The following is a 115,343-nucleotide window of genomic DNA, read 5'->3' as shown; positions in this document are numbered from 1 at the left end:
CGCGCCACTTGCATGGACAGCGTGGAGGCACCTGAGACGATGCGGCCATTGGTCAGCAATTGCCAGGCGGCACGTCCCAAGGCCTGAAAATCCACGCCGCCATGGTCGAAAAACCGCTGATCCTCATAGGCAACCAGCATGTTGATGAATTGCGGATCGACCTCCGTGGCATCGGTGTGAAGCCGCCAGCGCCCCTGCGGCGTGGCAAAGGCGCGCAACAGCTTTCCATCTCTGTCCAGCACTTCCTGAGAGACGATCCTGGCATTTTGCAGCGGTGGCGGGTAGGCATGGTCCAAACGGTTCAGCGCATAGACGCAGGCGGCAGTCAGGACTGCTGCAACGACGAAACCGCCAATGAATGCCCGCCACCTGATCATTGCTGCGCCGCGCGGACCTCCATGCGACCGGTTGCCGTGCGCGCCGAAAACTGCGGACGGTACATATCTTCCACCGACGCTGCCGGGTTATCGTAGGTGCCGGGTGTTACCGCCCTGACGACATAGGCCAGCGTAATGTCAGAGTTATCGCCCGCGGCTTGATCAAAAGCTGCAACGAAACGGTCGTAGCGGAACTCGGTGTGAGCAGCTTCCGTTTCCGGCAACCAATCGAAATTGGAAAGTGCTGCGCTGTTGACGAGGCTCGGATTGTCGATCTCGAAGCCAGAGGGCAGAAGATCGGTCATGATAAGGCGCGATTCCCACTTGTTCTTGGGCGTGACCGTCAAGACGACGACGTAACGCTCGTTCTGCGTGGCCTCGCTGATATTCACCTCTTCGCCATCCATCGAATAATAGGTTTTCTTGATATCGAAACCGTCACCACCGGCCGCCAGAGGCTGAGAGGGTGGCGCGACCGTCGTGACCACTGCCGTAACCGTATCCTTGGAGGCATTGGTGATCTTGATCGGCGATTGCAGCAACTCATCGCCGCTCATGCCCTTGCTATAACCGCCCTGTTCCAGGGAGCCGTTGATATCCAGCTTGACGTCCTTGTCTTCGCCCTTCAAGGCGCGGGCGGCCAGCAGCATCCAGGCCTGTTCCTGCGTGCTGGTGTAGGCTTTGGCGTCCCACGCCTTGGCAACGGCACTGGCCAGTTGCGGCACGACAGCAGGAACCGGGCGGCTTTCGGCGGCAAGGGCCAGCGATGCCGCGCCATCGCGCAGCACCGATCCGTAATCCGCCCGGGAGAGGCTGACATTGGTGGTAGCCGAGGCCATGCTGAGCGCCGCGCCAAAGACCGTCTTGGACCGGGCCGCATCGCCATAAAGCGACAGGGCCGAGGCCAGTTGCGCCTTGGCAAGCGGCGTCGGGAAATCGGCCAAGGCCGTGTCGGCATAATATCTGAGATCGTTGACGGCAGCCTTGCGATTGCGAGCAAGAACATAGAGCGAATAGGCAATCTGGTTGCCGCGATCCTTGACGTTATTGTCGTAGGCCAGCCCGTTTTGCAGGTTGGTCAGCGCCTGTACCATGGCCGTTTCAGGCACATCATAGGATTGCTCCCGCGCACGCGTCAGGAAGTCGGTGATGTAGGAATCCAGCCAGAGATCGCCTTCGCCGGGACCCCAGAGACCGAAGCCGCCGGATGAGGACTGGAAGGACAGAACGCGGTAGATCGCATCCTGCACCCGCTTGCGCAGGTCCACATCATCAGCGCCGCCGCGCTGTTTCATCAGTTCCGAAACATAGAGCAGCGGAAGCGCGCGGCTGGTGGTCTGCTCAGCGCAGCCATAAGGATATTTATCCAGCATCATGACCAGCCCCGGAACATCGAAGGCCGGTGAACGCGTGACGTTGACCGCGACAGACGACCCCAGCAACATGCTATCAGCCAGCAATGCGCCATCCACCGTGAGACTGCTGTTGGGCGCAATCTTTATGTTTCGACGCGTCGTGACCGGCAGGACCGATGGCCGCACGGGAATATTGATGGCTTGTTCCAGCGAAAGACCGCTGATGTTGCTGAGCTTGACGGTTATTGCGCCGTTACCCGGATATTCGCCGGTCAATGGCACGGTCAACGACGTCTTGCCGCCCTTTTGCAGCGATATGGTTTGCGACACCTCGCCCTGATCGACGGTGATTGCGGTGTTGCTGGCGATATCCAGTTTGTAATCGCCCGCATCACCATCGGTATTGGCGATATCGACGCGCATTTGCGAGACATCGCCGGGGCTGAGGAACTTCGGCGCACTGGCGGTGATGACAACGGGATCACGGATGACGACATCCGATACCGCATGACCGACGCCGGTCTTCGTCCAGGCAACAGCCATAACACGAGCCGTTCCGTTGAACTGCGGAATATCAAAACGGATGATTGCCTTGCCCTCAGCATCCAACTCCACCGGACCGGCGAAGAAGGCAACCAGCTTTTCCTTCGGTGGGCTGCCTTGCAGCGCGACCTGACCGCCGTCACCGCCGGTTCTGAGACGCCCTGTGGCACCGAGCGAACCATCGATCAGACGGCCGTAGATATCGCGGATTTCCAGCCCGAGACGACGCTGACCGAAATACCAGTCATCCGGTTTGGGCGGCTCATAACGGGTGAGATTGAGAATGCCGACATCGACGGCAGCCACCGTGACATAGGCTTTGTCACCAGCGCCTGCACCGGACACGTGCACGGGAATTTCCAGCGGCTGGCGCGGCAATGTCTGCTTGGGAAGGGTTAAGGCAATGCCCAGCTTGCGCTCGCCTGGATCGACGGCCAGCCATTTGACGCCGATGGCGCGCATGGGCATGCGGCTTTCCTGCGCATCGCCGGGGCGGAACAGGGTTGCGGTGACGTAGGAACCGGCACCCCATTCCTTCGTTACGGGAATATCAACTTCGCCGCCGTTTTCACCGATGTCGACATTCTGGACAGCGATCAGTTTTTCCGAACCGGATGCGACCATCAATTGACCTGAAAAACGCGACGTGACCTGCAATTTAGCGGTATCGCCAACCTTGTAGCTCTGCTTGTCGAGCGCGATTTCCAGCGCGTCCGGTGTTTCGGTGGAGCTTGCAGTCACGTACCAGCCCGCGTCGAATTCGACACTGGATGTGGGGCCGTTATTATCTGCGGACTCGACCTCCAAACGATACCGCCCCCAGGAGGCAGGTACGGAAATCTCGCCGCCATTGGCGTCCACTGCCAAGGTGCCGGTCTGGACCTGCTTGGTGTAGACAACCGGCTCGTAGCGCCAGGAATTGCCCTGACGATACCATTGATAGTTCCGTTCGACCTTGATGAGCTTCCAGGTCAGGCCGCTCATGGCCTGTTTAGAGCCGTCTGCGGCAAGGCCGATAACGTGGAAACGGCCAATGGAGTTTTCAGCGAGATCGCCGGAGAATTCCGGTTTGATGCCGATCATGGCGCTATCGGATTTGACTGGCAATGTCAGCGAACGCTCGACCGCGCGGCCTCCGGCTTCGCGCATACGGACGGTGATGTTGGCGGAGAGGAACTGCGTCGTCGCCGGGACATCGGCCAGCGTCACATCGAAGGTGGCCTTGCCGTTCTCGTCCAGCGCGGGAAGAGCGTCAAGCGTTGTGCGGCTTTCCTCCTGGCTTTCTTCATCCGCCAAGCCGAACAGATAACCATCGAAACCGTCGCGGGTGCGCGTTGCCTTCAGCGCGATTTCACCTTCGAGTTCCAGCCCGGCAGCGGGCGCGCCATAGAGATAACGGCCATCGACATCGATGGCAGTATCAGCGGCGGGGTCGATCTCCGTGGCTTTGCTGGACAGATCGAACTCGGTTCTGTCAGGCACGAAGTCATCCACGAGAAAGGACTTTTCGCTGATGGCGGCGGTTTTGGGATCGGTATAAATGCGCAGTGTCCAAGTGCCGCGCATGGCGCTTTCCTGCGTGACAAAGTCAACCGCATAACCACCCAAGGCCTTGCCATCGCTGACGAAGCGGCGGTCTTCGACGCCATCGGGGCGCGAGAAGATGAAGGTCAGCGGCAGGTTTTCAACTGCATTGCCTTCGATATCCCGGGCCAAAGCCGCGGCATGCACGGTTTCGCCCGCGCGGTAGATACCGCGCTCCGTCCAACTGAACACATCCAGCGCGCCGGGAGAGGCGCGACCCGTGACGCCACGGTCAGACAGGTCGAAACCGGCGCGGGTCATATCGAGGAAGACATAATCCTTATCGCCATTGCGTGCGGTGATGATGGCCGGTGCCTGCCCTGCCGTGCCGCGCATCAGACCTGCGGAGAAAACTGCACGGCCTTCGTCATCGGTCGTCGCGGTACCGAGAATTTCGTTGTTCTTCGCCAGAAGCTGGAGAGCGACGCCCTTTAGGGGTTTGGCCGTGCTGAGCGCCCGCGCAAAGACATTGAGGCCATCGGTCCCGGCATAGGTGGTGATGCCTGTATCTGAGACGAGGAACCATTGCGTGGCGCGGGAATCCCAGCTTTCGCCCGGCGTGCCGGGTGGTACGGCGGTGAGCACATAGATACCCGGCTTGCGTTCCGGCAAGGCCTCGTCGACCGGAAAGCTCGTGACGACATCCTTGTTCAGTTCGTTCTGGATATCGATGCCGCCCTGCCAGACGAGTTCACCGATCTCGTTTTCAAGCCGTTCCGCGCCATAGCCATCCATCTGCGTCAGGAACTGCGAGTTGGTCAGCAATGCCGCGATGCTGCGGTCACCGACGCGGTAGAGCTTGAGATCGGCATGGTCAATATTGACGGAGACTAGCGGAATGCCACGGCGGGCGGTGCCGGGAAGCACGAAATTTTCACCCGTGAAGCGTACCGAGCCGGATCTGTCCCGAACATAGATGTCGAGATCGACCTGTTTTTCCAGTGGCTCTTCCACAGACGACGGCAAACCCGCACGCAGCGCGATCTTGTAGCGCTGGCCGTGCGTCAGACCTTCCACGCAGATTTCACTGCCCTTGGCCTCGATGGCCTTAGGCGCTGCGCCATCCAGCGTGACGAAAGAGGAATAATCGACGCCGTTCTTCACCAGTGGTTCTGAAAACTGGATGCAGGCGCGTGGGCTGACACTATCGGTATCGACGGTGTTGTTGATGACGCGGAAACCTTGGCGCGTCTTCAAATCGTTGTAGGTGGCGCGGGTTTGCGTGACATCCGACAGTGCAAGGCTGGCCTTGTAACTATTGAGGGCGGCCCGGTAGTTCTGGGTTTTTTCAAACGCCACAGCCAGCGTATCGAGTATGCTTGTGCGGGCAGAAACCGTGCGGCTCAGCGAATAGGCATTGAGGGCTGCCGAAACGGCCTGTGCCGACATCTCATAATTGTTTTGAATTTTCGATGCCGCCTGCGAAAATTCAGCCCAGGCCACACCATCTTCAGGGCCTAGCGCGAGCGCCAGCTTGTAACTCCCAACCGCGCCGACGAAATCGCCGGCGGCAGATTGCTGCCGTGCCAGTGAAAGCCAATTTTCCATCGACTGACCATCTCCGGCGGGGGAGAGGCTCGCCTTCAGACGTCGCGCCTCCTGGTAAAGGCTGTCATCGATAAAGGAGAGTTTCTGCGGCGCACCGAGATCAGGCTCGCTCTTTGCAGCGACCTCTACCACCTTGCCCGCAACTGCGCCGGGGAAGGCATTGAGCTGGTTGAAATCAGATTTGAGGAAGCACCATTTCACCTTGGGATTATAGGTGAAGGCCTTGCAGGATGTGTCGTTTATGCAGATGGTTTCGCATTGTGGCTGGGAGACATTCTGCTCTGTGCGAAGATCAAACCCGAAATAATCACCGTTTTGCGTGGTGACAATCTTTCGCGTCGCGTCCTGCGCAAGCGCTGGCTGGACCGCAAAAGTAGCGAAAACGAAAAACAGGCTCTTCAAAACAGAACGCACGAGCATTGGTCCCTCCCCGGTACGCACGACCGCGGGGACTCTGCTCGGATTTCACGCCGAAAGTCAATGTGATGCGAGTGGTTGTATGCGGACATATCAATCGTTGAATGTGCCATAACCATGTGCGCAACAGAACTTGTAGAACCTGCCTTACAGGTTGCGCGTCTCGAAATCCCATGTTTGCAACGCTTTCTGCACTGAGCCGCAATACGTCGCGTAGCTGCGATCGATTGACATAGGATTTCTATCGCATATATGTATGACAACTTCGTCCGAGATATGATTGGGAGAACCATGGGCCAGACACAGTACACCAACCGCTTTGCCATCGACCCGAAGACAGCCGCGACATTCGGTACTGAGCAGCTTCGCGAAAACTTCCTGTTGCCGCCTCTGTTCGTCAACGACACCGTTCAGCTGCATTACACGAATTACGATCGCATGATCGTCGGCGGGGCTGTGCCGGTGTCCGGTTCCCTAGAGTTAGAAACCATCAAACCAACAGGTACGAAGTCGTTTCTTGAGCGGCGTGAACTGATCGTCGTCAACATCGGCGGCAAGGGTACCGTGACCGTCGATGGCACCGGATTTGAAACCGGTACGCGCGACATGGTCTATGCCGGTATGGGTTCAAACGTATCGTTTGCATCCGCATCATCAGAAACGCCCGCCAAGTTTTACCTGCTGAGTGCACCAGCACATGCGGCCTATCCGGCAAAACACATTGGCATCAATGATGCCAAACGCGTCGATCTCGGGTTGCAGGCCACCAGCAACGAACGCTCGATTTTCCAATTCATTCACCCCGAAGGCGTCAAGACCTGCCAGTTGGTCGTCGGCATGACGAGCCTTGCGCCGGGTTCCGTGTGGAACACCATGCCGTGCCATATTCACGACCGGCGCATGGAAGCCTATCTCTATTTTGACCTGCCCGAGACGGCCCGCGTCTTCCACTTCTTGGGCGAACCAAACGAAACGCGCCATCTGGTGATGAAGAACGAAGAGGCCGCACTTTCTCCGGGTTGGTCGATCCATTCCGGTGCCGGAACCGCGAATTACTCCTTCATCTGGGCCATGGCGGGCGACAATGTCGACTACACCGACGTCGATCTCGTGAGCATGGATGATCTGAAGTAAGGAGCCATATGATGAGCCAGAGCAAAGCCTTCGTAAATACTGATGACAGCCAGTGGACACCGACGGAACCTGGCGTTTCCCGCCGCATCATGGCCTATCTGCCGGAAATGATGATGGTCGAAGTCATCTTCGAAGCAGGTGCCATCGGCGCGCTTCACTCACATCCGCATATTCAGGCAAGTTACGTGGCAGAAGGACGCTTCGAAGTGACGATTGATGGCGTAACGCAAGAACTGGCGCAAGGCGGCAGCTTCATCGTCAAGCCCGATCTGATACATGGGGTCAAGGCGCTCGAAAAAGGTCGCCTGATCGACGCCTTCACGCCGCATCGCGCAGAATTTCTATAAACGAGTAGGGCCAGCTTAGCGGCTGGCCCTTCAATCCTCGATTTTACGCGCTTCCGAAACGAGCATGATGGGAACCCCATCCCTGATGGGATAGGCTAGCCTCGCGCTCTCTGAAATCAGTTCGTTGCGCTCTCGATTATAGGACAGACGCCCTTTCGTCAGTGGACAGACCAGCAGATCCAGCAACTTGGGATCGACCTTGCTCAGCTTCTCGTCCATGCCCGTCCCGTCACTGCAATATGATTTCGCTGTCGGTTCCGCCTTGGGCAAGAACGATTTCGGTAATGGCAATCAGCGTATCAGCACGCGCTTTCAGGTCCGGCGCTTCCAGCAGGGCCTGCTTTTCCGCAGGGCCGAAGGGCGACATCATCGATAGCGAATTCACGAGCACACGATTTCCAGCACGCTCCACGCTCTCCCAGTCCGCTTCCAGCTGGTTGGCGTCTAGGAACGAGCGGAAAACCCGCAGCAGATTTTCGCGGTCTACGGCGTCCTCATCCTCCTCGCCGGTCAGATCGGCCATGAAAGGCGCATGTTTGAAGCTTCGATACGGCTTGCCGGAGGTAACCTCATCCAGCAGCCGGAAACGACAAATACCGCTTAACGACACCATGTATCGCCCGTCGCCCGTCTCTGAAAAGGAGGTGACGCGACCCAGGCAGCCCACTTGGCAGAGCGCGCCTGAGCCTGTTCCCGCGTCCAATACTTGCAACGATGGCTGCACCATGCCAATCAGCCGATGGCTGGCCAGCGCGGCATCGAACATCGCCAGATATCGCGGTTCGAAAATATTGAGGGGCAGTTGCCCTTCGGGGAGCAACAATGCGCCCGACAGAGGAAATACAGGCACCACGTCCGGCAGATCGGTGCTTTTCAGATATCTCGCATTACCGACATGCATGAATAGCCCTCGATTTCTTTAGACGCTGCGACGCGAAAGCGCGCCGCGGCTTTGGTTCATCACTATTCTTTTAAATGTGGTTCGCGATTGCAGACCACAAGGCAGTTCTCAAGAAAACAGGATAGACGACAACTTACGACGCGCCGTGACTGACGATGGGTCCTTGAAACCCCAGCTTTCCAGAAACTCGACAAGCTGCTTGCGCGCGCCATCATCCTCGAAGGTGCGATCCTTGCGCATCACGGTCAGCAACTGGTCAGCTGCTTCGTCACGTCTGCCCTGTGCATTGAAGATTTTTGCGAGCTTTATCCGCGCCTCGTGATTGTCGGGATTGGCGGCCAACTCACGCTCAAGCGCTGCGGGATCACCCAGCTGCCGGGCCTCTTCATATTGCGCGAGCTTTTTCGACACGGTTTCTACGGCCGGATCGGCGAGCATTTCGGCAGGCAGGGAAGCCAGAAGATCGCTGGCACGCTGATATTCACCAACTGCAATCATGCAATCTGCAATGCCGGCCACGGCCGTTGTGTTTTCCGGATCCACCTGCATGACAAAGCCGAAGAGCTGGGCTGCACCCTGGTGATCACCATCAGCCAGCAATTGCTTGGCTTCGGCAAGAGCGGCATCGATTTCGGCTTGCGGGTCGTTTGCTGCGGGGCCTGCAATCTTGTCGATAAACTCGCGGATCTGGCTTTCCGGGACAGCACCCATGAAACCATCCACGGGCCGGCCATCCTGAAAGGCAACGATTGCCGGGATGGATTGGATGCCGAGCTGACCGGGAATGGATGGGTGATCGTCGATGTTGAGTTTGACGAGCTTGACGCGACCGCCAGCTTCATCGACCACTTTTTCCAACACCGGTGTCAATTGTTTGCAAGGGCCGCACCAGGGCGCCCAGAAATCTACCAGCACCGGCTGGTTACGGGATTCCTCCATGACGTCCTTGCCGAAATTGGCCGTCGTCGTGTCCTTGATGTGGGAGGACGCCGCACCCTCGGGCGCGCTTCCGAACTGTACGGAGCCGGTCATCTGTCCGCCGAGGGACGTTCCGTACGGGTTGTTGGTACCGCTCATTTAAGGTCTCCGTTACTGCGCATCATCTGGCCAATCAATGGCACTCTGGCGCAAAGATCGTACTTTACTCGGTTACTTTCAAGACAAGCGGCGTATGACCCGTCGCTTCAAGAAAGCGAATGAGATCATGGTTGCCGATGGTTGTCGTAGCATCGTTCGACAGCGGATGACCATTGATCAATTCGTGCTTCATCAGGTCGCTATCGAGCACGAACGTCACCGCCTTCGTCGTGTCGTTGATCGCACCGAAAACGGTTACCGAGCCGGGCGTGACGCCCAGATACTCCAGCATCTTTTCCGGTTTGCCGAAAGACACCCGGCTGGACGCATCGATAAGCTTGTGCACAGTCTTGAGGTCAACCGTCGCATTTTCTTCGACCGTCAGAACGAAATACTGATCTTTCTTGTCCTTGACGAAAAGGTTTTTCGTGTGTCCGCCAGGAATTCGGTCACGCAAGGATTCCGACTCCGCTACGGTAAAGACCGGCTCGTGTTCGAAAGTTTTATGGGTGATGCCCAGACTGTCCAACAAAGCGAAAAGCTCTTGCGCCGTTTTCGGGGATTGCTCTGTCATAATCGCTTTCTCATACGGTCGGATTCGATTTTTGATGAAACAGTCATTAGGCCTTCAGAACTGCTTTTGCAATCGTCCCGCAGATTTCAATGGCGAAAAAATCGAATGTTTTCCGTTACTTGTGTTGTTTTTGAAAATTTTCTGCGCCTTTTTGTCATTTCCCTGTTGCATTTAAAAAGCGGTTGAGCGATATAGCCCTCGTCGCCGCAACGTAGCGACCCGCGGTTCAGCGATCTACCCCGAACCAGCGGATTTGAGCGGGTGTAGCTCAGGGGTAGAGCACAACCTTGCCAAGGTTGGGGTCGAGGGTTCAAATCCCTTCGCCCGCTCCAATTTTCTCTTAAAGCGTAAATTGAGACGTTGGTCCTGAAATCTGGACCTGATGCTTTGCACGTCTCACGTTCTATCTCTCCGCCAACCGGGCTACGTCTCGGTCCGAGCCAAATGGTCATCAAAGTCGACATGGGCTTTCGTCATGACGTGACGGTGGAACCGCTGATCTCGGCGCACGTTAAGAACGCAACAGGGAGAGATCATATGAAATTTTTAACAGCAGCAATATGCCTCGTATCAGTCGGTATCCTAAGCGGTTGCGTTGATGACAGAGGCTATAGAAGCCAAGGCTACTATGCGACAGGCGTGCAGTACCGGTCCTATGATCGTGATCGCCATTACAGACATGACGACCGCGACTACCGACGTGACCGTGGACGCAACTGGCGCAACAACGAACGTTACCGGTACCCTTCGAACCGCGGCGACACCGTGGAATACGGTGTCATCGTTCGTTAACGACCCATTCCAGCTTGAAGTCATCGTTAGTCACAGAAATCCGGCGCGAATCTAATGTTCGTCGCCGGATTTCTGTATTTGGACTGCGCTTTTTTTGAGCCGTCCTTTGGTCGTCTGAATCAACCGGCAAGCCGCTGCTCGGCAAGCTTGACCCAGTAGGAAATACCGTAGCCGATGGCTTCGTCGTTAAAGTCGTAGCTGGGATTGTGCAGCCCTGCACTTTCACCATTTCCCAGAAAAATGAAGGCACCTGGACGTTCCTTCAGCATGTAGGAAAAATCCTCCCCAGCCATGGACGGATCGACATCGGGATCGACATTCTTCTCTCCCACAACGTCCCGAGCGATGCGGATAGCGTGTTCTGTTTCGTCGGCATGATTGACGGTAACAGGGCAATAACGCTCGTAAATGGCTTCTGCTTCTGCACCATTGGCCTGAGCGATGCCCTCAGCCATTTGCTTGATGCGCGCCTCGGCCATATCGCGGACGTCTTCGTCCAGCGTACGGACGGTACCCGCAATGAGCGCTTCGTTGGGAATGATATTGTGGCTGGAGCCAGCCTGAAAACGGGTGACGGACACGACGACCGAACGGATGGGGTCGGTATTGCGGGAGGCAATCATCTGAAGGTTGGTCACGATCTGTGCGCCGATGGAAATAGGATCCACCGTGCGATGCGGCTGCGCCGCGTGGCCACCCTGCCCCTTGACCATAATGGAGAACTTATCCGGTGCCGCCATGATGCCGCCCTTGCGGATGGCGAAAGAGCCCAAGGGAATACCTGGCATATTGTGCATGCCGTAGACTTCATCCATGTCGAAGCGGGTCATTAGGCCATCTTCGACCATGGCAAGAGCACCGGCACCGCCTTCTTCGGCCGGCTGGAAGATCAAGGCCACGGAACCGTTGAAATTGCGCGTTTCGGCCAGATATTTCGCAGCGCCCAGCAGCATGGCCATATGACCATCGTGACCACAGGCGTGCATCTTGCCGGACACCTTCGAGGCCCAGGGCTTGCCGGTTTCTTCGACGATTGGCAGAGCATCCATGTCGGATCTCAAACCGATCATGCGGCCCTTGCCATGCTTGCCGTGAATGACGCCCACCACGCCGGTGCGACCAACTCCCGTCACGATTTCGTCAACGCCGAAGGATTTCAGCTTGTCCGCCACGAATGCGGCAGTGTCGTTCACGTCGTATAGCAGCTCCGGGTTCTCATGGAGATGACGCCGCCATTCGGTCGCTTCCGCCTGCAATTCCGCCGCTCTATTCAAAACTGGCATTCTTTTATCCCTGATGTTCCATTCTCGACATGATGATTAGCGCTCCTCCGCAGCAGATATTGCGCCGCATAATTGACGCAATCAATGTACTTTGCCATTGCTAGGACATATATGGTGAATATTGCAAATCCCGATACGAAGACGGGAATCCGAGGATACGCCTTGCAAGATACATTGAGACCTAACCGCGCCGCAGGGCGGCTCGTAAAAATCGTTGCCGCGATGTCTGCCAGTGTTCTGGCGATGACCTGTGTAGCACAGGCCAACCCTAAGATGGTTATTGATGTGAAGACCGGCAAGGTGATTTCGCATCAGGAAGCATTCCGCAAGTGGTATCCGGCTTCGCTGACAAAGCTGATGACCGCCTATATCGCATTCAGCGCCATGAAATCCGGCAAGCTAAGCCCCGAAACCGAAGTTGTCATGAGCAAGAAGGCTGCCGATCAGCCTGCCAGCAAGATGTATTTTAAGCCGGGTTCCAAGCTGACGCTGGATAGCGCATTGAAGCTTCTGTTGATCAAGTCTGCCAATGACATTGCTGTGGCCATTGCCGAGACGGTGGGTGGCACGAGCGAAAATTTCGTAGCTCAGATGAATGCGCAGGCGGCACGTCTTGGCATGTCGTCCACACATTATGTCAACCCGAATGGTTTGCCGGGCAAGGGCCAATATACCACGGCGCGCGATCTCGCCGTGCTGGCGCTGATCCTGAAGCGCGAATTCCCTGAATATGCGCGGTACTTTTCGCTGGAAGGTGTCAGCACCGGCAAGAAGAACTACGCCAATTACAACATGCTTGTCGGTCGATTTGACGGGGCCGACGGCATGAAGACCGGCTTTATCTGTGCATCTGGTTTCAATCAGGTATCGTCTGCGTCACGGAATGGCCGTCAGGTCATCAGCGTTGTGCTGGGCGCAGACAGCCTTGCGGGCCGCACCGACCAGTCGGCTGACCTTTTGCAGATGGGGCTGACGGCACCGTCCAGCCAAGGCGTATCGATTGCCTCACTTGCGCCCTACGGCGAAACGCAATTCGTCAATGATATCAGTGCCGATATCTGCAATCCCAAAGCCGCTCAGGTGCGCAGCGAAAGTCGCGATGAGGCCGGCCGCATGATCATCAAATCACCCTATGTCCAGGAAATGACGCGCCCACCGGTCTATTCCTATGCGGGACTCATTCCCGGCAGCGAAACGGTTGTCGCCACCACCGCTGGCAAGGGTGGCGTCGCCAATGTGCCGATCCCGATTCCGCGTCCGACATTTTGAGCAATGAATGGCTCGTCCATGGACGGGCCTTTGTCTGTTTTGAAAATCGACGCTTACGCTGGCGGCATTTATTGCTATAAGGCACTCCTCAATATGTAATGTTCTAACGCTACAGGTCGCCTCATGGCACAGGATCGTATACCAGTTTCCATCATCACAGGTTTTTTGGGTGCGGGAAAATCGACGCTTCTCAATCAACTTCTGAAAGACCCTGCAATGCAGGATGCGGCCATCATCATCAACGAATTCGGTGATGTCAGCATCGACCATTTGCTGGTTGAACGATCCGGCGATGGTATCATCGAACTGGCAGAGGGGTGCCTCTGCTGCACGGTGAGGGGCGAATTGGTGGATACGCTGGCGGAGCTGATGGATGGCATCCAGACCGGCAAGCTGAAAAAGGTCAACCGCGTCGTCATCGAAACGACGGGCCTTGCCGACCCTGCCCCGGTCATGCAGTCGATCATCGGAAACCCGATCATCGCACAAAATTTCTCGTTGAATGGCATGGTGACAGTGGTGGATGCCGTGAATGGTTTATCCACGCTCGATCACCACATGGAGGCGGTCAAGCAGGTCGCGGTCGCGGATCGTCTGGTTTTGACGAAACAAACGCTTGGTTCAGAAGCGCAGATTAGGGCACTGACGGATAGGTTGATATCTATAAACCCGCGGGCAACGATCGAAGACGGAGATCGAGGGGACTGGAAGGCTGTGGCACTTCTGGAAAACGGTCTTTACGACGCGGCAAACAAGGTTGGTGATGTCAGCCGTTGGCTGGGCGAAGAGGCTCATCATGATCACCATGAGCATCACCACCACGACGACCACGGGCATCATCACCATCATGATGTGAACCGGCACAATGCCTCAATCCGCTCGTTCTCGATCATGCATGAACAGCCGATCGATCCGATGGCCATCGAGATGTTTGTCGACCTATTACGTTCAGCCCATGGCGAGAAGCTTCTGCGCATGAAGGCTATCGTACAGCTTTCGGACAACCCAGATCGACCACTCGTGCTGCATGGTGTGCAATCCATTTTCCACCCACCGCAGCGCCTTGCCGCATGGCCGGACCCATCAGACCGGCGCACACGCATGGTTCTGATTACCCATGACCTGCCGGAAGCCTTCGTGAAGGATTTGTTCGGCGCGTTCACCGGTGCGGTTCGCATCGACAGACCGGACCGTCAGGCTGTTATGGACAATCCACTCGCGGTTCCCGGCATGCGGTTTTAGGCACAACGCCTCGCATTGCGCGCAGTGCTATTTCAAGAAATCAAACCCCAGCACGGCAGCGCCGACGAGACCGGGTTCGATGGTGCATTCGGCCCGCACGATGAGTGGGCGCGAAAACCGGCGGAGAATACGCGAGCGCACAGCAAGGTCCAAGGCGTCGACCAACGCAGCCGAATTGGAAAGACCACCTCCCACGGGTAAGATTGTCGCCCCGGTCACATTGACCACCAGTGCCAGCGGGCCTGACAGCATATCAATGTAGATATCCATCGTGCGAACGGCGTCTGCCTCGCCTGCCTGCCAATTGTCCAATATCTCTTCGGCAACCAGTGTCTTTTTTGTCAGGTGTCGATGCAGCTTTTCCATGCCGCGCGCGCTGCAGATGGCGTCAAGGCATCCTTCCAATCCGCAGCCGCAGGGGAACCGTGGCAGGTCCACTGGAGGGTTGCCTGCACGGGTTGCGGCCACTGGACCGTGACCCCACTCGCCAGCAAAACCACCCCCGCTGTTGATCAGCTTTCCGTCGATGACCAGAGCACCACCAACACCCGTGCCGAGAATGGCGCTGAACACCACGCGATGACCGCGTCCTGCGCCCGCGCCGTACTCTGCCAAGGCGCAGCAATCTGCATCGTTGGCGATGAGAACAGGCAGTCCGAGTGCTGCCTCAAGGTCGGCTTTCAACGGCCTGTCGTGGGCACAGGGTATATTGGCGATGAAGGACCTATCGGTGTCGGGATCGATGATGCCGGTAATCGACAGCGCGATGCATTCCGGTGCACCACCGATTTCGGCGATGACGGATTTCAACACCGATATGAAGGCATCGAAATCATGAACCGGCGTCTGCTTGCGAGCAACGGGCCTGATATCATCCAGCGCCCACGCGCCAGCACCCTTTATGGCGGTCCCGCCAATATCGAAACAGACGATCAACTCACAGCTCCCGGCAATAACAAGCTAACGCAGCGCTTATGCCAGATAACGTTCCGTAAGTCTCGCCCACATAGCGGCACCAACCGTCAGGCTTGCGTCGGCAAAATCATATTTGGAGCTGTGGAGAATGGCCGAGTTCATGCCGTTTCCGAGCCGCAGAAAACTACCGGGCTTCTGTTCCAGATAATAGGCGAAGTCCTCACTTCCGGGAATGAGGTGGCAGGTCGAAACGTTTTCCGTACCGATGAGTTCTTCGGCTACGGTGCGGGCAAATGCGGTTTCTTCTTCCGAGTTCACGACAACAGGATAGCCGTGCTGGTAATCCATCTCCACCGTTGCACCGAAGCCATCGACCACGGCATGGGTCAACTTGGTGATGCGCTCTTCCAGCAGATCACGAATACGTGGCTCGAAGCAGCGCACGCTGAGCGCCAGCTTGGCATATTCGGGAATGACGTTAACGGCTTCGCCCGCATGAATCGTCCCGACGGTAACGACTGCCGTCTGTGTCGGGTCGATATTGCGCGAAACGACCGTCTGCAAGGCCACAACAAGGTTACAGGCGACAACGATAGGATCAATTGTGAGGTGAGGACGCGAAGCGTGGCCGCCTTTGCCCTTGATGGTGATCGTGACCATGTCCGACGATGCCATCAGGGGACCGGAACGCAGCAGAATAGCGCCTTCCGGTGCGCCGGGGTGGTTGTGCAGCCCGAAAATCGCGTCGAATGGAAAGCGCTCGAACAGACCGTCGGCGATCATCTTTTGCGCACCGCTGGGTTTGCCCGCCTCTTCCGCCGGCTGGAACACCAGAGTGACGGTGCCGTTGAAACAGCGGGTCTTGGCCAGATGTTGAGCGGCACCCAGCAACACCGTGGTGTGGCCGTCATGGCCGCAGGCGTGCATCTTGCCGGGCACTTTGCTGGCATAGGGCTTGCCGGTTTCTTCGAGAATAGGCAGCGCATCCATATCAGCGCGGATGGCGATGCCCTTCTTGCTTTCACCGACCGTCAGACGTGCGACGACCCCATGACCGCCGACATTTCGTGTGACATCGTAGCCCCAGCTTTCCAACTTTTTCGCGACGTAACGCGCTGTCTCCGCCTCTTCGAAGGACAGTTCCGGATTGGCGTGAAGATGCCGCCGCGTCTCGATAAGGTCAGCCTCCATATCAGCGAAATCGGATACACGGGCAAAAGCATTGTCGAGCACGGTCATGGGAACTCCAGTTCAGAAAGCACGCCTCCGAGCGTGCTGCTTAAATGTGAATAGAATGCCCCGGCCAATTGCCGGGGCATCGCTTACGTCAATCAAAGAAAACGCGACAGGAAGGCCTGTGTGCGTGAATGCTGGGGATTTCCAATCACCTCTTCCGGCGTTCCCATCTCCACGATATGGCCGCCATCCATGAAGACGACGCGGTCAGCTGCTTCCTTGGCAAAGCCTATTTCATGCGTGACGACGATCATCGTCAAGCCCTGGCGCGCAAGATCGCGCATGGTGGAGAGAACCTCACCCACCAGTTCCGGGTCGAGCGCGGAGGTCGGCTCATCGAACAGCATCAGTTTCGGCTTGATAGCAAGCGCGCGCGCAATGGCGACGCGTTGCTGTTGTCCGCCGGAAAGCTGACGCGGATAATTATCCGCCTTATCGGACAGCCCAACCTTCTGCAAAAGCTCCCTGGCATAGGCCGTGGCCTCTGCCTTGCTTTCGCCATGGACGCCGACGGGTGCTTCGATGATGTTCTGCAACGCCGTCATGTGCGGATAGAGATTGAACTGCTGAAACACCATACCGATGTTGCGACGCTGCGCAGCGATGGCGTTACCCGACAGCTTCTCCAGCTTGTTGTTGCGGAAGCGATACCCGATCTGCTCACCGCCCACCTCGATCGATCCGCGATTGATCGATTCCAGATGATTGATACAGCGCAGGAAGGTAGACTTTCCCGAACCGGAGGGGCCGAGAACGACCACGACCTCTCCTGGGAACACTTCCAGGTCGATGCCTTTGAGGACTTCAAGCTGATCGAAGGCCTTGTGGACGTTGCGGGCGCGCACGAGCGGCTGTTTGTCATGATCTGCGGCGGTCATGGTGTTGGCTCCGGCTGAACGGCGGGCGCTTGAGCGGTGGCAGTGCGACGGTCGCCTCTGCCGTAGTACCGCTCGATATAACCCTGACCAATATTGAGAACGGATGTGATCAACAGATACCAGATGACAGCAACCATCAACATCGGAACGATTTCGAAGGTACGGTTATAGATAGACTGCACGGAGTACAGCAGGTCTGCCATGGCGATGACGCTAACGAGCGAGGTCGCCTTGATCATGCTGATCAGCTGATTGCCTGTTGGCGGTACGATGGAGCGCATAGCCTGCGGAATGATGATCCGCCACAAGGCACGTGCCTTCGTCATACCGAAAGCTTCCGCCGTTTCGGCTTGACCTCTATCGACAGACAGAAGACCGCCGCGAATGATTTCCGCCATATAGGCCGCTTCGTTGAGCGCAAGCCCGACGATGGCAGCTGTCATGGGCGTGATGACCGAGTTGGTTTCCCAGCTGACCAGCGTTGGACCGAAGGGAATGGCGATGGAGATTTCCGGGAAGAGCGTGGACAGATTGTACCAGAAGATGAGTTGGACGAGCAGAGGCGTTCCACGGAAGAACCAGACGAACAGTCCCGACAGCGAGCTTGCCAGAACGTCATGCGACATGCGCGCAACGGCCAGCAACAGGCCCAGAACGACGCCGATCAGCATCGCGACGACCGTCAAGCCAAGGCTGACAGAAAGGCCCTGCATGACGGTGGGGTCAAAGAAATACTGCGCAACGACCGGCCAGCCGAAGTTTTCGTTGTTGGCCACAATCCATGCGAAGTTTGCGGCAATCAGGACGGTGATGAGCCAGAGCGTGACACGACCGGTTTGAAAAGGGCGATGGGCATTTGCCACATCGCGTGGGTCCGCACCACCTGATGGCGATACGGCATGAGCGGGAGCCGCACTCATTTCTTTTCAACTCCCACCAGATTGATACCGGGTGTTTTAATCTCGTTGTTTTCCAGGCCCCATTTCTTCATGATGATACCGTAGGTGCCGTTATCGATCAGAACCTTGACGCCATCCCGCAGGACTTCGCCCAGTGGAGATCCCTTTGGCACGACGGCACCCTGAAACAGATCCTCGAAACCGTTTTTCTCACCGACGCCGGTCAGTTCCAGCTGCCCGTTGGCCTGGGACACGAAATAGGTCAACGGTGCTTGCGAAGAGAAGAACGCATCGGCGCGCTTGGAGCGAACCGCCAGAATTGAGCTTGGCTGGTCGGTATAGGACTGAACCTCGACCGGCTTCTTGCCATCGGTGGTGCATTTTTCAACCTGCGCCTTGATGACTTTCTCAGCCGAGCCACCAGCCATGACCGCGATGCGGGTGCCGCATGCCGTATCCAGCGAAACGATGCCCTTTGGGTTGCCCTTCTGCACGGCGAATACGACGAATTCCTGTACCCAATCTACGAAGTCATTGGATTCCTGACGCGTTTTGAAATCTCCAACCGGGCCGAAGGCGAACTGGTAGCGACCAGAATTGACACCGGAAAGCAACGCCGGAAGGCCGCCCACCGTGGCATGCTCGATCTTCACGCCCAGCACTTGCCCGAGCGCATCGGTCAGGTCGGCACTCGCGCCGGTCAGTTCCGTGCCCGTGACGATTTCATAGGGAGGAAAAGAGCCGTTGTTGACGGAAATCATCTTGCCATCGGCGCGAATTTTCTCCGGCAGGCGGGCATTCAGCTCTTTATTGACAGTCTGCTGCGGGATGGCTGCGTCCTGAGCCAGCGCTGGCGTGGCCAATAGCAAGCCCAGCAGAGCAACGGACGTGGTGAGTTTCGAGTACATGGCATTCCCCTTTTTTGGTTTAACTTTAAATGTCTGTTTGTCTTGAAGAGTGCATCAGCGGCCAGTAGCTTGCTTTGGAAACAGGTCGGCAGGCGAAAGAAGCCGCGGCAGAATTTTTTGTTCGTGAAGCTCGGTCGCAAAAGCGGCGATCATCTTCTCGTTGGCCTCAAAGCCATTCGTGCTCCACGAGGGAGAAAGATCGGCAGCACAACGGCGCAACTCGTCGATCATCCACGGCGTAGTATCGGCATATTTCTCACGCTTTTCCAGCCACATACGCTGGGACGCATCGAGAAGCTCGCTCAACTCATCCATGATCCACGGATGTTCGGCTACGATCGCGGCCTTAAAGCCGATCAGGTGCATACCCGGCACATAGCCAACATCGTTGAAATAGTCGACTTCGGCTGAACGATAGTCATCCAGAACCTGCCGCAGGGTCGAGTCTTTATCGAAGAAACCTTTCGGCATGAAAGGTGTGAAAACGGCATCCAGCCCGCCATCATCAAGCAGATCGACCATCGGGCGCTCACCCGGAGCGGCCTCGATGCGGCCTGGGCGGCCAAAACCATCCAAGCGGTCGGTGATGGGATGGTCTTTCGTCAGACGCCCGGCATACCACATTGCATCTTCAACGCCGACGCCTTCGCGGCGAATGGCCGCGCGCGTCCAGGTGTTACCCGAATCCCGCCAGCCGGTGACACCAATCTTCTTGCCTGCCAGATCAGATAGCTGGCGAATGGAACTGGCCTTGCTGGTGATGATGCAGCGGTGGCGGAAACCGCGCATGATGAAGTTGGGAATGCCGACAACGCTCTCATCACCATCATGACGCATCTGCGCATAACGACTGAAAGACATTTCCGCGACATCGTAGACGGCGTCGGTCGCGACGTTGGAGATAAGCGTTCCAACCCGGTCAACTTTAATATCAAGGCGAGGCGAGGATACATCTCCGAGGACGAGCGGGGTCATATAGTCCCAATCACGGAGTGCGAGGCGAAGCGTAACGGTCATGCTGAATGCTCACAAAAAATCTCGGTCATCAAAAGTTAAATGTTCAAATTACAAACATCAAATGTTATTATGTTATTGAACATTTAAAAGGGCAAAATTTTGAGCAACATCTATTCGGCAAACTGGCTTGCTGAAAAAATAGCCGATCGCACCATTCGAGGAATCGCTTTGGAAACCAGCGCCTTGATCCGGGCTGGCATTCTTCCGGTAGGAACACGACTGCCATCAATCCGCGATCTGGCCTATGAGCTGGGTATAAGTCCAGCAACGCTGTCCGAAGCGTGGGCGGATTTGCGCCGACATAAGGTCATTACCGGGCGCGGCCGAAATGGGACATGGGTCAGTGGCGATAGCTTCATTGCCAAACCGGAACGTTTTGCCAGCGTAGGCAATTACGGGCCAAACGCCTTGGATCTTTCGCTGGCTGTGCCGGATACCTCACTGTTGCCGCCGCTGGCGGAAGCATTGGCGCATGCGGCCACCGTCGATAAGCTCAACGACTACGAGCGCAGCCGTATCATTCCCGAATTGCAGTCAGCGGTAAGCGAGCGCTGGGCCTATCAGCCGGGAGCCTTTCTGGTGACGAATGGCGGCTATAACGCCGCATACACGGCCATTCGCGCCCTTATCTCACCGGGCTCCGCCGTCGCCATCGAAAATCCCACGGCCCTGCGTCTTCTCGATATTCTCGAAGACTTCGGAATCAAGATCATTCCAGTCGTGTGCGATGAGCACGGACCAACACCTCAGTCCCTGCATGCGGCGCTCAAGGAACGGCCAGCCGCATTCGTTTTCCAACCTCGCCTTCATTCCGTGACCAGCCACACGGTGAGCGCAGAACGCATGGCGGAACTGGGAGACATCTTACACGGCAGCGATACACTGATCATCGAAGATGATGGTCTGGGTGACATTTCTTCGGTTCCCCCACACTCTTTGGGTGCGCGTTTTCCAGACCGAACCATTCATATCGTTTCGTACTCGAAAACATTGGGGCCTGATTTGCGCCTTGCCGTTCTTTCGAGCTCGGCGACAATTGTCGAGCAAATCCAGTCCTACCGTGCCTTCAGCGCAGGTTGGACGAGCCGCGTGCTGCAGGGTGCGACGGCATGGCTCTTACGAAATCCGCAGAGCTGGGAGACGGTGGCAAACGCCCGCGCCACTTACCAGCAACGGCGAAATGGCCTGGCCAGTGCTTTAAGACTGCGGGGTATCGAGACGCATTCTGGTGGCGGTCTGTGCCTTTGGCTACCAGTGGCCTCGGAGACCTTTGCAACGGTGACGCTTGCGGCCCGAAACATTGCCATCAATCCCGGAAAGAAGTTCACTCTATTACCCGGCGATCATATCCGTGTCGCCACGTCCACGCTAACAGAGGAAAAATGGGATAGCGTTGCCGACGCTATTGCGCTCGCCTGTTCTGAGTGATCGGGCAGAGCGACATCTTATGTTCATGGAACCAGCAGCCCTCAACACAGTTCCCTGTCCACAAGACCAATAGAAGATCGGAGCAGCATTGACATTATTGGGGACGGTCGAAGAAATCTGGCGTTATCCGGTTAGTTCGCTGGGCGGGGAGCAACTTCACTCCGTAAACATCGAGAGCGATGGAGTTCCAGGAGACCGGGCCTGGGGCCTTGTCGATGCACACACTGGCAACGCCGCAGCTCCCGAAAAAGAAGCCAGATGGCGACCAGCGTTGTTTTTACACTCTCGGCTGATTGGCAATATACCCGAGATCGGTTTTCCTGATGGCGGGTGGATTGCGGTTTCAAATACTGACATAGCGTCAAAGCTATCTGAGCATTTCGGCTTCGATGTCGATGTGAGGCCATACGCCACCAACACGCGAATGCCTGCAGATGGACACATCGCTACCCCTCGATACGAGCCCAGTCCGCTTCATTTGATAACGACCAGCTCGCTCGAACACCTATCCACGCTGATAGGAACTGACACCGTTCATAGCAAACGCTTTCGCCCAACGCTGCTACTAAGGACGGAAGGCGACGCCGATTTTCGCGAAAGCTTATGGGTCGGCCAACTTATACGGCTGGGTCCAACCCTGGTGGCGCAAGCTTCAGAAGAGACAAAGCGATGCGGAATGACACTCATCGCCCAAACCGGGGTTTCTGAAAACCCCGATATACTACGCACGGTTCTTCGTCAGAATCGCCGCAACTTCGGCATATATGGCTCAATAGAGACGTCTGGGGTTGTGACCGTAGGTGACAGTGTTCATTTGATCGAGGCCTGACCGAATAGGATCAGGCCACCTCCAGCACCGAGGTCTTTTTGGTATCCAAAATAGCTTGGGATACCGTGTATCCGATATCACGGGCGCTGGTAATACCCTGCACGAACGGGAGTTTGTGAAGCAGGAAGGCAATCGAACCACAATAGAGCTGGTTGGTGAGATTGTCTTGAAAGATCGGTCTGAACTTGTCGTCCAGATCGATCCCGCCCGTGCGAACGAGTTGATCCTCGACGCCCACCAATGGCGATGACACACTCGTTGTCGCCTTGCGCACCACGCCCTGTTTTTTCAGCGTCGGGAACGGGATGTCACGAGCGGATAAGGTGTGCTGTCCCGTTGCATCGATAAAGGCATCAAACTGGAGGGTTTGGTTGCCGCCGTGGACGATCGCACCACGTTCGACCGCCTTGTTATCGATATCACTATCATTGCCGAGAGCCACGATGTCGAGTTTACCGGCACGGTGAAGTGCCAACAGGCGACGGATCGATGCGTGCGGAACCGTCGCGTAATCGTCCACGAACACTGTCTTGAAGTGTCTGTGAAAACGTTCGAGGTCTTTTTCGTTGAGGTGCGGGATCGCCAGCGCAATGACCTCATGCATACGCAAAATCGCGTAACGCCATTCTACCGTATAGTGGCGCAGCTTGTTGGCTTCCGCTTCGGCAAGATTGCGCGCGGCCCATACAAAAGGTGGCGTGGTCTCGCGGTCCTGAAAATAGGCTTTGGCAACCGTTTCCACCGTGAGCTGAGAGAGGCCGATGCGCGATGCGTATTCGGGGTCGCAAAATACCAGTTCTGCCTTGAACAACTCGAACACGGCATCCAGCAAATCATGACGTCTCGTTGCGATCACGTTCTCGATCGCTGCTTCGGTGCAGAACTGAAGCGGCCGATAGGGAATTTCACAATAGAAGTCAGCCTCCGGCAGGACGCCCTTTCGCGACATCATGGTGACGTGGAGCCCCTCCGTATCCGGCAGCGCGTGATATTGCAGATCACCCTGCTCATCGAGGAGGAAAGAGCCGTGCGCCGTTGCGACGGTGATCAAGGCATCGATGCCGCTCAAAGATGTGCCTAAGATGCCGACCTTACAGGGTTTGATTGATTTCAGCACGGGAGCTGGCCATGGCGACACATAGTATCCCGGCCTGATCTCCGTCGTCTCCGGGAAGTCATGTCCGGTTGCCATGACCACGTGATCGAATGCAAATTCCAGCGCTTCGCCATCCGGCGCGGTTACGCTAAGACGGATATCCGCAGGTCTCAACTCGATATCGGCAACGCGGTGCGATGCCTTGACCTCAATCGTGTGGCCGTTGGCCTTGCCGATGTTCAGAAGCTGCGAAAACTGCGCGTACAGAAACTCACCCAAGACAACGCGCGGATAAAATTCACGCTCGTTAATGTTGGCTCGCTCTATACCGAAGCGCTGCAATTCCTCGTCCGTCTGGCGCAAAAGCCAGTCCATCAGGGTTTCGCAGACTGGCGGTAGCTCAATGCTGGCAATGTTCGACAGCATGGCGCGGTCGTTGAGTGCAGGGTGATAAGGAGTGCCCTTGCCCGGATCGGATTCACTTTCAAAAATCGTGATGGAAAGCGGTTCAGATTTCCCGACCAAACCCTTTAACGTGTAAATACCCGTAGGGCCGGATCCTATGATGGCAATTTTAGGTGTCATATGCACAATAAACCCCGTGACGCAACGCCGACTGACGCCTGTTACAAACCGGAAGACGCCCTCGAAGTTCCCTCGACCGGTGCGCACGACATGAGATAATCTTTATTTAAAAGAGAGGTTCCAATGTTGAACATAGATCGTCCGAACTCGTTTCCTCTTTCATGAAAACACAGAGCGATCCTCTTCTCACCTCCCTTCCCTCCGGCTTTGGGGCAGTCATCATCGGTGCCAGCGGCGGTATCGGCTCTGCGCTGTGTGCTCGTTTGCAGCATGAACCCCATGTCGGCGAGGTCATTGCGCTTTCTCGAAGCGAGGGCCAGATCGACCTTCTGGATGAAACCAGCATCGAGAAAGCCGCACAACAACTCCAAGGCAAACCGATCCAGCTTCTGATCTGCGCGACGGGGGTACTCGATGTTGATGGACATCCGCCGGAAAAATCTCTGAAACAGGTGGACCCAGACATCATGCTACGGGAATTCAGCATCAATGCAGTTGGTCCGGCGCTGATCGCCAAGCATTTCCTGCCTTTGCTGGATCGAAAGAAGCGAGCCATCGTCGCGTTCCTATCAGCCCGTGTCGGTTCCATCGGGGATAACAGGTTGGGCGGGTGGATTTCCTATCGCGCTTCGAAAGCTGCCCTCAACCAGATCGTCCGCACCGCGTCGATTGAATATGCAAGGACTCACCCTGAGATCGTGCTGACGGCGATCCATCCCGGCACGGTCAGAACGAATTTGTCGAGGCCTTACGCCGGTGGTCACCGCACTGTCTCGCCAGACGAAGCCGCGGCCTCCATCCTCACGACGCTGAATGCGCTCGGTCCCGAAACGTCCGGGTCCTTCATTGCCTATGACGGCAGCGCAATACCCTGGTAGAAGCAAACGATCAAAAAAACGGGCGAGCAATATCAAGCATGAGCTTCCACGACCTTACCGCCGCAGGATTGATCGCGTTGGCCGCTATGCTCAGCATGCCGATGTTTACGACGCAGGTGGCATTGGGTGCCGAAGATGGCGGGGAAGCTTGCCTCTACGAGCGAAACCGTGGGGCGCAGCTCATCTGCATACGCAAGGCGGCTTTCAATGCCGATCTTTGCCGGACGATTGCGCATTTTGCCCAAGAAAATAAGGTGCCGCCTGCCTTCTTCGCGCGGTTGATATGGCGCGAAAGTCTTTTTCGTCCGGAAGCCGTGAGCTTCAAAGGCGCGGAAGGCATAGCCCAATTCATGCCAGCAACCGCCAGAAGTCGCGGTTTGGCCAACAGTTTTGACGTGATCGACGCTCTGGAGACATCCGCATCCTATTTGAAGGAACTGGAAGGACGATTTGGAAACTTCGGTTTCGCGGCGGCGGCTTACAACGCCGGTGAGAACGGGCTCGCCCGTTTTCTGATGACTGGTCGGTTACCGATAGAAACCCGCGATTACGTGTTCGCCATTACGGGGCACACCGTCGAGACGTGGCGCGATGCCCCGCCTGGGAAAGCAGCACCAGAATTGGATGATGCCCTTCCATTTCAGGAGGCATGTCTGGCGCTGGCCGAAACGAGACGCATGCAAGAACCGGTTTTCAGCGGCTCGGCAGACTGGGCTCCTTGGGGCGTTCAGCTTGCGGCGCATTACCGCCCGTCTGTCGTGGAAACATTGTTTACGAAAGCCATCGAACGGTTGCCGTCTCCCATCAACGAGGAGCGCGCCTTGATCGTTCGGCAACGCGGCGGCAACTTCGGCAACCGCCCCCGCTACGCGGCAAGAATAGGACGTGAAACACGCGCCGAAGCCAACCGTCTCTGTGAGCAGATCAGAACCGCCAAGGTTGCCTGCACGGTTTTGCGAAACCGATAGGGGTTACCGGCCTCTGGCTATTGCGGAGGGTTGCATGGATGCAATTCACCGCCCTCCGTTGCTTTCCTCCACATTTTGCAATTCAAACAGGCCCCACCTACAACCAGAGGTCATCGGGGCCTGTTTTCGTTGCGGAATCTTCTCAAAACTGTCGCAACACCGTCATCTGACGGCTTCATACGCGCCTCTGAAAAGGAGCGCAAAATGCAGCCTCAGTCGCTAACTATTTCTGGAATCGGTAAGCGTTTCGGTACCGATGACGTGCTCAAGGGCATCGATCTCTCCATTCGTCCCGGCGAATTCCTCTCGCTGGTCGGCATGTCGGGCTGCGGCAAGTCGACGTTGCTGAGGATCATCGCAGGTCTCGAAGCAGCGGATCGTGGCACCGTCTCAATCGGCAACCGTGATGTCACCGATGTCGATCCGGCGGACCGAAACCTTGCCATGGTTTTCCAGTCTTACGCGCTCTATCCGCATATGAGTGTCTACGACAATATCGCGACGCCACTCAGAATGCGTCGGCTGTCCTTCTGGGCAAGGTTGCCACTGGTGGGACGTCTGGCCGCAAATACCGAAACGCTGCGTGACATCGACGCCGCGGTAAAGGACGCAGCAGAGGTGCTTCAGATCGGCCATTTGCTCGATCGTCGCCCGGCACAGCTTTCCGGTGGTCAGCGCCAGCGCGTGGCCCTTGCGCGTGCACTGGTGCGTTCACCGGCAGCATTTTTGATGGATGAACCATTATCGAACCTTGATGCAAAGCTGCGCGCCCATATGCGCGGAGAGCTGACCAGCCTGCACGACCGCCTCGGCGCAACATTCGTTTACGTCACGCATGACCAGATCGAGGCAATGACCATGTCCGACCGCATCGCCCTGATGTCGGAAGGCCGTATCGAGCAACTGGGGACGCCGGACGAGCTTTACCAGCAGCCAGCAACATTGACGGTTGCCCGCTTCATCGGAACACCGTCAATCAATCTGCTGCCCGTGGAAACGGGAGCGTCCGGCGAGATCGTCATGTTCGGACGAAAGCTTGGGCTTAGAGCACAGAGCATCGCGGCAGGCCCAGCGACGCTCGGCATCCGCGCAGAAGATATCTTTCTGGCGACCGACGGCATCGAAGCACGTATTCTGCGGACCGAAACCCAAGGCGCCGACCGCTACGTCACTCTTCAACTGATCGACGATACGTCCATCAGCCTCATCATGCGCCAGAGGGCTGATGACACCCTCAACGCCGACAATGACGGCAAGGTTCGGCTGGGATTTACGAAGGCACATGTGCATTTGTTCGGCGCTGACGAGAAACGCTGCGACGTGGCGTCTTACGAAGAGGTGCTTGCGTGAGTGTGGTTGTTCCCATAGATGCGGCCATGCCTGACGCTAAATCGAAAAACTCTTCGACTGCGCGTCGCATGGCACGGCGCGGCATTCTGTTTGTCTTGCCCGCAGTTTTACTGTTGCTGGCGATCTACATCATTCCAATGATCGTGCTGGCTGTCTTCTCGGTCACGGATTATCAGCTCGGCGCGCTTTCTACGAGGTTCGTCGGCCTCGCGAATTTCCACAAGGCATTCAGCGACCCCGTTTTTCTGCGCGCACTGGCAAACACGGTGCTCTATGCAGTCATCGTCATTCCTGTCGGCGTCTTCTTGGCGCTTGGCATCGCTCTTCTTGTTTATAACCGCAAGCGCAGCCGCGCCTTCTGGGAAATCGCCTACTTTCTCCCTGTTACCGCGACACTGGTGGCGATGGCGACCGTGTTTCAGTTCCTGCTGCATCCCTCCCTCGGCCCGGTCAATGCGGCCATCAAGTGGATGGGTTTCGAGCCGGTGGGCTTCCTGTCCAACCCTTCCCTCCTCATTCCGACCATGGCAATCATCGGCATCTGGCAAGTGCTGGGTTTCAATATGGTTCTGTTTTTGGCCGGGCTGACTGCCATTCCGAAGGATCTGCACGAGGCGATCCGGCTGGATGGTGCAAAGAACCCGATCGACCGCTTCTTCAAGGTGACATGGCCGATGCTGGGGCCAACGACGATGTTCGTCGTGGTGACCACGTCGATCTCTGCCTTCAAGGTTTTCGAGACAGTAGCCGTTCTGACGAAGGGACGTTCAGGCTCCGAAGTGCTTCTGTTTGCGCTTTATCTCGAAGGTTTCGAATATTCCAATACCGGTTACGCCGCCGCTCTGACTCTGATTTTCCTGGCAATCGTTCTGGTTCTTTCAATCGGCCAGACGCTGCACATGGACCGGAAGGTGCATTACTGATGCTCGCTTTTCGCAAATACCTGCCACACCTCATTCTGGCCGCTGGCGCATTCGTGATGCTGCTGCCGTTCTATTGGATGTTTCTGACCTCGATCCGTTCGCCAGCGGAAATCTTCAGCGTATCGCTGTGGCCGATACCGGAGAAATTTGCTGCCGTAGACAATTACACGCGCGCCGCCAGCCAGGTGCCGATGTTGCGCTTCATGCTGAACGGCGTGATCGTCTGTTTTGGCATTCTCATCGTCCAGGTGCTGACGGCTGTTCCGGCGGCTTACGCCTTGGCGAAGCTGCGCTTTCCCGGTCGCAAGCTATTGCTGACGCTGGTGATTGCCGCACTCTGCGTACCGATCCAGGCGCTGGCTTTGCCGCTGTTCGTCGGCCTTGCGAAGGCGCAATTGCTGAACACCTATTTCGCGATGATGATGCCGTTTCTGCTTTCGGTCTTTGCGATCTTTCTGTTCAACCAATCCTTCCGCAGTTACCCCAACGAGGTCATCGAAGCGGCCCGCATGGACGGTTTTTCGGAGCTGGAAATCTGCTTCCGGCTGGTGTTGCGCGGCTCCCTGCCATCACTTGCCGCCTTCGCCGTCTTCTCGCTGGTAGCGCACTGGAACGACCTCTACTGGCCGATGATCGTCGTCACCGATACCAATCTTGCCCCGCCGCCGCTTGGAATGCTGTTTTTTGCCGACGTCGAGTCCGGCGCAAACTACGGCGCGCTGATGGCGGGAGCGACGATCATCACCGCACCCATGGTCATCTGCTTCCTGTTGGCCAGACGACATTTCATCGCAGGCATCACCATGACCGGCGTGAAGTAACTCCCCTCTCCTTCCTCCCAAACACATCCCTCTGGAGAACGACATGAAAATCAACCGACGGACCGCACTTGGCGGCCTGGCTCTCAGCCTCGCTTTTGCCGGTGTTTCCACGCCGAGCTTTGCCGCCGACGTAACCCTCAACGTCCTTTACAATCTACCGGGCTTTACGAAATTCCATCAGCCGCTGGCCGATGAATTCATGAAGAACAATCCCGACATCAAGATCAACTTTCTGGCTCCGGCACCGGGTTATAATGACGGCCAGCAGCAGGTGCTGCGCGCCGCCGTGACCGGCAGTCTGCCGGATGTCTATTTCTCCGGCTACAATCTGACGGCAGAACTGGTGCATGCACTCGTGCCACGCAAGCAGATCACCGATCTTGCGCCCTTCATCGAAGCTGAAGGCGGCCAAGCCTTTCTCGACAAGAACTACACGCCGAACATGGCAGCACTGGGCAAGATCGACGGCAAGCAATACGGCCTTCCCGTCAACGCCTCTTCGCCAATCATCTACGTCAATGCCGAACTGGTGCGCAAAGCAGGCGGCGACCCTGCAAACATGCCGAAGACCTTCGACGGCTTGATCGCACTTGCCAACAAAATCCACCAGCAGGACACGAAAGTCTCGGGCATGGGTTACGACATCAACCTGTGGCCGGATGACTGGCTGTGGCAAGCACTGATCACCCAGCAGGGTGGCAAGCTGGTGGATGAAGCAACCAAGACCGTTGGCTTCAACAATGAAATCGGCCTTAACGCCCTAAAGCTGACGCGCCGTTTTGTGACCGAAGGCGGCCAGAACCTGCTGGATTGGGATCAGTCCCGTCAGCAGTTCGGCGCGGGCCTGACAGGCTTTATCTTCTCCACGCCTGCACATGTTCAGACCATTGAAGCGCTGGTTGGCGATCGTTTCGAGCTGAAGACCTCGACCTTCCCGCTCGACAACCCGGAAAAGGGTGGCGTACCGACAGGCGGCAACTCGGCTGTGATGTTGACGCAGGACAAGGCCAAGCAGGATGCCGCCTGGAAATACATGAAGTGGATCACCGGACCTGAAGCCCAGAACGTCATCGTTCGCATCACCGGTTATCTGCCAACCAACAAGCTCGCCATCGGCCCGGATTTTCTGGCACCGTATTATGCCGAGCATCCAAATGTGAAGACCGCTTCGTTGCAAGCAGAGCGTTCGCTTCCATGGGCCGGTTATCCGGGTGGCGATTCCGTTCGCATCTGGCGCACACAGCGTGACATCATTGGCACAGTGATGCGCGGCGAAGTGACGCCGGAAGAAGGCCTGAAGCAGATTGTCGAGCAGACCAACGGCTTGATGAAGTAAACGACGACATATCGTCAATGGCCGCGGGGATAACCCCGCGGCCAAACCTATTGCCTGAAAGCTCCCCCATGAAAATCATCCAGATCACTGATACGCACCTCATGCTTTCCGGCCAGTCCGTGAACGGCGTCGATCCCGAAAAGCAGCTGCGCGCCGCTGTCACCGACATTCTCGACAAGCACATGGACACGGATCTGCTGGTCATGACAGGTGATCTCTGCAATTTCGGTGACCCGGAGGCCTATGACATTCTTCGCGATATTCTCGCGCCCGTCCCCTTCGACGTGCGGCTGATGCTGGGCAACCATGACGACCGACCGAATTTCCGGTCTGCGTTTCCAGAGCACCCTCATGACGAAAACGGCTTCATTCAGTCCTTTATGGATACGGATTTTGGACGCCTGATTTTCCTCGACAGCCACGAGGCGGGCGTCATCGGCGGCATCTACGGCGAAGACCGCATGGCTTTTCTCGCAGATGCGCTTGCAAGTGCTGGCAATTTGCCGGTGACGATTTTCATCCATCATCCGCCGATGGATTGCGGCATTGCCCATTTCGAGAAGATCGGGATGCACGACGACGGTGCCGTCATGCGCGTGCTCGCAGCCCATAAGGGTGGCATCAGGCATATCGTGTTCGGCCACATTCATGTGCCGCTGGCCGGTACGAGTGCAGAAGGCATCGCCTTCAGCTCAGGTCAGGCCTGCGCCCATCGTTTCATTACCGACCTGACCAGCCCCAAGCCCTACTGGACTGGCGGAAACCCTTGCTATCGCATTATCAATCTCGATGCCCAAGGTTTGCGCGCTTACAGCGTGGAAGTCGGTGAGACGATCATGGGGCAAGCACCGATCTGCGATGGCCCGTGATTGCTGACGCGGTCATACCTTGCTTCGCATACTGGCGCGATATTGTTTTGGCCGCAGGGCAAATCGGTCCGAGAAGGCCTGATAGAAGCGTGAGACCGAACCAAACCCGGACTCGAAGGCAACGTCGGTAATGGGCAGATCGGTGGCGATCAGAAGGGACTGAGCCGTATCCAGCCTGTGGCGGATGATGGCCTGATTGATGGTCATGCCGACCGCGCGTTTGAAGACGGACATGGCGTAGTTGGGGTGAAGCCCGGCGTCCCTGCCGACATCATCCGCTGAAATGTTGTTGAGGGCGTTCTCGGCGATGTAGCGCAGCATCCGCTCGACATGTTCGGTCCGCTCGCTGTCATTGGCACCGAGGCTTGCGATGGCGGAACCTTCTTCGCGCAAGTCGCGCCACCCATCCCGCTCGATGCGCAGGACGCGTGCACTCAGTTCGTTGCGAACGATCTCGATCAGCCCCTCGTCGCCTGAGCGCAATTCATCTCGCCAGCGCTGGAATATCTCGTTGTCATAGGAGCGCAACTCCAGCGCTTCTATCATCGCCCCGCGAAACACGGCATCGCGAAACCGCGTGAGACTGGCAAGGCCGAGGAAAAACGACATCGGCACATAGAGGCATACGAAGCGCGTTCTCTCCGCACGGGCAATGACCTGATGCGGTATCATGCCCCAGAACAGGCACAGACGCCCGGCACCGATGGTGAGCTCACGGCCGTCGAACCAGTAGGTCATGTCACCTTCCAGCACGAAATTAAGCTCCACCTGACTGTGCATGTGCGGACCAGCCATAACCTGCACCAGAGAGGCCTCACCGCCACAGAACCTGTGATCACCAAACACAACGAGTGGATGGCGTGGATCGTGTTCCGGATGTACTGGCACGGACTCATCGCGCTGGACGGGCAGCAAAACTGACATGAACTTAGAATCCTGGAGAATATGTGGAATTTCGGTAGATTATTGCGGCTTTCGGCCGGATGATCAAGCCGACATCTGTGACGCTCGGGAGGAGTGTGCAAAATACCGCATTTTCGAGAGCGAAAGAATAACGGTCATAGGGAGGAAAACATGACCCTTTTGAAAAGCCTCAGCGGGCTTGCCTTGTCGGCGGCGCTGTTCTCATCCGCCTTAGCAGGCGAAATCACCATCAACTCCGACCACTCCGATCCGGTGCCGAAAAAGGCCATGGAAGAGCTGATCGCAGACTTCCAGAAGGCCAATCCTGGTGTGACGGTGAAGTGGAACAACTTCGACCACGAGGGCTACAAGTCTGCCATCCGCAACTTCCTGACCGCCGATGCGCCTGATGTCGTTGCCTGGTATGCGGGCAACCGCATGGAGCCATTCGTCAAGGCTGGCCTTTTCGAAGACGTGACGGATGTGTGGACTGCAAACGGTCTAGAAGACCAGCTGAAGTCCGCCTCTCCGTCCATGACCATAGACGGCAAAAAGTGGGGCGTGCCCTATACCTACTACCAATGGGGCATCTACTACCGCAAAGACATCTTCCAGAGCCAAAGCATCACCCCGCCCAAGACCTGGGATGAGCTTCTGGCTGCCTCGAAGAAGCTGAAGGACGCTGGCATCACACCGTTTACCATCGGCACTAAGGCGCAGTGGCCGGCCGCTGGCTGGTTCGATTATCTCGACCTGCGCGTCAACGGCTATGATTTCCACATGCAGCTGACATCCGGCAAGGTGCCTTATACCGACCCGCGGGTGAAAGCCGTGTTCGAGAAGTGGGCTGAACTCGTTAAGCCGGGTTACTTCATCGAAAACCATGCTGCCATCGACTGGCAGGATGCCGTTCCGCAGTTGGTGCAGGGCAAAGCTGCCATGTATCTGATGGGTAATTTCGCGGTTGCCACCTTTAAGAATGGCGGATTGAAAGAAGAGCAGATCGGCTTCCTGCCCTTCCCGGAAATCACTGCAGGTCTTCCGAATGCAGAGGAAGCACCAACCGACACGTTCCACATTCCGAAGGGTGCCAAGAACAAGGACGATGCGAAGAAATTCCTCGCTTATATCGCCTCGCCGGAAGTGCAGTCCAAAATGAACGCGACGCTTGGCCAATTGCCGGTCAACAACAAGGCACAAAAGCCGACGGACCCGTTCCTCGAGGCTGGCTTCGACATGCTGTCCAAGGCAACCGCCATCGCACAGTTCTACGACCGCGATGCGCAGGCGGAAATGGCCAAGGCCGGTATGGAGGGCTTCCAGGAATTCATGGTCAAGCCTGACAAGATCGACGCCATCCTTGCGCGCCTCGAAAAGATCCGCGCTCGCGTCTACAAGTAAGACCCGTTCCTCCCAGCGCCGGGTGCCGTAAGCGGCATGCCCCGGGTACCCGGCCGCTATTTATAAAAATTTTCCAAAGGTGCCGCCGTGAGCAACGCCGTTTCAACGTCGCCCAGTTTCTGGAAGCGCAATCAGCAAAAACTAGCGCCATGGCTTTTCCTGGCCCCCGGCCTGCTGATGTTCGTCATCTATGTTCTGGTGCCCATCTTCGAGTCGATCTGGATCAGTTTTCACGACTGGGACGGAATGGGCGAGATGAGCTGGGTAGGCTTTGGCAATTATGCCGAGCTTCTTCACGACGATACATTCTACGTCTCGCTGAAGAACAACATCATCTGGCTGGTGCTGTATCTGCTGTCCATTCCGGCGGGCTTGGCGGTCGCGCTGTTCCTCAACCAGAATGTGCGCGGCATCCGTCTCTACAAGTCGCTGTTCTTCTTTCCATTCGTCATCAGCCAGGTGGTGGTCGGCCTGATGTTCACATGGTTTTACGCCCCGGATTTCGGGCTGTTTTCCAAACTACTGGAATGGTTGACCGGCCAGCAGATTGCGATCCTCGCCGACGAAAACTACGTGACCTATGGCATCATCGTCGCGGGCCTGTGGCCACAGACGGCCTATTGCATGATCCTCTATCTGACCGGCCTCAACAATATTAACCCGGAGCAGGTGGAAGCGGCGCGCATGGATGGTGCCAAGGGCTTCAAGCTGTTGTGGAACATCATTCTGCCGCAACTGGCCCCGGCAACCTTCATCGCCATGGTCGTGACCGTCATCGGCTCGCTGCGCTCCTTCGACCTCGTATCGGTCATGACCGCAGGCGGTCCTTACGGCTCAAGTTCGGTGCTCTCCTATTTCATGTATGAACAGGCGCTGTCGGAATACGGCTTCCGCATGGGTTATGGCGCAGCCATCGCCGTCGTTCTGTTCCTCATCATGATGATTTTCATCACGCTCTTCATCGTGCGCATGCTGAGCCAGGAAAGGAATTCCTGATGTTCCCCGCACCCATTCGCAACGCGTCGCCTTTCATTCAGAGAGGCTACAAAATCCTGCTGCCCATCGCGCTCATCCTTTGGCTGTTGCCGCTGATCGGCGTTGCCATCACCTCCGTCAGACCGGCGGGCGACTTTGCCGCTGGCAACTATTTCGGCATTCCCTCGGGCTTTGCGGGCGTTGAAAACTACACGGCCGTTTTCCGGGATTCGCCCATCGGGCTCTATATCCTGAACTCGTTCAAGGTCACGATCCCCACGGTGATCGGCGCTGTGGCACTCTCCTGCCTCACAGGCTTTGCGCTAGCGGTCTACAAGTTCAAGGCCAACCTGCTTCTGTTCTTCATGTTCGTGGCCGGCAATTTCATTCCGTTCCAGATCCTGATGGTTCCGGTTCGTGACATGACGCTGAGGGCTGGTCTCTACGACACGACCATGGGCCTCGTGCTGTTCCATGTCGCCTTCCAGACCGGGTTTTGCACACTGTTCATGCGCAATTTCATCAAGGGGCTACCCTTCGCGCTGATCGAATCCGCGCGTGTCGAAGGCGTCTCCGAATGGAAGATTTTCCGCTACATCGTGTTGCCGCTGATGCGTCCGGCGATTGCCGCGCTGTCCGTCCTCGTCTTCACCTTCGTCTGGAATGACTACTTCTGGGCAACCGTTCTGGTGCAGGGACAGCACGCCATGCCCGTAACCGCTGGCCTCTATTCGCTGAATGGACAGTGGGTAGCCGCCTGGCATCTGGTGTCGGCGGGCTCACTGGTGGCCGCGCTGCCGCCAGTCGCCATGTTCTTCATCATGCAAAAACACTTCATTGCCGGACTGACATTGGGAGCGACAAAGGGATGAGCCAGATCATCACAATCGGTAAAGGCAATTTCGCGCTGAACCTGCGCCTGCCGAAACTCGGCATGCCGGAAATCCTGTCGTTCGGATCGGGCGCAACGGCGCCCGATGCATTGTTCGATATAGAACGCTCCAGCCGCATCAACGGCATGGACATCGCCGTTCCTTCGTCGGTACTTTTGCCGACCGGAGGCATGGGCTTCTTCGGCTGGCCAGCCATGTCAGGCCACCGCCAAGGCCGCGATTTCACGTTGCAATTCGGCTCGTGGGCGGTGGAAAGCAGCGGGAACAAGACCATTCTGCATGGCCTCGATACCATTGCGAAAATCGATCTCTCCATCACACTGACCGAGCATGCATCCGGGCTGATCTCGATGTCCACGACGCTGACCAATCGCGGAGAGGCGGGCTACCAGCTGGATCGCTGCATGGCGGCAACGTTCGCGGTACCGGCGGGCGAAACGGAACTGACGAGTTTCACCGGCATGTGGGGACGCGAGTTCCAGACCCGAAAAGAGACGCTCGGCAACGGCGTCTGGTCTCAGGAAAGCCGTCGCGGACGCACCTCGCATGACCGTTTTCCAATGATATCAGTCGAGAATGCCGGACGGCGTTTCGGCGTCACCCTCGGCTGGAGCGGCAACCATCAGATCGTCATAGACCGCACGGATGACGGCCAGCGCCTGATCCACATGGGTGAGTTGTTCGAGCCGGGCGAAGTCATTCTCGGAGCCGGTGAAACCTATCAAAGCCCCGTGGCCTATGCCGGGCCTGACACGGAAGCGTTTCATGCTTTCGTTCGCAGCGAGCTTCTTGACTGGCCTGATGGTAAAATGTCTCCCCGCCCGGTGACGCTGAATACCTGGGAAGGCAATTATTTCGACCACAAGATGGTATCCCTGAAGGCGCAGGCAACGGCTGCGGCTGAGATCGGCATCGAGCGTTTCGTTCTCGACGATGGCTGGTTCGGCAAGCGTGACGACGACACGACGAGCCTTGGCGATTGGGACATCGACGCCCGCAAATACCCTGAAGGCCTGAAGCCGTTAGTCGACCACGTGACCGGGCTTGGCATGCAGTTCGGCATCTGGTTCGAGCCTGAGATGATCAACCCTGTGTCGGAGCTTTACAAGAAGCACCCGGATTGGGCCTTGCAGATCGACGGCCGTCCGCTGCTGCAATCGCGCACGCAACTCGTGCTCGATCTTACGCGGAAAGGGGTTTCCGACTATCTGTTTTCCAAGATCAATGCCGTGCTGGCAAACCATGCCGTCTCCTACATCAAGTGGGACATGAACCGCGACCTGACCCATGCGGGCGGAGCCGATGGCAAGGCGAAGACCTCTGCTCAGACCCGTGCCGTTTATGCGTTGATGGACCGCGTGCGCGCTGCCCACCCGACTGTCGAGATCGAAAGCTGTGCGTCCGGTGGCGGACGCATCGATTTCGGTGCCTTGGCCCGTACCCATCGGATATGGACATCCGATGGCACGGATGCGCTGGAGCGGCTGGAAATTCAGCGCGGTGCGTCTCTCTTTGTGCCTCCGGAAATTCTCGGAAGCCATATTTCCGCATCTCCCAACCATCAGACGGGTCGTCGCCATACGCTGGCGTTCCGGGCGCTGGTAGCCATGGCCTACCATATGGGCGTAGAGCTCAACCCACTGGAACTGACGACGGTGGAGCGTGCCGAACTCAAGCTTTACATCGAGACCTACAAGCGGCTGAGAGGGCTGCTGCATGCGCCGGGCACCAATTTCCGCATGGAGCCTGTCGATGGTCGTTACGTGTGGGGAGCGGCGAGCAAAGACAAGATCGTCGTGATCGTCGCGCAGGGGCCGCAGATGGTGGGCGAGCAGCCGGCACCGTTGAAACTGCCAGAAAGCATCACGAAGCTGGGCGGCACATGGACCATCACCAACACGCTTCCGGCAAAGCCGGAATTCATTCGCATCTCCGAGGGCCAGAAAAAGCTGCTCTCCGGCAACATCAGTTTCGAGCTTTCCAGCGTGGGCCTCGCGGGCCTGCCCTTGCCGATGCTGAAACCGGAAAGCGCGCTGCTCCTCGAACTGGAACCTGCAAAGGGAGGCAAGACCAATGGCTGACGTAAGCCTGCGCAACGTCAAGAAAGAGTTTGGCGCACTCAGCGTCATCAAGGGCGTCGATCTCGACGTGAAGGATGGCGAGTTCTGCGTCTTCGTCGGCCCCTCCGGCTGCGGAAAATCCACGCTATTGCGGATGATCGCGGGTCTGGAGCAGATCACCTCCGGCGCGCTGTCCATCGGCGGGCAGGACATGACCAAGATCGGCCCATCCGAACGCGGCGTGGCCATGGTGTTCCAGTCCTATGCGCTTTACCCGCATATGACAGTAGCTGAAAACATCGGCTTCGGACTTCGCATGACCGGCCATTCAAAAGAGATGATTGCCGAGCGCACGGCGCATGCGGCCAAACTGTTGCAGCTTGAACCGTTGCTGCAACGCAAGCCGGGCCAGCTTTCCGGCGGTCAGCGTCAGCGCGTTGCCATCGGTCGTGCCATCGTTCGCAACCCGGAAGTCTTCCTGTTCGATGAGCCGTTGTCCAATTTGGACGCCGCCTTGCGCGTGCAGATGCGCGGCGAGCTTTCCAAGCTTCACCAAGACCTGAAGGCGACGATGATCTACGTCACCCATGATCAGGTGGAAGCCATGACCATGGCCGACAAGATCGTGGTTCTCTCAGCCGGAAAGATCGAGCAGGTGGGTTCACCGCTCGAACTCTATCACCGCCCCGCCAACCTCTTCGTCGCCGGTTTCATCGGTTCACCGAAAATGAATGTGCTGAAAGTCTCAGCGAAGAACGAGGGTGGCAAAATCATTGTGATGCTGCCGGGCAACGTCACGCTTGCTCTTGACGGTCCTGACAATGCCTCACTGACGGACGCGTCCATCGGCATCCGCCCGGAGCACATCAGCGCAACTGGCGAGGGTGACGTGGTGCTCGAAGGCACGGTGAAGCTTGCGGAATATCTTGGCTCGGAAACGCTGTTTTTCGTTGAACTGGCCGATGGTTCGGAAATCTCTGTCAAGGCCGATGGTCTGGCCAGTGCCAAACCGGGCGATACTCTCAAACTCGGCATCAATGCCAAAGCATGCCACGTTTTCGACGGGCAAGGCCGTGCCATCATCAATGGGGATTTGACGCGATAATGCTGGGCGTATGTTATTATCCCGAACACTGGGACGAAAGCCGCTGGACCGAAGACGCACGCCGCATGCGCGAACTGGGCATATCCTTCGTGCGCATCGGTGAATTTGCGTGGTCGCGGCTTGAGCCTGCGCGCGGACAGTTCCAGTTCGAATGGCTCGACCGGGCCATGGACGTACTGCATGCCGCGGGCCTTAAGATCGTCTTGGGAACACCGACCGCCACACCACCGAAATGGCTGGTGGATGAGCATCCCGATATTCTACCCTATGACGAAGACGGCAAGGTTCGGGGCTTCGGCTCACGTCGTCACTACACATTTTCGTCGCAGACGTGGTGGCGGGAAAGCGCGCGGATCGTCGAGATCATCGCCAAGCGTTATGGCGAGCATCCCGGCCTTACCGGCTGGCAAACGGACAACGAATATGGCTGCCATGACACCACTGCGTCTTGGGGTCCAGAAGACCTCAAGCAGTTCAAGCAGTGGCTGCGGCTGCGCTATCAGTCGCCACAACAGCTGAACGAAGCCTGGGGCTCGGTTTTCTGGTCCATGGAGCTGAACAGTTTCGATGATGTTTCACTACCGAACCTTACAGTCACCGAAACCAACCCGGCAACCCGGCTGGATTTCTGGCGCTTCCAGTCCGATCAGGTCGCAGCCTATGACAAGATGCAGTGCGATATCATTCGCAAGCATTCGCCGGGACGTTGGTTAACCCACAATTTCATGGGCTTCGTCTCAGATTTCGACCACTTCAAGGTCGGAGACAATCTGGATCTCGCATCCTGGGACAGCTACCCCATCGGCTTTGTCGAGAAGTTTCCGTTTACGGAAGAAGAGCGCAATCGCTGGGCCGAGACTTCTCATCCTGATATCGCGCCCTACCATCATGACCTCTATCGCAGCGTCGGCAAAGGTCGTTTCTGGGTGATGGAACAGCAACCCGGCCCGGTCAACTGGGCGCCATGGAACCCGGTGCCAAAGCCCGGCATGATCAGGCTGTGGACATGGGAAGCGCTGGCGCACGGTGCTGAAGTTGTCAGCTATTTCCGCTGGCGGCAAGCGCCCTTTGCACAGGAACAGATGCACGCTGGCCTGAACATGTCAGGTTTGGACGAGCTTTCCCCCGGTGGGTTGGAAGCGCAGCAGGTTGGTAAGGAACTTGAGGCCTTTGGTAATCTGCCGGAAAGCGGCAAGGCTCAGGTCGCCCTGGTCTTCGATTACCAGAGCTACTGGACGACGATAATACAGCCGCAGGGCAAGGATTTCCGTTACGAGGAACTTTGCTTCCGCTGGTACGAAGCCCTTCGCCGTCTTGGTCTGGATATCGATTTCGTGCGTCCGGGCGATTCGCTTGAAGGCTATGCTCTGGTTGTCGTTCCCTGCATGACAGAAGTCGATGTAGCGACAGAAGCCGCTCTGGCAAAGGCTACCGGCCAGATCCTGATCGGCGCGCGGACCGGATCGCGCGACCGCAACTTTGTCATCCCGAAAAACCTGCCACCGGGACCGCTGGGTGAACGTACCGGCAACCGCGTCATTCAAGTGTCTACCTTGCGGCCCGGTCTGTCCGACACTGTCACTGGAGAGGTGTCCGGCGCGGCAATTCGTTGGCGCGAAACCGTCCAGACCTCGGCCAATGTGCTCGCCCGCTTCGCAAGTGGCGACCCTGCGCTGACCGAGACCGACAACCTGTTGTATCTGGCATGCTGGGCAGATGAGGTTTTGCTATCCAACGTTGTCGCGCTCGCGGCGACAAAAGCGGGCCTCAAGACTATATCGCTGCCGGATACCATCCGTATACGCCGACGCGGAGACCTCACCTTTGCCTTCAACTATGGCACACAAGACTGGAATATCCCGGATGGCGCGGTGGTGGTTCTCGGCAGCAACGTGCTGAAGCCACAGGCCGTTTCGGTCTGGAGAACTTGAACTTCTCCATGAGAAAAGGCGGCTGCATGTGTAATGCAGCCGCCTTTTAGCTTAACTTGTATAACTCTGGCCTGTCAGGCCGCGCGACGCCGGACGTTCCTGTCCTGAGTGTCGTTATTCATTTGGAAGCCACCCAAAAGCTCTGAAAGTCTGCGGCTTTCTTCGGCAAGGCCAGCGCCGGCTGCATTCATTTCCTCGACCATAGCCGCGTTCTGCTGGGTCACTTGATCCATGTGGTTAACGGAAGAGTTAATTTCAGAAAGACCGGTAGCCTGCTCTCTTGCCGCCGTTGCGATCGCGCCCATCTGTTCGTTGATTGCAGCGACGAGGCCTGCGATTTCCGTCAGGCCTTCGCCGGTATCGTTGACGAGTACAACGCCTTGATTGACGGCTGCTTCGGAGTTGCCGACCAGAGCTTTGATTTCCTTGGCAGCCTTGGCGGACCTTTGGGCGAGCTCGCGAACTTCCTGCGCCACCACGGCAAAGCCCTTGCCCGCCTCGCCCGCGCGGGCAGCTTCCACGCCGGCATTGAGTGCCAGAAGGTTGGTTTGGAACGCGATTTCGTCAATCACGCCAATGATCTGCCCAATCTGATTGGACGCTGTTTCGATGCGGCTCATGGCATCAACCGCGTTTGACACGACCTTGCTGGAGTTTTCCGCACGCTCGCTCGCATTGCGCACCATTTCACGTGCTTCATTGGCCCGCTCTGATGTCTGCTTGACGTTGGTGGTGACTTCCTCCAGCGCCGCAGCGGTTTCTTCCAAAGATGCTGCCTGCTGTTCTGTTCGTTTCGATAGCTGATCGGAAGCCGAAGATATCTCGTCACTGCCGCTTCGTACGCTCAGGGCCGTTTTGCTGACGCTTTCGAGGGCCGTGCGCAGTTGATGGACAGAGCTGTTGAAATCGTGGCGAAGGCTTTCGAATTGTTCGCTGAACTGCTCGTCCAGTTCGCACAACAGGTCGCCGGCGGCAAGCCGCTTCAGCCCGTGCGCCAGCCCGGAAGTCGCCCGTTGCAGGCGCTCTTCCGCCTCGCCCTCCGCACGTTGCTGTATGCTGATGCGCTCTGCCTCGGCAGCTTCACGTCCACGAACCGTTTCTGCTTCAAGTTCACGGTTCTGGATCGCGGCTTCGCGAAAAATTTCCACGGCTCGGGCCATATCACCGATCTCATCCTTGCGGCTCGATCCGTTGATGATGACAGACAAATCGCCGCCCGCCAGTTTACGCATTGCCTGGGTCAAGGCACCGATCGGGTTGGCAATGCGGAAAATAATGATGGAGATGACACCGATGGTCAGCCCGAGTGCGAGCAGAGTGCCGACGGCCAGAAAAATGATGGAAGTCGTCGAAGATGCCAGATTCGTCGTGGTGAGCGTCGTCATCTGCGCAAGCGAGGCAGAGGCGATATCGGCAACGGAGGCCTGAGCTGGGGCAGCAGGTTTGCGCCAGTCCTCTACGGACATGTCAAACGGTTGACCGGCTTGCGATTGCTTGATTGCGGCAATTCGCTGGTTGGCATACGCACCGCCGAAATAGGTTGTTTGTGCTGTCCGGTGAAGCTCTTTCAATTGGGCAGGAGCAGAATCGCTGCTGATGATCTGTGTAATGACATCCCACGCAAGTGCGACCTTGGCGTCCTGAACGGCGATTTCCGCGAGTTTGTCTGAGGACAGCGGCTGCTTTGCGATGACCCCGCCGACGAGGGTGGTATTTGCCGTGCCCAGTTGTGTGCGGGCCGTCCAGGCCAATGAACGCAACTGCGTGAACATGATCATGGACGGATCGCGAGAAATAATAGCCGCCTCGACCCTGTTTGATGCTGCTTCGAGATCAGCCAGCATAGTGTCAGCCATGCCCGTCAACTTTTTCGCAAGGGTGGCATCACGTTCGGCGACAGGGCGCGTCACGGCGCTGTCAACGCTTGTGCGCGTAGCAATCCACTGGGTGTAACCACTCATGACCGGCGCAAGCGTCTGTCCGATGGACTTGTCATCGAACTGGCTGGCCACGTCCTTGACCTTGGCGAAAGCGGTGTCGATGTCCTGCCGACCAACAGTGATGTTTTTCACGCTCGATGAAACATCAGCTGGCTCCAGCTTGAGTGCGGAAGAGACGCCGCCACGTTCTCCGCGTAGGCCAAGAAGCGTCTGGAAAAGTGCTGAATCCAGTTCGGCCAGCTTGGCAAGATGTGCGGAATTGCTTCGCTGCTCAATCTCCTTGAGCAGCCGATCGCCCATCAGGCCCATCACCAGAATACTCAATATGGCAAAGGAAATGATCAGAACTGACTTAATCGACACTTTCATTGTGGTACTCCCCAGAACCCCGAAATGGCGCAGCGCTAGAGAGCGTCGCCATGTGCCGTTACGGTTACAGGAAATATGATAAGTTTATCTTAAGTCAGGCATATAACGACCATACAACGAAACATGTCTGACATCTTCATCAGGCGGTCTGCCCCAGACCCGTCGGATAGCTGGACTGGGGCAACAGCGACCTCTTAAGCAGACTTTACCCGCAGCAATCTCAAAGCATTGAGCGTCACCAGCACCGTTGCACCGGTATCTGCCAGAATTGCAGGCCAGAGACCTGTGAGGCCGATGATCGTCGTTACCAGAAACACAGCTTTCAGCCCCAGCGACATGGCGATATTCTGATAAATATTGCGCATTGTGCGTTTGGACAAATCGATCATTCTGGCGATATCGGAGACGCGCCCATGCAAAATGGCAGCGTCTGCCGTTTCCAATGCGACGTCCGTACCGCCGCCCATGGCGATGCCGATATCGGCGGCGGCAAGCGCTGGCGCATCATTGATGCCATCTCCAACCTTGCCGACGACAAAGCCCTGACTTTTCAACTCTCCGACAATCCGCTGCTTGTCCTCTGGCATCAATTCGGCACGAACCTCGATACCAAGGGCCTGACCAATCGCGTCTGCCGTGCGCTTGTTATCACCGGTCAGCATGACGATCTTCACACCGCTGTCTTTCAGCAAGGCAAGGCCCTGAACGGCATCGGCACGTGGCTCATCACGCATGGCGATGGCACCGGCGAGCTTGCCATCCACAAGCAGAACGGAAACCGTTTTGCCATCATCGTTCAAAGCCGAGATCATGTTCAGGTGCTGTTCTGGAACAGAAACCCTTTCGGCGGCGGCTTTTGGCGAGCCCAGGAATATCTCGTTCCCCTCTACGACAGCCGTCACACCCTTGCCACCCAGCGCTTTCGCATCCTGCGAAACGGGAATATCGACACCATTTTCCGCAGCTTTGGCAAGAATGGAGACCGCGAGAGGGTGGCTCGACCCTGTTTCGAGGGCAGCTGCAAAACGCAGAACGTCCGCTTCCGTGAACTCGAACGGCACGATATCCATGACTTTGGGCTTGCCCTCCGTCAACGTTCCCGTCTTATCCAACGCGATTGCCGTGAGCTTTCCGACGCCCTCAAGAACAGCACCACCTTTCATCAACAAACCGCGCCGCGCGCCCGCAGACAGTGAGGCGGCGATGGCGGCAGGTGTGGAGATGACAAGCGCGCAGGGGCAGCCGATCAACAAAATGGCCAGTCCCTTATAAACCCATTCGTTCCAATCCGCGCCCATAGCAAGGGGCGGAACCACAGCAACCAATGCTGCAACCAGCACGACCGCAGGTGTGTAATATTTCGAAAAGCGGTCGATGAAGCGCTCGGTGGGTGCCTTCTTTTCCTGCGCTTCCTCAACCAGTTTCACGACCCGTGCGATGGTGTTGTCTCGCGCCGCCGCTGTGACCCGCACGCGAAGGGCAGCGTTGCCGTTTACTGTACCGGCAAAGACCGTATCGTCAGGGCTCTTGTTTACCGGAACGCTTTCGCCCGTCACCGGTGCCTCGTCTACCGAGCTTTCACCGGAGACGATTATGCCATCTGCTGAGATGCGGTCACCCGGACGCACGAGAATAATGGAGCCAACGGCCAGCGTTTCGGCAGTTACTTCATGCGTCTTTCCATCTTCTTCCACCAGTGCTGTTTTGGGAACGAGCGCCGCGAGCGATTTGATGCTGTCTCTGGCCTTGCCTGCAGCGACCCCTTCCAGCAACTCGCCGACGAGGAACAGGAAAACGACAGCCGCCGCTTCTTCCGTCGCATTGATGACTAGCGCGCCGATGGCGGCAATCGTCATGAGCATCTCGATGGAAAATGGTGTCCCTGCGAAAGCAGCCATGATCGCACGACGCGCAATCGGGACGAGGCCGACAAGCATGGCAAGCGCAAATGCGTAAATTTGAATGGCTGGGAACAGATGCCCAACACCATAGGCAACAACCAGCGCTACGCCTGCCAGAATAGTCGTCCGCCCCTTTTTGCTTTTCCACCATGGTCCGCTGCTCGGCGCGTGGTCATGTCCATGAAGACCTTCGACGCTCACCGCGGTCTTTTTTGATCCGTGGGATCCATGATCGTGGTGGTCATGCTGGTGAGTGTGATCGTGGTCGTGTGTACATCCGGGACCATGCTCATGCGATGGTTCCGACGTGGCGGCTGTGGCGGCGGCTGGAAGCTGCGCTACATCGTACCCCAGCCCCGTCACCTTTTTCCCGATTGCCGTCAGGTCGCTTTTCTCATCATGGCTGACAGTCATCGTACCGGCAGTAACCGATACCGAAACGTCTTCCACACCCGGCATGCGCCGCACCGCGGTATCGATCTTGGTGGCGCAGGAAGCGCAATCCATGCCCTCGACGCGAAATCTGGTCTGCAAAGACGTACTCATATGTCATTCCTCTTGGTTATGAGCATGTCTTACGACCTCTAGCCACTAGAGCTGCAAGGACAAAAATCAACTATTTCGTCAAGGCTCGCGATTAAGGGTCCCGAGATGCAGATGAATTGCGGGTTGATGTCTCGCTACGCAAATTCTTTTCCCAAATGGCTCTTCTCAAGCAAGCTTTGCCTCTTGATCATGTGAGCGTCCATGACCTATGTTCGCTGTGTTCTCAGGGCGGGGTGTAATTCCCCACCGGCGGTATCGGGATTTATCCCGGAGCCCGCGAGCGCTTCCGGTTATGCCGGAAGGTCAGCAGATCCGGTGAGAGGCCGGAGCCGACGGTATAGTCCGGATGGAAGAGAACAAGGTGGCATATCCCGCAATCACGGGAGAATGTTGCGTTGTTCGCCCAAGGGAAATTTGGCGTCTTAAAAACGCGAAAGTGCTGGAAACGGCATTACCCTTGAAAGGCAAGACATGACTATTTCTACGATTGAAGAAGCGGTTGCAGCCATCGCACGTGGTGACATGGTTATCGTCGTCGACGATGAAGATCGCGAAAACGAAGGCGACATCATCGTTGCTTCCGACAGCATTACCGCCGATCAGGTTGCGTTCATGATGAACCATGCGCGTGGTCTCATCTGCGTGGCCATACCGGGTGAACGTCTGGACGAACTCGACATTCCGATGATGGTGCCGCGCAATACGGAATATCATAAGACGGCATTTACCGTTTCGGTTGACTACATTCCCGGCACCACCACCGGCATTTCTGCAAGCGACCGCGCTAAGACCGTGCGCGCATTGGTTTCCCCGGATAGCAAACCGGATGACTTTGCACGTCCGGGCCACATCTTTCCGTTGCGGGCAAACCCGCTCGGCGTTCTCGGTCGTACGGGGCATACGGAGGCTGCGGTCGATCTTTGCCGTCTCGCCGGCAAGTTCCCGTCTGGCACCATATGCGAAGTGGCAAATGATGATGGCACCATGGCGCGCCTGCCGCAGTTGGAAATTTTTGCTGCACGCCATGATCTGCTTGTCGTCACGATCAAGGATCTCGTCAATTACCTGACGGTGCGCGAGCATGGAGACATTGCCGAAAAACAGGTCGCCTGATCTGGTCAGTATACAACGTAAAAATGCGCCCCGACAGGGCGCATTTTCTTTGGGCTGTTAGTTGGGGTAGCGCGATGCGTACCAGTTCTTGAACAAGGCATACTGGTTTTCCAGCTGACGGCGTTGCGAGGCACTGAGCTCGTCCGTCTCGTTGAAGTGCAGAGTGTACTCGGCGTCACCGTTTAGAACCATCAGATACTTGTAGTGGAGCACGAGGTCCGGACCCTCATCATAGGCAGAGAGAATGGTGAGTGCCTCTTCAAGTTCGCGCGCTTCCCGGCGCGATGCGGCGTCACCCTTTGCTGCTTTTTCACATAATGAAACGAGGTGAAGTACCTCTTTGGGAAGCGCGTTGCCGATGCCGGTTATGGCACCACCAGCACCGCAATTGACGAAACCGTGATAAACGCCGGTATCGACACCCACCATCAGCGTCAGTTCGTCATCACCTGCAGTGATGTTTTCAGCAGCATAGGTCATATCCGCCTTGCCACCGAATTCCTTGAAGCCGATCAGGTTGCTAAAGCGCGAGCGGAGATCGAAGAAAAGATCGGCGCGTGTCGCAAAGCCATAATAAGGGCTGTTGTAAATGACAGCGGGCAAACCATTTGCGGCTTCGAGAATGGCAGAGAAATGTGCTTTCTGCGCTGACGAAGACGAACCGCGAGACAGGACGCGGGGAATAACCATCAGCCCCTTGGCACCAACCTTGGCGGCATGCGCTGCATGGCTGACCGCAGACTTGGTGTTGATCGCACCCGTGCCGACGATGACGGGAATGCCGGCTTCGGCAAGACGCTTCACGCCCTCTTGGCGCTGCTCATCCGTCAGAAGTGGCCAGTCACCCATCGAGCCGCAATAGACGACCGCTGACATGCCCGCAGCGATGAGATCCTTGCCCTTTTTGACAAGGCCATCGAAATCGGGCGTACGGTCCGCGTTGCACGGCGTCATCAAAGCGGGAATGCAGCCGGAAAAAATCGTGTCAGCCATGTCCTGTAACCTCTGTTCATCCTAGAGCAAAAATGCCCAAAACCGATCATGATCAGTTCAATATCACGGCGATTATTCTTTGTCGACAAATAAAATACATGAACTAATGGCGGGTGAGTGCATCAAGCCCGACGCGCCCATCTCAATATTTAGAGGGAAATATCCACGCTTTGACGGGTATCGGCAGCGATATAGGAGCGAATTTGCTGTACGATCTGGTCGGCGTGAGCAACGGCAATTTGGTCGGCTTTCGCCACGTCGCGCTCCATGATGGCCTGGATCATATCCTCATGTTCCGTCACGTAATGGCGTGGCAACACATCATTGAATGAGGAATAATAAAGGCGAAGAATACGGCGACCCTCATCGAGCAACCGCGTGAAAAGCTCCGTGTAATGCCGGTTGCGACCTGCCCAGGCGATAGCGAGGTGGAAATCCCTGTTGGTAGAAATCATGGCGAGAACGTCGCGCTCGGTCACGGATGTCTCGAAGGATTTCTGAAACGCCCTGATGGTAACGATATCTTCTTCGGTGTGATTTGCCGCCGCCAGTCGTGTCGTGACGCGATACATCAACGTCAGCGCGTCGAAAAATTCGGGCAGGCCCAGAAAGTCGATCTGCGAGACAATCGTTGCACGGTTCGTCAGCGTGGTGATCAGACCCTCGGCGGACAGCTTGACCAGAGCCTCCCGAATGGGTGTTCGCGACAGCTCGAAGCGTTCGGAAAGCTGGACCTCGTCAATCGGACTTCCGGGAGCAAGCTTGAGCTCTATGATTTCGTTGCGCAGCGTCTCATAGACCGTCGCAACGCCAAATCCTCTGCGATGCGTCTGCTTCTCTCTGTCATCAAGCTTTTCGTTCGCAATCATCCCGCATCCCCGCAACCACATAGATATGTCCGTTTACGATATTCGGCGGGATAACGGAATGCCCTAAAACCTATCCGCGCAGCGCAACGTCTTACGCCGCGGAAACAGGCATAGAGAATGTGAACCTGGTTTCGACATCGTCGGAGTGAACGGCAATCGTGCCCTTGTGCGCCTTTGCGATTTCAGAGGCGATATAGAGGCCAAGGCCAAGGCCTTGCATGCTGGGTCGCAGATCGCCCCGGCGGAATGGCTGGAAAAGCTTATCGAGCATATCCGCAGGGATTGGCACCCCGTGATTGCTGACGGAGAGTTGCAGATGCCCCTCGTGAATAGACCCACGGATTCCAACAGTCCCGTTCTCGACACCATGGGTCAAAGCATTCGAAACCAGGTTGGAAAACATCTGTGCCATCCGAAGGCGGTCGATCAGCACCGGGACAGGAATGTCGAAATCGGCATCGATGTTGCGTTCGGGATGCGCAACGCGAAGCTCATCGATGACGTGGGACAGCGTTGTTGAGAGGTCGTGTTCAGAAATTTCGAGAGAAATACCACCGCCCAGTCTCGCCCGGGCCAAATCCATCACATTGTCGACCAATCCACCCATGCGGGCGATACTGGACTTCATAAGCTTGAGAACCAATGGGCTGCGCTCGGTCCAACCCTCTTTCATCAGGCGAGACGTACCCGCATCCACGGCAGCAATCGGGTTGCGCAAATCGTGGCCGAGAACGGCGATGAACTGTTCGCGCAGTTCAGAGACCTGTTGTTCCCGCACCAACAAATCCTGCGTCAACTTCAGCCTTTCATCTGCATCCAGATGATGGGCGATCAGTTCGGCAAAAAGCTTGAAGGTACCCAGGACCTGGGGATTGTTGACCTTGGCCGGGTTTGGATCGATAGCACATAATGAGCCGAAGAACTGGCCGTTGGACAGGATGATGGGTACGGATATATAGCTTCGTAACCCGTAGATACGCGGCGTGTGGTGATCCTTATATAAAGGGTCCACGGCAGAATCATCGAACACGACCGCCTCTCGGTGGTCGCGGATTTCATTGCACAGTGTACTTTCTATCGGCAGTTCATCGCCCGGCTTAAGACCAAAACCGAGATGATCGAGTGACTGGCAGGTGATCCACCTGTCTTTCGTCACTCTGGCAACGGCGGCAAAACCCATTCCCGTCATCCGCAAAACGACGTCGAGAATAGTGGGAACTGCCGCGATGCCGCCGACACGCTCGATGTCTTTCGAAAAATCACCCTGGTCATCGCTGTAATCCGGCAAAAGGCTGCGGGCCTGCGCCAGATCGCTGGAAAGCGAGCCGATTAGATCGACGGTTTCAAAGGCGGATGTGGCAGCACTGGCCAAAGCCTCCAGTGTCTCGATTTCCCACTGGCTCGGCTGATAGGGGTTTGACCAATAGGCACCAATCGCACCCACGGGATTATTCGCTCCGACAGGAGCCATAACCAGAGCTTTGACAAACGTATCGGCATAAAGATCGTGCGGTATACGCTCGTCCTTAAAGATGTCTGGAACGACCGCCGTTTCCCCATGTATCATCACCCAGCCGCTGATGCAGGCGGATGTCGAAAACCGCTGCCCCTTCCAAAGCGGCCCGACGGCGTCCTCTTCCACGTAGTAGCAAAGGTCGCCATCTCTGCGGATGATCGCTATTCCCTGACACCCAATCAAGGCGCGCGCCGATGCCTTGACGGCTTCGATAACCTCGTCTTGCGTCCGAGCTCCTGCGATCCTGGCCGTTGCCTCGGTCAAACTTGAAAGTGATGTCAACGAGATCGATGTAAATTCATGCAATGCCATGTCGGTCGTCTTTCCCGGAACTATGGCCGTGTTGCATGAGAGATTAGCACCATTGCACATGTCCGCAAATAGATCAAACGCATGATATTACAAGCCCATTCCTGAAAATCATCCTTATCGATGACTACTCCGTGACGGCCTTGTGCTGCTTGGTCTTCCACAACGACTTCAAAAAGTCCGAAAACCGCTCCACTTCGACAAATATGACCGGCGTCATGAACAGCGTCAGTATCTGGCTGACGATGAGCCCACCCACGACAGCGATGCCGAGTGGTTGACGAAGCTCCGAACTCGCCCCCGTACCCAAAGCGATGGGGAGAGCCCCGAAAAGGGCGCAGAATGTCGTCATCATGATGGGCCGAAGACGGCGCACTGCCGCTTCATGGATAGCCTCCAGGGTCGGCATTTTCTCGTCACGTTGCAACGTCAGCGCCACATCGATCATCATGATCGCGTTCTTTTTGACGATACCGATCAGCATCAAAAGCCCGATGAGCGCGATGATGGAAAGATCGAAGCCGAACAGTTTGAGTGTAAGCAGCGCGCCGAACGCCGCCGAAGGCAGGCCTGACAGGATCGTCAACGGATGCAGGAAGCTCTCATAAAACACGCCGAGGACAATGTAGATGGTGAGAATGGCTGCGCCGATGAGCAATCCGGTGCTGTCACTCGTTTGTTTGAATATCTGGGCCGCGCCCGCCAGACTGGTGGTCACCGTCGTGGGAAGCTGTATCTGCTGCTTGATCGCATCCAGTTGCGCCGTGGCTGTTCCCAGCGCCACGCCCGCTGGAAGGTTGAACGACAGAGTGACTGCGGTGAGCTGGCCAGTCTGGTTGACGGTAACCGGGCCAGATACGCGCGTAATCTTGGCAAAGCTCAACAGCGGCACCAGCGTGCCGGAAGTCGAGCCTACTTTAAGCGCACCGAGCGACTGCTCGTTCCATTCTATCGACTGATCGTACTCGATGATAACGTCGTAGCTGTTACCAGTCGTCTGGATCTGCGTCGCCACGTAGCTGCCGAATGCTGCTTCGAGCGTCGTGCGCAGGGCTTGTGATGTCACGCCAAGGCTGTTTGCACGGTCATGATCCACCTCGATGTGCGCTTGCAAAGCGTTGTCCTGCAAATCCGAAGCGACATCGACGAAATGCGCACTATCTGCCCGCATGGCGTCACCCAGTGTCTGCGACCATTGACGTGCTGCCGACGCATCGATGGACTGCAATACGACCTGGTAAAGGCTCTGGGTGCTTCGTCCACCGAAACGCAAACTTTGCTGCGGCGTAATGAATGTCTTCAGACCAGCAATACCGGACAGCGCACGCCGCAATGTGCCCAACGTGACCTCAAGCGCTGGCCTGTTGTCCGCAGGTTTGAGCTGCACGAGAAGTGTGCCCGAATTCAGCGCCGACCCGCCAGGGCCCGACCCCAGTGTGGACGTGACATGGGCAACGGCTGGATCGGCCGACAGGATGTCGGCGGCTTGTGTCTGCAGCACACTCATGGCCTTATAGGAGATGTCCTGCCGAGCCTGCGTCGAAACCGTCAACAGACCGATGTCCTCTGTCGGGAAGAAGCTGCGCGCAAGGCTTGAAAACATCCAGCCAGAGCCGATCAACGTCAGTACGAACATCACGATGACGACGAATCGATGGGTGAGGCACCAGCCGACCGACCGGCCGTAAGCGTCCGTTGCCCGGTCGAACAGGGTCTTCTTGGGGTTCTCCGGCGCGTCGTGGTGCGGCAAACGGGCTGCGAGCATAGGGGTGACCGTGAGCGAGACGACGGCGGACGACATGATGGCAAGCGTGACGACAACGCCAAATTCGTTCAACACACGACCAACGATGCCCCCCATCAACAGGATCGGCAAAAACACCGCAACCAGCGAAATCGACATGGAGATGATGGTGCCGGTGACCTCGCTGCTGCCTTCGATCGCAGCCTGGAAAGGCGGCATGCCCTCTTCGACTTTGCGGACGATGTTTTCCAGCATCACGATGGCATCATCCACCACCAGGCCGACCGACAGCGTCAGCCCTAAAAGCGAGATATTGTCGATCGAAAATCCCAACGCGTACATCGCACCGAGTGTCGCCACCAGTGACAGAGGCACTGCCAACCCAGGTATCAACGTTGCCCACACCTGACGCAGAAACAGGTAGATGACAAGGATCACGAGGCCGAGCGTCACCATGAGCGTCACTTCGACATCGTCAACGGCGGCGCGGATCGAAACCGACGCATCGTTGACGACATTGATGTGCATATTCGCAGGCAGACTTGTTTGTAATTCAGGGAGTTTCGCCTTGATGGCGTCAACGACGGCCACGGTGTTTGCACCCGGCTGACGTTGCACAGACAGGACGATGGCTGGCGTACCATCCAGCCAACTGCCCTGATTGACCACCTCCACACTGTCCTTCACGGTCGCGACGTCCTGCAAGCGGACGACCCGACCATTGGGATTGGCGATGATGAGCGTGCGGAACGAAGCGGCGTCGACACGTTGAGTAGATGCATCGAGCGTCAGCGCTTGCGATGAGTTCTGCAGCGTTCCGATGGGGGATTGATCGTTGGAGGCGGCCAGCGTCGAGGACAGGCTGTCCAGCGACAATCCACGGCTGGAAAGTTTCGACGGATCGACCTCCACCCGCACGGCATAGGTTTTCGCGCCATATATCTGTGCCTGGGCCACGCCTGATATTGTCGACAAGGCGGGTGAAATGACATTTTCGGCCAGATCATCCATCTTCGTCAGATTGGCACCATCACCGGTCAATGCAAGAATGATTACCGCGGCGTCAGCAGGGTTCGCTTTGCGATAACTCGGCGTCGACGTCATATTGTCAGGCAGTTGCCGTTGCGCGCGTGCAATTGCCGCCTGCACATCCGCTGCTGCCGCATCGATGTTGCGTGACAGGTTGAACTGGATCGTGATCTGCGTGTTGCCGAGCGATGAGCTGGCCGTGATCGTATCGATACCGGCAATGGTTTCGAATTGCTTGATGAGTGGCGTTGCGACCGAACTCGCCATGGTGTCGGGTGCTGCGCCCGCAAGCTGTGCGTTGACGTTGATGGTCGGGAAATCTGCCTGCGGAAGCGCCGCAACGGGCAGGTTCTTGTAAGCAGATGCACCGGCTATCAATACGCCGATGATCAGCAGGATCGTTGCAACCGGTCGCCGGATGAAAATCTCAGAAATATTCATGGTGCAACACCGTTGGCTGTCTTGGCCTTCGGAGCGGTGCCATGTGTCTGGTCATTGACGGTGACATGACTACCTTCCGTCAGGCTTGCCTGCCCTTCGATGACGACCGTCTCGCCATCCGCCAGGCCTTCGGAGACACCGGCGACACCGCCATTGCTCAGCGCAAGCGTGACCTTGCGCAACTCAATCGTATTGTCTGCACGCACGACAAAGCAAACATATCCATCGCCGCGCGGCTGAAGAGCGACCAGTGGTACCGTCACCAGATTGTCGATCTTGCCCGCGTTGACCGTGACATTCAAAAATTGGCCGGGCCAGAATGTTTCCGCATCGTTGTCCAGCCTGACACGCAGTTTAAAGGTACCCGATGCCGAATCGATGGTGTTGTCGATAAAGACGATGTTGCCAGAACCGGCTGCCGTGTCGCTCTTAGACTGCGTTGGATAGACGTCTGCAGTCAGATTTTTATCGGCTATATTGGCGCGTACGAGATCAAGATCGGGTTCCGGCAGCGTAAACTCGGCATAAACTGGCTTCATCTGCGTCAACATCACGACACTGGTGCCAGGCGCGACATAGGCACCCGCCGACAGAAGCACAGCACCCAGCTTGCCATCAAAAGGCGCACGGATCTGGTTTTGCGACAACACGACGTTGTCTGCTGCGATATTTGCCTGATCCACCGAAATGGTAGCAGCAGCTTGCTTGACCGTGGCACTGGCATCACTGAGTTGCTGCTGGGTATCGACGCCGGACTTGCTCAGCGCCTCGACGCGGCTCAGCGTGTTATTCGCCGCGTCCAGCACGGCCTGATCCTTGGCGAGCTGCGCCTGATCGCGCTCTATATTGGCTTTAATCGTGCGGTCATCCAGCTGAACCAGCAGATCTCCGGCCTTGACCTCTGCGCCATCGCGGGCCAGGACATTTGCCACAATGCCGGAAATCGGGCTGGTCAATGCGGTTTGCGCAACCGGAACGATAGAGCCGATTGTCTGACGCACGACCGGCATAGAGCCGGCCTTAGCAACTGCAACTTTTACCGTCGTAGCCCGTACTCCAGCCTGCCCACCCCCGGCGTGTTTTCCACCATTCTTCGATTGCGCGTCTGTCGAGGCATGGTTATCCGAAGACTTGACCGCCGTCTGTGATGCCCAAGCAGGTAGATAAGGCTCCAGCGCCTCACGGTTGATGAAGAGCAGAGCAGAGATCACGGCAATCAGCACGACTGTAATGACATATTTCATGCAGAAGTCCTTTGGACAAAGTAACCGATCGGCGACAAGCGAAATGACACACTTCAAGATCAAAGCATCATCCTTGTTGAACGGATGAATACTCAACAAATCTCAGTCTATGTGTATCTTACGAGTCGTATTATGCTGATAGAATGTGGGTATGCAGAGAGTGGGTGAACGACGCATCCAACCATTCTCTCTCTAAAACACTTAACGCGCCAAATACTCAAAACGAAAGATGATGGAAGATTAAATTACTGTAATATTTAAGATATTCGTTAATAACGGCCACCGCGAACGCACTAAAATTTCGCACTGTGGACGACAATGGCAACTCTACTCCGTGAGCTTGAATTCCAGCATGACGTTTCTTTGCAGGAAAGAATGATTGTCGTCTGAAACGAGTATGAGACGCGTCGAGCCATCTGGTCCCACAACGACATCAATGCCTTCCATATTGTCGATCTGGTTGGAAAGATCGGCCTGCATAAGGATTTCCCCATCAACGACTGCGCCAGGTTTAATGGTATCGGCGGAAATCCGGCGGATGCGCATTCCGATGCCTTGAGCCAGATTAAAGCGCCGCTCCAGCAACAGCAGGTCGCCGTTGGGCAGGAATGCGCCATCCGTCACAGAAAAAGAACTATCATGTGCGACGGCAAAAATTCCTTTGCGCGGACCTTCAAGAACCGCCGCAAAAAGATGACTATCCTTATCGAAGCTGCCCTCTGCGACGATCAGCATTGCTCCTTTGAGTGGCCCGTTGGCGGGCGACAGCACGAGCGTCTCTATTCCCGCATTACGACGAAACTCATCTAGCGGGATCAGGACTGGCAGCTGGCTCAAAGGCTTTGACGTCTCATTGTCCTTGTGGGCGAAAATTTCGATGCGCGGCCAACGCTCATAGCTGACGAAAGCTTGATCGGCGCGCAACGCCAAACCTTCAGCGTCCATGTCCATCTTGCGTTTCGCCTCATGGCCGCTTTCATCCAGCATGGGGTCGATGCGGACATCCGAAAGGCCAGACAATACACCGGACCGGTCACGTTCTATCGCGCCAGCCAACCAGTGGCCGGTATCCAACACCGCAAGAAAATGACGGCTATCCGGTAAAAAGCGAATGCTGGAGATTGCCCCGAAAAGCGGTTCGGGAGAGCTCATGATCAGCCCGCCGACAAACTCCAGCTTGCCGAACTGCTTTTGCTCTGAACCCACTTTGAACGCGGATATAAGACGCGCACTGACCGGCACGTCGACAGTGGACGCGGCCATGGTGGAGGGAGCCAGTGCGCCTGCCAGAACGAGCCCTGCAGCGAGAACTTGTTTTATGATCGGAATGGCAGCGGCAAGAAACTGCCTAGCTGGCACGGCGTGCCCTGCCGGAACGGCGTGGCGCGCTGCTGGTATCCTCGAAAAGGGCTGCCAGTTGCTCGGTCATCGCGCCTGCCAGTTCGTCAGCGTCTACGATTGTTACCGCGCGGCGATAATACCGCGTCACGTCGTGGCCGATGCCGATGGCAAGCAGCTCGACAGATGACTTGGTCTCGATCTGTTCGATGACGGCGCGCAGATGCCGCTCCAGATAGTTGCCCGGATTGACCGACAGCGTGGAGTCATCCACAGGCGCACCGTCGGAGATCATCATCATGATCTTGCGCTGTTCGGGGCGATTGATGAGGCGGTTATGCGCCCACATCAACGCTTCGCCGTCGATGTTTTCCTTCAACAGGCCTTCACGCATCATGAGGCCGAGATTGCGGCGCGCACGACGCCATGGCGCATCTGCGGATTTATAGATGATGTGGCGAAGATCATTGAGGCGACCGGGAGATGGCGGCTTGCCACCGGCCAGCCATTGTTCACGCGATTGCCCACCCTTCCAGGCCTTCGTGGTAAAGCCGAGAATTTCGACCTTGACGCCAGAGCGCTCCAGCGTGCGCGCAAGAATATCGGCGCAGGTGGCGGCAACGGTAATCGGGCGACCACGCATGGAACCGGAATTATCGATGACCAGCGACACGACCGTATCGCGGAACTTCGTGTCCCGCTCCTTCTTGAAGGACAGCGGCTGCATCGGGTCAATGACAAGACGCACCAATCTGGCCGGGTCAAGGTAACCCTCTTCCAGATCGAAATCCCAGGAGCGATTCTGCTGCGCCATCAGACGACGTTGTAACCGATTGGCCAAGCGTCCGACCGCACCCTGCAAGTGGGCAAGCTGCTTGTCGAGGAAGGCGCGGAGGCGGTCCAGTTCGGCTTCGTCGCAAAGCTCCTCGGCAGAAATCTCTTCGTCGAATTCCTGCGTGAAGATGCGGTAATCGACCTTCTCGTTGAAATCATCAAACGGGCTATTGGGACGGCGGGTTTCGCCTGGTGTCTCTGAATCCTCATCGAGATCGTCGGACATTTCGTCCTCCGACATCTCGGCACCATCCATCTCGCCGTCTTCCATCTGCTCCTGAGATGCTTCGCTCTCTTCGGCAGGGGCGGCATCGGAACCGGCTTCTTCTTCGACCTGTTCTTCCTGCGTCTCGTTGCTGGCGGGCTGGTCTTCTTCGGAATCGGTCTCCTGGCTTTCGTCCTGATCCTCGTCGTCGCCGAAATCCTCTGCCATCTGCATGGAGGTCAGCATCTTTCGGATGAGCTTGGAGAATGCCTTTTGGTCGTCCATGACCTTCGAGAGGTCCTGAAGATCGGCAGATGCCTTTTCCTCGATGAACGACCGCCACAGATCCAGAACCTTGCCGGCGCTCTCGGGCGGCTTTTCGCCCGTCAGTCTTTCGCGCACCATCATCGCGACGGCTTCGGCCAACGGCGCGTCTTCCTGGGTATTGATGTTGACGAAATTCGCCTTCGCGTATTTCTCGGTGTTCATCGCCCGGATATTGGACGCCATGCCAGCCATGCGCCGCGCACCGATGGATTCGACACGGGCCTGTTCCACCGCATCGAAGATGAGCCGCGCATCCGGCCCTTGAGGCGACATGGTGGCGTGGACATCACTGTTGTGGCAGGCAATCCGCAAGGCCATGGAATCACCCAGGCCACGGGTGACGGCAATTTCCTGTGCGGTTGGTTTTCTGGAAATTTCCGGCAGGCGCATGCGTTCACCGGCAAGGCCGGGCCGCTCATTAGCGAACACGACCTCGACCTGCGCATCTCCAGCCACAGACCGCACGCACCCTGTGATGGCCTGACGCAAAGGTTCGGAATCGATTACCGCCCCGGATTTGGGTCTCACATTGTCGCCACGGCCTGCCATTGTCTTTCCTGTCGATCCTGAACGCCACCCTTATCAGCAAGGCTAAAGGGTGGCTTTTTCAACTCGTCGGTGATGCCTTCCGGAAAAAATCGGAAAATATCAGGCGCTGAGAACGATATTCGCAGCACTTTCTTTCAGCTCAACGCCGAATGCGCGCTGATAATGTTCAGCCACCAGCGTCCGCTCCAGCTCATCGCACTTGTTGAGGAAGGTGACGCGGAAGGCAAAAGCGATATCGCCGAAGATATCGGCATTTTCCGCCCAGGTGATGACCGTACGCGGGCTCATGACCGTGGAGAGATCACCGTTGACGAAGGCAGAACGCGTCAGGTCGGCCACGCGCACCATCTTGGATGCGGTTTCGCGGCCCTTGGCATTATCAAGGCTCTTCACCTTGGCAACGACGATGGCAACTTCCTGCTCGTGTGGCAGATAGTTCAGCGTTGTCACGACAGACCAACGGTCCATCTGCGCCTGGTTGATCTGCTGTGTGCCGTGGTAAAGACCGGTCGTATCACCAAGGCCCACCGTATTGGCAGTCGCGAAAATACGGAAGGCAGGGTGTGGGCGGATAACACGGCTCTGGTCGAGCAGCGTCAAACGGCCGGAGGATTCCAGCACGCGCTGGATGACGAACATCACGTCCGGGCGACCGGCATCATACTCATCGAAAACCAATGCGACATTGTGTTGGTACGCCCAGGGCAGAATGCCGTCCTTGAACTCAGTTACCTGCTTGCCGTCCTTCAGAACGATGGCGTCCTTTCCGACGAGGTCGATACGGCTGACGTGGCTATCCAGATTGACGCGCACGCAAGGCCAGTTCAGCCGTGCGGCGACCTGTTCGATATGCGTGGATTTGCCAGTGCCATGGAAGCCGGATACCATGACCCGTCGATTATGAGCAAAGCCGGCTAGAATGGCGAGGGTGGTGTCACGGTCGAACAGATAGTCGGGATCGAGGTCCGGCACATAGGCGTCGCCCTGCGAATAGGCAGGCACGCGAAGGTCCGTATCTATGCCGAAAACATCTCGCACAGACACGGTCGTATCCGGCAGGTTGGTAATATCCAGGTCAATTTTGCTCATAACGTCTCCAAGGCGGGTAGCAGCCACCCGGCCACATATCTATCAGGCGATCACAGGAAAGGGCTTAGCAGAAACCAGATTGCTTTAACAATTGGTACGCTTGAATAACAGCACGAAAACGCTCTTCCGAACCACGATCACCACCATTAGCATCAGGATGGTGTTTTTTGACAAGCTCTTTATAGCTCTTTTTGATCTCTTCTTGCTTGGCATTCACAGAAAGCCCAAGAGTATCAAAGGCTTTTTGTTCCAGCGTTTTCAGCTTGCGGCTCTGCGCATAACGCGGACCACCGCTGCGCCCCTGTCCCGTGAATCCAAATGGGTCGCGGATGCGCGCATTGGTCGCGCCAGCAGAACCCGAACGCAATGTGGAGTGCAACGGGCTGTCACCTGCGGTCTTGTTTACGCCGACCGTCCATGTCGGGCGGTGGCCGGTAATGGCTTCCTTTTGATAGCGCGCGATCTCGCTATCTGAGAGACCGGAAAAATAGTTATAGCCCTTGTTGTACTCTTTCACATGCTCGAAACAGAACATGAAGAACTGCCCCTCGGCATTACGGCCGACAGGTGCGCGATGAACGCCCGGCTTTTCGCACCCGTCCCACTGGCAGACTGGAGCCTTGATCTCCGGCTCCGGCTCCCTTTTGCGACGCGTGCGAATACGGTCGAAATATTTCGAATCCAATTTCATAGTAACCTGATTATGGTGCGCGAGAATGCGCACGACAAGAATTGACAAATCGGAATGTTACAGGCTCTTAGAGAGCCCTTTTTCAGATGCAATAACGATTTGGAGACCGAACAGATGTCCTTGCGAGAGAGCATTGAAAACAAGCTCAAAGAGACGTTTTTACCGGTCAGGTTGAACGTTATCGATGAAAGTCATTTACACGCTGGCCATCAGCCCGACATGACCGGAACGGGTGAGACGCACATGCGTGTTCAGATAGTGTCGGAAAGCTTTTCCGGCAAGTCACGGGTGGATCGTCACCGCGCGATCAACGCATTGCTGAAGCCCGAGCTGGATGCGGGGCTTCACGCACTCGCCATAGACGTGGCGGCACCGGGTGAAGCCACGCGTTTCTGACTTGGTCCGGTCAGCCGGGGTGTTTGTCGCTAAGGAAAGATTGCACCTCGGAAGAGGCGACGTCATCGGCCACGAATGACTGGCCAATGCCATGGGTCAGGATGAAGGTTAGCTTGCCGCCCTTCACCTTCTTGTCCTGCGCAATTGCAGCCATCAGTGTTTCCACCGGTGGCAATTCGCCGGGAATATCCTTCATCGTCGTCGGCAACCCTACGGCCTTCAGATGCGCCTCAACACGGGCTGCATCATCAGGGCTTGCAAGGTTGAGGCGGGCTGAAAACTGGTGCGCCAGCACCATGCCAATAGCCACGCCCTCGCCATGCACCAGACGCTTGCTATCATATTCCGTCGCAGCCTCCAGCGCGTGACCGAAGGTATGGCCGAGATTGAGAAGCGCACGAACGCCGTTCTCCTTCTCATCGGCCACGACGACGTCTGCCTTCGCCTGACAACTCGTTGCAATGGCTTTGATGCGGGCGGGACCGCCCTTCACAACATCCGACCAGTTGTTTTCCAGCCATTCGAAAAATTCCGGCTTGTCGATGAGGCCGTATTTGACGACTTCGGCGTAGCCTGCACGAAATTCACGCGGGCTCAGCGTATCGAGCACTGCGGTATCTGCCAGAACGAGATCAGGCTGGTGAAAAACGCCAAGAAGGTTTTTGCCGTAGCGCGAGTTGATGCCCGTCTTGCCGCCGACGGACGAATCCACCTGCGCCAACAGCGATGTCGGTATCTGCACGAAGCGCACGCCGCGCCGCACGATGCCCGCAGCAAAGCCCGCGAGATCGCCGATCACGCCACCACCCAGCGCAATCACGGCATCGTTACGCTCTACGCGGGCAGCCAGAACGGTGTCGCAAACCGTCATCAGATGTTCGAAGCTCTTGGTCTTTTCACCGGCAGGAAGCGTCAGCGATACCGCCTCGATGCCATCCGTCTGCAGGCCATCCATCAGGGCTTCGAGATAAAGCGGGGCCACATGCTCATCGGTGATGATTGCGGCGCGCTTGCCCTTGAGACGGGAGGAAATCTCACCGCCTGCGCGTGCGACCAGACCGGGGCCGATCAGAATATCATAGGCGCGATCACCAAGCGGCACATGCACGAGATGTTCTTCGGTCTGGACGGGATGAGATGTCATGAGATCAGGCCTTCTGTTCCGCACCAACGATGGCTTCGAGCACCTCGTTCACGATGATTTCCTTGCGGACATCGCGTGACTCAATCGTTATGTCGGCTTCTTCATAAATCGGATGACGACGCTCCATCAGCTCCATCAACGTCGCCTTTGGGTTCTCGGTTTTGAGCAAAGGCCGGTTGTCGCGTTTGTTGACGCGTTCCCACAGCACCTCGATATCGGCCTTCAGCCACATGGAGAGACCGCCACGCTTGATGTGCCTGCGCGTGCTCTCATTGACGAATGCACCGCCGCCCGTTGACACCACCTTCGGTCCACCACGAAGCAGGCGCTTGATCACCCGCTTTTCAAGCGCGCGAAACTCGTCTTCGCCGTAGGACGCGAAAAGCTCAGGAATCGTCATGCGCGATACGCGCTCGATTTCGATATCCGTATCAACGAAAGGAATTTTAAGGTGTTGCGCAACAAGCCTGCCGATTGCGGACTTGCCCGCACCCATCAATCCCACGAAAACGAGGTTTCGTCGTCCAAGCTTTGCCCGCGCTCTTTCACCGATCGTTTTTTCACCCAATCCAGGATGAAAATTTGTGTTGGTTTCACTCATGAATGATGGCCCGTTTGGGATCGGTATCTGCAAATGTTTACGAAGCGTCAAGCCAAATCGCGGCTTATAGAAAGAGAATCGCCCGAAAGACGCGCCTTAGGTTTACAGCAACGGCCTTGTCCTTGCTTTGAGCGCGTCTCATATAAGACCTGAGACGTGCACCGGAGTTTCCATGCCAACCCTTTTTCGCTTCATCTTCGTCTTGGCGGCCATTGCGGGCATTATTTATGGCAGCATGGTTTCTCTTGTCTCTCTGGTTCAACCAAAAGAGCGGGAAGTCACCGTGCGCATTCCGTCCGAGCGTCTGAACCCCACCCCCTGATCTAACGAAAGCGCATCAATGGCTGGTCAGGACGCCGCAAGGCTGGAGAGTTTTCTGGAAATGATGAGCGCCGAGCGCGGGGCTGCGGAAAACACGCTGTCATCCTACGAACGTGATCTGACCGATCTGACGGACTTCCTACGAGAACGCAATACAGCGATATCAGAAGCCACGACCGCCGATCTTTCCGCCTATCTCGGACATCTTTCAACACAAGGATTTGCAGCCTCCTCGCAAGCGCGCCGCTTGTCCTCAACGCGCCAGTTTTATAAGTTTCTCTATACCGAAGGACTTCGGGGCGATGACCCCACCGGCATACTGGACGCACCCAAAAAAGGACGCCCCCTTCCCAAGATCATGAGCGTGTCAGATGTCACGAAGCTTCTGGCGCAGGCGCAAAAGGAAGCTGAAACGGAAGGGGCAGGACAAGTCGCTCGCATCCGCATGCATCTGTTGTTAGAGTTGCTTTACGCAACCGGCATGCGTGTCAGCGAACTGGTTTCGCTTCCCGCAACAGTTCTACGCCATGAAGGCCGTTTCCTAATGATCCGCGGTAAGGGCAACAAGGACCGCATGGTGCTGCTTTCGCGGACCGCCATGGAAGCCATGGACACCTACGACCGGGCGCGAAAAGCATTGGTTCCGAAAAAGGAGGGACTGCCCGAAAGCCCATGGCTTTTTCCTTCCAATGGTAAAGAAGGGCATCTGCCGCGTCAGGTTTTTGCCCGCGACCTGAAAGATATCGCCATCAGGGCTGGTCTTTCGCCTTCGGCAATTTCACCGCATATCATGCGCCATGCCTTTGCCAGCCACCTTTTACAGAATGGTGCAGACCTGCGTGCCGTGCAGGAACTGCTTGGCCATTCGGACATTTCCACGACACAAATCTATACACATGTGCTGGAAGAACGACTTCAAGAGCTGGTACAAACACACCACCCTCTTGCCAAACAGGCCAAAAACCTTGAATAGAGCGATCGGAACCGCCGGGACCACCCGGTCAAACCTTGCGCAAAACGATCGGAAACGGATCTCATGCACAACTACCTCGACTTCGAAAAACCTATCTCGGACCTTGAAGGCAAGATTCTGGAGCTGAAAAAGCTCGCCGCCGAAGACGAGAGCATAGATACCTCGGAGGAGATTTCGCGTCTTGAGTCCCGCGTCAGGGACTCGATGCAGGACATTTACTCCAAGCTGAACGCCTGGCAGAAAACGCAGGTCGCGCGCCACCCGCAGCGCCCGCACTTCGTCGATTATGCCAAGCAACTGTTCACAGACTTCACGCCGCTGGCCGGCGACCGCAAGTTTGCCGAGGATGCTGCAATCCAGGCGGGCCTCGGCCGGTTCAATGGACAGCCTGTCGCCATCATCGGCCAGGAAAAGGGCAGCGATACCAAGTCGCGGCTGAAGCATAATTTCGGCAGCCCGCGCCCTGAAGGATACCGCAAGGCCATCCGCGTTCTGGAACTGGCCGACCGTTTCTCCCTGCCTGTCATCACGCTGATCGATACCGCTGGTGCCTATCCGGGCGTCGGTGCCGAAGAGCGTGGCCAGGCGGAAGCCATCGCCCGTTCGACGGAAATGTGCCTCAATGCCAAGGTTCCGATTATATCCGTCGTGATCGGTGAAGGCGGTTCCGGCGGTGCCATCGCAATCGCCACCGGCAACCGCGTCTACATGCTGGAACATGCCATTTACTCGGTGATCTCACCCGAAGGTGCCGCCTCCATTCTGTGGCGCGATTCGACGCGTGCCAAGGAAGCCGCCACCAATATGCGGATCACGTCAGATGATCTGAAATCGCTTGGCGTTATCGATGCGATCATTCCCGAGCCTCTCGGCGGTGCACATCGCGACCCGGCAACAGTGATCGAGGCGACCGGCAAGACGATTGAAGCGGCAATGAAAGATCTCGTTCCGCTGTCTGGCAGCCAATTGCGCGCCGAACGACGTCAGAAGTTCCTCGACATCGGTCGTAGCCTGTAAAAATCGATATATACGTAAAATTACAGCCCACCCACGTTACGCGCGGGTGGGCTTTTGTCTTGGCAGATACCGTAAACGTAAATCCGCGCGGCGCACGTCAGCGTTTTGTTCGATAAAAGTGAACAACTTAACCATTAATGCCGCAACGTCTTGCATAAGGCGGTAACGCTCGGGTACTTACGAACTATCTTAAAAGCTACGGGGTCTGGGTTGGCGAAATTATCTTCGTTCGTTCGTAGAACACTGATCATGTTCGGTTTGGGTGTCGCCTTGCTCATCGGCATGGTTGCGACCTCCCTATGGCTCGTTCAGGCGAACAACAAATATTCGCAGGAAACTGCCGAGTTGCGCCGTATACGCGCTTCCATTCTAGACGTGCTCACCACGATACAGGATGCTGAAACCGGTCAGCGCGGTTATCTTCTGACAAACGACGAGCGTTATCTTGCTCCTTACCGGGAGGCTCTGAGAACACTCGGCGACATCCGTCAACGATTGGCGGAGCGCATTGGTAACCGGCCTGAATACATCGCCGATTTGCCCAAGCTTCAATCCAATCTCGATGCAAAAATGGCGGAAATCGGTCGCGCCGTTCAGCTCATGAACGACAATCGCACAACGGAAGCCATCGACCTTGTGCGCAGTGACACTGGCCTCACCTACATGCGGGAGATACGCGACACGCTCACTCGCTATCAGGAAACAACAGATAACCGGTTGCGGATCATCGTTGCGGATCAGTTGTCGGCTGCCGAGAACCTGCTCTGGGTCACGATCTGCGGCGCAGTCGCGATCCTTGCCGTACTGGGTGGTGCGCTCGCGCTCATCGCGAAATATATTCGGGAACTCACGCGTTCTCGCGAAGAGGTGGATGAGCTGAACAGAGGTTTGGAAGAGCGCGTCGACGAGCGCACAAGAGATCTCGTGCGCGCTAACCAGGAAATCCAGAAATTTGCCTACATCGTGACGCACGATCTGCGTGCCCCGCTCGTCAACATCATGGGTTTTCTGTCGGAGTTCGACACTTCGCTGAAACCTGTGCAGGCCTTCGTGCTGGCAGATGGAAAAACCTTGTCTGAAAACGAGGTGCGCGAGGCCAGACTTGCGGTGGAAGAAGATTTGCCAGAAGCCATGCGCTTCATCCGGTCTTCGACCCGCAAGATGGACCAGTTGATCAACGCCATTCTGAAAATTTCACGTGATGGACGCAGGAAATTGCAGGCTGAAAAGGTCGATCTCAAGGATATTCTGACCACGGCCAGCGCAAGCGTTCAACATCAGGTCACGGCCGTCGATGGCAAGATCGATATCGACATCCAAAACTTCACCGTCATCACCGACAGAATTTCTCTAGATCAAATCCTCGGCAATCTCTTCGACAATGCCGTCAAGTACCAGATGCCCGGAAGACCGCTGGAATTGACGGCACGGATTCTGCCGCAAGGGCGCGGCGTCGTGCGTATCGATGTCAGCGATAACGGCCGCGGTATAGCCGAGGACGATCTTGAGCGCGTTTTCGAACTCTTTCGCCGCGCGGGAGAGCAGGATCAGCAGGGCGAAGGCATAGGCCTCGCTCACGTCCGGTCGCTTATCAGAAATCTGGGTGGAGACATTACGGTTGCGTCAGAACTTGGCAAAGGAAGCACATTCCATCTGACATTGCCCATCGATCTGCGAAAAATCACGCGAGGGAACGACATATGAAAGCAACAGGACAAGAAGTCACGATCGTCATGATCGAGGACGACGAAGGTCACGCACGCCTCATCGAGAAAAATGTGCGCCGTGCTGGCGTCAATAACGAGATCGTCCCTTTTACCCTTGGCCACAAGGCGTTGGATTACATCCTCGGTCCAGAGCGGGACGGGCTCGTCAGCAAGGATCGTTATCTGCTGATCTTGCTGGATCTCAATTTGCCAGATACGTCGGGAATCAAGATTCTCGAGCAGATCAAAAGCAACGAATACACCAAGCGTCTTCCGGTCGTGGTTTTGACGACGACCGACGACGAAACCGAAATTCAGAAATGCTATGATCTCGGGGCGAATGTCTATATCACCAAGCCGGTGGACTATGAGGGCTTTGCTACAGCAATCAGAAACCTCGGCCTTTTCTTTTCCGTAATACAGGTTCCGTGAAAGCGTAATGACGTTGCGAATACTTTATGTCGATGACGACCCCACGCTCGCAAAGCTCGCGCAGCGCGTGTTGGGGCGCCATGACATAACCGTCGTTCACGCTGCTTCTGTTGCGACCGGCCTTGAAGAATTCAAGACGAATACCTTTGATGCGGTGGTGCTGGACCATTACTTCCAGAACGGTACCGGGCTGCAATTTCTGTCCGGCATTGGCGAAGCTCACCGAGACATACCCGTCCTCTACGTCACGGGGGCCAGTGAAGCGCAGGTTGCCATCGACGCGCTGAAGGCAGGTGCCGCCGATTACGTCATCAAGAATGTGGCCGACGACTTCTTTCCGCTTTTGTTGAATTCCATTCAGCAGGCGCTGGAAAATTTCCAGCTCCGGCGTGAAAAAGAGGAAGCCGAACGGCAGTTGCTGCAGGCGAAAGAACGCGCCGAACTGATGGCAAAGGAAATGAACCACCGTATTGCCAACAGCCTGTCGCTTGTCTCGGCCATGATCCGGATGCAACTGAATGCAGTGGCAACAGAGGAGGCTCGTACAGCACTTCTCGAAACACAAAGCCGGATTTCCGCAATCGCTGGCGTCCATCGCAGTTTGTATACTGCCCACAATGTCAGCGAAGTCGAACTCGGCTCCTATCTTTCATCCATCATCCAGGATCTGGCCAGATCGGCGCGCGACAGCGAAAAAATCCGTATGACAACGGATATGGACAACATCAAAGCAACACCGGACCAAGCTGTCGCTTTGGGCGTCATCGTCACAGAACTGACTACTAACGCCCTGAAATATGCCTATTCCGACGGTAGCGGCGAAATTCGTATTTCGCTAAAAACACAAGATAGTATCGTCCGGCTGATCGTTGAAGATGACGGCATTGGCATCAACGGTGCCAATCCGCCAAAGGGTACGGGTCTGGGCACGCGATTGATCACCGCAATGGCCCAAAGCCTAAAGGCAACCGTTAGCCAATCCGCCACCCTGACATCGGGTGGCGCATCCGTTTGCGTTCAGTGGGAAGAAAACGGCTCCTCCGACTGACATTTCCCTGGGCGGCAATTCACATCGATTGCATTGGTTCCAGACCGGGTGCAATGGCGACGGATTGCAAAGCCGGCGTACCGGACATGACCACAATCGGCGTTCCATCGGGAACACGATTATAGAGATCGATGATGTCCTGATTCATGAGACGCACGCAGCCCGAAGACACCGACTTGCCGATCGTCCACCATTCAGGCGAACCGTGCAGACGGTAGATGGTGTCCTGCCCATCCTTGAAAATGTAGAGTGCGCGCGCGCCGAGCGGGTTGTTGAGGCCAGGGGCCATACCGCCATTCGCCGCACTGTAGGGCTGAAGCTCCGGTTGACGTGCGATCATTTCATTCGGCGGGGTCCAGCGTGGCCATTGACGTTTATACTGGATGACGCCCCTGCCCGACCACTCGAAGCCAGCACGACCAAGGCCCACGCCGTAGCGCATGGCCTGATTGCCTTCATAGGTGAGGTAGAGGAAGTGGTTGGCCGTATCCACGACAATGGTCCCGGGTCGCTCACCTGTTGGGTTGTCGACCATCTGGCGGTAAAATCGGCGGTCTATTTTTTCATAGGGAATTGCCGGTAGTGGAAACTGCTCGTCCGGCTTCGGTCCGTAGATTTCTGCGTAGAACGGGTCGGCTACAGGACGAGTGTTCTGTGCGACTTCGCGTGGCGTCGTGGTGCATCCGGCAAGCGCGGTCAGGGCCAGACCTCCCGTACCAACGAGAAATGACCTGCGGGTAGTGTCATGCATTGTTAATCGATGTCCTTGTCAAGATTATCATCTCGCGCCCGCAAATGGGTCAGCGAGGGCCGCTTCTGGGCGGCTGATGGGGTATTTCGTGCCGGAGACCTTCTCGGCCATGCTCTTTGCACCATTGTTTTTCAAAATGGCGCGGAAGCTGGGGTGCATCCCGCCGTCGACATAAGAATTTACCGCACTGGAAGTTCCCTGGTTCAACGCAACTGCGAGTTTTTGCTGTTCGGCATCAAGCTTCGCAGCTATCGCGGGTTCCGGCTGGTTGATGACCTGTGGGCAGCTTACAAGCGGATCCGACGGCTCACCACCTGCAAATTCGCTGTTGAAGACATAGCGGCGGCCACATACGGACACTTTCGGCTGACGCTTGGTCAGTTCGAATGTGTCATATCCTTCCTTCAGTGTCTTCCAGAAGGGGAAGTTGGCGTCATCTTTGTAGGCGGCCATATTCCGGGCCGTCATCCGAAACGGATAGGCCTGGACCTGAAACTGGTTTTGTCCACCCTTGAGCGCCCTGTCCACAATCGCGTAGATTTCGCCGATCTGCTGATCCGTCATCGCGTAGCAGCCAGACGAAGAACATGCGCCATGCACCATCAGCGCCTCACCCGTGTAACCAAGCGCGGCTTCCAGGCGGTTGGGATAGCCGAGGTTGAAGGACACGAAATATTGCGAGTTCGGGTTCAGCATGCCTGCTGAAACATGATAGAAGCCCTCTGGTGCCTGCCTGTCTCCACTTTTGGTTTTTGGGCCCAACTTCCCGGACCAGCGGCACATCGGGTAGGTCTTGAAAAGCGCGTAGCTACCTGACTTATCGACCTTCCAGACTTCCAGCTCGCTCTCCTGCTTGAAGATGCGCACGAGCACGGGACTTTCTGGTTTCATGCCTTTTGCGGACATGGAGGCTGCAACTTTGGAAGACAGCTTCGGCGGGGCTCTGTCGGCACTATCGAGACCCATGGACGTGCAGGCGGCCAGCACGCCGCACAGCCCGGCGATGGTCGTCGCTCTTGTCAACGCATTAAATACGCTCCGCAGCTTCGCAGGTACGAACCTCGAAAAATTTGAATCAGTCATTAAAACGCCTTGCCCGCCTCTGTAAGCGAAACCGTACATAGAGAAGTTGGCCGCATGACGGCAACCAACGAACGGACAAAGATTCGTGAATTTACGTTACGTCTTCGTTAATCATAAGAACACAACAAAGTGAGAGCCTGCCGACTATACCAAAAGCCCCTGCCCGCCGTCGATCCAAACCGGACTGCCCGTGATGTGTCGGGATTTCGAACCTGCCAGAAATACGATGAGATCGGCGACGTCTTCGCTGCGGCCTGCCTGACCATCCGAAATCGGAATATCGCCCTCCGGCCATTCGACGGGAATGGCCGTCTCATCCTTTAATCGGATGTGCGTATTGTCGTTGATTTCGGTATCGATAGCACCGGGGCAGATCGCGTTGACGCGAATGCCATAACGCGCAAGCTCGAGAGCCAGCTGCTGCGCCATTGCAAGCTGTCCCGCTTTGGTCACGGAATAGGCTGTCGCACCGGGGGAGGTGAAAGTTCTGGTACCGTTGATGGAGGACACAATGATAATCGAGCCGCCATCCGATTTCATATGCGGTACGGCATTGCGGATGGTCAGATAGGTCCCACGCAGATTGATATTCATCGTCTGGTCCCACTCGGCAACCGTCAGGTCTTCGATGGGTGCCCAAACGCCGTTGATACCGGCATTGGCAATGACGACATCAAGACGACCGAACCGGTCGATAAGTTTCGAAGTCGCAGCCGCCATCTGGGTTTCGTTTGAAATGTCTGCCAACAGTGCCAGCGCTTTAGCGCCGTCATTTTGAATGTCGGCTACGACTGCATCCAGTTCCTCTTTCGTCCGCCCCAGCAAACCAATCGAATATCCTTCCTTTGCCAAGGCCAGCGCCGCTGCTCTGCCGATGCCAGATCCTGCTCCCGTAACCAGCGCAACCTTTGCAACCGTCATACTTTTCTCCTTGAAATGAATGTCCATAAGCTGTCCTTAGAGACAACCCCACACAAACCACCTTGTTCCAGTTGAACCCGGGCCAAATGAACATCATCCCACAGGACTTTTATTCGAGAGACGCCGTCATCGTCGCCGAGTCGCTGATCGGCTGCACGTTTCAGATCCACAATACCGGGGGCATAATCGTGGAAACGGAAGCTTACCGGGCAGACGACCCGGCGTCCCATAGCTTCAACGGCCCGACACCGCGTAACCGAACGATGTTTGGCGACCCCGGCCATCTCTATGTCTACCGATCCTATGGCCTGCACTGGTGCGCCAACATCGTATGCATGCCGGGCTCGGCAGTGTTGATCCGCGCGCTGGAGCCGACTGCTGGCATAAACTTGATGCAACTGCGCCGCGGCGTGACGAACATCGTCAACCTGTGTTCAGGTCCCGGAAAACTGGCGCAGGCGCTGGGGATCACCCATGAGATGGATGGCATAGCTTTGACTGGTGATCCGTTCTACGTAACAGATCGCTCATCAGAAGTCTCGGTCGTTGCCGGTCCGAGAATAGGCATATCGAAAGCTACCCACCAACCTTGGAGATTTGGCATGGATAAATCCCCGTTTCTCAGCCGGAAATTCCCAGTTTAGCTGGCAATTCCACTGTCTGTGCTGCACGCTTGATACCGTCCAACCCCAACATCGCTCCCAATAAATTAATTCGAAAATCCACAACAACAGTGGTCAGCACGTCTGAGCGCATGCAATAAATAACGACAACGTCGTGGGCGTTTTCCAACCGGCGCAATGATAAAGGGAACGAAGGAACCAGCATGACCATCATACCGAATTCCATAGAAGGCCGCGATATCGCCTATCAGATGCACCCGAACGTCAATCTGCGAAAATACGAGAAAACCGGCGGCGTTGTCATCGAATCTGGCGACGGCATCTACGTCTTCGACAATAATGGCAAACGTTACATCGAGGGATTGGCCGGCCTCTGGTCGGTTGCTGTTGGTTTCGGCGAAAAGCGGCTGGTGGAAGTGGCGCGTGCGCAGATGGAGAAGCTGCCCTACTACCATACCTTCGCCTACAAGACGCATGGCCCTTCGATCGAGCTTGCCGAAATGCTGATCCAGATGGCACCCGTGCCGATGTCGAAAGTGCATTTCACCTCTTCGGGTTCAGAAGCGAACGACCTTGCCTGCAAGATGGTCTGGTATCGTTCCAACGCGCTTGGCAACAAAGACAAGAAGAAGATCATCGGCCGCATCAAAGGCTATCACGGCGTGACCATTGCCTCTGGTTCGATCACCGGCCTTCCGCGCAATCATGAAAGCTTCGACCTGCCGCTGGACCGGATGGTTCACACTTCCTGCCCTTCCTATGTGCATTTCGGTCAGGAGAATGAAAGCGAAGCCGAATTCACCGCCCGCATGCTCAAGGATCTCGAAGACCTGATCCTCAAAGAAGGTCCGGAAACCATTGCCGCATTCTGGGGTGAGCCCGTCATGGGTGCTGGCGGCGTGTTGGTGCCACCAGATGGCTACTGGGAAGGCGTGCAGAAAATCCTGAAGAAGTACGATATTCTTCTGGTCGTTGACGAAGTTATCTGCGGCTTTGGTCGCACCGGAAACATGTTCGCTTGCCAGACCTATGGCATTGAGCCAGACGTGCTGGTGCTTTCCAAGCAGATTTCGTCATCCTATATGCCGCTTTCCGCAATCCTGATGAACGACAGTTTCTACCAGCCCATCGCCGACGAGTCCGACCGTATCGGCGTGTTCGGCCATGGCTTTACCGCATCCGGTCATCCGGTCGCGACGGCTGTCGGCCTTGAAAATCTGAAGATCATTCAGGAGCGCGATCTGGTCGGTAACGCTGCCCGGTTGGAGGAACAGTTCCTGTCCCGCCTGTCCGAACTGGCGAAGCATCCTGTGGCCCATTCATCGCGCGGCGTTGGTCTTTTGGGTGCTTTGGAAATCAACCCGTTCGCAGATGGCAAAGTGGGCGATGCGGCATTGGCCGTGGCGGCTGCGCTGGAAAAGGAAGGCGTGATCGCCCGGGCAGTCGGTGAGGCGATCTGCTTCTGCCCGCCGCTGATCATCACCGCCGAACAGATCGACGAGATGTTCGATGCACTGCAACGCGCCTTGGATGCGGTAGCGGCTGCGCGCGGATAATCCTATCCCATCGCATATGAAGGGCGACCGTTATAAAACGGCCGCCCTTCATAACTTCGGTGTCAGTGGACTAGTCAGGCGCTCTTGAGTACATCATCCAGCGCACCCACAAGCACATCCGCGTTCTCACGCGAGAACACGAGCGGAGGGCGAATTTTCAGGATGTTCGCATTTGGCCCGGATGCACTGATGAGAATGCGGCGGTCACGCAGGCCGTTGACGATGCGGGTCGTCAATGCTGCGTCCGGCTGCTTCGTGGTCCTGTCAGCGACGATCTCGACGCCGATGAACAGGCCAGAGCCGCGCACATCACCGATCGCTTGATGAGACAGGCTGCTGAGGCCGTCCCTCAGATAGCCGCCGACTTCCAACGCATTCTGCTGCAAACCTTCGATTCGGATAGTGTCGAGAACCGCTTTGCCAGCGGCGGCAGCGACGGGATTGCCGCCGAACGTGTTGAAATAGCGCGCACGCGGGCCAAACTCCGCAATGATTTCAGGACGCAGCACGATGCTTGCCATCGGGTAACCATTGCCCATGGGCTTACCCAGAGTCACCATGTCGGGTGAAACGCCGTGCCGTTCGAAACCCCACATGGTTTCTCCGGTACGACCGAATCCCGGTTGGACTTCGTCGGCAATGAAAAGGCCATCAGCTTCATGGATCGCATCCACCGCTGGTTTCAGGAACCCTTTCGGCCCCGCGAAAATGCCATCGCTTGAGAAGATCGTATCGGTAATCAGCATGGCCGGTTTGATGCCGTGGCGCTTCAGGTCAGCGATGGCGGCGCGCACATCACGACCGAACTTCTCCATCACCTCTTCAGGCGAATTGCGATAGGCGTCAGGTGCCGGAATAGTCCGGACGTGGGGGCCAAGTGTCACGGACTCCCCAAGTGAGGGAGAGAATTCTGCCGTTGCACTGGTCAGCCCATGGTAAGCAAGTTCCGTGGCGATAATGCCGGTGCCGCCGGTAACGAAGCGGGCGATACGCACCGCAAGGTCGTTTGCCTCGCTGCCGGTGCAGGTAAACATGGCCTGACTAAGCGCCTCGGGAAATGTCGCCGTCAACGTTTCGGCATAGTCGACAATGCCCTCATGCAGATAGCGGGTATGCGTGTTGAGAACCGCCGTCTGCTTGGTGATCGCCTCTACCACACGCGGATGGCAATGCCCCAGCGAAGCGACATTGTTGTAAGCATCCAGATATTTTTCACCTGCGGTATCATAAAGAAAAACACCTTCGCCACGCACCAGATGCAGCGGTTTTTCGTAAAAAAGGCGGTAGGCAGGACCGAGTACCTTTTCACGCCGGGCGATCAGCGCCCGCTCGTTCTCATCCAGCCGCTCAAAATCTTCGCGCGAAAAAGCATTTACCATCGACATGATTTCAGGCCTTCGAATGGTTGGGCACGAGCGTCTTCAGCCCTGCCGGTGTGAGATCGGATATGTTGAGAAGCCCCTGCCAGGCAGAGGCATGGTTGCGCATGATATAGTCGGCATTGTCCGGAAAAAGCGCTGAACGCGATTCAGCGATGATGATGGACATTGCCAGCCGCGACCGGGTCAGCACCGGCAGAAGCTCCATTTCAACGGGTTCGAGAGTGCGCGCCGACAGAAATCCGTCCAGAAATGCGCCGGTACGCGCGGCCCAATTCTCCGTCGCCAGATGATAGGAGAGTGCGACCGCAAGATCGTTGACGAGAGGCGCGTGCACCATGTCTCCGAAGTCGATGATGCCGACGACCTCACTCGGTTTGGCCGGATCAAGAAGAATATTGTGGGGATTGAAGTCATTGTGAATGATCTGGCGGCGGCTAAGCTCGGTCATTGTGGACGCCGCACGTTCGAATTCGGAAAGGACGGCTTCCACCTGCCCGCGCCGTTGCGGCGCGACGTGATCGGTGACATCGGTCAGATCGAGCGTGTGGGAAATGTCCCACATCAGCTTGCCCGCAGGCGGGCGACTTTTGCAGGTTTCAAGACCCAGTCCGAGTTCTGCCAATGCCTGACCGACATTGCGGCTCTGTGTTTCGCAGGCCTGTGTCCGATATTGCAACTCGCCGCGCAAAAAGGTCAACAGTCTAACGATGCGCGGGCCTTCCGAAGCGGAAATCGTATGGCTCGGTTCACCCTCATTCGTTAGAACGATCCTGGGAACGGGAACCGAAGGTGCCACTGACGCCAGATGCAGCAGAACACCGTCCTGAAAATCAAGCGCTGCGGGGTCCTCTGCCGGGTTGGCGATCTTGAGCACGAATTCGGTGCCGTCATCGCGGGTGAACAGGAAGGTCTCGTCACGCTCGCTGGAGAGACGCTTTGCGGTACCGGTAAGGCCATAGATGTCTTCGACGGCGGCAGCGGCATCGGTTAACGACGTCTGCTCCCATGTCGCCGACATGAAGTCCGCTGTCTTTGTGGCGGGCATTGGCTCCGTCATCTGTACTCCATTGCGTGCAATCTCCCGGCCTCGCCTGCAAGCGCCACCCCTCTTTAAGCGGCTTGTGTCGCTCTCGAAGTTGGTAGAACCTGCTAGCTTTCGTAGTCTTTACTTGAAACACAGAAAAAAAGATGCATCAAGTATCATATCGTTCAATTTGCGGACCGTCCTATGCCTGAATTCTCCACACTGGAATATGAGAATCTGAACAGTGCCGTTTATGGTGCGCTGTGCGACGCTCTCATTCAGGGGCGTTTCCAGCCTGGTGACCGGCTAAAGATTCGCGACCTCGCCGAGCAGTTTGGCACGAGCGTTACGCCCATCCGCGATGCTATTCTGCGGCTCGCCAATGATGAGGCTATCATCTTCCGATCTCCACGTGACATTCGTATTCCGGGTTTGAGCGAAAGTCGGTATCGGGAAATCCGAGCCATCCGTGTTCGGCTGGAAGGTCTTGCTGCCGAAACTGCAGCACAGGTCGCCACCAGTGCGGATATTGAGGCTTTGGAGCGTATTTTGCGCGAAAACGAACAGGCAATCGCCGTGGGTGATCGTCTGAAAGGCACGGAGCTGAACCAGGCATTCCACTTCATGCTGCCGCAAATTGCCGGGCTTCCGATGCTGAACGGCATTCTTCGGCGGCTGTGGCTACAGATGGGACCGCACATTTCCGACGCCTATGTGGAAGGTGGGCGGTCGATGATCGATCACCATTATCCTGTCATCGAAGCTTTGAAGCGGCACGATCCCTCGGCTGCCTCCATGGCGATTGTCGATGACATTCTGCTGGGCGGAAAGCCTATTCTGGAGCGCATCGAACGGGGTGAGGAGCGCCACGCTTTGCGTGCTTAAGCTTTCGCAAGAGGGCGCTTGCATTTCGCAAATGACCTATTAGGATGTATCAAGCATCAACGGAGAATGCGCGTATGACCGAAGAACGCCGCTATATGTTGTTGACGGGTGCAAGCCGCGGCATCGGCCATGCCACGGTAAAACTCTTTCAGTCCAAAGGCTGGCGCATTCTCACCGTCTCCCGGCAACCTTTCTCTGAGGAATGCGCCTGGCCATCTGCGCGCGAGAGCCACATTCAGGCAGACTTGGCAGATCTGACGCAAATCGAACGTCTTGCCGCAACGGTGCGTGACCGGTTGCCGAACGGTAGACTGCACGCGCTGGTCAACAACGCCGGTATTTCACCCAAGGGGCCTGAAAAAAGCCGGCTCGGCGTCATGGGAACGGATGCCGACATCTGGACGCAGGTGCTGAACGTCAATGTCGTATCGACAGCCTTGATTGCCCGCGCCCTCATGCCCGAGCTTGAGGCGGCTCGTGGCTCCATCGTCAACGTCACCTCTATTGCCGGAACCCGCGTTCACCCATTTGCCGGAGTGGCCTATGCGGCCTCCAAGGCGGCACTCGGCTCGCTGACGCGCGAAATGGCTCATGAATTCGGTCGTCGTGGCGTGCGTGCCAATGCTATTGCGCCGGGCGAAATCGAAACCTCGATCCTATCACCGGGAACAGATGCACTGGTAGCGGCGGAAGTGCCCATGCAGAGGCTGGGCGATCCGCGCGAAGTTGCGGAAACCATCTATTTTCTGTGCACCGAGCCTTCTTCCTACATCAACGGTGCCGAAATCCACATCAACGGAGGACAGCACGTCTAACGACGGCCAAACGGGGATACACCTGTTGACCGGAATGACCACAATGCATCCACGGATGAGGCGCTTTTGGGGAAAAGAGCGTGATCACCCGACAGACTGCTTAGCTTCGATATGCCAAAGGCAACGGTGGCACGGCAGTTGCATAAAATCGTCATCGGGACCGGCCAGACCGGCTCTCACAATAACGAACAAGGGGAACGCTATGAAAACTTTCATAAAAACTGGAATTTCCGCGACTGCAGCCATCGTGCTGTCGGCAAGCATCGTTGCGCCGGCTTTTGCACGGGACCTGACGGTCGTGTCCTGGGGCGGCAATTATCAGGACGCGCAGCGTAACATCTATTTCAAGCCCTTTGCTGAAAAGACCGGAAAGCCCGTTCTGGATGAAGCCTGGGATGGCGGCATCGGTGTCATTCAGTCAAAGGTAAAGGCAGGCGCGCCAAACTGGGATGCCGTACAGGTCGAGGCTGAGGAACTGGCACTGGGCTGCGCCGACGGGCTCTACGAGAAAATCGACTGGGAAAAGATGGGCGGCAAGGACAAGTTCCTCGACTCCGCCGTCAATGATTGCGGCGTCGGTGCCATCGTCTGGTCCACGGCAATCGCTTATGATGGTAACAAACTCAAGGACGGCCCGTCCTCCTGGGCGGATTTCTGGGACGTCAAGAAGTTTCCCGGCAAGCGCTCCTTGCGCAAAGGCCCTAAATACACACTCGAATTCGCGCTGCTGGCCGATGGTGTTTCCAAGGACGAACTCTACGACGTCTTGGCAACCGAAGAGGGCATTACACGCGCATTCAAAAAGCTGGACGAGTTGAAGCCAAACATCGTCTGGTGGGAATCGGGTGCGCAGCCGCTGCAATTCCTTGCTTCCGGCGAAGTAACGATGGCGTCGGCCTATAACGGTCGCATAACCGGTATCAACCGCACTGAAGGAAAAAACTTCAAGGTCGTCTTTCCGGGCAGCATCTACGCTGTAGACAGCTGGGTGGTATTGAAGGACGCCGAAAACAAAGCCGCCGCGCAAGACTTTATCGCCTTTGCAAGCCTGCCTGAAAATCAGGCCAAGCTCCCCGAATTCGTAGCTTACGGCCTGCCAAACAAAGCAGCCGCTGCGAAGGTCCCGGAGAAATTTGCCAAGGATCTGCCGACCGATCCGGCAAACATGACGGACTCGATTCCGCTGAACGTCGATTTCTGGATCGACAACGCGGAAACGCTGACGCAGCGCTTCAACGCCTGGCTTGCCAAGTAAGACATCCGCAAAGAAGGACACCTCACCGGTGTCCTTCCTTTCTGGCCGGGTGCGTTATTACGGGATTTCCGAAAAGTGCATCCTTCGCCTCAAGTGATGGAGCCTTGCGTGGCAGAATTTATTAGATTTGACCGTATTACAAAATTTTATGGCCCGCTTTGCGTAGTCGAAAACCTTGATCTCGGCATCGATAAGGGTGAATTCGTCAGTTTGCTCGGTCCTTCCGGTTCCGGGAAGACAACACTGCTGATGATGCTTGCCGGTTTTGAGCAGGCCACATCCGGCAATATTCTGTTGGATGGAAAGGCAATCAACGACGTCCCAACGCACAAGCGTGACATGGGCGTCGTGTTTCAGAGCTACGCATTATTCCCGCATATGTCGGTCGGCGAAAACGTCGCCTTCCCGCTCCAGATGCGCGGTGTACCAAAAGCGGAGATCGCCAAACGCGTGGCGCGCGCGCTGGACATGGTGCAGCTATCGGCCTTCGCCGACCGCCGTCCTTCCCAGCTTTCGGGTGGCCAGCAACAGCGTGTGGCGCTTTCCCGTGCTTTGGTTTTCGAGCCGCGCGTGGTTTTGATGGATGAGCCGCTCGGCGCACTCGACAAGCAGTTGCGGGAGCAGATGCAGTTGGACATCCGCGAACTGCATAGACGCCTTGGCCTGACCATCGTGTTCGTAACGCACGATCAGTCCGAAGCGTTGACCATGTCGGATCGTGTTGCTGTTTTCAACAAGGGCAAAATCGAGCAGATCGGAACACCACGTCAGGTCTATGACGAACCTGCGACGCGCTTCGTGGCTGAATTCATCGGCGAGACCAATCTGGTCGAGGGCGTGGTTGAAACGATACAGGGACTGGAAGCCGTGGTGCGTGTGGCATCAGGCGCGAAGATCGTTTCTGCGCTGTCCGCGCAGGTGTCGCCTGGCCAGACAGTGTATGTTTCCATCCGCCCCGAGCGGGTCGATTTGACGGAAATACGCGCAGATGCGCGAAACTGTCTCGAAGCGGAGGTCACGGATTCTGTCTATCAGGGTGATCATCTGCGTGTGCAATTGCAGAACCCCTCCCATCAACTGATTGCCAAGCTGGGCCGCCGCTCACGCGAATTTCAGCCGGGCGCGAAGGTTTATGCTGCCTTTTCAGCGGATGATTGCCGGGTTATCTCGCCATGAGCGTCATCACATCGCGCACCGGCCGATCGCTGCTTTTACTGGCACCGCTCTTCGTCTTCCTCATCGGTTTTTTCGTCTGGCCACTGTTCAGCATGATGTCGCAATCAGTGTCAGACACAGCCGTTTTGCGCATTCTGCCGCGTAGCGCAGAGGTGCTGCCGGGCTGGGATCGTGCGTCGCCGCCGACCATCGCGATGCAAACCGCACTGATCGAGGATCTGAAGGCCGTTGATGACGACCAGGCACTGGGCGACATGGTCCGCCGCCTCAACAGCGCTCGCTCAGGCTTTCGCACATTGATGTCGAAAACCACGAGTGCGCTGGGTAATACGGCAAGTGCGCCCACCGATCTGGTTTCCATCGACAAGAGATGGGAAAAGCCCGAGTTCTGGCTGGCGATCGCGGATGCGCTGTCGCCGCTGACGGATCGTAACCTGCTTGCCGCAGTCGATCTTGGTCGCAATGCAACCGGTGAGATCGAACACCTGCCCGCTGATCAATCGGTCAACCGCGTCATCCTCATCCGCACTTTCTGGATTGCCGCGCTCGTCACCTTTGCCTGCGCCTGCATCGGCTTTCCCTATGCGATCATTGCAGCGTCACTCACCGGTTGGAAACGTGATCTGATGCTCGGGGCCGTGCTGTTGCCGCTGTGGACTTCACTGCTGGTGCGCACCGCCGCATGGTTCATCCTGTTGCAGGAAAAGGGTCTTATCAACGACCTCTTGCAGACACTCGGCTTGATCAGCAGTCCTCTGGCTCTCATTTTCAATCGCACCGGCGTCATCATCGCCATGACCCATGTGCTGCTGCCCTTCATGGTCCTGCCGATCTACTCGGTGCTCATCACAATTCCCAAAAACCTGATGCCAGCCGCCGCATCGCTGGGTGCCCATCCGTTGCGCGCGTTCCTGCGGGTTCTGTTGCCGCTGAGCTTGCGTGGGGTTGCTTCCGGTAGCCTGCTCGTTTTCATTTCGGCCATCGGCTACTACATCACTCCGGCGCTGATCGGCGGGCCGGGCGACCAGATGATCTCCTCGATCATCGCATTCTACGCCACCGGTTCGGCAAACTGGGGCATGGCTGGTGCCCTGGGTGTCGTGCTGCTCATCGCGACATTGGTTCTCTACAGCTTTTATGCACGGCTTTCTGCCGAAGAATCGGAAAGGTATTAGGCCATGCCGATCAAGCTGACAAAATTTGCCTTTGCGTCGCTGACAATCCTCTTTCTCATCGCGCCCCTTATTGCCATCATGCCGCTTGCCTTCACCCCAAGCGTCATTCTTACCTACCCCATTCCTTCATGGTCGCTGCGCTGGTTCGAAGAATTGCTCACAGCAGATGCCTGGCGGCGGGCGATCATCAACAGCTTCATCATAGGTACCGGCACCACGTTGCTTGCAACGGTTCTCGGCACGGCAGCGTCGCTTGGCCTGCGCAATCGCCTGCTGTTCTTTCGTGGAACGATACGGACTCTATTCCTGCTGCCGATGGTGGTGCCTGCCGTGGTTCTGGGCGTTGGCATGCAGGTCCTGTTGGCACGCTTCGGCCTGACGAACAGCTATGTGGGCGTGATTATTGCCCACACCGTGGTGGCAGTCCCTTTTGTCGTGGTCAGCGTGACGGGCGCACTGTCCGGTATCGACGCGCGCATTGAACTGGCGGCCCAGAGCCTTGGTGCGGCACCCACCACGGTCTTTCGACGCGTAACCCTGCCCCTCGCCATGCCCGGCGTGCTTTCCGGTGCCGTGCTGGCCTTCGCAACCTCCCTGGATGAAGTGGTCCTCACCCTCTTCGTTGCCGGTCCCAACCAACGCACCCTCGCCCGGCAGATGTTTTCCAGCATCCGTGAAAATATCAGCCCGGCCATTGCTGCAGCCGCATTCCTGTTCATCGTGATGACGATTCTGATCGGCCTGATCGTGATTATGTCACGTCTGGCGCTGGCAAAGCGGCGTTAGTTCGGCGTTTTAGAGAGCGTTGGAGAATGCTTTCGTTGTTTCCCGTCACCGACGAGAGGCGGCATCCTGTTTCTGACATATTTGCCCGTCTTTGTGCACAGTCAGGCAATAGGGGGAATCGCATATGGGTATTTTTGACGCTCTTTTAGGTAATGGATCGACCGTTGACCCATCCGATTTGAGCAAACGTCTCAATGGCGTGCTGATCGATGGAGAAGAACCACAGCTGGCCTTTAAGGTCATTCGTGATTTCTTCGTGTTCACGCAACATCGTGTCATTCTCGTCGACATTCAGGGCATCACGGGCAGCAAGGTCGACTATACGTCGATACCCTATCGCGCTATCACCCGGTTCTCTGTTGAAACCGCAGGAACATTCGATCTGGACTCAGAGCTCAAGATTTGGGTTTCCGGATCAAGTACACCCATCGGCAAGACCCTGAAAAAGGGGACCGATGTCCGCGGCATCCAGCGCGCACTCGCAACAGGCGTTCTGAGATAGCTCGCCATCTCAAAATAGCCAGGACGCTTTAGCGCGTAGCCGGTGCCGGGTCACGCTTGGTTTGTCGGTAAACACCTTGCGGATTTTTCGAGGCGATCGACTTGTAGATTTCCGCAGTTCTCAAACCGATGGTCCGCCAATCATATTTCGACAAGATTCTGGAGCTCTGGTGTTGTGACATGCTCTCCACAGGCGCGTTTTCCATTTTTTTCTGGAGCAGTTCGGCCAGCCTTTCGATATTTCCGAGCGGAAAATACGAGCTGTTATCAAGTGCCAGACCAAGATTTGCCTCGATGTCACTGGCAAGAACCGGAAGTCCGTGCGCCATGGCCTCAAGAAGCGCGATTGGCATTCCCTCGTGGCTCGACGGCAGAACAAAAAGCCCCGAATTCGCGAAAAGACTGGCGAGCTTGCGCCCTGACTGAACGCCGGTGAGCACAACACCGGCTGTGGATTTGGCACGGGCCTTGATAGCAGCGACATAATCACTGTCCAGATCGCCGCCGCCGACCAAAACCAGTTTGGTATCTTTCAAGTTCGTTCTGGCAAAGGCTTCGATGAGATCCAATTGACGTTTCTCAGCGACGAGACGAGCCACCAAAAGGATATAGCGTCCCTTTTGCAAGCCAAATTCCTGTAGAACGCTGTCTTCCAGATTTGTCGTATCAACCTTGACGCCGTTGGGAATAAAATGAACGGTTGACTGGAAATCCTTCTGCATTCGGTCTGCGATATGTTTCGCAATTGCAATGCGCGCGTGGGAAAACCTCATGCCCGCCCACTCTCCAAGCTGCAATATCCGCTTCTCGAACGAGTTCCACTTTTCCCGATCATAGTCATAACCATGATGGGTGAAAACGACCCTTAAGCCGAGCAGACGTGCGAGTGGCGCGACCAGAGAAGGGCCAACGGCATGAATGTGGACGATATCCGGGTTGAGACGCCTTGCTTTGACCAGAGCAAGCGCCGTGTGGACAATAGCTTCCAGGCGTGTGCTGCGGGGTGCCCAAAGCGGGTGAACGGTAATACCGCGCCACACATAAGGTTGGGTGTCGGCAACATAATTCTTGCGGGCAAAGACGTGAACATCAGCGCCAAGGTCCACCAGGTTGGATACGAGCTGCTCAACATGTGTCTCAACGCCGCCCTGCACATCTGGTATTCCACGCAGACCGATCATGCAGATGCGCATGGAATCCAGCATATGGACCTGTTCATGGTGGGGACGAACGCTTCCACTCGCATCAAGCTTCGGCTGAGATTTTACCGTAGAGACATGATTCATAGCGCCCTCCTAATTCATATTAGAACATTAGGATATAATAACTTAAATTGGCGCGGAGGCGAGTCTTTTCGGAATTTGATCGTTTCGTACTGTTGGCATAGTAAACGGCGCAGTTGCACCAAACCCAAACACTAAGCGGAAACCTTCGACTCAGTATTATCCTCGCGCCTAATATACCTATACCCAAGGTTGACCATTGGCTTCTCCAAATAGTCATAGACGAGCACTGAGATCAGGAGGGTCAACACGAGACTGATGATCCCGATCGGAAAATCAGCCCAAGTGCCGGTGAGCGGCAGAAACGCGAACACCAAAAGCGCGGCTATGCCGTGGAAAAGATAGATTGAGTAGCTGAGCGCCCCCAGACGCGACAGGGTGGCATTGTGTGGCGCGCTCGTTTTGACGGAAACCACAAAGACACATAGGGCGGCCAGGTAACTCGTTAAAATCGGCAGAGTGCCAACCAAGAAGAAGCCATCTTGCCGCGAAAGTGAGAAGTCACCGATGGTGAGGAGAACGACCGCCTGCACCAGCAACACGCAGGCGCTGCCGATGAAAGCACCCGGGAGTTTATCCACCAGCGTCATCCGTAAAAGCAGTCCGAGATAAAGAAAGGACACATGCAGACTGAGGTACTGTACCGGCATCGCGACACCAACGGAGCGCAAAAGAATGGGAATAGCAGTCGCTGACGCAAGTAAAATCGCAAAAACCGCAACAATCCCTGGGCGATACAGAAAACCCAACGCAAAAAGGCCTGCAGACAGGACGTAGAATAGGATCTCGATTGTCAACGTCCAGTAGGCCCCTGATATCCATGGCTGACGGAAGACAGCAGGGAGCATGGTCATGTTCGCGAGAAAAGTCGGCAAAGACGGCCATTGACCATGCATTGCAGAGGCGACGGCAAGGCAGGCCAGAGCCAACCACATTGCGGGAAACAGTCGGAAAAAACGCGAGACTGCAAAGCGATGAAGCGGGTTGGTACCCTTGATACTGAAGGGAACCACAAACCCGCTGATGAGAAAGAACAGAACCACGCCGAAGCGGCCTGCATCGAAATACGAGACACTAAATGTCGCGACGTAATAGGCGATGCCCTGCGGATTGGTCGCTTCGTGAATGATATCTCCGAAGAAGTGTTGAACCACCACCGATAGGGCGGCGATGGCACGAAGCGCATCAATGTTTTCATACCGATTGGCCGGTTTGCGCGAATTGCCCTGATCAATAATGACCGTAATGGGAGCGGTCGATCCGCCTGCTGTGCCTTCTGAAGACTGCATCGAACCACGCCTTTTCGTTGAAATGATTGCAGGAAATGCCGCTCAACCGCCGCATGCAAATAAATCATATAGAAGTAAATTCTAAAATAACTAAGTCCGCTTTAAAATTGTAAGCCTCCGACACCACGTATGGTCGACGGCGTAGACTTATTTTTAACTCCAAGCTGCATGGATATGGGATGCCGATTTTCTTACGGAATTTGCTTTTCACGCTGACAGGCGCTGTGATCTTGATCGGGGTGTGGGCAAAACACCGGCTGTTGGGCTATCGGAAACCGAACACCGTATCGGCCGATGACAGAGATGCACGCATCGACTATGTCCACGACGTTGTGCAATCATGGCTGCGATTTCTGCCTCCCGATGTTTCCGTCAGGGGGCGCTCGGTTCTGGAACTCGGACCCGGATCGTCACTGGCAACAGGTGCGCTGTTGCTGGCACATGGTGCGCAAACCTATACAGCGGTCGATGCCTTCGCACTGGCAGCCGACGAAACGGCAGAGTTTCCCCGTGACGCCATTGCCTGCTTTAATGGCGATCTGAAACAGGACGACATCGAGATCGCGCAGGCGGCACTACAAGGCGCATCATCCAATTTTCAGTATCATGTGGATGCCGGTTTTAATATTCCTGCGCTGTGCCAGAAGAAAACCTTCGATCTTATTCTCAGTTGCGCTGCCTTCGAACATTTCGATGCCATCGAAACAACGATCGATGGTTTGACCAAGGTCGCGCGGAGCGGCTGCGTCAGCCTGCATATCGTCGATCTTCAGACCCACACGAACGCCATTCGTCAGCGGGATCCCAATAACATCTATCGCTTCCCGACATGGCTCTACTCTCTGCTTGCCTTCCCCGGCCAACCAAACCGCAAGCGGCCCATAGACTATGTCCACGCATTCGAGCGAAATGGTTGGGTGGATGTTCACGTCATAGCGGCGAAATCCATCCCCGAAGACCAACGTAAGAAGCTGATGGCAGGGCTTGCAAAGCCATTCGACACGCCAGAGATGGACATGCATATGCTGGATGCGGTCGTCATCAGCCGCTACCCTTGAATATGATCAGGGTCGAACACCAAGCTCCCTATAGAGCGTAGTCGTTCGATCAAGATAAGCGGCTTGCGAAAACTCCTCCTGGACCCACAGACGACCGCTTCTGCCCATTTCCTGCCGCATGCTTTTGGACAGTTCGTCCATCGAGGTCAAAACTCGGGCCAGATCATCAGGATTGGACGATTTTGCTATCAGTCCGGTTTTTCCAGCTTGGATCAGTTCGGGAATACCACCGATATTGGTTCCGATAACGGGGCGGCCCAGCGCATAGGCCTCAAGGAGGCTGACGGGGGCATTTTCATACCACTCTGACGGCAGAACCAGCGCTTTTGCACCCGCAATGGCCTCGTGAAGCGCCTGACCGGTGAGGTATCCCAGAAACTCGACATCAGCCCCGACTTGCTGTGCCAAAGAACGTAAATCTGCTTCATCCGGTCCCGTACCCGCGATCCGCAGACGCTGCCCGGATATTCCCGCAGCCTTGATCAAAGTCGCAATGCCCTTTTCGGGTGCCAGACGTCCTGCGAACAGGAAATAATCACCCTCATCCACCGTCACGGGGCGTTCACTGATCGACTGTTCTACGAAGTTTGGAATGTAAACCAGCTGGTCGGCACGCCATCCCCATTCCATCAGCTTCGCCTGATAAAATCGGCTTGGGACGATGATCTTGTCTATATAATGGCGATAAAGACCAAGTACCCGGTGAACAGCGGTTTCCACCATGACGACGCCACTCAAAGCAACGGACTCTTTCATGCAACGATTGACCAGAACATTGTAGATTCTGCCACCTTTGCATTTCTCGCAGATGCCTTTTGGTGAAAGCATCTTGTAAGCAGGACAGGCAAGTTTCAGGTCGTGTGCCGTCAAGACCGTCGGTATTCCCTTTTGCTTTAAAAGCGGAAATATCGACGGGGAGATATGGTGGTAGACATTGTGCGCATGAGCAATATCGGGCCGCACCTGATCGATCAGGCTGCTTAGGCTTGCACGCGCTTTTCGCGAATAGATGACCTCCAGACTGTGCTCCACTTTCTTGAGCAGCCCACCCTGATTGCCGAACTCAATTTCCGGCACGAAGTGTGAAGACCAATCTGAATGAAGATTGTTCGGATGCTGCATCGAAAACGGAACGGCCCGCCAGCCAGCACGCTCGAACATATCGATCTGGTCAAGGAAGATCGCTTCCGCCCCGCCCCGCCGGTAGAAGTAATTGTTGATTGCGAGCAACGTGTTCCCCATCCCGCCGCTCCTCAATCGTTTATGTGCTGGAGGGCGTCACGCACCGGTAAAACGAGACAGCCTTTTGAGACAGCGTAGCGCACCAGCGTGGAAAAAGTACCGGGCGTACAGCCGTAGGGGGTCGGCGTTTCGCTGATGTCGTGGGTGAAGAAAACAAGCCAGCCAGGCTCTGCGACGACAGCATCGATCTGGCTGGTTAGAAAGAGCGCGTCGGTTTCGGGCTGTCTGATCTCCATTCCCCAAAGATAGGATCGATTGACCACTCCGCGATTGATACGATCTCCGCCGCCGCGGGCTGTTGCGTATCGTTTTGCAAAAACCTTACGGTGACGAAGTGAGCCCTGATTGTAAGGATAGGCAAAGCTCCGCTGATCTATATCTGGATCAAACCCATCAAGCAGTTCCGCATTCCGGTCTAAGTCTTCTTGCAGCTCTGCTCCCGTCACCGTACCGACGGCCTTATGAGCAAAGGTATGACACCCGATTTCATGCCCGGCCTCGGCCAACGACCTGCATCCTTGCGCGGAAATCAACTCCCGGTCTGGCTCCCTTTTCCCCAAAAGGCCTCCCGCAATATAAAATGTCCCTCGGACATCATTATCCTCCAAAATACGCGCCCCGGCGGAATGCGCCGTTTCCGGAACATCATCGAATGTGAAGGAAACGATAGGGCGTGTGCACGTTACGTTCAAAGTGGAAACTGGCAGGGCCCGCACGGCTCTTTCCACCAGCCGTTCCCGCACGTATCTCAGCTTCGGCCAAACTTCAGACAGCACCGGCATGTTTTCGCTCCCACATGTCTTTTCTGTTGTTGACGAGGTTCATTCGAGACTGCATCTCCAATCCAAAAATGGACACCAGCAGGAAAAAGCAGATCGGGCTACCACTCTGGAAAAAGATGACCTCCAGACAGCCCGCATAGATAACGTAAAGCCATACACGCATGAACAGGCGCGACAGAGCCGGACTGTTTGAAGCTGCACCCAGCCTTCCGACAGCGCGCAAAGGCACGAAAATGACCAGTGCGACGGTGAGCATCAGCCCAGGAATCCCGGTTGTCAGAAGTGCGTCGACATAGGCATTGTGTCCGTTGAACGCCTTCACTGCCCAGGTTTCCAGACCGGCGGAACTTTGGGTGATATCCGTGGTCTGCCAGAAACCTTGAAAGCCGTAACCCAGAATGGGTGACTGAGCGATGGCGTCAAACGCGATCTTCCAGATATCGGTTCTGTTCGTGAAGGTTGGGTCCACACCGAGCGACGCGATCAGACCGCGAAAGCCTTCCGAAAGGGCTGCTCCCAGCGCCAGCAGGTTGAACGCCAGAATACCGCCCACCGCGATTGGCCATCTGCTCCAGCGAAACTTCTCGAATATCCATTGGAGAGTGAGGATCAGAGGCAGCATCGCCGTGGAGGATTTTCCGCCTGTCTGAATCAGAAAGAAGACCGACAAGATAACGATGGCCAGACCGCTTTTTTTCCAGCCGACGCTACGAAGGTACAATCCGAAAAAAGCTGCAACGAGCATAACGGCTGCGGCCAGGTTTTTATGGGAATACTGCCCTCTCCAAAAACCCGCATTCATCGGCTCGATGAGTTCGGTCGGCTGGTGGATGGAAAGTGTGGGCAAAAAAATTACACCGAAATAAGCGATCCCAAGCGTGATTGCGGTGCCTATCATAAGAAGGCGGGAAAACTGCTGTTCCGAGCGAGGCAGCAGGAGGAACATGCCTGCATTGGCGCAGGTCAATATAGCGAGGATCGTTCGCTTGATTGCGTCCGTGGGATGGCTTGAAAGCCCGGACGAAATCAGAAACCAGGAGAAAAGCGCAATGACAAGAATTTGCGGCTGGCAGATTTGTGATCGCAACGGATGGGTAATGGCGGCATAGATCGTCAACACCGTCAGCGCCAGGAATGTTAGCTGGTTGATGGCATTGGAACCGCCCGTGGCATCTGAGCCGCTGGCTTCCACGGTGACGAGATCGACAAACGGATTGGTGGTTATCCAGAAAAACAGAAAAAGCCCCATGAAGACCAAGGTCCTGATCTTCTGTTGCATGTCTGTCTTTTCGCGTCCCAATGCCGTGGTTGCAGCCATCAGCTTGCCCGCTCAAAGCGCCAGTTGTTTTGCCGAAGGAGCACGAAAAGACGTGTCGACAGGACCGATATCACGCCGAGTATCAGGCCGGCGATGAGACCACCGATCGCCAATAGCAAAGTCGGCGGTGGCCAGCTTCGTTTTTCAGGCGGCACCGGCTCTGTGACAATTCGCAGATTGGAGACGCTGATCTGTTGCTGCTCGCTGGTTTCACCGACGCGTTTGAGGAATGTATCGTAAAGCGCTGCCTTTGCCTGGCTGTTACGCTCCAGCTCCTGCAGCTGAACCTGTGAGTTATCGTCGGTCGAAACACGCTTCTGCGCCTCTTCCAGCTGCGCCCGCAGCGTCGTCACGGAATTTTCCGCCTGATCCAGATCGACCTGAATGGCCTGTAGCGACCGTTCGGTTTCCCGCGCCATCTCCGCACGAAGCGTGCCGAGCTGCGCACGTGTGCTGACCAGCTTCGGATAGCGCGCACCGTAGGTCAGCGCCAGTTCCTCATACTGCTGCTTGAGCACGCTGTATTGGGACCGAAGCGTAACGAGGGTGGGTGAGTCCAATGTATCGGCGGGGACCACGCCATCGGCGATCGGCTGGCTGAGTTTCCTGTAGCGCGACTGTACATCGGATAGACGCGACGAGGCTTCATTCAAAAGTGTGTTCAACTGCGAGACGCTTTGAATGTTGACCGATCCGGTGCCTCCCAGATTCTGGAGATTGTTGTTCTGACGGAACTGCACAACAGCATTTGCAGCCTGCGTGACCGCCAGCCTCAATTCTTCAAGCCGATTGGAAAGTGCGACGCTGGCGTTTTTTGCAAGATCGGTCTGGGTTGCCTCAAGCTCTTCCCGGAAAGACTGCGCCAAAGTGGAAAGCACGGCAACGGAGCGCTCAGGGTCGCGCGTCCAAAGACTGATGGAGACGAGGTAGGTTCCGCCTTGCCGCGCGACCTTGATACGTTTGGCAAGGTTGCGCATGGCGACGACCACACCGTCATCTGCGGCGGCTGGCGGCGTGGGCTTGAGCCAATCGAACATGCCTTCTTCGGTATCTGCCGCGGAATTAAACTCAGGCAGTTGATGAAGGTTCTGCCGCTCGACCGTCCTACGCAGCACGTTTCCTGATGTGATCAAAAGCAGCTTGCTGGAAATATCCAGAATTTGTGCGTCGCTCTGAATGTTTGGCGTCGTTAACTCGTTGGGTACCACCTGCCCCGTGGGCGGCGGCAAAAGAATATCCATGCTGGACGCATAACGCGGCTTGACGGCAAGGCCAAAACCGACCGCCAGGACACCACCCACAAGTGCAAAAATCGCGATAATAAGTAGGCCGCGCCTTAGCCAATCGAACAGCTTTGCGGGCGTTATCAAGGAATCCACAGATGTAAAACCTCTCGCATGAGCGTTCGCGCGGGGCGACGCATCATCAAAAACGGGTCTCGCCCGCTTCTCGCTTGGGTACTCATACATGCGTTACCGTAACCCCTATATCAATCAAAACGAAACGTTTTCATTATATACGATCTTACTAAATCACATAGTCCGCTGATAAATCGTTTACAGCACATCCATTTTTGCGGCATGGAGATAAACGAAATGATGACCAGCGGGAAAAAGGACAAGCCACGGTTGATAGGGATGTTGCTGTCCTACAGCGCGTCCTCGGCCAGCCTGTTGATCGCCAACGCGGCACAACTCGTCACTTTCGCAATTCTTGCACGGTCATTCGGGGCAGAAGAATTCGGTCGTTATGTCGCTTTCATCGCCATCACCAGCATCGCCGTGCATCTGTGCGGGCTTGGCGCATCCGAATGCCTTGTCCGACGCGTACCACAGGACCCAACCTGTTTTCCGCGCATTTTCGGCCACAATCTTATCCTGACTTTGGCAAGTGGCGCTGTGTTGGTGGCGTTGGGAACCACCATTTTGCCGGAGTTCATCACCTTTGGTGAATCCACGGCGCGAAGTGTCTGGACTACGTTCCAACTGGTCTTGACCAATGTCGTGCTGGTTCGATTGATCATGCTGGGAGAAAGCATCTTTCTCGCGCACTCGAGATACGGTGCGGCCAACGCGTCTGTTGTCGGCTTTGCCTTCATTCGCACCGCGGTGGCAGCCCTTGCCTGCCTTGTATTTCAGGTCGAGACCGTTGAAAGCTGGGCGACATGGCAGCTTGCCGCGCACGTTTTTACCCTTGTTCTCTATGCCTATTTCGCATTTCGCATCGGTCGTCCTCAATATGTTATCGAGCGCGATGAAATCCGCCTTGGACTGCTGTTTGCAACACCCTTCATCTTCCGTGCCATCAGGCAGAATGTCGACTTGCTCGTATTGGGTTTTGTGGCCGGAGCCGACGTCGTGGGAAGCTATGGCGTAGCGCGCAGAATTACCGACAGCAGCTACATGGCCATCGATGCCCTGAACCGGCTCGTTTATCCGCGGCTTGCGGTCGCCAGCATGTCCGGTATCCACAACGCTTTCCGGTTGACGATCCGCATACTGGGCGTCGCTCTCGCCCTTGGCCTCATTGCTGCGATTATGATCTTCATTTCCGCGTCTTTCATGCCTTTGATTTTCGGGCCGGAATATGTGTCTCTACCGCACTTCCTGCGGATCATGGCGTGGCTGATCGTTTTTGTTGCCGTCTGGTCCATTGCCGTCGATTTGCTGGGAGCGGCGGGTCAGCATTCGTCACGCGCCTGGGTTCTCAACCTGTCCAACGGCATCGGTGCCATCCTTATCGGTCTGGCAGCATGGGCTTGGCCGCCCTACGGCATTTTCATTGCCGGATACACAATTGAGCTGAGCATCGTCATAGCCGCATGGATTGTCGTGAAAATCCATGTCGCACGCTCACTAGCAAAAAGTCAGGAGGTGAAGGCATGACATCGGATCAGCCAACCAAGATCAGACCTGCCGAACCAGCTGATGTGCCCCAGATCGCCGCTCTGTTCACATCCGTTTTTCGCAAACGCTCCAAGCCGGACATGGGCGACGTGAACGCCTATATGTCGGAACTCCTGTTCTCACACCCCAACTATGAGCCCGAAAACGGAACCATGGTCTCTGCAGATGGCTCCGGCAGCGTGAAGAGCGCGCTCATCATTTTGCCCCTGACCTATAGAATTGGGGAAGAGACCCTGATCGCCCGGTTGGCTTGTGCCTTTATGGCCGCCGAAGATGCCAATCCTCGCAGCATTGCCGCACTCATTTTTCAGCTGCGTCCTAAGGCCAGTCAGATCAGCTTTTCCGACAGCGCGGCACCTGTCAGCATCTCTCACATGAAAGCGATCGGCGGTATCGAGCTGCCGGTTCAGGGACTGAGATGGTACAAAGTTTTCAAACCCATCACCGCTGCCGGTGGTTACATGAGACGCCGTATTTCATCACGGCTGCCTTTCAAGCTCGGCGCAGGCCCGTTGCCAAAGCCTTCATCCCTCGTCAGCACACCATATGCCTCCAGCTATAGCGTCACCGAAGCCACGCCTGACGGTTACGCAACCAGTGCCAATCGATTTCTGGCTAATTATGGGGTGGCACCCGTTTACACCGCTGGCGACCTTGAGTGGACGATCAAGATGTCGAGCGGCCCAAGCGGTCGTGGCAAGCTTGTTCTTGCGCAGGTGCATGATGAGAACGGAGACATATGCGGTGTCTTTTCCTTCGTCGGTGCCGTTGGCGGTGAAGCCCAGATACTCGATCTTCTCGCGCAAAACGGAAAGCAGGACGAGGTGCTCGACACAACCCTTGCAGCTTTGAAAGACGCCGGTTTTGCATTCGTTTCGGCACAGGTCAGACCGGAGATGATACCGTCATTATCGAAGCATCACAGCATCTGGTATCGTCATATAACCGGCGTCTCCGCGGCGTCCCGTTCAAACGAATTCAAACAGGCAATGCAGAACGGCCAGGCCTATGTGGGTGGTATCGCAGGCGAAAGCTGGAGCAGGCTGGTTCGCGATTTCTACTAACCTAATTACGCTCCACGAGAAAATAGGTCGTGGGACCACTTGGTACGTCATTGGTAAGAGTGATCGCTTCTCCCCCGTTGGTAGTGATGAGCACAGGATGGACACGCCCATCCAGACCTATTGGAGAAATGTTGACGTCACTGCCGGTTTCAAAGTGGAGACCAATATCCATACGGCGGATCATCACAGGTAAACGCCCGAAATCTTCGATGATCCGTTCTTCTGCATCACGGAACTTCATGTTGGTGTTGTGAGCGTCCGAAGCCAGGATGAGCAGCATCCTCTTGCTCTGTTCCAATGGCTGCCCATCCAGCGAAGAGATCGCGAATAGTCCCCGCCCGTTTGCAGCCTGCACTGTTGCAAAACCCAGATCGAAAGGTGCATCGATTTTGTCGAAGGCGAGTGCCTCCGTCATGGGTGAGCGCAGGGCCAAGGTTTTTTCCGGAGCATCCAGCTGCAATTCCTGGGTCTGGCTTAAAACATGACCCGCTTCTAGATCGGCGGGGTGCCACATCTGCAACTCTCCGCGTTGCTTTAGTTGCGAAACGATGCCCTCAGGTGTTTGGCCGTCACGCACTGCTGCAACCGAAATCGCGTCTTCCTGATGCTCTTGCTGCGATTGCAGGCCAATTGCGCCGAGCAAGCCGAGACGGGTCAGCATCTCCGGTTCCATGTCGTTGATGCCTTGAGGCAGACCCGACTGGCCATTGATCAGAAACGGTATGCGTAGCGCTGCAGATTTCATGTCCCCACGGCGGAAAACCAGCGCGGCAAGCGTTTCACCAGCCCGGGCGACCGGATCAAGTGCTATCGCATAGGGAAGCATCTGCTTCTTGTGCGGAAAATCCTCGCCATAGGAGAGGACAATCGGGCCATGAGCGTGTCTGCAAAGCACATCCCAATCCTGCAAAGCAGCAAAGGCTGGCGCAGCCAGACCGGCCTCGTACCGGTAGGGATTCCAGAAGAGGTGATCATACTCGGTAACGAAGAAGGGACGCCCCAACCAGCGCGCAGCGCCTATTGTTCTGAGATAAAGCAGCCCGTCTTCCAACGAGCTTTTGTCCTGAATTTCCGTGCCGGGAGCATAGGAATTGACCCAGTCCTGATAGGTGTTCATGGCAACCGCATCCTGAATGCTGCGAGTGATGCCTGTCTGGATCGTTGGCCAGTTGTTGTAGGGGAGGACAATGCCCTGGAAACCGAGGTCGCGGAGCGACTGCGTCGTCTTGGCTGTTTCCCCCTGCTCCACATCGATGAAAAAGGATTGCAGATCGCGCATACGCTCGCTGCGCTCATAGCGGTTGGTCGGCAGAGCAATAGACCGATCGTCCAGATTGCCCTCGGTCAGCCAACGACCCCACTTTTGAATGAGCGGCTCCGACGTACCGTATTTTTGGACAAGCCACGCATCGAACAGCGGTTTGAGACGCTCGGAAAACGGCGCACCGCGCTCACTTTCCTGCATCATAGAGTCGAATTCCAGTCCGTTTTCATTGAACGGAACTATTGCCACCAGCGCAGGATCGCGACTGGGCGCAATGCCGGTGTAAGGATTGACGTTTGCGAGAAACATCTTCTGGAACTTGAGCCAATGATCGAAGTCGGCCTCATCGATCTGGACCCCCAGCTTGAGATCACCCTTCACCTCCCATCGATCATTGAACCCGCCATAAGCACCACGAGAGGAGCTAAGACCGTCCATGATCCAGTAGATGCCATTCCGTTTCAACGCTGCCATCAGATAATGAATGCGATCCAGGACCTCCGGATTGATGTCGAAATCATTTGACCTACCTTCCATCAAGGCCGCGTCTACATAGTGGAACCGCGCAATATTATAGCCGTGCATCTTCAACTGAGCGGCATAAAGATCTGCCGTTTGATGATCCGGAAAGCCTCCAGACGCTGGGCTCCAAGCAAGTGAAGCGCAGAGAAACCGAAGCGGCGTCTCACGGTCTTCAACCGTCGCCAGCTTTCCGGCAGAGTTGATGACGATGCGGGCAGTGTCATCGATTGGCGGGTTTTGCAGTATACCGGAAAAGTCCAGCGGGCTCCCCGGTTGAACCTCAAGCGATGTCTCTCGCACTGAAAGCCAATCGGCAGCAGAAGCGGGCTGACAAACCAGCAGGCAGGCGACCAGACTGGTAAAAAAGGCAGTTTTCATCAGGATTTTAACAACCTGCTTTCAATCCATTTATCCGGCGGCTGACGAGCCCCGAAGAAGCCAAGCGGTAATGCAGCAGCGTGAAAGCACCACGCTACAACGGCATAAAATCCCAGAGACAGGCTTTTTTGCTTGATGCTCATAAGAACAACGGGAAGCAGAAGGGCGGCGAGGAAAACAACAAATCCCCACACATTATAGAAGCCCGCAATCAGGCAACCCAGCAGGATCACCCACCATAGATAGACACCGAACCATAATCGGATTTCCGAAAGTTCGTCTGTCAAAGCCTTGAACCTGGACTGTTCCGATCCCGCGCGTAGGAGCTCTCCCACGCCCCGCAGATATTTCGAAGACCAGCGACGGGTCAGCAGCACATAGGAGTTGATGCTATGGCCGAAGTGATCCACGAAACGCCTATCCATACGGTAGAGCGTCCAACCACGCATGCGAAGGCGTTGCCCGAGATCGAACTCCTCGTAACCGTGGAGGTTACGGTCAGAGAAATAGCCGACTTCTTCAATTGCCGCTCGTCGGTAGAGCCCACCGCCATTCAAGCGATCAAGAACACCGCTGCGGTTTTCAGGCGCATTTCTCTGGACTCGTCGGGTGAATTCAAGGTTGTCGAGGTTGACCTCGTTCACGTGACCGCTGACACCCGCCACCTTCAGGTTTTCGCGCAGATAATCCAAAGCAGCAGGCAAGAACGCCGCGTCCAGCAACATGTCTCCATCCATCAGGCAGATGAACTCACCCTTGCTATACTGAAAACCAAGCTGGGGACCAACGCCGCAACTCGGCTTGGCCGGCGCTTGAATTTGCGCGATGATAACCGGGTATCCGGACGCTATTTCAACGGTTCTGTCACGTGATCCGCTATCGGCGACGATAATCTCGCCCTCCAGACCCGCAAGCGCCGTCATGACGCTTTCGATAGCGGCACCAATCCGCTTTTCTTCATTAAGCGTTTTAAGGATGACCGATATTTTCAAATCAAAATCCTGCAACCAAGAAGCGATGCTCCAAGATTACACGTTCCTGCTGAAACGTATATCAAACTTTTCTTAAATGCTTAATGTTGCCCTCCCGCAGATAGATGCATGCTACGACGCCTCTATCTGACAGAGCTCGCTACGTTCCTATCGTGTTCCTTGCAGCAAACTCGCCTCATCGGAAACAATTGCGACGGCTTCATCGCGCAACACGTCCTTTGCGTTTTTCCGCGCATTTTCAATTGCCAGATTGGCACTCAAACTACGCTCATTTGCTTGCAGACCATCGTCTTCATTCCGAAGCATACCGTCATCTGCCTGCTCACGCGCCTTGAGGCGGTTCGTCAGCTCCGTCATTTCATTTCTGCGCTCAGCCTCATTGAGAGAGATAGTGCGCTTTTCACGCTGGGTCTTGAGATCGGCGACATCCTCGACAAATCGCTGAAAGGCCTTGTCGTTTTTGATCCGGTCGTCGTGACGGCTTCTCAGCTGTGGCAGCAGCTTGGCCATATTGTCGTTTGCTGCATATCTCGCCGGCTTAATCTGATCGAATGGCAAGGCGTTGTCATAACTGGACTCACCAAGAGTTTTTGGGTCCGAAAGGCCAGGCAGGCTGATGTCTGGCGTCACACCACGCAACTGTGTCGTGCCACCATCGATTCGGAAGAACTGCGCGATGGTCAATTTCAACTGGCCGAGCTCAGGCTTGCTGTTGCGCGCCACTTGGTCAAGGTCAACCACCGTCTGTACGGTGCCTTTACCAAAGCTTGGTTCACCAATGATCACGCCACGACCGTAATCCTGAATTGCCGCCGCAAAAATTTCAGACGCTGAAGCTGAACCACGATTGATCAAAACGCCCACGGGGCCAGCCCAGGCGGGCTTAGAGAGATCGTCACTTTCGACCTTGATCTTGCCTTCCGCGTCACGTTGCTGAACGATAGGGCCTTTGCCAACGAATAGACCCGTCAAATCAATCGCTTCAGCGAGAGAACCGCCACCATTATCGCGAAGGTCGATCAAGACACCATCGACATCGTCCTGTTTCAGTTCGCCAAGCAGCTTGGCCACATCGCGGCTTGCGCTTCTGTAATTCTTATCGCCCTTTCGACGTGCGTCGAAATCCTCGTAGAACGTCGGTAGCGTAATAACCCCAACCTTGTGCGTGACGCCGTCTTTCACGACAGGCACGACGGACTTCTGCGCGGCCTGCTTTTCAAGGCTTACCTTGTCTCGTACAAGGCTGATGACACGATGGTTTGCGCTCTGCCCCGCGTCGGCTGGCAAAATATCCAGGCGTACGACGGAATCCTTTTCGCCGCGTATCATCTGTACGACTTCATCAAGACGAGTGCCGACGACTTCTTTTACGGCACCATCCTCGCCCTGACCGACACCAATGATACGATCCCCAACCGCTAACTTGCCGGATAATTGCGCCGGACCACCGGCAACCAACTCACGGATCGTGGTGTAACCATCGCGCTCCTGCAACACGGCACCGATGCCGACCAGCGAGAGCTTCATCGAAATGTCGAACTCATTGGAAGCTGCGGCGCTGAAATAGTCGGTATGCGGGTCTACCGCCGTCGTATAGGCGGCCATAAATGTCTGGAATACATCGTCGCTTTTGTAGGGATAAACGCGGTCCAGAATATTTTTATATCGTTTGTCCAGCGTATCGCGAATGGCTGTGTCGGCTTGACCCGCCAGCTTCAAACGCAACCAGTCGCTTTTGACCCGCTTGCGCCAAAGCTCATTGCTTTGCGCATTCGACTGTGCCCAAGGCGCGTCGTCACGAGACAGAGGGTAGTCTTCCTTGACGCTGAAATCGAAGCCTTGCTTCAGCAGGCTGCGCGCATAGGTCATACGATCCACAACCCGTTGCGTGTAGACATTGAAAATCGAGAATGGAATTTTGAGATCTTCACCCAGAATTGCATCATCGATGCTGGTGCGGCCTACCATGAACTTGTCGATGTCGGACTGCATGAACAGCATCCGATCCGGGTCGAGGGATTTGATAAACTTGTCCATGATTTTTGCCGACAAGGCATCATCCAGCGGAACCGGCTTATAGGCGTATCGTCCGAGAAACTGCGCGCTCAGACTGGCCGCAGCAGCCTGGCTTTTTGACGGTGCCAAAACAGGGGGTGCCGCAGGCTCTTGAGAAAAAGCTGAAGACGCGACCAACAAAATTAAGCCAACAAAACCGTACTTCATGCGCATCCAGCATTATTCCTTATGGGCAGCCTGAACTATTTGCATCATCGTAAAGAGCAAATACGATATTTTCTCAAGCGTGGATGCCCCTTTTGTCTTAAATCCAGCAATTGTGATCGTCCAAGCCCCAGTTTATGGACAATCGCGACGACGGATATGTGGTAAATGGGCGGCAACACGACCTTATGCATCAGCCATGGAGAAGAAAATTATAAAGATAATGGTATTACTTCACAGTGCCGTGGGCGTGGACTGGCAATCGCCGCCGAAAGGCACGAGCCTGAAAACACTTGGTGAAGCCGAAGAACAGGGCTTCATACTGATCCGTGGCGAATTTCAGAAGCGCCAATTCCGCCTGACAAATCTAGGCTTTGAATATGTGGAGCGCGACAAGCGGCGTCTAGAAGCGCGCAGGCTTTGAACCCCACAACGTCAGGATGAATTTGGTCTAAGCGCAAAGGAGATGCTTCGCCAAGCGAGCGCAACGCGGCGGATGCCAGTTGCCGGACTCGCCTGTGCGAATTTATGCAATGAAATGACGGCTTGGTGTTAACAGTGATGACAAGTGATCTTGCAGTCACCGGTCAGACCAGAACTGGATCCTTCTTGAACATTCCCAATTGCACGATAACTGCCCTGCATCTGCGCAGTTTGTCGTTGCTATTGTCGACAGCATCATCGGACTTCCGGAGGGTACCGGGTTCTCTTGAAGCTGGCGAGGGTGGGGCATATCCAGATCAGCAAACTCTGATGAGCTGATTATCTTCCACGTTATCGCAACAAACTGCCTCTGAATATCGACGCTGACTAAAGCTCTTAGCGCTTGTCCGTGAAGCTCACTTACGTGGCGATCTACGTGTTTTCGTTCTATTTCCGCACTTTGGTGCTGCGCAAAATTGGGTGACGATCGTCACCCGATCCTGAAAGGATCAATCATGACAACCATTTCCTGTGAGGCGTTTAAAGACGCATACGTCAAGTCGGACGCATTTTGGTGCGCGAAATCCCCGCGTGGTGTTGAGGCATGATCGGATATCTGATCCTCGTTCACCGGTTTCCTGAACAGTTCAAGCGCCTCTTCAAAGCCATTTACGATCCAGCCAACAGCTATGTTGTCCATGTCGACAAGAATTCCGGTTTTGCGCTCGATGCCGAGATACGTGATTTTCTGCGCCCCTACCCCAATGCTGAGGTCATGGAAGGACGTGCAGCACTATGGGGAGGCTACAGTCTGGTCGATGCCGAGCTTCGCGGCATGGAACACCTCCTCGCAATGGATAGGAACTGGAGCCACTTCATCAATCTGAGCGGCCAAGACTTTCCGTTGAAAACCCAGGCCCAGATCAAGGCTTATCTGCGTAAGAACCCGAATTGCGAATATATCAAGGCTCAGGATCAGCAGAAATATCGTCCCGATACGATGCGCCGCATTGGTGAATTCGTCATCGAAAAAGGTGACCGGATCGAGCAGACATCAACCATGAGGGCGTTCCTCGCGGACGTCACGCCTTACATTGGTAATCAGTGGATCATCACCAGTCGGAAGTTCTGCTCATTCGTATGCAACGATGTGCGCGTCGAGCGGTACAAAGACTTTTACAAAAACACCTTCATCGCCGACGAAGGGTTTTTCCAGACCGTCATGATGAATACATCAGTGCACGGTGAGGTGATCAACGACGACCTGCGCATGATCGACTGGGTGCCGGACGGTGACATAAAATTGCGGCCAAGAACCTATCTGCGGGAGGATGCTGCTGCTTTGAAGGAAAGCCCCAACCTCTTCGCACGAAAATTCGACCAAAGCGTCGATTACGATATCCTGACGATACTGGAGCGGCATCTCGCAAAGCAAACGCTTATCCCAGACGGCCATCTTGAATTGATGCCGTCTACAGCTGCCTGATCTATCGTAACGAGGGTCGCAAACCCGTTTGTATTCGAGCGCGACCCTCTTTCACAATCCGCTTAGACTCATTGAGTCTAGACAGCATCAACGACCGTTTTTTGCGCGCCAAGCTTCATAGTTCTTTTGGTGTTCATCCCGAGTGCAGGGGTAAAGGCCGATGATGGGTTCTCCGGCTTTGACTTGCTCCATGACGAAATCCTCGAAACTCTCCATGCCAGCGCATTCGTCTACGAGTTCCTCCGCAAGATGCGCGGGAATGACCATGACGCCATCACGGTCACCAACCAGAACGTCGCCGGGAAAGACCGCGACGTCGCCGCAGGAAATGGGTACGTTGATGTCCATCGCCTCATGAAGCGTCAGGTTGGTGGGGGCGGAGGGCTTTGCGTAATAAGCGGGCATGTCGAGCGTGCCGATGCCCGCTGCATCCCGGAATCCGCCATCTGAGACAACGCCGGCAGCGCCCCGATAGGCGAGCCGGGTGATGAGGATGGAGCCCGCCGTTGCGGCTCGGGCGTCCTTGCGAGCATCCATTACCAACACATGACCGGGTGGGCAGGCTTCCATGGCAACCCGTTGCGGATGGTCGGGGTTGCGGAATATCGTGATCGGATTGCGGTCCTCACGCGCGGGAATGTAACGCAGGGTAAAAGCCTGACCGACCATGGTTTCGGCCTTCGGGGCAACGGGTACGACGCCTTGAATGAATTGGTTGCGCAAGCCTCGTTTGAAGAGTGCAGTGGCGATCGAGGCTGTCGAAATTTTCTTGTATTTGGCTCGGGTCGCGTCGCTGAGCACATAGTCGGTCATGGTGGCTCCTTTTGGTATGATGGTCGACTCAGTAAATATCCGGCTCGCCAACAGATTTGCCAAAACCGGTTTCGAGAAAATCAAAGTCGCAGCCTTGGTCAGCCTGCGTTACGTGGCGTGAGAACATCCAACCATAGCCACGCTGAAAGCGGGGTTCAGGTGCCTGCCATGCGGCTTTGCGGCGGGCCATCTCATCGGCGTCGACCAACATATCAAGGCTGCGATTAGGGAGATCGAGGCGGATGATGTCGCCGTTGCGGAGAAGAGACAGCGGGCCACCAACGAAGCTTTCGGGTGAAATGTGCAAGATGCAGGCACCGTAGCTGGTCCCCGACATGCGTGCATCCGAAATGCGCAACATATCACGATGGCCCTGTTTGATCAGCGCTTTTGGAATAGGCAACATGCCCCATTCCGGGAAACCTGGCCCGCCGAGCGGCCCGGCATTGCGCAGCACCAGAACGTGCTCCGGCGTGACATCGAGATTTTCGTCGTCTATCGCCTTCTTCATCTCGGGGTAGCTGTCGAAAACCATCGCTGGCCCCTGGTGCACATGGTATTTCGGGTCGCAGGCCGCAGGCTTCATCACGGCACCGTTCGGGCAGAGATTACCGCGCACCACTGCAAGCGAACCTTCATGATAGACCGGGTTCGTCAGCGGACGGATGACATCGTCATTATAAACTTTCGCACCCTCGAGGTTTTCGCCCATCGTGCGGCCAGTCACCGTCATCGCGGAGAGATCGAGCCTGTCTTCGATTTGCTTCATCAGAGCCCGCAGACCGCCCGCATAGAAAAAGTCTTCCATGAGGTAGTCCTTGCCGGACGGGCGAACATTGGCGATCAGCGGCGTGACCCGGCCGAGTTCGTCAAGATGGTCGAGGGTGAGATCGACGCCCGCGCGCCGGGCCATGGCAATCAAGTGCACCACGGCATTTGTGGAGCATCCGGTCGCCATGGCGACGACCGCCGCATTGCGGCAGGCAGCTTCCGTGATGATGCGATCAGGCGTCAGGTCTTCCCACACCATCTCGACGATTCGCCGACCGCAATCCGCACCCATGCGCTGGTGGTTCGCATCGACGGCGGGAATGGAGGACGCGCCGGGCAATGTCAGCCCCATGGCATCTGCAATTGCGGTCATGGTCGAGGCCGTTCCCATGGTCATGCATGTTCCTGCCGAACGGGCAATGCCGCCCTGAACGCCCAGCCATTCCTCGTCCGTGACGTTACCCGCCCGGCGTTCGTCCCAGTATTTCCAGGCATCCGAACCGGAGCCGAGAATCTTGCCGGCATAATTACCGCGCAGCATTGGACCGGCAGGAAGATAGATCATCGGAATACCGGCCGAAATCGCGCCCATGACGAGGCCGGGGGTGGTCTTGTCACAGCCACCCATCAGAACGACACCGTCCAACGGATGGGAGTGGATCATTTCCTCGGTCTCCATCGCCAGCATATTGCGGTAGAGCATGGACGTCGGCTTGGTGAAACTTTCGTCTACCGAAAGCGACGGCATCTGGACCGGAAAGCCGCCAGCCTGCAACACGCCGCGCTTTACGTCCTGCACCCGCTCCCTGAAGTGGGCATGACAGGTGTTGAGTTCGGACCAAGTGTCGAGAACGCCGATGATCGGCTTGTCACGAAAATCCTCCTCGCTATAGCCGAGCTGCATCATGCGCGAGCGGTGACCGAAGCTGCGCAGGTCGTCGGGTGCGAACCATCGTGCGCTTCGAAGCGTTTCAGTTGTCTTCCTGGTGGGGATGTCTGGCATTGCGATAACCTGTTGCGGGATAAACGGGGAAAGGTGGCGCTATTCTTTCATGCCCCACTTTTGGATGGTGTGGCGCTCGATCGTCTGGAAGATCAGGTTTTCAACAATCAGGCCGATGATGATAACGGTGAGCAGGCCGGCGAAGACAGCGGGAATATCGAGAAGATTACGGTTCTCGAAAATGAACCAGCCAAGACCGCCCTGTCCTGACGAAACGCCGAAGACGAGTTCGGCTGCGATCAACGTACGCCAGGCAAACGCCCAGCCAATCTTCAGACCTGTCAGAATGGAGGGAAAGGCTGCTGGCACAAGGATGCGCAGGACATAGGAAATGCCCGTCAGGCCGTAATTAGCACCGACCATGCGCAATGTCCGAGACACGCCCAGAAAGCCGGAATGCGTATTGAGCGCCACAGCCCACAATACGGAGTGGATCAGCACGAAGACGAGACTGGACGCGCCGAGGCCGAACCAGATGAGGGCGAGCGGCAGCAGTGAAATGGCTGGCAGCGGATTGAACATCGCCGTCATCGTTTCAAGAAAATCCGTGCCGATGCGGGTATTGATGGCGAGAATTGTCAGTAGAGCGGCCAGTACCGTGCCAATGGCATATCCCATGAACAATATCTGCAGAGTCGTCCCTATACGCGCTGGCAAGGTACCATCGATAAACCGGTCGATCAGCGTGGAAATCGTGTCGCTCAGGGTAGGAAAAAGCAGGGGGTTGTCGAGGTAGGAAGCGTAAATTTGCCAAATCGCGGCAAGGATCAGGATCAGCAACGTCTTGCGCAGAGCGCTGATCCCCCAAAGGGTTTCGAAAGCGCTCAGCTTTTGCTCGACCGGCTTGATGTTGTCATGCGGCTTAGAGGCGGCCACATCGGCGGCGAGAATGATGTTGGACGACAGCATGACTCTATTCCTTATGGCCGGGTTCGGATGAGAACAGGAGATTGTGAATGTCGCGCTCAAGTGTCGCAGCGCTGCCATCCTCATGGCTCACCTTGTCGACGTCGATCACCTCTGCCTTTACCCGTCCAGGGTGGGGTGACAGAAGCAGGATGCGGTTAGAGATTTTGATGGCCTCGGCAATCGAATGGGTAACAAAGATAACGGTGAATTTGGTGTCTTCCCAAAGCTGCAGCAACTCATCCTGCATTTGCCGACGGGTGAGCGCGTCGAGGGCGGCAAAAGGCTCGTCCATCAAAAGGATGTCAGGCTGCATGGCCATGCCGCGGGCAATCGCCACGCGCTGCTTCATCCCGCCGGACAGGGTGTGCGGATAGCTATCCACGGCCCGGGTCAGCTTCACCTTGTCGATGTAATGGCGCGCGACCTCCTCCGCCTCTGCCTTTGGCAGCTTGCGCGCGACCGACAGCGGGAACATGACGTTTTCGAGTACCGTCTTCCACGGCATCAACTGGTCGAACTCCTGAAAGACCATCATCCGGTCCGGCCCCGGTGCCTTTACTTGGCGGCCATTGATGTGGATCGTGCCGGCAGACGGCGTCATATACCCGCCAACAGCTTTCAGGAGTGTGGATTTCCCGCAGCCAGATGGCCCCAGCAGCACGAAACGATCGGATTCACGCACCGTGAAGCTGACATCTTCAGTCGCGGTGATCAGCAGATTCGGTGTCTTGTAACGCAGGGTCACCCGATCGACGGACAGAAGCGGCGCCTTTTCCGGTGACGGTGTAATGCGCGGGGTGGCGGCGACAGGGGCATCCAGCATAGAATTCACTCCTTTGAAGCAAGGCAGTGGAAAAGGAAAGCAACGGCGGCCAGCGCCGTTGCAGAGAAAACGGGCGTCAGTTGCCGTTCAGATAGGCGCTGTCGGGAAGGTAATAGTCCGTCCAAGCTGTCGGCATAGACTTCAGCGTGCCAATCTTGTGCAAATGTTCCGCAAATTTCATTGTGCCTTGCGGGTCTGTGCGCCACTCGTCCATGTTGGGTTCTTTGAGCATGGCCATAAGGTCATCCAGGCTGGTCTTGTCGCCCGAAACAGTCTTATAGGCTTCCAGCGCAGCCTTCGGATCTTTCTTAATGAAAGCGACGGCTTCCTCGGTTGCGGCCCGCAACGCCTTGACCAGTTTCGGATTGCCCTCGGCAAAGGCCGTTGTGGTAAAGAAGGTCGCCTGCGTCAGGGCACCGCCGAGAATTTCGCGGGAGTCCGTGACCTTGTGGACGCCGGGCTGCTTCAGTTCGACATACTGGAAGGGAGGTGCGGAGAAGTGGTTCTTCACCTCATGCTGCGAATTGGCGATGGCCGCGACAGCATCGGGATGGCCAAGCTGCACGGTGTTGGGATCGAATTTCTTGACCTGATCATCCCCGTAAAGTTTTGCCGCCGCCATCTGCAAAAGGATCGCCTGAGTGGAAATCCCGACGGTCGGCACCGCGATCTTGTCGCCTTGGTCGATGTCCTTCAGTGATTTGATGCGCGGATCGTTGGAAACCATGATCACGGGCTGTGCGGAACTGGTGATGATGCCCTTCACCTTGCCACGGGTACGGTCCCAAAGCAGCAGCAGGTTGCCGGTACCCGTATTGACGACATCGACATTGCCAGCCAGCAACGCATCGGTCTGAGCACCGCCACCGCTGAATGTGCGCCATTCGACAGTAACATCGGGCAAGCCATCGGCTGCCGCTTCTTTTTCGATCAGCTTCTGTGTCTCCATCACATGGCTGGCAAGATAAAGAATACCCGGTTGGCGGGTGATCGAAAGTTTGGTTTTTTCCTGAGCCAAGCCTGGACTGGCAAGCCCGAGGGCAAGAGCGATTGCGGCTACGCCGCCGATGAACAGTCGCATGTTATCCTCCCTGATTGCAGGCCCTCCCGGCCTACCTCGCACTCATAAGAATGCTGATTTCTTATTAAAGCACTAAAACATCAGTGCATCAACCCGCTATTTGTGATTTGGTGATTGGCAGAAAAATGTGTGAGGCGTGACATGACGAGAAGTGGACAACTGGACCGGTCGCGGCAGGTTGCGTTGCAAGTACACGAGATCCTGCATGAGCGGATCATCAAGGTCGAGCTCGTGCCGGGAACGGTGCTTTCTCGCGCCTCGCTCCAGCTGGAATTTGGCATCAGCCAGACACCGGTTCGCGATGCTCTTATGCGCCTTCAGGAGGAAGGTCTTGTCGATGTGTATCCGCAATATGCGACGGTGGTCGCCAAAATAGATATCGACCACGCCATGCAAGCGCAGTTCCAGCGGCTGTCAATCGAACTGGAAGCCGTGCGGCGGTTGACAACCGATGCTCCGGAAAAGACCGCCTCGGAGCTTGGGGTATTGCTTACCCGCCAAAAAGCCGTCGCTTCACCGGATACCTACGATATCTTTGATAGCATCGACCGCGATTTCCATCGTAGGCTTTACGAGATGGCAGGTATCACCCAACTTTGGGCCAATGTTCGTCGCCAGAGCGTCCATATCGATCGTCTGCGCCGCCTCAACTTGCCGATGCCCGGCAAATTGCAGACGGTGATTGCCGATCACGAGGCCATAGTCTCAGCAATCGCTTCCGGAAATCCGGAAGCGGCGACATCAGCGTTGCGGAACCACTTGTCAGGCACTCTGTCGATCATTGATCTGATTAGTGCGGAGTTTCCGAATTATATCCGTTAGGTGCACGAAAGTCTGCGCTAATGACGTTTCGAAGCCATTGCATATGGAGCGCCATTCATTTCGAACCGTGATCTGGTCGAACGAACAAACGGACCGCTGATGGCGGCATCATGTGGTGGTTGTCGAAACAACAAGGACGGACGAATTGTCGTCACCATCCAGCGCCAACACGTCACCCGAATCAAGGACCACGCAATCGTTAGGTGCAAGATGTTGAAGCCCGTCCTTCGTGCATGCATCAAGAGCGAATACCACTGTGGTACCCGTGACGGATGCTTCCACTAACCCCGATGCCTGACGTCGGACATGGCATACCGCCCTGCCGCGACGGACCATGATGTTGAGATCGGTGATCGGTCCGTCCAGCAGCGTGGCAAAGGTCGGCGTATCTGCCGCAAAGCGATGTGGCTCGGAGTTTTGCCGCAGTTCGACAGGGTCTGATCCATCCACGAAAAGCGTGATGCCCTCACCGCTGAGGACGACCAGCGTCCGGTCGATATTTTCAAATGTCGAAAAGGCCCCGTCCTCGACAACAGAGGCCATGCTGATGCGCCAGTCAAAGGTGTCGATGGACGCATCCGGCGGAAAAACGGCGATCTCCACCGTCTCTCCCTTGCCGTTTTTCCACGGCATGCGCTTGTAATCACCAGCACGCAGAATTTTCATCGTTGATCAGTTTCCCAGAATGCCGGGCAGACGCAGGCCCTTTCCCTTGGCGCACTCCAAGGCGGCGTCATAGCCCGCATCGGCATGGCGCATGACGCCAGTTGCCGGGTCATTCCAGAGCACCCGCTCCAGACGGCGCGCCGCATCGTCGGTGCCATCGGCGCAGATGACAACACCAGAATGCTGGGAAAAGCCCATACCGACGCCGCCACCGTGATGCAGCGAGACCCAGGTTGCACCCGACGCGGTGTTCAAAAGCGCGTTGAGCAACGGCCAGTCGGACACGGCATCCGAGCCGTCCTTCATCGCTTCCGTCTCGCGGTTGGGTGAGGCGACGGAGCCCGAATCCAGATGATCACGGCCGATGACAACAGGGGCGGAGAGTTCACCGGTTCTGACCATCTCGTTGAAGGCCAGACCAAGGCGGTGACGATCCCCCAAACCGACCCAGCATATGCGTGCTGGCAGACCCTGAAACGCGATGCGCTCAGCCGCCATGTCCAGCCAGTTGTGCAGGTGCTTGTTGCCGGGCGTCAGTTCCTTGACCTTGGCATCGGTCTTGCGAATATCTTCCGGATCTCCCGAAAGTGCTGCCCAACGGAACGGGCCGATACCACGGCAAAACAGCGGACGGATATAGGCGGGAACGAAGCCCGGAAAGGCAAATGCATTTTCAAGGCCCTCATCCTTGGCAATCTGGCGGATGTTGTTGCCGTAATCGAAGGTAGGGATGCCCATGTCCTGAAAAGCGATCATCGCTTCGACATGCTCGCGCATCGAGGCACGGGCCGCTTTCTCGACAGCTCTCGGATCGCTTTCACGCTTCTCCTTCCACTCAGCCATCGTCCAGCCCTTCGGCAGGTAGCCGTTGATTGGGTCATGGGCGGAGGTCTGGTCGGTGACCATATCCGGGCGAATGCCGCGACGGACCATTTCCGGCAGGAGTTCAGCGCAATTTCCGAGAAGACCGACAGACTTGGCTTCTCCGGCAGCAGTCCAGCGCTCGATCATTTCCATGGCTTCATCGAGCGTTTCGGCGCGGGCATCCACATAGCGGGTGCGCAGGCGGAAATCGATGGAATCAGGATTGCACTCGATGGCAAGGCAGCACGCACCGGCCATGACGGCGGCCAGCGGCTGGGCACCACCCATGCCACCGAGGCCGCCGGTCAGCACCCACTTGCCCGTGAGATCGCCGCCATAATGCTGGCGACCGGCTTCGATAAAGGTCTCATAGGTTCCCTGCACGATGCCCTGGCTGCCAATGTAAATCCACGAACCTGCGGTCATCTGGCCGTACATGGCCAGACCTTTTTTATCGAGCTCGTTGAAATGATCCCAGGTTGCCCAATGCGGCACGAGGTTGGAATTGGCAATGAGAACGCGCGGAGCATCCTTATGGGTGCGAAACACGCCGACCGGCTTGCCGGACTGGACCATCAGCGTCTCGTCTTCGTTGAGATCGCGCAGCGTTGCGACGATCTGGTCGAAGTCCGCCCATGTGCGGGCAGCACGCCCAATGCCGCCATAGACAACCAGCTCATGCGGATTTTCGGCCACTTCGGGATCGAGATTGTTCATTAGCATACGCAAAGGCGCTTCGGTCATCCAGGATTTTGCGGTCAACTCGGTGCCACGGGCGGCACGGACATCGCGAATATTGTGACGAGGATTGGTCATCTGGTTCCCCTTGCTTGTTTTGAAAACGTCAGCGCACAAGCTTCGATGCGCGTGAGAATTTCCTTGAGATGGATACGAAGTTTGTCGGCCTTGGCTTCGTCGTAATCGAAGGGCGGCATTTCCGCCTTCAAGTGCGTCACCTGCGCCAGTTCCATCTGGATCGCGTGAACGCCGGCTTCCGGCCTGCCATAATGACGTGTCGTCCAGCCGCCCTTGAAACGACCGTTGAGGATGCTGGTATAGCCTCCCGCCTTCGTAGCAACATCGAATGTTGCCGCTTCGATTGCCGGATGACAGGTCATGCCCATATCCGTGCCGATGTTGAAATCGGGCAATCTGCCGTCGAACAGAAACGGAATGTGCGAGCGAATGGAGTGGCAATCATAGAGCACAGCAACCCCGTGGATTGCCTTCACACGCTCGATCTCGGCGGCGAGTGCTGCGTGATAAGGCGCGTGGAACGCGACACGCCGGGCTGCGATATCGGCCTCGGTCGGCTCCTCGCCATACTTCCAGATCGCGGCACCATCGAAATCGGTGTCGGGCACAAGGCCGGTGGTGTTCTGGCCGGGATAGAGGCTTGCCCCTTCGGGATCGCGATTGGCATCGATGACATAACGATGGAACGTGGCGCGAACGGTCGTCACGTCAGGCAACAACCCATCGTAGAGATGATGAATATGCCAGTCGGTATCGGCAAGCATACGGCCGTTGTCGTTCAGCCGGTCCCATATCGCAGACGGAACGTCGGTTCCGGTGTGCGGAAAGCCGAGAATGACGGGCGATGACCCCTGTTTGACGTCAAAGACACTCATTCACGCCTCCAGAACCGGAAGGATGCCAGCGGAAACCGCAGCATTCAAAGCACCGGTGGCGATCAGATCGCTTGCCACCTTGAGGTCGTCAGCCATGTAACGATCGACCTCCAATGTGGGCACGACGTTGCGGATTGCAGCGATGGCATTGGTCAGCTCCGGACTGCTGACGAGCGGTGCGCGGAAGTCGATGCCCTGAGCCGCGGTTAGCGCCTCTATGCCGATGATGGAGAAGAGATTGTCGGTCATCTGCAACAGGCGACGCGCACCATGGCAGGCCATGGAGACATGGTCTTCTTGGTTAGCCGAAGTGGGCGTCGAATCGACGGAAGCCGGGTGCGACATCTGTTTGTTTTCCGACATCAGCGCGGCAGAAGTGACCTCGGCGATCATCAGGCCGGAGTTGAGGCCCGGTGTTTTGGCGAGAAACGCCGGCAGGCCGTAGCTGAGCGCCGGATCGACCAGCAGAGCGATGCGGCGCTGCGCAATCGCACCGATTTCACACACGGCGAGCGCAATCTGGTCGGCGGCGAAAGCCACCGGCTCGGCGTGAAAGTTGCCGCCGGACACCACAGAATTATCCGACAGCACCAGCGGGTTGTCCGTCACCGCATTGGCTTCGATTTCAAGCGTGCGGGCAACGGAGCGCAAAAGATCGAGGCAGGCACCATCGACCTGCGGCTGGCAACGGATGCAATATGGATCCTGAACGCGCTCATCACCTTCGATATGGCTTTCGCGAATGACCGAACCCTTGAGCAGATCCCGCAAGGCCGCAGCGGCATCAATCTGGCCTTTATGGCCACGCAGCGTGTGGATATCAGGGTGAAAGGGTGCAGACGAGCCCATCGCGGCATCGGTGGACAGCGCCCCGGTGATCAGAGCCGATTGTGCTGCACGGTGGGCGCGGAACAGTCCGGCCAGCGCCAGCGCCGTAGACACCTGTGTGCCGTTGATGAGTGCCAACCCTTCCTTCGCGGCCAGAACCACCGGTGTGAGACCGGCGCGCTCCAGTGCGATGCGGCCGTTCAACCGCCCACCGTTGAACAATGCTTCACCTTCACCCATCATAACAGCAGCCATATGGGCAAGTGGAGCCAGATCGCCGGATGCGCCAACGGAGCCTTTTTCCGGGATGACCGGGATAACGCCCTTTTCGAGCATGGCTTCGATCAGTCGCACCAGTTCAAGCCTTGTGCCGGATGCGCCGCGTCCAAGCGAGATCAGCTTCAGCGCCATGATCAGGCGCACGATGTTGTCCGCCAGCGGCTGACCGACGCCGCAGCAATGGGACAGAATGAGATTACGCTGCAGCGTGGCGACATCGGCAGCATCGATCCTGATGCTCGCCAGCTTGCCGAAACCGGTATTGATGCCGTAAACCGGCGCATTCCCGGCGGCGATCTCGGCAATGCGAGCGGCCGCCTTCTCGATACCCTTGTCGAAAACGGAATCGAGCCGGGCCGGTTCGCCGGTCCAGTAAATCACTTCCAGATCCTTCAGGGAAACCTGGCCGGGCTTGAGGGTGATGGTCATCGATCTATTCTCTTTCCCTTGAAGACATGTGTGAACAGCGGATTGAAGCCGATGCGGTAGACAAGCTCGGCCGGGCTTTCGATTGACCAGACGGCGAAATCCGCAGATTTGCCGACCTCGATCGTGCCGGTCTCTTCCAACAGGCCGAGCGCGCGTGCCGCCTCGCGTGTCGCACCGGCCAGGCATTCCTCGACGGTGAGACGAAACAGCGTGGCGGCCATGTTCATCGTCAACAGAAGCGAGGTGAGCGGCGACGTGCCGGGGTTGCTGTCGGTGGCAATCGCGATGTGTGTTCCAGCGGCACGAAGCGCTGCGACCGGGGGCTTGCGTGTTTCGTTGATGGCGTAAAAGGCACCCGGAAGCAGCACGGCAACCGTTCCGGCCGCCGCCATGGCGCGCGCGTCATCGTCATCGAGATATTCGAGATGGTCCGCCGAAAGCGCACCATAGGAGGCCGCGAGCTTGGCACCGCCGAGATCCGAAAGCTGTTCCGCATGCAACTTCACGGGAATGCCCAGTGCCTTGGCAACATCGAACACACGGGCAATCTCGTCCAATGAGAAGGCGATTCCTTCACAAAATCCGTCGACGGCATCGATCAGCCCTTCAGCATGGCCCTGCCGCAAACCCGGCAGAACCACGTCTTCGATGTAATCGCCATTGCGGCCTTTGTATTCGACCGGCACCGCATGGGCGGCCAGATAGGAAGTGACGACGCGGACCGGGCGGATCGTTTCTAGCGCGCGCGCAGCCTTCAGCATGCGCAGTTCACCATCGATATTGAGGCTGTAACCGGACTTGATCTCGATGGTCGTCACGCCTTCCGCAAGGAGAGTATCGAGCCGGGGCAATGTGGCTTCGACCAGTTCTTCCACCGAAAGCGCATTGGTTGCCTTGACGGAAGAGACGATACCGCCACCGGCGCGTGCCACCTCTTCATAGGTTGCCCCTTCCAGACGCATTTCGAATTCGCGCGCACGATTGCCGCCATAGACAAGGTGGGTGTGGCAATCGATCAAACCGGGTGTGAGCCATCGTCCGCCGAGATCGTGCACATGAGCGCCCTGCGCCATATCGACCGGCACGGAATGGGCTTCGCCAACCCAGGTGATGCGGCCGCCTTGGACAAGGACAGCGCCATTTTCGATGGTGCCGAGACCTGTTTTCATCGCATCGAAGGTCGCGATGCGCGCATTGAGCCAGAGGCTTGGCGACACATCGGCGTGACTGGTTTTCGAAAAAATATCTCCCGACATCAGATTTACGCCTTTCCTTTGGTAATAACATGTCTATACATATTAAATATCTTGGCAAGACAAAAAATCGAGATCACCCCCGATGACGGTCTCGATGTCAGGCAATCGGAAGAGGGTTTGATGAACGCGATCCATGCAAAATCCGCGCTGCTGACCACGGGTTGGGCGCGTGACGTGCGGCTTGAAATCGAGGGTGGGCTGATCTGTTCATTGACGGTCGGCACGCAGCCACAGCCGGGTGACGAGCGGACATCTGTGTTGGTGCCGGCCATGCCGAACCTTCACAGCCACGCCTTTCAGCGCGCCATGGCCGGCCTTGCCGAAATTCGCGGACCGGCCGATGACAGCTTCTGGAGCTGGCGCACGGTCATGTACCGTTTTGCTTTGTCCATGACACCCGATCATGTAGAGGCAGTGGCCGCGCAGCTGTATATGGAAATGCTCGAAGCTGGGTATTGTCGCGTCGGCGAATTCCATTATCTGCACAATGATAAGGATGGCGCTCACTACGCCAATATCGCCGAGATGGCGGAGCGGATCGGTGCCGCCAGTACTGCCACCGGCATCGGGCTGACATTGCTGCCGGTGTTCTATGCTCATTCGGGCTTCGGTGGCCAGCCGCCCATCGATGGCCAACGGCGGTTCATTCATTCCGTCGAAAGCTATGGACGGGTGATGGAGGGTGCCGCAAAGGTCTTGGCAGACCTGCCCGGCGGTGTTCTCGGCATAGCGCCGCACAGCCTGCGCGCAGTGACCGACCAACAGCTGGATGAGATCCTGCCGCTGGCAGCGGGTGGCCCGGTTCATATTCACGTGGCGGAGCAGGTGAAGGAGGTCGAGGACTGTGTTGCCTGGTCCGGCGCAAGGCCTGTGGAATGGCTTTTAGACCACGCTCCGGTCGATGACCGCTGGTGCCTGATACACGCAACCCACATGACCGAAGACGAGACCCGACGGATGGCGCAAAGCGGTGCCGTTGCTGGCCTTTGCCCCATTACGGAGGCCAATCTCGGCGACGGCGTCTTTCCGGCACCATCTTTCCTCGCAGAAGGTGGCCGGTACGGCATCGGTTCGGATTCCAATATCCTGACATCGGTGGCGCAAGAGTTGCGGATGCTGGAATATTCGCAGCGGCTGGCGCTGCGTGCACGCAATGTCGTGGCCGATGCGGGTGGCTCCACCGGGCGCAAATTGTTTGAACAGGCGCGATTGGGCGGCAATGCAGCACTTCAGGCAAAGTCCGGGCTGATCGAAGGGGGCGGTGCCGATATCGTGTCGCTCGACACAAGCGCCGTGCCTTACCTTTCCGAGGACCAGCTGCTCGACCACTGGATTTTTGCCGGTGGCGTCGCCGTGGATGCCGTCTGGTCTGCAGGGCGCAAACAGGTACAGGCGGGTCGGCATATCCATCGCGCCGAAATTTCTGGCCGGTTTAACGCGGCGATGGCCGATCTTCTGACGCGCTGATATTTTGTTTCTGTTTGTCCTTGTACCGGGTTACACCACGCCTTGAATTTTCACCGAGAGCGACAATCAGTGACGGAAAAGACAGGCAAGGACGAAACCTTGCACCAGCGCATATTGAACGACATTGAAAGCCGCATCATGTCCGGCGAATGGCAACCCGGCCACCGCCTGCCATTCGAGGTGGACATGGCGGCGTCCTATTCGTGTTCCCGCATGACCGTCAACAAGGTCATGAGCCAACTGGCCAAAGCAGGGCTGATCGAGCGGCGAAAAAAATCCGGCAGTTTCGTTACACAACCCCGTGCGCAATCGGCCATTCTCGATATCCATGATATCAAGGAAGAGGTCAGCTCCCTACACCTCGCCTATCGATACAAGGTGCTCTCGCTCAGGAAGAGACAGGCGAGCGCGGAAGATATTCGTCGTCTCACACTTTCCACACCGCATGCGGTGATTGAGGTGGCATGCCTGCACTACGCCAGTGAAAAGCCCTTTTGCCTGGAGGAGCGCCTCATCAGTCTCGCGGTTGTTCCACAAGCCGCAGACTTCGATTTCAAAAGCCTTGCGCCCGGCCCTTGGCTCTTGTCGCAAATCCCCTGGACGACCGCTGAACATCGCATTCAGGCGATCACCGCAGGGCCGAAAGAGACGAAGAACCTCGATATCGCTCCACGAGATGCGTGTCTCCTGATCGAGCGCCTGACATGGGGGCCTAACGGCCCTGTAACCTATGTTCAGCTGACATATCCCGGCAACCGCCACGTGGTCACCGCGCAATTTAAGCCTGGCGGCTGATCATATCGCCAACGCGGCTTTCGATGGAAAGATGGAAAGAATCCGCCGCTATCTGCAAGCTGACACGCCATTAAAAGCTCACCAAGCTTGCACCTCTAAAAGTTGCCAATCGTAAATATTATTGTAAAAGTTGTATTTTCATTGTTGCAAGCTGCGTTCACTTGGCATAATTATCTCTGCAGATGCTCTTTATTTCGGGTGATGACGAGGCATCGCGACTTGAAACAGCGATTACATACGGGTTGAGCAGACCAGTGCAACGATACAAAAACGGGCCTCCGTCTCTTCTCAAAAACCGAAGAATTGATCGAGGCAAAAAGCCAAATTAATTAGTTCTAAACTACAATCATCTAATCAAACGACTGGCAGTAAATCAACCCGGTCGCCATGATGGTGCACCCACCTGTCATGTATCAAAACTCCGAACAATCTGGCCTTTTTACAGGGTTTGCGACCGTTTTTTACGGCCATGACTCGGCGGGTCTGTGTGTTCAAACCAATAGCCCGACTGTGAGGACAGATGTTTCTAAAGCATGCGAGCATTCGCACAAAAATACTGGTTTTGATTATCCCTCTGTGCGTCGTTGGACTGGGCGCAACGGCTTTTATATCAAGCAGCTATAAGTCTGGGGATACCAACTATTCCAACTTCATCAAGGGCGACAACGCAGCGAGCCTTGAATTGGCTCGCGCAAACCGAAATCTTGTCGCAATTGCTTATGGTGCCTATCAAGCATTAACTTACCCAGCAAGCGACCCAAGATTTAAAACTGCTGTTGAATTCTACAACGACAGCAAAGCCAAGTTGGTAAGGCGCTTACAAAACGCCAAGGATGCGCTTCCACGTGAAGCAGCGAAAATCGAAGCTCTAACTGTGAGAGCAAAAGACATCATAGTGCTAACAGATCAGGCTGTTCAGTTTGGACAGGCAGATCAGGACGAACAGGCGACAGCGACGCTGGCTAAGGCAGACGCACTGATCCTGCCAATGGCAAACGACACAGCTGCCTTTCTTGACCAACTGACGAAAGACGTTGTTCTTCAAAGTGATGGCCTCACGGAGCAGACAGACTCCACCATTCTCATGTCTCTTCTGGTCGTTGGCATCACCTTCGCACTCGGTATCATCGCGGCTCTGATCGTTGCGGCCAAGGGCATCACCACACCCATCGCGAACCTGCGTGAACGCATGATGACGCTGGCACAGGGCCAGACGGCAGCACCCGTCGATGGGCAGGATCGTAGGGACGAAGTCGGCCAGATGGCGCAGGCCGTTTCCATCTTCCGCGATAACGCTCTCGAGAAAATCCGTCTCGAACAGGAAACCGAAGCAAACCGCAGCGTGTCCGAAAAGGAACGCATCGAGCGTGAAGCACAGAAGACCAGGGATGCGGCGGATACCCAGTTTGCCGTC

General features: G+C 56.3%; 99 protein-coding genes, 1 tRNA gene and 1 riboswitch (1 of these 101 running past the window's edge). Of the genes, 47 read left to right on the top strand and 53 right to left on the bottom strand.

From position 1 onward, the window contains the following. Together pbpC and DSM25558_RS13175 are read right to left on the bottom strand one after the other, a co-directional pair. A protein-coding gene (gene pbpC / locus DSM25558_RS13180) for a penicillin-binding protein 1C (protein WP_077105218.1) crosses the window boundary here: on the bottom strand, positions 1–377 show its 5' end (the start). The gene continues 1,705 nt to the left of window position 1, outside the view; only the first 377 of its 2,082 coding nucleotides appear in the window; the start codon lies at positions 375–377; the stop codon falls past the left edge of the window. Continuing rightward, positions 374–5,827, bottom strand: a complete 5,454-nt coding sequence (locus DSM25558_RS13175; protein ID WP_077105217.1) for an alpha-2-macroglobulin family protein — start codon at positions 5,825–5,827, stop codon at positions 374–376. The genes pbpC and DSM25558_RS13175 overlap by 4 nt, the downstream gene beginning before the upstream one ends. 288 nt (positions 5,828–6,115) lie before the next feature. Between DSM25558_RS13175 and kduI the strand changes: the two genes are divergently transcribed. Then, a complete protein-coding gene (gene kduI, locus DSM25558_RS13170) occupies positions 6,116–6,958 on the top strand; it encodes a 5-dehydro-4-deoxy-D-glucuronate isomerase (RefSeq protein ID WP_077105216.1) in 843 nt (280 codons plus the stop codon). Between the two features lie 11 nt (positions 6,959–6,969). Beyond that, on the top strand, positions 6,970–7,305 hold the full coding sequence (locus DSM25558_RS13165) for a cupin domain-containing protein (RefSeq protein WP_077105215.1): 336 nt from the start codon (positions 6,970–6,972) through the stop codon (positions 7,303–7,305). A 30-nt stretch (positions 7,306–7,335) separates the two neighbouring features. Here the strand turns inward: DSM25558_RS13165 and DSM25558_RS13160 are convergent, their stop codons facing one another. From DSM25558_RS13160 to DSM25558_RS13145, 4 genes are all read right to left on the bottom strand, one after another. Continuing rightward, on the bottom strand, positions 7,336–7,524 hold the full coding sequence (locus tag DSM25558_RS13160) for a Trm112 family protein (protein ID WP_077105214.1): 189 nt from the start codon (positions 7,522–7,524) through the stop codon (positions 7,336–7,338). Between the two features lie 10 nt (positions 7,525–7,534). Continuing rightward, positions 7,535–8,206: an LON peptidase substrate-binding domain-containing protein gene (locus tag DSM25558_RS13155; protein WP_077105213.1), complete on the bottom strand. Its 672-nt coding sequence runs from the start codon at positions 8,204–8,206 to the stop codon at positions 7,535–7,537. Positions 8,207–8,314: 108 nt separating this feature from the next. Then, positions 8,315–9,283, bottom strand: a complete 969-nt coding sequence (gene trxA, locus DSM25558_RS13150; RefSeq protein ID WP_077105212.1) for a thioredoxin — start codon at positions 9,281–9,283, stop codon at positions 8,315–8,317. Between the two features lie 64 nt (positions 9,284–9,347). Next, the gene (locus DSM25558_RS13145) at positions 9,348–9,857 is read right to left on the bottom strand and encodes a prolyl-tRNA synthetase associated domain-containing protein (RefSeq protein WP_077105211.1); all 510 of its coding nucleotides are present in this window, start codon (positions 9,855–9,857) and stop codon (positions 9,348–9,350) included. A gap of 257 nt (positions 9,858–10,114) precedes the next feature. Between DSM25558_RS13145 and DSM25558_RS13140 the strand changes: the two genes are divergently transcribed. Beyond that, positions 10,115–10,189: transfer RNA gene (locus tag DSM25558_RS13140), tRNA-Gly, on the top strand. A gap of 205 nt (positions 10,190–10,394) precedes the next feature. Continuing rightward, entirely contained in the window at positions 10,395–10,649 is a 255-nt protein-coding gene (locus DSM25558_RS13135; RefSeq protein ID WP_077105245.1) for a hypothetical protein, read from the top strand. 119 nt (positions 10,650–10,768) lie between these two features. Here the strand turns inward: DSM25558_RS13135 and DSM25558_RS13130 are convergent, their stop codons facing one another. Next, entirely contained in the window at positions 10,769–11,932 is a 1,164-nt protein-coding gene (locus DSM25558_RS13130) for a M20 aminoacylase family protein (RefSeq protein WP_077105210.1), read from the bottom strand. 162 nt (positions 11,933–12,094) lie between these two features. Between DSM25558_RS13130 and DSM25558_RS13125 the strand changes: the two genes are divergently transcribed. Both DSM25558_RS13125 and DSM25558_RS13120 read left to right on the top strand, forming a co-directional pair. Beyond that, positions 12,095–13,201: a D-alanyl-D-alanine carboxypeptidase family protein gene (locus DSM25558_RS13125; RefSeq protein WP_371479931.1), complete on the top strand. Its 1,107-nt coding sequence runs from the start codon at positions 12,095–12,097 to the stop codon at positions 13,199–13,201. A gap of 123 nt (positions 13,202–13,324) precedes the next feature. After that, positions 13,325–14,443, top strand: coding sequence for a CobW family GTP-binding protein (locus DSM25558_RS13120; protein WP_077105209.1), 1,119 nt, complete (start codon positions 13,325–13,327; stop codon positions 14,441–14,443). 27 nt (positions 14,444–14,470) lie between these two features. Here the strand turns inward: DSM25558_RS13120 and DSM25558_RS13115 are convergent, their stop codons facing one another. The 6 genes from DSM25558_RS13115 to DSM25558_RS13090 form a co-directional block, all read right to left on the bottom strand. Continuing rightward, positions 14,471–15,379, bottom strand: coding sequence for an ROK family protein (locus tag DSM25558_RS13115; RefSeq protein ID WP_077105208.1), 909 nt, complete (start codon positions 15,377–15,379; stop codon positions 14,471–14,473). Positions 15,380–15,415: 36 nt separating this feature from the next. Continuing rightward, positions 15,416–16,597, bottom strand: a complete 1,182-nt coding sequence (locus tag DSM25558_RS13110; protein WP_077105207.1) for a M20 aminoacylase family protein — start codon at positions 16,595–16,597, stop codon at positions 15,416–15,418. Positions 16,598–16,689: 92 nt separating this feature from the next. Beyond that, positions 16,690–17,472 carry an amino acid ABC transporter ATP-binding protein gene (locus tag DSM25558_RS13105; RefSeq protein ID WP_077105206.1) on the bottom strand — a complete coding sequence of 261 codons (783 nt, stop codon included), beginning with the start codon at positions 17,470–17,472 and terminating at the stop codon, positions 16,690–16,692. After that, a complete protein-coding gene (locus DSM25558_RS13100) occupies positions 17,469–18,392 on the bottom strand; it encodes an amino acid ABC transporter permease (RefSeq protein ID WP_077105205.1) in 924 nt (307 codons plus the stop codon). The genes DSM25558_RS13105 and DSM25558_RS13100 overlap by 4 nt, the downstream gene beginning before the upstream one ends. Further along, positions 18,389–19,279: an ABC transporter substrate-binding protein gene (locus DSM25558_RS13095; RefSeq protein WP_077105204.1), complete on the bottom strand. Its 891-nt coding sequence runs from the start codon at positions 19,277–19,279 to the stop codon at positions 18,389–18,391. Before DSM25558_RS13095 ends, DSM25558_RS13100 begins: the two co-directional genes overlap by 4 nt. A gap of 54 nt (positions 19,280–19,333) precedes the next feature. Next, positions 19,334–20,296, bottom strand: a complete 963-nt coding sequence (locus DSM25558_RS13090; protein WP_077105203.1) for a substrate-binding domain-containing protein — start codon at positions 20,294–20,296, stop codon at positions 19,334–19,336. 99 nt (positions 20,297–20,395) lie between these two features. On the opposite strand from DSM25558_RS13090, the gene DSM25558_RS13085 reads away from it, so the two are divergent. Then, the gene (locus DSM25558_RS13085) at positions 20,396–21,724 is read left to right on the top strand and encodes an aminotransferase-like domain-containing protein (protein ID WP_077105202.1); all 1,329 of its coding nucleotides are present in this window, start codon (positions 20,396–20,398) and stop codon (positions 21,722–21,724) included. A gap of 88 nt (positions 21,725–21,812) precedes the next feature. Continuing rightward, entirely contained in the window at positions 21,813–22,553 is a 741-nt protein-coding gene (locus DSM25558_RS13080; RefSeq protein WP_077105201.1) for an MOSC domain-containing protein, read from the top strand. A 10-nt stretch (positions 22,554–22,563) separates the two neighbouring features. Here DSM25558_RS13080 and DSM25558_RS13075 read toward each other — a convergent pair whose 3' ends face one another. Next, positions 22,564–24,234 (bottom strand): FAD/NAD(P)-binding protein, encoded by a 1,671-nt coding sequence (locus tag DSM25558_RS13075; RefSeq protein ID WP_077105200.1) that lies wholly within the window; start codon positions 24,232–24,234, stop codon positions 22,564–22,566. A 161-nt stretch (positions 24,235–24,395) separates the two neighbouring features. On the opposite strand from DSM25558_RS13075, the gene DSM25558_RS13070 reads away from it, so the two are divergent. The 7 genes from DSM25558_RS13070 (at position 24,396) to DSM25558_RS13040 (ending at position 31,379) form a co-directional block, all read left to right on the top strand. Then, a complete protein-coding gene (locus DSM25558_RS13070; protein ID WP_077105199.1) occupies positions 24,396–25,112 on the top strand; it encodes an SDR family NAD(P)-dependent oxidoreductase in 717 nt (238 codons plus the stop codon). A gap of 95 nt (positions 25,113–25,207) precedes the next feature. Continuing rightward, positions 25,208–26,080: a lytic transglycosylase domain-containing protein gene (locus DSM25558_RS13065; RefSeq protein WP_371479941.1), complete on the top strand. Its 873-nt coding sequence runs from the start codon at positions 25,208–25,210 to the stop codon at positions 26,078–26,080. Positions 26,081–26,284: 204 nt separating this feature from the next. Next, positions 26,285–27,430 (top strand): ABC transporter ATP-binding protein, encoded by a 1,146-nt coding sequence (locus DSM25558_RS13060; protein WP_077105198.1) that lies wholly within the window; start codon positions 26,285–26,287, stop codon positions 27,428–27,430. Between the two features lie 26 nt (positions 27,431–27,456). Continuing rightward, entirely contained in the window at positions 27,457–28,353 is an 897-nt protein-coding gene (locus DSM25558_RS13055) for a carbohydrate ABC transporter permease (protein ID WP_077105242.1), read from the top strand. Beyond that, positions 28,353–29,174 (top strand): carbohydrate ABC transporter permease, encoded by an 822-nt coding sequence (locus DSM25558_RS13050; RefSeq protein WP_077105197.1) that lies wholly within the window; start codon positions 28,353–28,355, stop codon positions 29,172–29,174. The genes DSM25558_RS13055 and DSM25558_RS13050 overlap by 1 nt, the downstream gene beginning before the upstream one ends. A gap of 43 nt (positions 29,175–29,217) precedes the next feature. After that, complete coding sequence (locus DSM25558_RS13045) at positions 29,218–30,510, top strand: ABC transporter substrate-binding protein (RefSeq protein ID WP_077105196.1); 1,293 nt, start codon at positions 29,218–29,220, stop codon at positions 30,508–30,510. A gap of 68 nt (positions 30,511–30,578) precedes the next feature. After that, on the top strand, positions 30,579–31,379 hold the full coding sequence (locus DSM25558_RS13040; RefSeq protein WP_077105195.1) for a phosphodiesterase: 801 nt from the start codon (positions 30,579–30,581) through the stop codon (positions 31,377–31,379). 12 nt (positions 31,380–31,391) lie between these two features. Here the strand turns inward: DSM25558_RS13040 and DSM25558_RS13035 are convergent, their stop codons facing one another. Continuing rightward, positions 31,392–32,303: a helix-turn-helix domain-containing protein gene (locus DSM25558_RS13035; RefSeq protein WP_077105194.1), complete on the bottom strand. Its 912-nt coding sequence runs from the start codon at positions 32,301–32,303 to the stop codon at positions 31,392–31,394. A gap of 150 nt (positions 32,304–32,453) precedes the next feature. Here DSM25558_RS13035 and DSM25558_RS13030 point away from each other — a divergent pair, with 150 nt between their 5' ends. The 6 genes from DSM25558_RS13030 to DSM25558_RS13005 all read left to right on the top strand — a co-directional run bounded on the left by DSM25558_RS13030 (position 32,454) and on the right by DSM25558_RS13005 (position 40,647). Then, positions 32,454–33,683 carry an ABC transporter substrate-binding protein gene (locus DSM25558_RS13030; RefSeq protein WP_077105193.1) on the top strand — a complete coding sequence of 410 codons (1,230 nt, stop codon included), beginning with the start codon at positions 32,454–32,456 and terminating at the stop codon, positions 33,681–33,683. 87 nt (positions 33,684–33,770) lie between these two features. Continuing rightward, positions 33,771–34,679 carry a carbohydrate ABC transporter permease gene (locus DSM25558_RS13025; protein WP_077105192.1) on the top strand — a complete coding sequence of 303 codons (909 nt, stop codon included), beginning with the start codon at positions 33,771–33,773 and terminating at the stop codon, positions 34,677–34,679. Continuing rightward, the gene (locus tag DSM25558_RS13020) at positions 34,679–35,530 is read left to right on the top strand and encodes a carbohydrate ABC transporter permease (RefSeq protein WP_077105191.1); all 852 of its coding nucleotides are present in this window, start codon (positions 34,679–34,681) and stop codon (positions 35,528–35,530) included. The genes DSM25558_RS13025 and DSM25558_RS13020 overlap by 1 nt, the downstream gene beginning before the upstream one ends. After that, complete coding sequence (locus DSM25558_RS13015) at positions 35,527–37,632, top strand: alpha-galactosidase (protein ID WP_077105190.1); 2,106 nt, start codon at positions 35,527–35,529, stop codon at positions 37,630–37,632. Before DSM25558_RS13020 ends, DSM25558_RS13015 begins: the two co-directional genes overlap by 4 nt. Then, the gene (locus tag DSM25558_RS13010; RefSeq protein WP_077105189.1) at positions 37,625–38,716 is read left to right on the top strand and encodes an ABC transporter ATP-binding protein; all 1,092 of its coding nucleotides are present in this window, start codon (positions 37,625–37,627) and stop codon (positions 38,714–38,716) included. Before DSM25558_RS13015 ends, DSM25558_RS13010 begins: the two co-directional genes overlap by 8 nt. Then, on the top strand, positions 38,716–40,647 hold the full coding sequence (locus tag DSM25558_RS13005; protein ID WP_077105188.1) for a beta-galactosidase: 1,932 nt from the start codon (positions 38,716–38,718) through the stop codon (positions 40,645–40,647). The genes DSM25558_RS13010 and DSM25558_RS13005 overlap by 1 nt, the downstream gene beginning before the upstream one ends. 74 nt (positions 40,648–40,721) lie before the next feature. On the opposite strand, the gene DSM25558_RS13000 is transcribed toward DSM25558_RS13005, so the two are convergent. Both DSM25558_RS13000 and DSM25558_RS12995 read right to left on the bottom strand, forming a co-directional pair. Beyond that, positions 40,722–42,956 (bottom strand): methyl-accepting chemotaxis protein, encoded by a 2,235-nt coding sequence (locus DSM25558_RS13000; protein WP_077105187.1) that lies wholly within the window; start codon positions 42,954–42,956, stop codon positions 40,722–40,724. Positions 42,957–43,150: 194 nt separating this feature from the next. After that, the gene (locus DSM25558_RS12995; protein ID WP_077105186.1) at positions 43,151–45,403 is read right to left on the bottom strand and encodes a heavy metal translocating P-type ATPase; all 2,253 of its coding nucleotides are present in this window, start codon (positions 45,401–45,403) and stop codon (positions 43,151–43,153) included. A 215-nt stretch (positions 45,404–45,618) separates the two neighbouring features. Further along, a riboswitch (FMN riboswitch) is annotated at positions 45,619–45,765 on the top strand. A gap of 109 nt (positions 45,766–45,874) precedes the next feature. On the opposite strand from DSM25558_RS12995, the gene ribB reads away from it, so the two are divergent. Further along, the gene (gene ribB, locus DSM25558_RS12990; protein ID WP_077105185.1) at positions 45,875–46,516 is read left to right on the top strand and encodes a 3,4-dihydroxy-2-butanone-4-phosphate synthase; all 642 of its coding nucleotides are present in this window, start codon (positions 45,875–45,877) and stop codon (positions 46,514–46,516) included. A gap of 57 nt (positions 46,517–46,573) precedes the next feature. Here the strand turns inward: ribB and DSM25558_RS12985 are convergent, their stop codons facing one another. From DSM25558_RS12985 to DSM25558_RS12945, 9 genes are all read right to left on the bottom strand, one after another. Next, entirely contained in the window at positions 46,574–47,509 is a 936-nt protein-coding gene (locus tag DSM25558_RS12985) for a dihydrodipicolinate synthase family protein (protein ID WP_077105184.1), read from the bottom strand. Positions 47,510–47,658: 149 nt separating this feature from the next. Next, positions 47,659–48,378 (bottom strand): GntR family transcriptional regulator, encoded by a 720-nt coding sequence (locus DSM25558_RS12980; protein ID WP_077105183.1) that lies wholly within the window; start codon positions 48,376–48,378, stop codon positions 47,659–47,661. A gap of 91 nt (positions 48,379–48,469) precedes the next feature. Next, entirely contained in the window at positions 48,470–50,206 is a 1,737-nt protein-coding gene (locus DSM25558_RS29780) for a GAF domain-containing sensor histidine kinase (RefSeq protein WP_077105182.1), read from the bottom strand. A 124-nt stretch (positions 50,207–50,330) separates the two neighbouring features. After that, positions 50,331–53,417: an efflux RND transporter permease subunit gene (locus tag DSM25558_RS12970; protein ID WP_077105181.1), complete on the bottom strand. Its 3,087-nt coding sequence runs from the start codon at positions 53,415–53,417 to the stop codon at positions 50,331–50,333. Continuing rightward, complete coding sequence (locus tag DSM25558_RS12965) at positions 53,414–54,661, bottom strand: efflux RND transporter periplasmic adaptor subunit (protein ID WP_143240100.1); 1,248 nt, start codon at positions 54,659–54,661, stop codon at positions 53,414–53,416. Before DSM25558_RS12965 ends, DSM25558_RS12970 begins: the two co-directional genes overlap by 4 nt. A gap of 327 nt (positions 54,662–54,988) precedes the next feature. Beyond that, on the bottom strand, positions 54,989–55,924 hold the full coding sequence (locus tag DSM25558_RS12960) for an esterase-like activity of phytase family protein (RefSeq protein WP_083716445.1): 936 nt from the start codon (positions 55,922–55,924) through the stop codon (positions 54,989–54,991). 85 nt (positions 55,925–56,009) lie between these two features. Next, entirely contained in the window at positions 56,010–57,914 is a 1,905-nt protein-coding gene (gene cobT / locus DSM25558_RS12955) for a cobaltochelatase subunit CobT (protein ID WP_077105180.1), read from the bottom strand. Between the two features lie 99 nt (positions 57,915–58,013). After that, complete coding sequence (gene cobS / locus DSM25558_RS12950; RefSeq protein ID WP_077105179.1) at positions 58,014–59,003, bottom strand: cobaltochelatase subunit CobS; 990 nt, start codon at positions 59,001–59,003, stop codon at positions 58,014–58,016. A gap of 64 nt (positions 59,004–59,067) precedes the next feature. After that, a complete protein-coding gene (locus DSM25558_RS12945) occupies positions 59,068–59,694 on the bottom strand; it encodes a J domain-containing protein (protein WP_077105239.1) in 627 nt (208 codons plus the stop codon). A gap of 114 nt (positions 59,695–59,808) precedes the next feature. Here DSM25558_RS12945 and DSM25558_RS12940 point away from each other — a divergent pair, with 114 nt between their 5' ends. After that, positions 59,809–60,090: a BolA family protein gene (locus DSM25558_RS12940; protein ID WP_077105178.1), complete on the top strand. Its 282-nt coding sequence runs from the start codon at positions 59,809–59,811 to the stop codon at positions 60,088–60,090. 10 nt (positions 60,091–60,100) lie between these two features. Here DSM25558_RS12940 and aroB read toward each other — a convergent pair whose 3' ends face one another. Both aroB and DSM25558_RS12930 read right to left on the bottom strand, forming a co-directional pair. Beyond that, complete coding sequence (gene aroB / locus DSM25558_RS12935; protein WP_077105177.1) at positions 60,101–61,234, bottom strand: 3-dehydroquinate synthase; 1,134 nt, start codon at positions 61,232–61,234, stop codon at positions 60,101–60,103. A gap of 4 nt (positions 61,235–61,238) precedes the next feature. Further along, on the bottom strand, positions 61,239–61,835 hold the full coding sequence (locus tag DSM25558_RS12930; RefSeq protein ID WP_067652173.1) for a shikimate kinase: 597 nt from the start codon (positions 61,833–61,835) through the stop codon (positions 61,239–61,241). A 172-nt stretch (positions 61,836–62,007) separates the two neighbouring features. On the opposite strand from DSM25558_RS12930, the gene DSM25558_RS28285 reads away from it, so the two are divergent. The 6 genes from DSM25558_RS28285 to DSM25558_RS12905 all read left to right on the top strand — a co-directional run bounded on the left by DSM25558_RS28285 (position 62,008) and on the right by DSM25558_RS12905 (position 67,332). Continuing rightward, positions 62,008–62,157: a hypothetical protein gene (locus tag DSM25558_RS28285; RefSeq protein ID WP_103586059.1), complete on the top strand. Its 150-nt coding sequence runs from the start codon at positions 62,008–62,010 to the stop codon at positions 62,155–62,157. 18 nt (positions 62,158–62,175) lie between these two features. Further along, positions 62,176–63,129 (top strand): site-specific tyrosine recombinase XerD, encoded by a 954-nt coding sequence (gene xerD / locus DSM25558_RS12925; protein ID WP_077105176.1) that lies wholly within the window; start codon positions 62,176–62,178, stop codon positions 63,127–63,129. A gap of 63 nt (positions 63,130–63,192) precedes the next feature. Further along, positions 63,193–64,146: an acetyl-CoA carboxylase carboxyltransferase subunit alpha gene (locus DSM25558_RS12920; RefSeq protein ID WP_077105175.1), complete on the top strand. Its 954-nt coding sequence runs from the start codon at positions 63,193–63,195 to the stop codon at positions 64,144–64,146. 249 nt (positions 64,147–64,395) lie between these two features. After that, entirely contained in the window at positions 64,396–65,850 is a 1,455-nt protein-coding gene (locus tag DSM25558_RS12915) for a sensor histidine kinase (protein WP_077105174.1), read from the top strand. Beyond that, positions 65,847–66,284: a response regulator gene (locus tag DSM25558_RS12910; protein WP_077105173.1), complete on the top strand. Its 438-nt coding sequence runs from the start codon at positions 65,847–65,849 to the stop codon at positions 66,282–66,284. Before DSM25558_RS12915 ends, DSM25558_RS12910 begins: the two co-directional genes overlap by 4 nt. Before the next feature lie 7 nt (positions 66,285–66,291). After that, complete coding sequence (locus tag DSM25558_RS12905) at positions 66,292–67,332, top strand: response regulator (protein ID WP_077105172.1); 1,041 nt, start codon at positions 66,292–66,294, stop codon at positions 67,330–67,332. Positions 67,333–67,351: 19 nt separating this feature from the next. On the opposite strand, the gene DSM25558_RS12900 is transcribed toward DSM25558_RS12905, so the two are convergent. The 3 genes from DSM25558_RS12900 to DSM25558_RS12890 form a co-directional block, all read right to left on the bottom strand. Further along, positions 67,352–68,083, bottom strand: a complete 732-nt coding sequence (locus DSM25558_RS12900) for a L,D-transpeptidase (protein ID WP_077105171.1) — start codon at positions 68,081–68,083, stop codon at positions 67,352–67,354. Between the two features lie 27 nt (positions 68,084–68,110). Further along, positions 68,111–69,166, bottom strand: coding sequence for a L,D-transpeptidase family protein (locus DSM25558_RS12895; RefSeq protein WP_244910311.1), 1,056 nt, complete (start codon positions 69,164–69,166; stop codon positions 68,111–68,113). 144 nt (positions 69,167–69,310) lie between these two features. Continuing rightward, entirely contained in the window at positions 69,311–70,087 is a 777-nt protein-coding gene (locus tag DSM25558_RS12890) for an SDR family oxidoreductase (RefSeq protein ID WP_077105170.1), read from the bottom strand. Between the two features lie 86 nt (positions 70,088–70,173). Between DSM25558_RS12890 and DSM25558_RS12885 the strand changes: the two genes are divergently transcribed. Beyond that, positions 70,174–70,731: a DNA-3-methyladenine glycosylase gene (locus DSM25558_RS12885; RefSeq protein ID WP_077105169.1), complete on the top strand. Its 558-nt coding sequence runs from the start codon at positions 70,174–70,176 to the stop codon at positions 70,729–70,731. Here DSM25558_RS12885 and DSM25558_RS28280 read toward each other — a convergent pair. Beyond that, the gene (locus DSM25558_RS28280; protein ID WP_143240099.1) at positions 70,709–70,924 is read right to left on the bottom strand and encodes a hypothetical protein; all 216 of its coding nucleotides are present in this window, start codon (positions 70,922–70,924) and stop codon (positions 70,709–70,711) included. The two genes, DSM25558_RS12885 and DSM25558_RS28280, sit on opposite strands and share 23 nt — an antisense overlap. Between DSM25558_RS28280 and DSM25558_RS12880 the strand changes: the two genes are divergently transcribed. Continuing rightward, positions 70,914–72,266, top strand: coding sequence for an aspartate aminotransferase family protein (locus DSM25558_RS12880; protein ID WP_077105168.1), 1,353 nt, complete (start codon positions 70,914–70,916; stop codon positions 72,264–72,266). The two genes, DSM25558_RS28280 and DSM25558_RS12880, sit on opposite strands and share 11 nt — an antisense overlap. A gap of 74 nt (positions 72,267–72,340) precedes the next feature. Here the strand turns inward: DSM25558_RS12880 and DSM25558_RS12875 are convergent, their stop codons facing one another. Beyond that, complete coding sequence (locus tag DSM25558_RS12875) at positions 72,341–73,651, bottom strand: aspartate aminotransferase family protein (protein WP_077105167.1); 1,311 nt, start codon at positions 73,649–73,651, stop codon at positions 72,341–72,343. Between the two features lie 4 nt (positions 73,652–73,655). Then, positions 73,656–74,705, bottom strand: a complete 1,050-nt coding sequence (locus tag DSM25558_RS12870) for a phosphotransferase (RefSeq protein ID WP_077105166.1) — start codon at positions 74,703–74,705, stop codon at positions 73,656–73,658. Positions 74,706–74,876: 171 nt separating this feature from the next. Between DSM25558_RS12870 and DSM25558_RS12865 the strand changes: the two genes are divergently transcribed. From DSM25558_RS12865 to DSM25558_RS12835, 7 genes are all read left to right on the top strand, one after another. Next, entirely contained in the window at positions 74,877–75,557 is a 681-nt protein-coding gene (locus DSM25558_RS12865) for a GntR family transcriptional regulator (protein ID WP_077105165.1), read from the top strand. A 74-nt stretch (positions 75,558–75,631) separates the two neighbouring features. After that, positions 75,632–76,372: an SDR family NAD(P)-dependent oxidoreductase gene (locus DSM25558_RS12860; RefSeq protein ID WP_077105164.1), complete on the top strand. Its 741-nt coding sequence runs from the start codon at positions 75,632–75,634 to the stop codon at positions 76,370–76,372. Positions 76,373–76,574: 202 nt separating this feature from the next. Then, positions 76,575–77,627: an ABC transporter substrate-binding protein gene (locus DSM25558_RS12855; protein ID WP_077105163.1), complete on the top strand. Its 1,053-nt coding sequence runs from the start codon at positions 76,575–76,577 to the stop codon at positions 77,625–77,627. A 96-nt stretch (positions 77,628–77,723) separates the two neighbouring features. Then, positions 77,724–78,803 (top strand): ABC transporter ATP-binding protein, encoded by a 1,080-nt coding sequence (locus DSM25558_RS12850; RefSeq protein WP_077105162.1) that lies wholly within the window; start codon positions 77,724–77,726, stop codon positions 78,801–78,803. After that, entirely contained in the window at positions 78,800–79,978 is a 1,179-nt protein-coding gene (locus DSM25558_RS12845; protein WP_077105161.1) for an ABC transporter permease, read from the top strand. Before DSM25558_RS12850 ends, DSM25558_RS12845 begins: the two co-directional genes overlap by 4 nt. A 3-nt stretch (positions 79,979–79,981) precedes the next feature. Then, positions 79,982–80,764, top strand: coding sequence for an ABC transporter permease (locus tag DSM25558_RS12840; RefSeq protein WP_077105160.1), 783 nt, complete (start codon positions 79,982–79,984; stop codon positions 80,762–80,764). A 124-nt stretch (positions 80,765–80,888) separates the two neighbouring features. Then, positions 80,889–81,266, top strand: a complete 378-nt coding sequence (locus DSM25558_RS12835; protein WP_077105159.1) for a PH domain-containing protein — start codon at positions 80,889–80,891, stop codon at positions 81,264–81,266. Between the two features lie 28 nt (positions 81,267–81,294). Here DSM25558_RS12835 and DSM25558_RS12830 read toward each other — a convergent pair whose 3' ends face one another. Next, a complete protein-coding gene (locus tag DSM25558_RS12830) occupies positions 81,295–82,551 on the bottom strand; it encodes a glycosyltransferase family 4 protein (RefSeq protein ID WP_083716439.1) in 1,257 nt (418 codons plus the stop codon). A 131-nt stretch (positions 82,552–82,682) separates the two neighbouring features. Next, complete coding sequence (locus DSM25558_RS12825) at positions 82,683–83,837, bottom strand: acyltransferase family protein (RefSeq protein ID WP_083716438.1); 1,155 nt, start codon at positions 83,835–83,837, stop codon at positions 82,683–82,685. Positions 83,838–84,016: 179 nt separating this feature from the next. Between DSM25558_RS12825 and DSM25558_RS12820 the strand changes: the two genes are divergently transcribed. After that, positions 84,017–84,895 carry a methyltransferase domain-containing protein gene (locus tag DSM25558_RS12820; RefSeq protein ID WP_077105157.1) on the top strand — a complete coding sequence of 293 codons (879 nt, stop codon included), beginning with the start codon at positions 84,017–84,019 and terminating at the stop codon, positions 84,893–84,895. Positions 84,896–84,901: 6 nt separating this feature from the next. Here DSM25558_RS12820 and DSM25558_RS12815 read toward each other — a convergent pair whose 3' ends face one another. Genes DSM25558_RS12815 through DSM25558_RS12800 form a run of 4 tightly spaced genes read right to left on the bottom strand, consistent with a single transcriptional unit; the run spans position 84,902 to position 89,616 of the window. Next, a complete protein-coding gene (locus tag DSM25558_RS12815; protein ID WP_077105156.1) occupies positions 84,902–86,137 on the bottom strand; it encodes a glycosyltransferase family 4 protein in 1,236 nt (411 codons plus the stop codon). Between the two features lie 11 nt (positions 86,138–86,148). Continuing rightward, a complete protein-coding gene (locus tag DSM25558_RS12810; protein ID WP_077105155.1) occupies positions 86,149–86,919 on the bottom strand; it encodes a polysaccharide deacetylase family protein in 771 nt (256 codons plus the stop codon). Beyond that, positions 86,903–88,237, bottom strand: a complete 1,335-nt coding sequence (locus DSM25558_RS12805) for an O-antigen ligase family protein (RefSeq protein ID WP_077105154.1) — start codon at positions 88,235–88,237, stop codon at positions 86,903–86,905. The genes DSM25558_RS12810 and DSM25558_RS12805 overlap by 17 nt, the downstream gene beginning before the upstream one ends. Further along, positions 88,237–89,616 carry a GumC family protein gene (locus tag DSM25558_RS12800; RefSeq protein WP_077105153.1) on the bottom strand — a complete coding sequence of 460 codons (1,380 nt, stop codon included), beginning with the start codon at positions 89,614–89,616 and terminating at the stop codon, positions 88,237–88,239. The genes DSM25558_RS12805 and DSM25558_RS12800 overlap by 1 nt, the downstream gene beginning before the upstream one ends. Positions 89,617–89,832: 216 nt before the next feature. Here DSM25558_RS12800 and DSM25558_RS12795 point away from each other — a divergent pair, with 216 nt between their 5' ends. Further along, a complete protein-coding gene (locus tag DSM25558_RS12795; protein WP_244554184.1) occupies positions 89,833–91,122 on the top strand; it encodes a lipopolysaccharide biosynthesis protein in 1,290 nt (429 codons plus the stop codon). Further along, positions 91,119–92,207, top strand: coding sequence for a hypothetical protein (locus tag DSM25558_RS12790; protein WP_077105152.1), 1,089 nt, complete (start codon positions 91,119–91,121; stop codon positions 92,205–92,207). Before DSM25558_RS12795 ends, DSM25558_RS12790 begins: the two co-directional genes overlap by 4 nt. A 1-nt stretch (position 92,208) precedes the next feature. Here the strand turns inward: DSM25558_RS12790 and DSM25558_RS12785 are convergent, their stop codons facing one another. The 3 genes from DSM25558_RS12785 to DSM25558_RS12775 form a co-directional block, all read right to left on the bottom strand. Next, positions 92,209–94,371: a glycoside hydrolase gene (locus tag DSM25558_RS12785; protein ID WP_077105151.1), complete on the bottom strand. Its 2,163-nt coding sequence runs from the start codon at positions 94,369–94,371 to the stop codon at positions 92,209–92,211. Continuing rightward, positions 94,371–95,363 (bottom strand): glycosyltransferase family 2 protein, encoded by a 993-nt coding sequence (locus tag DSM25558_RS12780; protein ID WP_077105235.1) that lies wholly within the window; start codon positions 95,361–95,363, stop codon positions 94,371–94,373. The genes DSM25558_RS12785 and DSM25558_RS12780 overlap by 1 nt, the downstream gene beginning before the upstream one ends. 147 nt (positions 95,364–95,510) lie before the next feature. Beyond that, positions 95,511–97,592 (bottom strand): carboxy terminal-processing peptidase, encoded by a 2,082-nt coding sequence (locus tag DSM25558_RS12775; protein ID WP_077105150.1) that lies wholly within the window; start codon positions 97,590–97,592, stop codon positions 95,511–95,513. Between the two features lie 190 nt (positions 97,593–97,782). Between DSM25558_RS12775 and DSM25558_RS12770 the strand changes: the two genes are divergently transcribed. Together DSM25558_RS12770 and DSM25558_RS12765 are read left to right on the top strand one after the other, a co-directional pair. Further along, positions 97,783–98,007, top strand: coding sequence for a hypothetical protein (locus DSM25558_RS12770; protein ID WP_244554183.1), 225 nt, complete (start codon positions 97,783–97,785; stop codon positions 98,005–98,007). Positions 98,008–98,610: 603 nt separating this feature from the next. After that, complete coding sequence (locus tag DSM25558_RS12765) at positions 98,611–99,492, top strand: beta-1,6-N-acetylglucosaminyltransferase (RefSeq protein ID WP_077105148.1); 882 nt, start codon at positions 98,611–98,613, stop codon at positions 99,490–99,492. An 87-nt stretch (positions 99,493–99,579) separates the two neighbouring features. Here DSM25558_RS12765 and DSM25558_RS12760 read toward each other — a convergent pair whose 3' ends face one another. From DSM25558_RS12760 to DSM25558_RS12740, 5 genes are all read right to left on the bottom strand, one after another. After that, positions 99,580–100,305: a ribonuclease activity regulator RraA gene (locus tag DSM25558_RS12760; protein ID WP_077105147.1), complete on the bottom strand. Its 726-nt coding sequence runs from the start codon at positions 100,303–100,305 to the stop codon at positions 99,580–99,582. 28 nt (positions 100,306–100,333) lie between these two features. Continuing rightward, positions 100,334–102,079: an L-arabinonate dehydratase gene (gene araD, locus DSM25558_RS12755; RefSeq protein WP_077105146.1), complete on the bottom strand. Its 1,746-nt coding sequence runs from the start codon at positions 102,077–102,079 to the stop codon at positions 100,334–100,336. Positions 102,080–102,118: 39 nt separating this feature from the next. After that, positions 102,119–102,988 (bottom strand): ABC transporter permease, encoded by an 870-nt coding sequence (locus DSM25558_RS12750; protein ID WP_077105145.1) that lies wholly within the window; start codon positions 102,986–102,988, stop codon positions 102,119–102,121. A 4-nt stretch (positions 102,989–102,992) separates the two neighbouring features. Beyond that, positions 102,993–103,811, bottom strand: a complete 819-nt coding sequence (locus DSM25558_RS12745) for an ABC transporter ATP-binding protein (protein ID WP_077105144.1) — start codon at positions 103,809–103,811, stop codon at positions 102,993–102,995. A gap of 76 nt (positions 103,812–103,887) precedes the next feature. After that, on the bottom strand, positions 103,888–104,892 hold the full coding sequence (locus tag DSM25558_RS12740) for an ABC transporter substrate-binding protein (RefSeq protein ID WP_077105143.1): 1,005 nt from the start codon (positions 104,890–104,892) through the stop codon (positions 103,888–103,890). A 141-nt stretch (positions 104,893–105,033) separates the two neighbouring features. Between DSM25558_RS12740 and DSM25558_RS12735 the strand changes: the two genes are divergently transcribed. Continuing rightward, positions 105,034–105,714, top strand: coding sequence for a GntR family transcriptional regulator (locus DSM25558_RS12735; protein WP_077105142.1), 681 nt, complete (start codon positions 105,034–105,036; stop codon positions 105,712–105,714). A gap of 108 nt (positions 105,715–105,822) precedes the next feature. Here the strand turns inward: DSM25558_RS12735 and DSM25558_RS12730 are convergent, their stop codons facing one another. Genes DSM25558_RS12730 through hutI form a run of 5 tightly spaced genes read right to left on the bottom strand, consistent with a single transcriptional unit; the run spans position 105,823 to position 111,667 of the window. Next, the gene (locus DSM25558_RS12730; RefSeq protein ID WP_077105141.1) at positions 105,823–106,380 is read right to left on the bottom strand and encodes a HutD/Ves family protein; all 558 of its coding nucleotides are present in this window, start codon (positions 106,378–106,380) and stop codon (positions 105,823–105,825) included. 6 nt (positions 106,381–106,386) lie between these two features. Beyond that, positions 106,387–108,060 carry a urocanate hydratase gene (gene hutU / locus DSM25558_RS12725; RefSeq protein ID WP_077105140.1) on the bottom strand — a complete coding sequence of 558 codons (1,674 nt, stop codon included), beginning with the start codon at positions 108,058–108,060 and terminating at the stop codon, positions 106,387–106,389. Then, positions 108,057–108,875 (bottom strand): N-formylglutamate deformylase, encoded by an 819-nt coding sequence (gene hutG / locus DSM25558_RS12720; protein WP_077105139.1) that lies wholly within the window; start codon positions 108,873–108,875, stop codon positions 108,057–108,059. The genes hutU and hutG overlap by 4 nt, the downstream gene beginning before the upstream one ends. Next, a complete protein-coding gene (gene hutH / locus DSM25558_RS12715; RefSeq protein WP_077105138.1) occupies positions 108,876–110,411 on the bottom strand; it encodes a histidine ammonia-lyase in 1,536 nt (511 codons plus the stop codon). Further along, complete coding sequence (gene hutI, locus DSM25558_RS12710) at positions 110,408–111,667, bottom strand: imidazolonepropionase (RefSeq protein WP_077105137.1); 1,260 nt, start codon at positions 111,665–111,667, stop codon at positions 110,408–110,410. The genes hutH and hutI overlap by 4 nt, the downstream gene beginning before the upstream one ends. 120 nt (positions 111,668–111,787) lie before the next feature. Between hutI and DSM25558_RS12705 the strand changes: the two genes are divergently transcribed. The 3 genes from DSM25558_RS12705 to DSM25558_RS29715 all read left to right on the top strand — a co-directional run. Continuing rightward, on the top strand, positions 111,788–113,134 hold the full coding sequence (locus DSM25558_RS12705) for a formimidoylglutamate deiminase (RefSeq protein ID WP_077105136.1): 1,347 nt from the start codon (positions 111,788–111,790) through the stop codon (positions 113,132–113,134). A gap of 69 nt (positions 113,135–113,203) precedes the next feature. Further along, a complete protein-coding gene (gene hutC / locus DSM25558_RS12700) occupies positions 113,204–113,929 on the top strand; it encodes a histidine utilization repressor (RefSeq protein ID WP_077105135.1) in 726 nt (241 codons plus the stop codon). 520 nt (positions 113,930–114,449) lie between these two features. Further along, positions 114,450–115,343: HAMP domain-containing protein (locus tag DSM25558_RS29715; RefSeq protein ID WP_143240097.1), on the top strand; the 894-nt coding region annotated here is incomplete at its 3' end.

The organism is Agrobacterium sp. DSM 25558 (assembly GCF_900100825.1).
GTDB lineage: Bacteria > Pseudomonadota > Alphaproteobacteria > Rhizobiales > Rhizobiaceae > Agrobacterium.
Note: the sequence above shows the minus strand (reverse complement) of the source record. Positions and strands in the feature narration are given on the sequence as shown.

Excerpts from the sequence above, each read along its gene's own strand:
- DSM25558_RS13175 (WP_077105217.1), bottom strand. The coding sequence starts at position 5,827 with ATGCTCGTGCGTTCTGTTTTGAAGAGCCTGTTTTTCGTTTTCGCTACT.
- kduI (WP_077105216.1), top strand. The coding sequence starts at position 6,116 with ATGGGCCAGACACAGTACACCAACCGCTTTGCCATCGACCCGAAGACA.
- DSM25558_RS13165 (WP_077105215.1), top strand. The coding sequence starts at position 6,970 with ATGAGCCAGAGCAAAGCCTTCGTAAATACTGATGACAGCCAGTGGACA.
- DSM25558_RS13160 (WP_077105214.1), bottom strand. The coding sequence starts at position 7,524 with ATGGACGAGAAGCTGAGCAAGGTCGATCCCAAGTTGCTGGATCTGCTG.
- DSM25558_RS13155 (WP_077105213.1), bottom strand. The coding sequence starts at position 8,206 with ATGCATGTCGGTAATGCGAGATATCTGAAAAGCACCGATCTGCCGGAC.
- trxA (WP_077105212.1), bottom strand. The coding sequence starts at position 9,283 with ATGAGCGGTACCAACAACCCGTACGGAACGTCCCTCGGCGGACAGATG.
- DSM25558_RS13145 (WP_077105211.1), bottom strand. The coding sequence starts at position 9,857 with ATGACAGAGCAATCCCCGAAAACGGCGCAAGAGCTTTTCGCTTTGTTG.
- DSM25558_RS13135 (WP_077105245.1), top strand. The coding sequence starts at position 10,395 with ATGAAATTTTTAACAGCAGCAATATGCCTCGTATCAGTCGGTATCCTA.
- DSM25558_RS13130 (WP_077105210.1), bottom strand. The coding sequence starts at position 11,932 with ATGCCAGTTTTGAATAGAGCGGCGGAATTGCAGGCGGAAGCGACCGAA.
- DSM25558_RS13120 (WP_077105209.1), top strand. The coding sequence starts at position 13,325 with ATGGCACAGGATCGTATACCAGTTTCCATCATCACAGGTTTTTTGGGT.
- DSM25558_RS13110 (WP_077105207.1), bottom strand. The coding sequence starts at position 16,597 with ATGACCGTGCTCGACAATGCTTTTGCCCGTGTATCCGATTTCGCTGAT.
- DSM25558_RS13105 (WP_077105206.1), bottom strand. The coding sequence starts at position 17,472 with ATGACCGCCGCAGATCATGACAAACAGCCGCTCGTGCGCGCCCGCAAC.
- DSM25558_RS13100 (WP_077105205.1), bottom strand. The coding sequence starts at position 18,392 with ATGAGTGCGGCTCCCGCTCATGCCGTATCGCCATCAGGTGGTGCGGAC.
- DSM25558_RS13095 (WP_077105204.1), bottom strand. The coding sequence starts at position 19,279 with ATGTACTCGAAACTCACCACGTCCGTTGCTCTGCTGGGCTTGCTATTG.
- DSM25558_RS13090 (WP_077105203.1), bottom strand. The coding sequence starts at position 20,296 with ATGACCGTTACGCTTCGCCTCGCACTCCGTGATTGGGACTATATGACC.
- DSM25558_RS13075 (WP_077105200.1), bottom strand. The coding sequence starts at position 24,234 with ATGACACCTAAAATTGCCATCATAGGATCCGGCCCTACGGGTATTTAC.
- DSM25558_RS13070 (WP_077105199.1), top strand. The coding sequence starts at position 24,396 with ATGAAAACACAGAGCGATCCTCTTCTCACCTCCCTTCCCTCCGGCTTT.
- DSM25558_RS13065 (WP_371479941.1), top strand. The coding sequence starts at position 25,208 with ATGCCGATGTTTACGACGCAGGTGGCATTGGGTGCCGAAGATGGCGGG.
- DSM25558_RS13060 (WP_077105198.1), top strand. The coding sequence starts at position 26,285 with ATGCAGCCTCAGTCGCTAACTATTTCTGGAATCGGTAAGCGTTTCGGT.
- DSM25558_RS13055 (WP_077105242.1), top strand. The coding sequence starts at position 27,457 with ATGCCTGACGCTAAATCGAAAAACTCTTCGACTGCGCGTCGCATGGCA.
- DSM25558_RS13050 (WP_077105197.1), top strand. The coding sequence starts at position 28,353 with ATGCTCGCTTTTCGCAAATACCTGCCACACCTCATTCTGGCCGCTGGC.
- DSM25558_RS13045 (WP_077105196.1), top strand. The coding sequence starts at position 29,218 with ATGAAAATCAACCGACGGACCGCACTTGGCGGCCTGGCTCTCAGCCTC.
- DSM25558_RS13040 (WP_077105195.1), top strand. The coding sequence starts at position 30,579 with ATGAAAATCATCCAGATCACTGATACGCACCTCATGCTTTCCGGCCAG.
- DSM25558_RS13035 (WP_077105194.1), bottom strand. The coding sequence starts at position 32,303 with ATGTCAGTTTTGCTGCCCGTCCAGCGCGATGAGTCCGTGCCAGTACAT.
- DSM25558_RS13030 (WP_077105193.1), top strand. The coding sequence starts at position 32,454 with ATGACCCTTTTGAAAAGCCTCAGCGGGCTTGCCTTGTCGGCGGCGCTG.
- DSM25558_RS13020 (WP_077105191.1), top strand. The coding sequence starts at position 34,679 with ATGTTCCCCGCACCCATTCGCAACGCGTCGCCTTTCATTCAGAGAGGC.
- DSM25558_RS13015 (WP_077105190.1), top strand. The coding sequence starts at position 35,527 with ATGAGCCAGATCATCACAATCGGTAAAGGCAATTTCGCGCTGAACCTG.
- DSM25558_RS13010 (WP_077105189.1), top strand. The coding sequence starts at position 37,625 with ATGGCTGACGTAAGCCTGCGCAACGTCAAGAAAGAGTTTGGCGCACTC.
- DSM25558_RS13005 (WP_077105188.1), top strand. The coding sequence starts at position 38,716 with ATGCTGGGCGTATGTTATTATCCCGAACACTGGGACGAAAGCCGCTGG.
- DSM25558_RS13000 (WP_077105187.1), bottom strand. The coding sequence starts at position 42,956 with ATGAAAGTGTCGATTAAGTCAGTTCTGATCATTTCCTTTGCCATATTG.
- DSM25558_RS12995 (WP_077105186.1), bottom strand. The coding sequence starts at position 45,403 with ATGAGTACGTCTTTGCAGACCAGATTTCGCGTCGAGGGCATGGATTGC.
- ribB (WP_077105185.1), top strand. The coding sequence starts at position 45,875 with ATGACTATTTCTACGATTGAAGAAGCGGTTGCAGCCATCGCACGTGGT.
- DSM25558_RS12985 (WP_077105184.1), bottom strand. The coding sequence starts at position 47,509 with ATGGCTGACACGATTTTTTCCGGCTGCATTCCCGCTTTGATGACGCCG.
- DSM25558_RS12980 (WP_077105183.1), bottom strand. The coding sequence starts at position 48,378 with ATGATTGCGAACGAAAAGCTTGATGACAGAGAGAAGCAGACGCATCGC.
- DSM25558_RS29780 (WP_077105182.1), bottom strand. The coding sequence starts at position 50,206 with ATGGCATTGCATGAATTTACATCGATCTCGTTGACATCACTTTCAAGT.
- DSM25558_RS12970 (WP_077105181.1), bottom strand. The coding sequence starts at position 53,417 with ATGAATATTTCTGAGATTTTCATCCGGCGACCGGTTGCAACGATCCTG.
- DSM25558_RS12965 (WP_143240100.1), bottom strand. The coding sequence starts at position 54,661 with ATGAAATATGTCATTACAGTCGTGCTGATTGCCGTGATCTCTGCTCTG.
- DSM25558_RS12960 (WP_083716445.1), bottom strand. The coding sequence starts at position 55,924 with ATGGCCGCGTCCACTGTCGACGTGCCGGTCAGTGCGCGTCTTATATCC.
- cobT (WP_077105180.1), bottom strand. The coding sequence starts at position 57,914 with ATGGCAGGCCGTGGCGACAATGTGAGACCCAAATCCGGGGCGGTAATC.
- cobS (WP_077105179.1), bottom strand. The coding sequence starts at position 59,003 with ATGAGCAAAATTGACCTGGATATTACCAACCTGCCGGATACGACCGTG.
- DSM25558_RS12945 (WP_077105239.1), bottom strand. The coding sequence starts at position 59,694 with ATGAAATTGGATTCGAAATATTTCGACCGTATTCGCACGCGTCGCAAA.
- DSM25558_RS12940 (WP_077105178.1), top strand. The coding sequence starts at position 59,809 with ATGTCCTTGCGAGAGAGCATTGAAAACAAGCTCAAAGAGACGTTTTTA.
- aroB (WP_077105177.1), bottom strand. The coding sequence starts at position 61,234 with ATGACATCTCATCCCGTCCAGACCGAAGAACATCTCGTGCATGTGCCG.
- DSM25558_RS12930 (WP_067652173.1), bottom strand. The coding sequence starts at position 61,835 with ATGAGTGAAACCAACACAAATTTTCATCCTGGATTGGGTGAAAAAACG.
- DSM25558_RS28285 (WP_103586059.1), top strand. The coding sequence starts at position 62,008 with ATGCCAACCCTTTTTCGCTTCATCTTCGTCTTGGCGGCCATTGCGGGC.
- xerD (WP_077105176.1), top strand. The coding sequence starts at position 62,176 with ATGGCTGGTCAGGACGCCGCAAGGCTGGAGAGTTTTCTGGAAATGATG.
- DSM25558_RS12920 (WP_077105175.1), top strand. The coding sequence starts at position 63,193 with ATGCACAACTACCTCGACTTCGAAAAACCTATCTCGGACCTTGAAGGC.
- DSM25558_RS12915 (WP_077105174.1), top strand. The coding sequence starts at position 64,396 with ATGTTCGGTTTGGGTGTCGCCTTGCTCATCGGCATGGTTGCGACCTCC.
- DSM25558_RS12910 (WP_077105173.1), top strand. The coding sequence starts at position 65,847 with ATGAAAGCAACAGGACAAGAAGTCACGATCGTCATGATCGAGGACGAC.
- DSM25558_RS12905 (WP_077105172.1), top strand. The coding sequence starts at position 66,292 with ATGACGTTGCGAATACTTTATGTCGATGACGACCCCACGCTCGCAAAG.
- DSM25558_RS12900 (WP_077105171.1), bottom strand. The coding sequence starts at position 68,083 with ATGCATGACACTACCCGCAGGTCATTTCTCGTTGGTACGGGAGGTCTG.
- DSM25558_RS12895 (WP_244910311.1), bottom strand. The coding sequence starts at position 69,166 with ATGACTGATTCAAATTTTTCGAGGTTCGTACCTGCGAAGCTGCGGAGC.
- DSM25558_RS12890 (WP_077105170.1), bottom strand. The coding sequence starts at position 70,087 with ATGACGGTTGCAAAGGTTGCGCTGGTTACGGGAGCAGGATCTGGCATC.
- DSM25558_RS12885 (WP_077105169.1), top strand. The coding sequence starts at position 70,174 with ATGAACATCATCCCACAGGACTTTTATTCGAGAGACGCCGTCATCGTC.
- DSM25558_RS12880 (WP_077105168.1), top strand. The coding sequence starts at position 70,914 with ATGACCATCATACCGAATTCCATAGAAGGCCGCGATATCGCCTATCAG.
- DSM25558_RS28280 (WP_143240099.1), bottom strand. The coding sequence starts at position 70,924 with ATGATGGTCATGCTGGTTCCTTCGTTCCCTTTATCATTGCGCCGGTTG.
- DSM25558_RS12875 (WP_077105167.1), bottom strand. The coding sequence starts at position 73,651 with ATGTCGATGGTAAATGCTTTTTCGCGCGAAGATTTTGAGCGGCTGGAT.
- DSM25558_RS12870 (WP_077105166.1), bottom strand. The coding sequence starts at position 74,705 with ATGACGGAGCCAATGCCCGCCACAAAGACAGCGGACTTCATGTCGGCG.
- DSM25558_RS12865 (WP_077105165.1), top strand. The coding sequence starts at position 74,877 with ATGCCTGAATTCTCCACACTGGAATATGAGAATCTGAACAGTGCCGTT.
- DSM25558_RS12860 (WP_077105164.1), top strand. The coding sequence starts at position 75,632 with ATGACCGAAGAACGCCGCTATATGTTGTTGACGGGTGCAAGCCGCGGC.
- DSM25558_RS12855 (WP_077105163.1), top strand. The coding sequence starts at position 76,575 with ATGAAAACTTTCATAAAAACTGGAATTTCCGCGACTGCAGCCATCGTG.
- DSM25558_RS12850 (WP_077105162.1), top strand. The coding sequence starts at position 77,724 with ATGGAGCCTTGCGTGGCAGAATTTATTAGATTTGACCGTATTACAAAA.
- DSM25558_RS12845 (WP_077105161.1), top strand. The coding sequence starts at position 78,800 with ATGAGCGTCATCACATCGCGCACCGGCCGATCGCTGCTTTTACTGGCA.
- DSM25558_RS12840 (WP_077105160.1), top strand. The coding sequence starts at position 79,982 with ATGCCGATCAAGCTGACAAAATTTGCCTTTGCGTCGCTGACAATCCTC.
- DSM25558_RS12835 (WP_077105159.1), top strand. The coding sequence starts at position 80,889 with ATGGGTATTTTTGACGCTCTTTTAGGTAATGGATCGACCGTTGACCCA.
- DSM25558_RS12830 (WP_083716439.1), bottom strand. The coding sequence starts at position 82,551 with ATGAATCATGTCTCTACGGTAAAATCTCAGCCGAAGCTTGATGCGAGT.
- DSM25558_RS12825 (WP_083716438.1), bottom strand. The coding sequence starts at position 83,837 with ATGCAGTCTTCAGAAGGCACAGCAGGCGGATCGACCGCTCCCATTACG.
- DSM25558_RS12820 (WP_077105157.1), top strand. The coding sequence starts at position 84,017 with ATGCCGATTTTCTTACGGAATTTGCTTTTCACGCTGACAGGCGCTGTG.
- DSM25558_RS12815 (WP_077105156.1), bottom strand. The coding sequence starts at position 86,137 with ATGGGGAACACGTTGCTCGCAATCAACAATTACTTCTACCGGCGGGGC.
- DSM25558_RS12810 (WP_077105155.1), bottom strand. The coding sequence starts at position 86,919 with ATGCCGGTGCTGTCTGAAGTTTGGCCGAAGCTGAGATACGTGCGGGAA.
- DSM25558_RS12805 (WP_077105154.1), bottom strand. The coding sequence starts at position 88,237 with ATGGCTGCAACCACGGCATTGGGACGCGAAAAGACAGACATGCAACAG.
- DSM25558_RS12795 (WP_244554184.1), top strand. The coding sequence starts at position 89,833 with ATGATGACCAGCGGGAAAAAGGACAAGCCACGGTTGATAGGGATGTTG.
- DSM25558_RS12790 (WP_077105152.1), top strand. The coding sequence starts at position 91,119 with ATGACATCGGATCAGCCAACCAAGATCAGACCTGCCGAACCAGCTGAT.
- DSM25558_RS12785 (WP_077105151.1), bottom strand. The coding sequence starts at position 94,371 with ATGAAAACTGCCTTTTTTACCAGTCTGGTCGCCTGCCTGCTGGTTTGT.
- DSM25558_RS12775 (WP_077105150.1), bottom strand. The coding sequence starts at position 97,592 with ATGCGCATGAAGTACGGTTTTGTTGGCTTAATTTTGTTGGTCGCGTCT.
- DSM25558_RS12770 (WP_244554183.1), top strand. The coding sequence starts at position 97,783 with ATGGAGAAGAAAATTATAAAGATAATGGTATTACTTCACAGTGCCGTG.
- DSM25558_RS12765 (WP_077105148.1), top strand. The coding sequence starts at position 98,611 with ATGATCGGATATCTGATCCTCGTTCACCGGTTTCCTGAACAGTTCAAG.
- DSM25558_RS12760 (WP_077105147.1), bottom strand. The coding sequence starts at position 100,305 with ATGACCGACTATGTGCTCAGCGACGCGACCCGAGCCAAATACAAGAAA.
- araD (WP_077105146.1), bottom strand. The coding sequence starts at position 102,079 with ATGCCAGACATCCCCACCAGGAAGACAACTGAAACGCTTCGAAGCGCA.
- DSM25558_RS12750 (WP_077105145.1), bottom strand. The coding sequence starts at position 102,988 with ATGCTGTCGTCCAACATCATTCTCGCCGCCGATGTGGCCGCCTCTAAG.
- DSM25558_RS12745 (WP_077105144.1), bottom strand. The coding sequence starts at position 103,811 with ATGCTGGATGCCCCTGTCGCCGCCACCCCGCGCATTACACCGTCACCG.
- DSM25558_RS12740 (WP_077105143.1), bottom strand. The coding sequence starts at position 104,892 with ATGCGACTGTTCATCGGCGGCGTAGCCGCAATCGCTCTTGCCCTCGGG.
- DSM25558_RS12735 (WP_077105142.1), top strand. The coding sequence starts at position 105,034 with ATGACGAGAAGTGGACAACTGGACCGGTCGCGGCAGGTTGCGTTGCAA.
- DSM25558_RS12730 (WP_077105141.1), bottom strand. The coding sequence starts at position 106,380 with ATGAAAATTCTGCGTGCTGGTGATTACAAGCGCATGCCGTGGAAAAAC.
- hutU (WP_077105140.1), bottom strand. The coding sequence starts at position 108,060 with ATGACCAATCCTCGTCACAATATTCGCGATGTCCGTGCCGCCCGTGGC.
- hutG (WP_077105139.1), bottom strand. The coding sequence starts at position 108,875 with ATGAGTGTCTTTGACGTCAAACAGGGGTCATCGCCCGTCATTCTCGGC.
- hutH (WP_077105138.1), bottom strand. The coding sequence starts at position 110,411 with ATGACCATCACCCTCAAGCCCGGCCAGGTTTCCCTGAAGGATCTGGAA.
- hutI (WP_077105137.1), bottom strand. The coding sequence starts at position 111,667 with ATGTCGGGAGATATTTTTTCGAAAACCAGTCACGCCGATGTGTCGCCA.
- DSM25558_RS12705 (WP_077105136.1), top strand. The coding sequence starts at position 111,788 with ATGAACGCGATCCATGCAAAATCCGCGCTGCTGACCACGGGTTGGGCG.